This is a genomic window from Kordiimonas sp. UBA4487, assembly GCF_002389025.1.
Taxonomy (GTDB): domain Bacteria; phylum Pseudomonadota; class Alphaproteobacteria; order Sphingomonadales; family Kordiimonadaceae; genus Kordiimonas; species Kordiimonas lacus.
In genome coordinates, this window is the sequence record NZ_DGNR01000015.1 from 338,792 (window position 1) to 453,749 (window position 114,958).

General features: G+C 57.1%; 102 protein-coding genes (2 of these 102 cut by a window edge). 54 read left to right on the plus strand and 48 right to left on the minus strand.

Going from position 1 to position 114,958, the window contains the following annotated elements; genetic code table 11:
• On the plus strand, positions 1–42 hold the 3' portion of the coding sequence (locus B3Z17_RS18015) for a LysE family translocator (RefSeq protein ID WP_286831135.1). 594 nt of this gene lie to the left of the window's left edge; 42 of the gene's 636 nt are visible here — the last part of the coding sequence; its start codon lies off the left edge, out of view; it ends in the stop codon at positions 40–42.
• A 23-nt stretch (positions 43–65) separates the two neighbouring features.
• Here the strand turns inward: B3Z17_RS18015 and B3Z17_RS18020 are convergent, their stop codons facing one another.
• A complete protein-coding gene (locus B3Z17_RS18020; protein ID WP_286831137.1) occupies positions 66–869 on the minus strand; it encodes a substrate-binding periplasmic protein in 804 nt (267 codons plus the stop codon).
• A 151-nt stretch (positions 870–1,020) separates the two neighbouring features.
• Positions 1,021–3,882, minus strand: coding sequence for an excinuclease ABC subunit UvrA (gene uvrA / locus B3Z17_RS18025; protein WP_286831138.1), 2,862 nt, complete (start codon positions 3,880–3,882; stop codon positions 1,021–1,023).
• A gap of 266 nt (positions 3,883–4,148) precedes the next feature.
• Between uvrA and B3Z17_RS18030 the strand changes: the two genes are divergently transcribed.
• Positions 4,149–4,556 (plus strand): GFA family protein, encoded by a 408-nt coding sequence (locus tag B3Z17_RS18030; RefSeq protein ID WP_074519473.1) that lies wholly within the window; start codon positions 4,149–4,151, stop codon positions 4,554–4,556.
• Here B3Z17_RS18030 and B3Z17_RS18035 read toward each other — a convergent pair whose 3' ends face one another.
• The 3 genes from B3Z17_RS18035 to B3Z17_RS18045 form a co-directional block, all read right to left on the minus strand.
• Positions 4,557–5,615, minus strand: coding sequence for a hemolysin family protein (locus B3Z17_RS18035; protein ID WP_068306593.1), 1,059 nt, complete (start codon positions 5,613–5,615; stop codon positions 4,557–4,559).
• A gap of 71 nt (positions 5,616–5,686) precedes the next feature.
• Positions 5,687–6,886 (minus strand): DUF1624 domain-containing protein, encoded by a 1,200-nt coding sequence (locus B3Z17_RS18040; protein ID WP_286831140.1) that lies wholly within the window; start codon positions 6,884–6,886, stop codon positions 5,687–5,689.
• 42 nt (positions 6,887–6,928) lie between these two features.
• On the minus strand, positions 6,929–7,474 hold the full coding sequence (locus B3Z17_RS18045; RefSeq protein WP_286831141.1) for a hypothetical protein: 546 nt from the start codon (positions 7,472–7,474) through the stop codon (positions 6,929–6,931).
• A 300-nt stretch (positions 7,475–7,774) separates the two neighbouring features.
• On the opposite strand from B3Z17_RS18045, the gene ssb reads away from it, so the two are divergent.
• The gene (gene ssb / locus B3Z17_RS18050) at positions 7,775–8,314 is read left to right on the plus strand and encodes a single-stranded DNA-binding protein (RefSeq protein ID WP_068306589.1); all 540 of its coding nucleotides are present in this window, start codon (positions 7,775–7,777) and stop codon (positions 8,312–8,314) included.
• 76 nt (positions 8,315–8,390) lie between these two features.
• A complete protein-coding gene (locus B3Z17_RS18055) occupies positions 8,391–8,732 on the plus strand; it encodes a nuclear transport factor 2 family protein (protein ID WP_286831143.1) in 342 nt (113 codons plus the stop codon).
• Here the strand turns inward: B3Z17_RS18055 and B3Z17_RS18060 are convergent.
• Positions 8,729–10,858, minus strand: coding sequence for a hybrid sensor histidine kinase/response regulator (locus B3Z17_RS18060; protein ID WP_286831144.1), 2,130 nt, complete (start codon positions 10,856–10,858; stop codon positions 8,729–8,731). The two genes, B3Z17_RS18055 and B3Z17_RS18060, sit on opposite strands and share 4 nt — an antisense overlap.
• A 426-nt stretch (positions 10,859–11,284) precedes the next feature.
• Between B3Z17_RS18060 and B3Z17_RS18065 the strand changes: the two genes are divergently transcribed.
• Positions 11,285–11,938 (plus strand): TetR/AcrR family transcriptional regulator, encoded by a 654-nt coding sequence (locus B3Z17_RS18065; RefSeq protein ID WP_068306585.1) that lies wholly within the window; start codon positions 11,285–11,287, stop codon positions 11,936–11,938.
• Positions 11,939–11,966: 28 nt separating this feature from the next.
• Here B3Z17_RS18065 and B3Z17_RS18070 read toward each other — a convergent pair whose 3' ends face one another.
• The 4 genes from B3Z17_RS18070 to B3Z17_RS18085 form a co-directional block, all read right to left on the minus strand.
• On the minus strand, positions 11,967–13,247 hold the full coding sequence (locus B3Z17_RS18070) for an alanine racemase (RefSeq protein ID WP_286831145.1): 1,281 nt from the start codon (positions 13,245–13,247) through the stop codon (positions 11,967–11,969).
• Positions 13,240–14,673 carry a D-arabinono-1,4-lactone oxidase gene (locus B3Z17_RS18075; RefSeq protein WP_286831146.1) on the minus strand — a complete coding sequence of 478 codons (1,434 nt, stop codon included), beginning with the start codon at positions 14,671–14,673 and terminating at the stop codon, positions 13,240–13,242. Before B3Z17_RS18075 ends, B3Z17_RS18070 begins: the two co-directional genes overlap by 8 nt.
• A 212-nt stretch (positions 14,674–14,885) precedes the next feature.
• The gene (locus B3Z17_RS18080) at positions 14,886–15,302 is read right to left on the minus strand and encodes an MAPEG family protein (protein WP_286831147.1); all 417 of its coding nucleotides are present in this window, start codon (positions 15,300–15,302) and stop codon (positions 14,886–14,888) included.
• Between the two features lie 20 nt (positions 15,303–15,322).
• On the minus strand, positions 15,323–15,703 hold the full coding sequence (locus B3Z17_RS18085; protein ID WP_286831148.1) for a VOC family protein: 381 nt from the start codon (positions 15,701–15,703) through the stop codon (positions 15,323–15,325).
• A 154-nt stretch (positions 15,704–15,857) separates the two neighbouring features.
• Between B3Z17_RS18085 and B3Z17_RS18090 the strand changes: the two genes are divergently transcribed.
• Positions 15,858–16,799 carry an AraC family transcriptional regulator gene (locus B3Z17_RS18090; protein WP_286831149.1) on the plus strand — a complete coding sequence of 314 codons (942 nt, stop codon included), beginning with the start codon at positions 15,858–15,860 and terminating at the stop codon, positions 16,797–16,799.
• Here B3Z17_RS18090 and B3Z17_RS18095 read toward each other — a convergent pair.
• On the minus strand, positions 16,796–17,383 hold the full coding sequence (locus B3Z17_RS18095) for a uracil-DNA glycosylase family protein (protein ID WP_286831150.1): 588 nt from the start codon (positions 17,381–17,383) through the stop codon (positions 16,796–16,798). The genes B3Z17_RS18090 and B3Z17_RS18095 overlap by 4 nt on opposite strands.
• A 150-nt stretch (positions 17,384–17,533) precedes the next feature.
• Between B3Z17_RS18095 and B3Z17_RS18100 the strand changes: the two genes are divergently transcribed.
• Positions 17,534–18,052, plus strand: a complete 519-nt coding sequence (locus tag B3Z17_RS18100) for a YHS domain-containing (seleno)protein (RefSeq protein WP_068306571.1) — start codon at positions 17,534–17,536, stop codon at positions 18,050–18,052.
• A gap of 50 nt (positions 18,053–18,102) precedes the next feature.
• Here the strand turns inward: B3Z17_RS18100 and B3Z17_RS18105 are convergent, their stop codons facing one another.
• Complete coding sequence (locus B3Z17_RS18105) at positions 18,103–18,690, minus strand: DUF1579 family protein (protein ID WP_286831152.1); 588 nt, start codon at positions 18,688–18,690, stop codon at positions 18,103–18,105.
• Positions 18,691–18,829: 139 nt separating this feature from the next.
• Here B3Z17_RS18105 and B3Z17_RS18110 point away from each other — a divergent pair, with 139 nt between their 5' ends.
• Complete coding sequence (locus B3Z17_RS18110) at positions 18,830–19,660, plus strand: patatin-like phospholipase family protein (RefSeq protein WP_286831153.1); 831 nt, start codon at positions 18,830–18,832, stop codon at positions 19,658–19,660.
• Between the two features lie 232 nt (positions 19,661–19,892).
• Positions 19,893–20,810 carry a hypothetical protein gene (locus tag B3Z17_RS18115; RefSeq protein WP_286831154.1) on the plus strand — a complete coding sequence of 306 codons (918 nt, stop codon included), beginning with the start codon at positions 19,893–19,895 and terminating at the stop codon, positions 20,808–20,810.
• Between the two features lie 57 nt (positions 20,811–20,867).
• On the opposite strand, the gene B3Z17_RS18120 is transcribed toward B3Z17_RS18115, so the two are convergent.
• Positions 20,868–22,001, minus strand: a complete 1,134-nt coding sequence (locus B3Z17_RS18120) for an acyl-CoA dehydrogenase family protein (RefSeq protein WP_286831155.1) — start codon at positions 21,999–22,001, stop codon at positions 20,868–20,870.
• 40 nt (positions 22,002–22,041) lie between these two features.
• Entirely contained in the window at positions 22,042–23,223 is a 1,182-nt protein-coding gene (locus B3Z17_RS18125) for a thiolase family protein (protein WP_286831163.1), read from the minus strand.
• 201 nt (positions 23,224–23,424) lie between these two features.
• On the opposite strand from B3Z17_RS18125, the gene B3Z17_RS18130 reads away from it, so the two are divergent.
• Positions 23,425–23,592 (plus strand): hypothetical protein, encoded by a 168-nt coding sequence (locus B3Z17_RS18130; protein ID WP_286831165.1) that lies wholly within the window; start codon positions 23,425–23,427, stop codon positions 23,590–23,592.
• Between the two features lie 66 nt (positions 23,593–23,658).
• Here B3Z17_RS18130 and B3Z17_RS18135 read toward each other — a convergent pair whose 3' ends face one another.
• Together B3Z17_RS18135 and B3Z17_RS18140 are read right to left on the minus strand one after the other, a co-directional pair.
• Positions 23,659–24,609, minus strand: coding sequence for a sterol desaturase family protein (locus B3Z17_RS18135; protein ID WP_286831167.1), 951 nt, complete (start codon positions 24,607–24,609; stop codon positions 23,659–23,661).
• Positions 24,599–25,027 carry a hypothetical protein gene (locus tag B3Z17_RS18140; protein WP_286831169.1) on the minus strand — a complete coding sequence of 143 codons (429 nt, stop codon included), beginning with the start codon at positions 25,025–25,027 and terminating at the stop codon, positions 24,599–24,601. Before B3Z17_RS18140 ends, B3Z17_RS18135 begins: the two co-directional genes overlap by 11 nt.
• A 207-nt stretch (positions 25,028–25,234) precedes the next feature.
• Between B3Z17_RS18140 and B3Z17_RS18145 the strand changes: the two genes are divergently transcribed.
• On the plus strand, positions 25,235–25,405 hold the full coding sequence (locus B3Z17_RS18145; protein ID WP_286831170.1) for a glycerophosphodiester phosphodiesterase family protein: 171 nt from the start codon (positions 25,235–25,237) through the stop codon (positions 25,403–25,405).
• A 233-nt stretch (positions 25,406–25,638) separates the two neighbouring features.
• Here B3Z17_RS18145 and B3Z17_RS18150 read toward each other — a convergent pair whose 3' ends face one another.
• The 3 genes from B3Z17_RS18150 to B3Z17_RS18160 form a co-directional block, all read right to left on the minus strand.
• Positions 25,639–26,313: a DUF4389 domain-containing protein gene (locus tag B3Z17_RS18150; protein ID WP_286831172.1), complete on the minus strand. Its 675-nt coding sequence runs from the start codon at positions 26,311–26,313 to the stop codon at positions 25,639–25,641.
• A gap of 106 nt (positions 26,314–26,419) precedes the next feature.
• Positions 26,420–28,183: a putative bifunctional diguanylate cyclase/phosphodiesterase gene (locus B3Z17_RS18155; RefSeq protein ID WP_286831174.1), complete on the minus strand. Its 1,764-nt coding sequence runs from the start codon at positions 28,181–28,183 to the stop codon at positions 26,420–26,422.
• Positions 28,184–28,483: 300 nt separating this feature from the next.
• The gene (locus B3Z17_RS18160) at positions 28,484–32,149 is read right to left on the minus strand and encodes a vitamin B12-dependent ribonucleotide reductase (RefSeq protein ID WP_286831176.1); all 3,666 of its coding nucleotides are present in this window, start codon (positions 32,147–32,149) and stop codon (positions 28,484–28,486) included.
• A 488-nt stretch (positions 32,150–32,637) separates the two neighbouring features.
• Between B3Z17_RS18160 and B3Z17_RS18165 the strand changes: the two genes are divergently transcribed.
• The 3 genes from B3Z17_RS18165 to B3Z17_RS18175 are packed head-to-tail and all read left to right on the plus strand — an operon-like array spanning position 32,638 to position 33,998.
• Positions 32,638–33,033, plus strand: coding sequence for an NADH:ubiquinone oxidoreductase subunit NDUFA12 (locus B3Z17_RS18165; RefSeq protein WP_068306546.1), 396 nt, complete (start codon positions 32,638–32,640; stop codon positions 33,031–33,033).
• A 33-nt stretch (positions 33,034–33,066) separates the two neighbouring features.
• Positions 33,067–33,510 carry an outer membrane lipid asymmetry maintenance protein MlaD gene (gene mlaD, locus B3Z17_RS18170; protein WP_068306544.1) on the plus strand — a complete coding sequence of 148 codons (444 nt, stop codon included), beginning with the start codon at positions 33,067–33,069 and terminating at the stop codon, positions 33,508–33,510.
• Positions 33,510–33,998 (plus strand): DUF2155 domain-containing protein, encoded by a 489-nt coding sequence (locus B3Z17_RS18175; RefSeq protein ID WP_286831178.1) that lies wholly within the window; start codon positions 33,510–33,512, stop codon positions 33,996–33,998. Before mlaD ends, B3Z17_RS18175 begins: the two co-directional genes overlap by 1 nt.
• Here B3Z17_RS18175 and aat read toward each other — a convergent pair.
• Genes aat through aroQ form a run of 4 tightly spaced genes read right to left on the minus strand, consistent with a single transcriptional unit; the run spans position 33,935 to position 36,938 of the window.
• Positions 33,935–34,594 (minus strand): leucyl/phenylalanyl-tRNA--protein transferase, encoded by a 660-nt coding sequence (gene aat / locus B3Z17_RS18180; protein WP_286831180.1) that lies wholly within the window; start codon positions 34,592–34,594, stop codon positions 33,935–33,937. The genes B3Z17_RS18175 and aat overlap by 64 nt on opposite strands.
• A gap of 15 nt (positions 34,595–34,609) precedes the next feature.
• Positions 34,610–35,962 (minus strand): acetyl-CoA carboxylase biotin carboxylase subunit, encoded by a 1,353-nt coding sequence (gene accC / locus B3Z17_RS18185; RefSeq protein ID WP_068306540.1) that lies wholly within the window; start codon positions 35,960–35,962, stop codon positions 34,610–34,612.
• Between the two features lie 9 nt (positions 35,963–35,971).
• On the minus strand, positions 35,972–36,457 hold the full coding sequence (accB, locus tag B3Z17_RS18190; protein WP_068306538.1) for an acetyl-CoA carboxylase biotin carboxyl carrier protein: 486 nt from the start codon (positions 36,455–36,457) through the stop codon (positions 35,972–35,974).
• 25 nt (positions 36,458–36,482) lie between these two features.
• A complete protein-coding gene (gene aroQ / locus B3Z17_RS18195; RefSeq protein WP_286831182.1) occupies positions 36,483–36,938 on the minus strand; it encodes a type II 3-dehydroquinate dehydratase in 456 nt (151 codons plus the stop codon).
• 127 nt (positions 36,939–37,065) lie between these two features.
• Here aroQ and thiS point away from each other — a divergent pair, with 127 nt between their 5' ends.
• A complete protein-coding gene (thiS, locus tag B3Z17_RS18200; protein WP_286831183.1) occupies positions 37,066–38,055 on the plus strand; it encodes a sulfur carrier protein ThiS in 990 nt (329 codons plus the stop codon).
• Between the two features lie 75 nt (positions 38,056–38,130).
• On the opposite strand, the gene B3Z17_RS18205 is transcribed toward thiS, so the two are convergent.
• From B3Z17_RS18205 to B3Z17_RS18215, 3 genes are all read right to left on the minus strand, one after another.
• Positions 38,131–38,904 carry a DsbA family protein gene (locus B3Z17_RS18205; RefSeq protein ID WP_286831185.1) on the minus strand — a complete coding sequence of 258 codons (774 nt, stop codon included), beginning with the start codon at positions 38,902–38,904 and terminating at the stop codon, positions 38,131–38,133.
• Between the two features lie 10 nt (positions 38,905–38,914).
• Positions 38,915–40,306 carry a M48 family metalloprotease gene (locus tag B3Z17_RS18210; protein ID WP_068306532.1) on the minus strand — a complete coding sequence of 464 codons (1,392 nt, stop codon included), beginning with the start codon at positions 40,304–40,306 and terminating at the stop codon, positions 38,915–38,917.
• Between the two features lie 160 nt (positions 40,307–40,466).
• Complete coding sequence (locus tag B3Z17_RS18215) at positions 40,467–43,286, minus strand: Rne/Rng family ribonuclease (protein WP_286831187.1); 2,820 nt, start codon at positions 43,284–43,286, stop codon at positions 40,467–40,469.
• A gap of 500 nt (positions 43,287–43,786) precedes the next feature.
• Between B3Z17_RS18215 and B3Z17_RS18220 the strand changes: the two genes are divergently transcribed.
• The 3 genes from B3Z17_RS18220 (at position 43,787) to prfB (ending at position 48,784) form a co-directional block, all read left to right on the plus strand.
• A complete protein-coding gene (locus B3Z17_RS18220) occupies positions 43,787–44,986 on the plus strand; it encodes an N-acetylmuramoyl-L-alanine amidase (protein ID WP_286831190.1) in 1,200 nt (399 codons plus the stop codon).
• An 87-nt stretch (positions 44,987–45,073) separates the two neighbouring features.
• Positions 45,074–47,611, plus strand: a complete 2,538-nt coding sequence (locus tag B3Z17_RS18225; protein ID WP_286831192.1) for a penicillin-binding protein 1A — start codon at positions 45,074–45,076, stop codon at positions 47,609–47,611.
• Positions 47,612–47,655: 44 nt separating this feature from the next.
• A protein-coding gene (prfB, locus tag B3Z17_RS18230) for a peptide chain release factor 2 (protein ID WP_139167458.1) occupies positions 47,656–48,784 on the plus strand; the annotation gives its coding sequence in 2 pieces (ribosomal slippage) (positions 47,656–47,724 and positions 47,726–48,784; 1,128 coding nt in all).
• Between the two features lie 69 nt (positions 48,785–48,853).
• Here prfB and B3Z17_RS18235 read toward each other — a convergent pair.
• The 5 genes from B3Z17_RS18235 to B3Z17_RS18255 form a co-directional block, all read right to left on the minus strand.
• Positions 48,854–49,342 (minus strand): bactofilin family protein, encoded by a 489-nt coding sequence (locus tag B3Z17_RS18235; protein WP_074519325.1) that lies wholly within the window; start codon positions 49,340–49,342, stop codon positions 48,854–48,856.
• A complete protein-coding gene (locus B3Z17_RS18240) occupies positions 49,296–50,549 on the minus strand; it encodes a peptidoglycan DD-metalloendopeptidase family protein (RefSeq protein ID WP_286831195.1) in 1,254 nt (417 codons plus the stop codon). Before B3Z17_RS18240 ends, B3Z17_RS18235 begins: the two co-directional genes overlap by 47 nt.
• Positions 50,550–50,691: 142 nt before the next feature.
• Positions 50,692–51,513: a ferritin-like domain-containing protein gene (locus tag B3Z17_RS18245; protein ID WP_286831197.1), complete on the minus strand. Its 822-nt coding sequence runs from the start codon at positions 51,511–51,513 to the stop codon at positions 50,692–50,694.
• Positions 51,514–51,521: 8 nt separating this feature from the next.
• Positions 51,522–51,986, minus strand: a complete 465-nt coding sequence (gene bcp, locus B3Z17_RS18250; RefSeq protein ID WP_286831200.1) for a thioredoxin-dependent thiol peroxidase — start codon at positions 51,984–51,986, stop codon at positions 51,522–51,524.
• Between the two features lie 33 nt (positions 51,987–52,019).
• Positions 52,020–54,944, minus strand: coding sequence for a bifunctional [glutamine synthetase] adenylyltransferase/[glutamine synthetase]-adenylyl-L-tyrosine phosphorylase (locus B3Z17_RS18255; protein WP_286831203.1), 2,925 nt, complete (start codon positions 54,942–54,944; stop codon positions 52,020–52,022).
• 101 nt (positions 54,945–55,045) lie between these two features.
• Here B3Z17_RS18255 and B3Z17_RS18260 point away from each other — a divergent pair, with 101 nt between their 5' ends.
• Positions 55,046–58,387 (plus strand): AsmA-like C-terminal domain-containing protein, encoded by a 3,342-nt coding sequence (locus tag B3Z17_RS18260; RefSeq protein ID WP_286831205.1) that lies wholly within the window; start codon positions 55,046–55,048, stop codon positions 58,385–58,387.
• 78 nt (positions 58,388–58,465) lie between these two features.
• Here the strand turns inward: B3Z17_RS18260 and tyrS are convergent, their stop codons facing one another.
• A complete protein-coding gene (gene tyrS, locus B3Z17_RS18265; RefSeq protein WP_286831206.1) occupies positions 58,466–59,716 on the minus strand; it encodes a tyrosine--tRNA ligase in 1,251 nt (416 codons plus the stop codon).
• A 122-nt stretch (positions 59,717–59,838) separates the two neighbouring features.
• Between tyrS and B3Z17_RS18270 the strand changes: the two genes are divergently transcribed.
• Together B3Z17_RS18270 and B3Z17_RS18275 are read left to right on the plus strand one after the other, a co-directional pair.
• Complete coding sequence (locus B3Z17_RS18270; protein WP_286831208.1) at positions 59,839–60,999, plus strand: anhydro-N-acetylmuramic acid kinase; 1,161 nt, start codon at positions 59,839–59,841, stop codon at positions 60,997–60,999.
• Positions 61,000–61,067: 68 nt separating this feature from the next.
• Positions 61,068–61,640 (plus strand): PAS domain-containing protein, encoded by a 573-nt coding sequence (locus B3Z17_RS18275; RefSeq protein WP_286831210.1) that lies wholly within the window; start codon positions 61,068–61,070, stop codon positions 61,638–61,640.
• Positions 61,641–61,654: 14 nt separating this feature from the next.
• Here B3Z17_RS18275 and B3Z17_RS18280 read toward each other — a convergent pair whose 3' ends face one another.
• Positions 61,655–62,302: an alpha/beta hydrolase gene (locus tag B3Z17_RS18280; protein ID WP_068306503.1), complete on the minus strand. Its 648-nt coding sequence runs from the start codon at positions 62,300–62,302 to the stop codon at positions 61,655–61,657.
• 169 nt (positions 62,303–62,471) lie between these two features.
• On the opposite strand from B3Z17_RS18280, the gene B3Z17_RS18285 reads away from it, so the two are divergent.
• The 4 genes from B3Z17_RS18285 to B3Z17_RS18300 all read left to right on the plus strand — a co-directional run bounded on the left by B3Z17_RS18285 (position 62,472) and on the right by B3Z17_RS18300 (position 65,508).
• Positions 62,472–63,590, plus strand: a complete 1,119-nt coding sequence (locus B3Z17_RS18285; protein ID WP_286831211.1) for a cysteine desulfurase family protein — start codon at positions 62,472–62,474, stop codon at positions 63,588–63,590.
• Between the two features lie 19 nt (positions 63,591–63,609).
• The gene (locus B3Z17_RS18290) at positions 63,610–64,767 is read left to right on the plus strand and encodes a cysteine desulfurase family protein (RefSeq protein WP_286831213.1); all 1,158 of its coding nucleotides are present in this window, start codon (positions 63,610–63,612) and stop codon (positions 64,765–64,767) included.
• Entirely contained in the window at positions 64,764–65,102 is a 339-nt protein-coding gene (locus B3Z17_RS18295; protein WP_068306497.1) for a ferredoxin family 2Fe-2S iron-sulfur cluster binding protein, read from the plus strand. The genes B3Z17_RS18290 and B3Z17_RS18295 overlap by 4 nt, the downstream gene beginning before the upstream one ends.
• Before the next feature lie 127 nt (positions 65,103–65,229).
• Positions 65,230–65,508 (plus strand): hypothetical protein, encoded by a 279-nt coding sequence (locus B3Z17_RS18300; protein ID WP_068306495.1) that lies wholly within the window; start codon positions 65,230–65,232, stop codon positions 65,506–65,508.
• Between the two features lie 54 nt (positions 65,509–65,562).
• On the opposite strand, the gene B3Z17_RS18305 is transcribed toward B3Z17_RS18300, so the two are convergent.
• Positions 65,563–67,089 carry a replicative DNA helicase gene (locus B3Z17_RS18305; RefSeq protein WP_068306493.1) on the minus strand — a complete coding sequence of 509 codons (1,527 nt, stop codon included), beginning with the start codon at positions 67,087–67,089 and terminating at the stop codon, positions 65,563–65,565.
• A gap of 276 nt (positions 67,090–67,365) precedes the next feature.
• Between B3Z17_RS18305 and B3Z17_RS18310 the strand changes: the two genes are divergently transcribed.
• Positions 67,366–70,140, plus strand: a complete 2,775-nt coding sequence (locus tag B3Z17_RS18310) for a S8 family serine peptidase (protein WP_286831217.1) — start codon at positions 67,366–67,368, stop codon at positions 70,138–70,140.
• 60 nt (positions 70,141–70,200) lie between these two features.
• On the opposite strand, the gene rplI is transcribed toward B3Z17_RS18310, so the two are convergent.
• The 3 genes from rplI to rpsF are packed head-to-tail and all read right to left on the minus strand — an operon-like array spanning position 70,201 to position 71,489.
• Positions 70,201–70,815 (minus strand): 50S ribosomal protein L9, encoded by a 615-nt coding sequence (gene rplI / locus B3Z17_RS18315; RefSeq protein WP_286831220.1) that lies wholly within the window; start codon positions 70,813–70,815, stop codon positions 70,201–70,203.
• Positions 70,816–70,839: 24 nt separating this feature from the next.
• Positions 70,840–71,070 (minus strand): 30S ribosomal protein S18, encoded by a 231-nt coding sequence (gene rpsR / locus B3Z17_RS18320; protein ID WP_068306487.1) that lies wholly within the window; start codon positions 71,068–71,070, stop codon positions 70,840–70,842.
• Positions 71,070–71,489: a 30S ribosomal protein S6 gene (gene rpsF, locus B3Z17_RS18325; protein WP_068306484.1), complete on the minus strand. Its 420-nt coding sequence runs from the start codon at positions 71,487–71,489 to the stop codon at positions 71,070–71,072. Before rpsF ends, rpsR begins: the two co-directional genes overlap by 1 nt.
• 242 nt (positions 71,490–71,731) lie before the next feature.
• Between rpsF and fabD the strand changes: the two genes are divergently transcribed.
• The 7 genes from fabD (at position 71,732) to gmk (ending at position 77,947) form a co-directional block, all read left to right on the plus strand.
• Positions 71,732–72,670: an ACP S-malonyltransferase gene (gene fabD, locus B3Z17_RS18330; protein WP_068306480.1), complete on the plus strand. Its 939-nt coding sequence runs from the start codon at positions 71,732–71,734 to the stop codon at positions 72,668–72,670.
• A gap of 20 nt (positions 72,671–72,690) precedes the next feature.
• Positions 72,691–73,428, plus strand: a complete 738-nt coding sequence (fabG, locus tag B3Z17_RS18335) for a 3-oxoacyl-[acyl-carrier-protein] reductase (protein WP_068306476.1) — start codon at positions 72,691–72,693, stop codon at positions 73,426–73,428.
• 196 nt (positions 73,429–73,624) lie between these two features.
• On the plus strand, positions 73,625–73,858 hold the full coding sequence (locus B3Z17_RS18340) for an acyl carrier protein (RefSeq protein WP_068145829.1): 234 nt from the start codon (positions 73,625–73,627) through the stop codon (positions 73,856–73,858).
• A gap of 108 nt (positions 73,859–73,966) precedes the next feature.
• Entirely contained in the window at positions 73,967–75,238 is a 1,272-nt protein-coding gene (gene fabF, locus B3Z17_RS18345; protein WP_068306473.1) for a beta-ketoacyl-ACP synthase II, read from the plus strand.
• A 65-nt stretch (positions 75,239–75,303) separates the two neighbouring features.
• Positions 75,304–76,287: an endolytic transglycosylase MltG gene (gene mltG, locus B3Z17_RS18350; protein WP_286831232.1), complete on the plus strand. Its 984-nt coding sequence runs from the start codon at positions 75,304–75,306 to the stop codon at positions 76,285–76,287.
• An 87-nt stretch (positions 76,288–76,374) separates the two neighbouring features.
• Positions 76,375–77,262 (plus strand): YicC/YloC family endoribonuclease, encoded by an 888-nt coding sequence (locus B3Z17_RS18355; RefSeq protein WP_286831234.1) that lies wholly within the window; start codon positions 76,375–76,377, stop codon positions 77,260–77,262.
• A gap of 22 nt (positions 77,263–77,284) precedes the next feature.
• Positions 77,285–77,947 carry a guanylate kinase gene (gmk, locus tag B3Z17_RS18360; RefSeq protein WP_286831236.1) on the plus strand — a complete coding sequence of 221 codons (663 nt, stop codon included), beginning with the start codon at positions 77,285–77,287 and terminating at the stop codon, positions 77,945–77,947.
• Positions 77,948–77,956: 9 nt separating this feature from the next.
• On the opposite strand, the gene rsmA is transcribed toward gmk, so the two are convergent.
• The 4 genes from rsmA to B3Z17_RS18380 form a co-directional block, all read right to left on the minus strand.
• The gene (rsmA, locus tag B3Z17_RS18365; RefSeq protein ID WP_349680342.1) at positions 77,957–78,826 is read right to left on the minus strand and encodes a 16S rRNA (adenine(1518)-N(6)/adenine(1519)-N(6))-dimethyltransferase RsmA; all 870 of its coding nucleotides are present in this window, start codon (positions 78,824–78,826) and stop codon (positions 77,957–77,959) included.
• Complete coding sequence (gene pdxA, locus B3Z17_RS18370; protein ID WP_286831240.1) at positions 78,820–79,836, minus strand: 4-hydroxythreonine-4-phosphate dehydrogenase PdxA; 1,017 nt, start codon at positions 79,834–79,836, stop codon at positions 78,820–78,822. Before pdxA ends, rsmA begins: the two co-directional genes overlap by 7 nt.
• 13 nt (positions 79,837–79,849) lie before the next feature.
• Positions 79,850–81,136 carry a peptidylprolyl isomerase gene (locus tag B3Z17_RS18375; RefSeq protein ID WP_286831241.1) on the minus strand — a complete coding sequence of 429 codons (1,287 nt, stop codon included), beginning with the start codon at positions 81,134–81,136 and terminating at the stop codon, positions 79,850–79,852.
• 99 nt (positions 81,137–81,235) lie between these two features.
• A complete protein-coding gene (locus tag B3Z17_RS18380) occupies positions 81,236–83,437 on the minus strand; it encodes an LPS-assembly protein LptD (RefSeq protein WP_286831242.1) in 2,202 nt (733 codons plus the stop codon).
• A 257-nt stretch (positions 83,438–83,694) separates the two neighbouring features.
• On the opposite strand from B3Z17_RS18380, the gene B3Z17_RS18385 reads away from it, so the two are divergent.
• The 6 genes from B3Z17_RS18385 to B3Z17_RS18410 all read left to right on the plus strand — a co-directional run bounded on the left by B3Z17_RS18385 (position 83,695) and on the right by B3Z17_RS18410 (position 89,345).
• Positions 83,695–85,155 carry a leucyl aminopeptidase gene (locus tag B3Z17_RS18385; protein ID WP_286831243.1) on the plus strand — a complete coding sequence of 487 codons (1,461 nt, stop codon included), beginning with the start codon at positions 83,695–83,697 and terminating at the stop codon, positions 85,153–85,155.
• A gap of 5 nt (positions 85,156–85,160) precedes the next feature.
• The gene (locus tag B3Z17_RS18390) at positions 85,161–85,610 is read left to right on the plus strand and encodes a DNA polymerase III subunit chi (RefSeq protein ID WP_286831245.1); all 450 of its coding nucleotides are present in this window, start codon (positions 85,161–85,163) and stop codon (positions 85,608–85,610) included.
• Entirely contained in the window at positions 85,607–86,059 is a 453-nt protein-coding gene (locus tag B3Z17_RS18395) for a GNAT family N-acetyltransferase (RefSeq protein WP_286831248.1), read from the plus strand. Before B3Z17_RS18390 ends, B3Z17_RS18395 begins: the two co-directional genes overlap by 4 nt.
• Before the next feature lie 56 nt (positions 86,060–86,115).
• Positions 86,116–86,526: a hypothetical protein gene (locus B3Z17_RS18400; RefSeq protein ID WP_286831251.1), complete on the plus strand. Its 411-nt coding sequence runs from the start codon at positions 86,116–86,118 to the stop codon at positions 86,524–86,526.
• Between the two features lie 130 nt (positions 86,527–86,656).
• Positions 86,657–87,532, plus strand: coding sequence for an alpha/beta hydrolase (locus tag B3Z17_RS18405; protein WP_286831254.1), 876 nt, complete (start codon positions 86,657–86,659; stop codon positions 87,530–87,532).
• 217 nt (positions 87,533–87,749) lie between these two features.
• Positions 87,750–89,345 carry a calcium-binding protein gene (locus tag B3Z17_RS18410; protein WP_286831255.1) on the plus strand — a complete coding sequence of 532 codons (1,596 nt, stop codon included), beginning with the start codon at positions 87,750–87,752 and terminating at the stop codon, positions 89,343–89,345.
• A gap of 138 nt (positions 89,346–89,483) precedes the next feature.
• Here the strand turns inward: B3Z17_RS18410 and B3Z17_RS18415 are convergent, their stop codons facing one another.
• The 3 genes from B3Z17_RS18415 to B3Z17_RS18425 all read right to left on the minus strand — a co-directional run bounded on the left by B3Z17_RS18415 (position 89,484) and on the right by B3Z17_RS18425 (position 93,264).
• Positions 89,484–90,395 carry a hypothetical protein gene (locus B3Z17_RS18415; protein ID WP_286831258.1) on the minus strand — a complete coding sequence of 304 codons (912 nt, stop codon included), beginning with the start codon at positions 90,393–90,395 and terminating at the stop codon, positions 89,484–89,486.
• Positions 90,396–90,457: 62 nt separating this feature from the next.
• Positions 90,458–91,306, minus strand: coding sequence for a DUF417 family protein (locus B3Z17_RS18420; RefSeq protein ID WP_286831260.1), 849 nt, complete (start codon positions 91,304–91,306; stop codon positions 90,458–90,460).
• 53 nt (positions 91,307–91,359) lie between these two features.
• Positions 91,360–93,264, minus strand: coding sequence for an ABC-F family ATP-binding cassette domain-containing protein (locus B3Z17_RS18425; RefSeq protein ID WP_286831262.1), 1,905 nt, complete (start codon positions 93,262–93,264; stop codon positions 91,360–91,362).
• A 149-nt stretch (positions 93,265–93,413) separates the two neighbouring features.
• On the opposite strand from B3Z17_RS18425, the gene ndk reads away from it, so the two are divergent.
• From ndk to B3Z17_RS18440, 3 genes are all read left to right on the plus strand, one after another.
• Positions 93,414–93,836, plus strand: coding sequence for a nucleoside-diphosphate kinase (gene ndk, locus B3Z17_RS18430; RefSeq protein ID WP_286831265.1), 423 nt, complete (start codon positions 93,414–93,416; stop codon positions 93,834–93,836).
• A gap of 173 nt (positions 93,837–94,009) precedes the next feature.
• Complete coding sequence (locus B3Z17_RS18435; protein ID WP_217627990.1) at positions 94,010–94,408, plus strand: YbaN family protein; 399 nt, start codon at positions 94,010–94,012, stop codon at positions 94,406–94,408.
• Positions 94,395–94,898 carry a hypothetical protein gene (locus B3Z17_RS18440; protein WP_068306445.1) on the plus strand — a complete coding sequence of 168 codons (504 nt, stop codon included), beginning with the start codon at positions 94,395–94,397 and terminating at the stop codon, positions 94,896–94,898. The genes B3Z17_RS18435 and B3Z17_RS18440 overlap by 14 nt, the downstream gene beginning before the upstream one ends.
• 17 nt (positions 94,899–94,915) lie before the next feature.
• Here the strand turns inward: B3Z17_RS18440 and purN are convergent, their stop codons facing one another.
• Together purN and purM are read right to left on the minus strand one after the other, a co-directional pair.
• Positions 94,916–95,566 (minus strand): phosphoribosylglycinamide formyltransferase, encoded by a 651-nt coding sequence (purN, locus tag B3Z17_RS18445; protein ID WP_286831269.1) that lies wholly within the window; start codon positions 95,564–95,566, stop codon positions 94,916–94,918.
• 3 nt (positions 95,567–95,569) lie between these two features.
• Positions 95,570–96,691 (minus strand): phosphoribosylformylglycinamidine cyclo-ligase, encoded by a 1,122-nt coding sequence (purM, locus tag B3Z17_RS18450; protein ID WP_349680343.1) that lies wholly within the window; start codon positions 96,689–96,691, stop codon positions 95,570–95,572.
• Positions 96,692–96,825: 134 nt separating this feature from the next.
• Here purM and B3Z17_RS18455 point away from each other — a divergent pair, with 134 nt between their 5' ends.
• The 6 genes from B3Z17_RS18455 (at position 96,826) to B3Z17_RS18480 (ending at position 105,010) form a co-directional block, all read left to right on the plus strand.
• A complete protein-coding gene (locus tag B3Z17_RS18455; RefSeq protein ID WP_286831273.1) occupies positions 96,826–97,959 on the plus strand; it encodes a DUF2066 domain-containing protein in 1,134 nt (377 codons plus the stop codon).
• Between the two features lie 26 nt (positions 97,960–97,985).
• The gene (locus B3Z17_RS18460) at positions 97,986–99,056 is read left to right on the plus strand and encodes an AI-2E family transporter (protein ID WP_286831275.1); all 1,071 of its coding nucleotides are present in this window, start codon (positions 97,986–97,988) and stop codon (positions 99,054–99,056) included.
• 34 nt (positions 99,057–99,090) lie between these two features.
• On the plus strand, positions 99,091–99,759 hold the full coding sequence (locus B3Z17_RS18465) for an HdaA/DnaA family protein (RefSeq protein WP_286831278.1): 669 nt from the start codon (positions 99,091–99,093) through the stop codon (positions 99,757–99,759).
• A 58-nt stretch (positions 99,760–99,817) separates the two neighbouring features.
• Positions 99,818–102,040: an RNA degradosome polyphosphate kinase gene (locus B3Z17_RS18470; RefSeq protein ID WP_286831280.1), complete on the plus strand. Its 2,223-nt coding sequence runs from the start codon at positions 99,818–99,820 to the stop codon at positions 102,038–102,040.
• Between the two features lie 5 nt (positions 102,041–102,045).
• On the plus strand, positions 102,046–103,554 hold the full coding sequence (locus B3Z17_RS18475; RefSeq protein ID WP_286831282.1) for a Ppx/GppA family phosphatase: 1,509 nt from the start codon (positions 102,046–102,048) through the stop codon (positions 103,552–103,554).
• 97 nt (positions 103,555–103,651) lie between these two features.
• On the plus strand, positions 103,652–105,010 hold the full coding sequence (locus tag B3Z17_RS18480) for a glutamine synthetase family protein (protein ID WP_286831284.1): 1,359 nt from the start codon (positions 103,652–103,654) through the stop codon (positions 105,008–105,010).
• A 57-nt stretch (positions 105,011–105,067) separates the two neighbouring features.
• On the opposite strand, the gene rnd is transcribed toward B3Z17_RS18480, so the two are convergent.
• The gene (gene rnd / locus B3Z17_RS18485; protein WP_286831286.1) at positions 105,068–106,225 is read right to left on the minus strand and encodes a ribonuclease D; all 1,158 of its coding nucleotides are present in this window, start codon (positions 106,223–106,225) and stop codon (positions 105,068–105,070) included.
• Positions 106,226–106,397: 172 nt separating this feature from the next.
• Here rnd and aspS point away from each other — a divergent pair, with 172 nt between their 5' ends.
• Together aspS and guaA are read left to right on the plus strand one after the other, a co-directional pair.
• On the plus strand, positions 106,398–108,182 hold the full coding sequence (aspS, locus tag B3Z17_RS18490) for an aspartate--tRNA ligase (protein WP_286831288.1): 1,785 nt from the start codon (positions 106,398–106,400) through the stop codon (positions 108,180–108,182).
• Between the two features lie 94 nt (positions 108,183–108,276).
• A complete protein-coding gene (gene guaA, locus B3Z17_RS18495; RefSeq protein ID WP_068306426.1) occupies positions 108,277–109,824 on the plus strand; it encodes a glutamine-hydrolyzing GMP synthase in 1,548 nt (515 codons plus the stop codon).
• Positions 109,825–109,843: 19 nt separating this feature from the next.
• Here guaA and B3Z17_RS18500 read toward each other — a convergent pair whose 3' ends face one another.
• Positions 109,844–110,338: a hypothetical protein gene (locus B3Z17_RS18500; RefSeq protein ID WP_286831291.1), complete on the minus strand. Its 495-nt coding sequence runs from the start codon at positions 110,336–110,338 to the stop codon at positions 109,844–109,846.
• A gap of 191 nt (positions 110,339–110,529) precedes the next feature.
• On the opposite strand from B3Z17_RS18500, the gene panB reads away from it, so the two are divergent.
• The 4 genes from panB to der form a co-directional block, all read left to right on the plus strand.
• On the plus strand, positions 110,530–111,381 hold the full coding sequence (gene panB, locus B3Z17_RS18505) for a 3-methyl-2-oxobutanoate hydroxymethyltransferase (protein WP_068306422.1): 852 nt from the start codon (positions 110,530–110,532) through the stop codon (positions 111,379–111,381).
• A gap of 210 nt (positions 111,382–111,591) precedes the next feature.
• Positions 111,592–112,356: a tetratricopeptide repeat protein gene (locus B3Z17_RS18510; protein WP_286831295.1), complete on the plus strand. Its 765-nt coding sequence runs from the start codon at positions 111,592–111,594 to the stop codon at positions 112,354–112,356.
• Entirely contained in the window at positions 112,353–113,699 is a 1,347-nt protein-coding gene (locus tag B3Z17_RS18515; protein ID WP_286831297.1) for a PQQ-like beta-propeller repeat protein, read from the plus strand. Before B3Z17_RS18510 ends, B3Z17_RS18515 begins: the two co-directional genes overlap by 4 nt.
• Before the next feature lie 30 nt (positions 113,700–113,729).
• Positions 113,730–114,958, plus strand: partial view of a ribosome biogenesis GTPase Der gene (gene der / locus B3Z17_RS18520; RefSeq protein ID WP_068306416.1) — the 5' portion only. 223 nt of this gene lie beyond the right edge of the window; the window shows 1,229 of its 1,452 coding nt (coding positions 1–1,229); its start codon is at positions 113,730–113,732; its stop codon lies off the right edge, out of view.

Sequence of the window (114,958 nt, forward strand, 5' to 3'; positions counted from 1 at the left end):
TTCATCGGGTTCGGTACAAAACTGGCGCTATTGCGGCAGTAAGGTCGCAGCTCTGTCTTCCAACCTTACTGGGGTACTGGGGCCTTGCTGTCGGTCGTGACGGCCAGGCTTTTGCGGTAACCATTCCAGATTTCAGCGTAACTGCCATCCGCCCGAAGCCGGCGAAGGCCCAGGTTGAAAGCATCACAGACCTTCTGGTCATGGAAGCGGGCGACATAAAGCGATGGCTCCATGATCGGGTGGTGCTTGAGTTCCCGATACTCACCGGTCTTGGTGAAATGGCTTTTCTGTGCCAGGGCGAGGATCCAGCGGTCGCCGACGACGGCATCGAAGCGGCCACTGTATAACAGTTTGATGTGTTTGCTCTGGTCGCCTGATTCGGTATAGCGCTTGGTGTTGGCTACGGCTTGTTGAAATTCAGGGCCAAGGTAGCGTGTCGCACCGGAAAAGGACAGGATCGACAGGCCTTTGAGGTCATCCAGGCTGTCGATGGACAGGTTCTTGGATGCCATTGAAACAGCGATATTTTGATGGGCGATGTACCAGTCTGTTGCGCACCCAACTTCGGATGCCAGCACATTCTGGGTCAGGATACCGTTCATCTGGCCATTCTCAAACGCGGAGATCATCCGGACGCGCGGTTGCTGGACAAAGACAGGCTCATACCCGCTGCCCTTCAGGATGGCATGCACCAGATCGATTTCAATTCCATGCGCGGCACGGTCGACCACATAAGGCGGCAGGTTTTCGCGCGTGGCGATTTCAATCATTTCCGGGGGCGTGGCCGCCGTTTGCGCTGTCACCGGCGGTGACAGGCATATTACTGTGAACAGGACCCGAAGGGCATGATTGGTCAGGGAGGCACGCATCACAAAGCCTTTTAGCACATAATCAAGATCATTCGATTATCTAGTGCATTTGGCGTCAAAATACCACCTTTACGGCATTAAAATGGACGCAAAGCTGGGACGCATCCATTCTATTCATTAAGGCCTTGATTCAGCTGCGGTTCGTGCGCGTTTATTCAGCCGCCTGGCGCTTCAGCACAGGGGCCAGATACTGGCCGGTGTAGCTGCGGGCGACGGTTGCCACCTCTTCTGGTGTGCCGGTGGCGATAATCTCGCCGCCGCCGTCGCCGCCTTCAGGGCCCAGGTCAATGATCCAGTCGGCGGTTTTGATAACCTCAAGGTTATGTTCGATCACCACGACCGTATTGCCTTGGTCCACCAGCGCCTGCAGCACTTCCATCAGCTTCCTGACATCCTCGAAATGCAGGCCGGTTGTGGGCTCGTCGAGGATATAAAGCGTTTTGCCGGTCGAGCGTTTTGACAGTTCCTTGGCCAACTTCACGCGCTGGGCTTCGCCGCCTGAAAGGGTGGTGGCCTGCTGGCCCACCTTGATATAACCAAGACCGACCTTTTCGAGCATTTCAAGCTTGTTGCGGATCGCGGGAACCGCCTTGAAAAACTGCACGCCGTCTTCAACTGTCATATCAAGAACGTCTGATATCGACTTGTCTTTAAACTTGATTTCCAAAGTTTCACGGTTGTAGCGATGGCCTTTGCACTGGTCACACTGCACATACACGTCTGGCAGGAAATGCATCTCGATCTTGATCATGCCGTCGCCCTTGCACGCCTCGCAGCGACCACCCTTGACGTTGAAGCTGAAGCGGCCCGGCTTGTAGCCGCGCGCGCCCGCTTCCGGCAGGCCGGCGAACCAGTCACGGATCGGGCCGAAGGCGCCGGTGTAGGTGGCCGGGTTCGACCGCGGCGTGCGGCCGATGGGCGATTGGTCGATGTCAACGATCTTGTCCAGATGCTCCAGCCCCTCGATGGCACCGTGTGGGCCCGGGATGGTGCGGGAGCCATTCAGGTGCTTCGCCACCGCCTTATAGAGCGTCTCAATTGTGAAGGTGGACTTGCCGGACCCGGACACCCCCGTGATGCAGGTGAGCGTGCCTAAGGGGATTGAGCCTTCCACATCCTTGAGGTTGTTGGCTGTCGCGCCCTTGACGGTCAGGAACTTGCCTTTGTGGCCCGAGCGCCTGAGGGCAGGGATAGGCACCGCGCGCTTGCCGGTCAGATACTGGCCCGTGAGGCTCTTCGTGGACGCCATGACGTCATCAGGCGTGCCTTCAGCCACAATCGCGCCGCCGTGCTCGCCCGCGCCGGGGCCCATGTCGATGACATAGTCAGCCGTGCGGATGGCGTCTTCGTCATGCTCGACCACCAGGACGGTATTGCCGATGTCGCGCAGGTTCTTCAGGGTTTCCAATAGCCGGTCATTGTCGCGCTGGTGCAGGCCGATGGACGGCTCATCCAGCACGTACAGCACGCCCGTGAGGCCGGAGCCGATCTGGGACGCCAGGCGAATACGCTGGCTTTCGCCGCCGGAGAGCGTGCCCGACGCCCGGCTGAGCGTCAGATACTGCAGGCCCACGTTATTGAGGAAGCCAAGGCGTTCCTGGATTTCCTTCAAGACCTTTTCGGCGATGGCATTCTGTTTGTCGGTCAGCTTTTCGGGCAGGCCCATGAACCAGTCATGGGCGCCGCGCACGGAAAGTTCCGTCACGTCGCCAATTGTGCAGCTTGCGATCTTGACCGCCAGCGCCTCGGGCTTCAAACGCTTGCCCTCGCATGACGTACAAGTGGTGGAGGCCTGATATTTCGACAATTCCTCACGCATCCAGTTGCTGTCTGTCTCGCGCCAGCGGCGTTCGATATTGTTGATCACGCCTTCAAAGGGCTTGTTGACCTCAAACCGCCGCTTGCCGTCGGCATAGACAATGGTCACAGACTGTTTACCGGTGCCATAGAGGAAGGCCTGGCGGGCGTCCTCAGGCACCTTCTTCCAGGGCGTGTCGATAGAGATGCCAAAGTGGCGCGCCACCGCGTCCAGCGCCTGGAAATAGAAGGGCGAGGGGTTGTTGGCCTTGTTGGCCCACGGCGCCAAAGCCCCATCCTTGATGGTTTTGCTGTGGTCCGGCACCACCAGTTCAGGGTCGAAATAGAGCTTCTGCCCGAGGCCATCGCATGATGGGCAGGCGCCGAACGGGTTGTTGAAGGAAAACAGCCGAGGCTCAATCTCTTCGATGGTGAAGCCGCTTTCTGGGCAGGCAAACTTGGCTGACATCAGCTGGCGGCTGGCGTCTTCACCGTCGCGCGCAGCGATCTCCACAGCCAAGAGGCCGTCCGAGAGCTCAAGCGCGGTCTCGACACTGTCGGCAAGGCGCTGTTCGAGCCCGTCCTTCAGCACCAGGCGGTCCACCACCACGTCGATATCATGCTTGTATTTCTTGTCGAGCGTTGGCGCTTCCTCGATCAGGTAAAACTCGCCGTCCACCTTCACGCGCTGGAAGCCACGCTTCTGAAGCTCGCCGAACTCTTTCTTGTACTCACCCTTGCGGCCGCGCACGATGGGCGCCAGCAGGTAAAGCCGGGTGCCTTCGCCCATGGCCATGATGCGGTCGACCATCTGGGTGACTGTCTGGCTTTCGATCGGCAGGCCGGTGGCAGGGGAGTAGGGCACGCCCACACGCGCCCACAGAAGGCGCATATAGTCGTAAATCTCGGTCACGGTGCCGACAGTAGAGCGCGGGTTCTTGGATGTGGTCTTCTGCTCAATCGAGATCGCAGGCGACAGGCCCTCGATATGGTCCACGTCCGGCTTCTGCATCAGCTCCAGGAACTGGCGCGCGTAGGCGGAAAGGCTTTCCACATAGCGACGCTGGCCTTCAGCATAGATGGTATCGAACGCGAGCGACGATTTGCCCGAGCCCGACAGCCCGGTGATCACCACAAGCTTGTCGCGCGGGATGTCAACATCCACGGATTTCAGGTTATGTTCTCTGGCCCCGCGGACGGAAATCTCTGTGAGCATGCTGATCTCTTAAATCTGAACTAATGTTTCTGCGCTTCTTGTACGCCATCAATTGGCCTGTGGATGCCACGGTGTCAAGCCGCCTGACAATAATATGATGCCGTGAACAAAAAAAGAACATAATCCAACCTGCTGTCAGAAACTGTCAGGATATCGGTCCTGATCTGTGAACGTTTGGAAAAAACCAACAACAGCAGGAGATTATCTATCTTGACATCTTGCATGAAATGAGAACAAAAAAAGAACAAGCAAGCGAGGAGACACTCATGAGTCCAAAAACAGACCTGCGGACGGGCGGCTGCCTGTGTGGTGCCGTACGCTACGAAATCAACTTGGATGGTAGCGAGACCAACAATTGTCACTGCAGGGACTGCCAGAAGAACTCGGGTGGGGCATTCATGCCCTTCACCAGCGTTGATCGGGGCCAGTTCCGTTGGATCTCCGCGCCAACCGGCGAAGGTAAGGCCAGCGAGATTGCCGTGCGCCGCTTCTGTACCGGCTGCGGTACCCCCATGACTTGGGAAGGGCGGGATTTCCCAGACCGCATTTCCATCAGCACTGGTACGCTGGATGACACAAGCGGGATTGAGATCAGTGTCGAGATTTATACCCGCAGCCGTTGGGACAGCATTCCACCAGTGCCGGGCGCCCGGCAGTATGAAGCTGAGGACTGATCAGGACCAGTCCTTGGGGTCAATCCCGAGGGCGGTCATGCGTTGGTGCCACTTGCGGCGCGCGAAAGCCTGCATGTCTTCTACCGTATCCAGCTCATCCGTGATCTCGAGGCCCATCAGGGTCTCAATCACGTCTTCAAGCGTCACAAGGCCCTCTGTGGTTCCGTATTCGTCGACAATCAGCATGATATGGCCACGCTGGTGCATCAGCTGGTTGAAGGCGTGGGAGGCCTTCATGGTGTCCGGCATCATCGGCAGGTCGCGGCGGAAATCCTCAAGCGTCTTGTCGCTTTCGCCTTTTGCTGCCGCCATGAAGAGGTCCTGCTTCAGCACATAGCCACAGATGTCGTCTGTGTGGGCACCGTAAACCGGGATGCGGGAGAAGGGGTTTTCCGCGTGGGCTTCCAGGAACTGGGCAACGGTCCGGGCCATCGGCTGGCTGAACATCACCGCGCGCGGCGACATGATATCCTTCACCGACAGCTTATGCAGCCGCATCAGGTTGGCGACAATCTTCTGCTCTTTCTTGTCCAACAGGCCTTCCTCATGGCCGATCTGCGCCATGGCGGCGATCTCGTCCCGGCTGAAGGTGGTGGCCAGCTCGTCCTTACGGGCGATGGCGCGGGTCAGCTTCTGCGAAAGCCAGACAATCGGCAGCAACAGGCGGGTGAGCCACACAAGGCAGAAGGCGGTGGTGGGCGCCAGGCCTTGCCAATAAGTGGCGCCAAGGGTTTTGGGGATGATCTCTGACAGCACCAGGATCAGGAGTGTCAGCACGGCGCTTGTTGCAGCGACATAATTGTTGCCGAACACCACAGCAGCCTGCGCACCAACACCGGCCGCACCGACCGTGTGGGCGATGGTGTTGAGAATCAGGATGGCGGCCAATGGCCGGTCAAGGTTTGCCTGCAGGGCTGTCAGGTCGTCGGCACCCCGTTTGCCGCGTTTCCTCAGCGCCGCCACATAGGCTGGGCGCACAGACAGCAGCACAGCCTCCGCCACTGAACACAGGAAGGACACGCAGATTGCCAGCACCAGATAAAAAATAAGAAGCGTCATATCCGAACTCTATACGAGAATTCGCGTGCCTTGCCTAGAGATAGCAGCATGCCCAGTGACAGCTTTCCTGCCTAGAGGTAGCTGAGCCACCAGTCCTTCCGGCGCGCCTTGAGGTCCGCAAACCATTTGCAGGCTGGATAGAGCGCGACAACCACCCCGATCCAAACCAGCCACACCACCCAGATGGAAAAACCATAGCCCGCAGGCATGTTCCACATGGCGGTCGCCATGGTGCGCCACCCAAGGCCCTGCAGTTCTGCGGCTACCAGGGCCAGTGCATGCGCCAGATAGATGTGTGCGAGATAATAGAAGAAGGGCACACGGCCAAGGGTGACCATCCAGTCGATAAACCGCCCGCGCCAGCGTTCGGCGTAGGCCAGGACGATCAGGCCGGGCCCAACGGTCATCAAGAGGAATGCCAGAGACGGTGGATATTTCGCTGTATTGAGGAACGACCAGAAAGTGAACAGGCCGTTTTCCTGTTGGGACCAGGGGGCAGGGTTGCCGTAGCCGTTCACCAGTCGGATCAGGATAAAGCCGGCAATAAGCGCAAGACCCAGCCGGACCAGCAGGCGCTGGCGCGCTTGGGGCTCCAGCTTATAGGCTTTCGCCAGCACGTACCCCAGCGGCATCAGGCCGATCCAGGGCAGGAGCGGATACATGCGCCCGACCGGGAAGCCGAATGGCAGGCTGAAGCCTGGATTGTGCAGGATATGCCAGAAGGGTGTCGGCGCCGCCCAGTTCACCGGCGGGAAAAGGCCATAATCCAGCGCGTTATGGCCCAGCACAACAACAGCGCCAAAGCCCGCAATTGCCCAGAAGGGCAACCACACAAGCACGGCCATGATCAGCATGGAGGCGCCGATGACCCAGATAACCTGCAGGCCGATCGAGAAGGTCGCCAGATTGAACTGCCAGCCAAAACTGACCAGCGTGATTTCAATGGCGATCAGCCACAGGCCGCGGGTTGCCAGGAAACGACTGAGTTCTGCCGTGCTCTTGCGTTCATGCATCAAACCCGCGCTGATGCCGGATAACAGCACAAAGGTGGGGGCGCAGAAATGGGTGATCCAGCGCGTCAGGAACAAGGCGCTGTCGGTTTGCGTCAGATCAGCGGGGTCGAACCGGGCATCGGTGAAAAAGTCACGCACATGGTCAAGCGCCATGATTACCATCACCAGGCCCCGCAGGAAATCGATGGAAGTCAAACGGTAAGCCCGGTGGCTTTTGGTGTCGGTCGCGGTAAAATACTGGCTCGTGTCAGGTGACATTGCAAAACCCCCAAACTTTATTTGGGTTGTATTATTCCCTTTTTACTGGCGCGCGTAAAGCCCGTCGAACCATCCTTTCCACTTTTCTTCCGTTTCATCATACTGTTCAAAGAACTGGCGCACCGTGCCGTCTTCATTCGGGGTCCAGGTGCCACGGAAAGGGAAGCTGGTGCCGTTCGCATAGTAGGTAATGGTGCCTTCAAGCACCATGGAACCGTCGCGCAGCCCGCCTTCATAGTCAATCAGGTTGCCGCCCGCACCGGCGGAAACCCACACCTGCCGCCATTTTTTGCTGACCGGGTTATAATAGTTGATGCTCTGGCCCGTGCCGCCAGACACACTGGTCCATTCCTCGCGGATCAGGCAGTTTTTTTCCACCTTGGTCACCAGGTTGGTGCCGGCCTGCTGGCCGCCGTTGCGGGCGGTCACGTTCCAGTTGCCGACCCAGAAATCGAACTGATTGAAGCCAGGATCGGTTTCGCAGGTGTTCGGCGGCGGCGGTGTCTGTGTCTGTGTTTGGCTTTGTGCAGCAGCGCCCACGCTGGTTGTCAGGATTATTGCTGCTGCGGCTGTCAGGCGAACTGTCATGATATTTTCCCCACTGTTGGTTTTCCCCGACACTACCGTGCAGGCAAAAGCTGTGTCTTTGTAGTAGCTTGCGACAAAGCGAGCCCAAAAAGGGGCAGGGTGTGCCGAAGCGCGCTATGAGCCCGGGCTTGACCCGCAGCGCCCGCCTGACTACAATGAGAACAAAATAGGAACAAAAATGGCGCGGATATTTTTTGGATGTTCGGTCATGTTTCTCTTTGATGCGGTGGCTGGCATGTTCTATTGTCGCTGCCACACGGGCGCGGAAAGCGCCCACGAATGACGAATAAGGGGGCTCTGATGGCCGGTAGTGTAAATAAAGTAATTTTGGTTGGTAACCTTGGGCGCGACCCGGAAGTGCGCACGATGAATGACGGTTCACCTGTTGTGAATCTCTCCATCGCCACGTCCGAGACATGGCGCGACCGCAATTCGGGTGAGCGCAAGGAGCGCACCGAATGGCACCGGGTTGTCATCTTCAACGAAAACCTGGCCAAAGTGGCGCAGCAGTACCTCAAGAAAGGCTCGACCGTTTATATTGAAGGCCAGCTGCAGACCCGCAAATGGACCGACCAACAGGGCGTTGAGAAATATTCCACCGAAGTGGTGCTGCAGCGCTTCCGCGGTGAGCTGACCATGCTTGGCGGCCGTGGTGACAGCCAGGGTGGTGGCTTTGCCGACAATAACCAGTCCGGTTACGGCGGTGACTTTGCTGGCCCATCCGGTGGTGGTCAGGGCGGCAACCAAGGCGGCGGCTTCGGCGGCAGCAACCAGGGCGGTGGCCAGCAAGGTGGCGGCATGGGCGGCGGCGCCGACCTCGATGATGAGATCCCGTTCTGATTCGTGCTGAATTAGAAGTTTAAATAAGGCCCGTAACAAATTGTTGTTGCGGGCTTTTTTTGGAAGTTTTTTTGCGATGATGACGCCAGCTGAATTGGTTCAGGAACAATTGGAAGCCTATAACGCCCGGGACCTTACACGGTTCCTGGCGTGCTTCAGTGATGATGTCTGTGTCTATCGCCCACCGCTTGGTGAGCCGGTGATGGTGGGCAAGGCCGCGTTCGGTGACTTTTACGCTCGCGAACGCTTCGTGCATGAAGGGCTGCGCGCCGAACTCGTGAACCGTTTTGTCCTTGGGAGCAAAGTGTTCGACCACGAGTTGATCCACGGCATTGCCGATGAACCGATCAAGATGGCAGTCTGTTTTGTGGTCAAAGGCGGCTTGATCCGTCAGGTGATGGGCTTTTCGCCAGATTAAGCCGGGCGGGATGCGAACTTCCGGATGGCGCGCGCCAGTTTCTCTGGCGTGAAGGGTTTGGTCAGGACTGCGTTCATGCCGCTTGCGATGAATTTCCGGTGATGCTCCTCAAAGACATCGGCTGTCAGGCCAATGATGGGGACGTGTTTCCCGGTTTCCAGCAGGCGAATTTGTTTGGTTGCCTCGACGCCGTCCATATCAGGCATGTGCACGTCCATGAAGACCAGATCAGGGGTGGCTGTACGGAAAGCCGACACCGCGTCGATCCCATTTTCGGCATGGGTCACGGTGCAGCCAAGCTTTTCGAGCACTTTTCGCGCGATGGCTGCGTTAACGGGGTTATCTTCTGCCAGTAGAATATTATAATCCAGCCCAGTCATCGGCATATCGGGCGTTTCGCCCATGGCATCTCTTGGCGTGTCCCCCTTGGCGCCCCGGATCAAAGGCAAGGTTACAGTGAAGCAGCTGCCTTGCCCCGGTTTGCTTTGCACGGAAATCTCGCCGCCCATCAAGGTTACAAGTTCCTTTATGATCGATAAGCCTAATCCGGTGCCGCCAAATTTCCGGGTGATGGAGCTGTCTTCCTGTGAAAATGGCTTGAAAACCAGGTCAAGTCGGTCTGAGGCGATGCCGGGTCCTGTATCCGTCACCGTTAACTGCAAGGTAACCGGTTGTCCGGCGCCAATCTCCTCAGTCCTTCCCTCTTTCACACCGACCGAGACCGAGACGCGGCCCTCTTTGGTGAATTTGAGCGCGTTGCTGACCAAGTTCCACAAAATCTGCCGCATCCTCACCGGGTCCCCGATCAGCAGGTCGGTTTCGCTGGATGAGAGAGAGGTCCGCAATTGAATGTTTTTCTCCTCGGCCTGTGCTGCAAATGGCGTCATGGTTCCGGACACCAGATCCTTCAGGCTGAAGCAGGTTTCTTCGAGTTCGAGTGCACCGGCCTCAATTTTACCCATATCGAGCACATCATTGATGATGGCCAGCAAGGTATTGCCGGAGGTCTGAATAATCTTCAGCTGCTCGGATTGTTCTTCGTCAAGTTCGGCGCTGTCCATCAACTGCGCCATGCCAATGATGCCGTTCAGCGGCGTGCGAATTTCATGGCTCATGGTGGAAAGAAAACGCGATTTCGCCAGGTTGGCTTCTTCGGCTTGCAGCTTTGCCTCACGCAGGCGCTGGTGCTGGGCGGTGATCTTCCTGGCAATAGAAGACGACAGGATAATCGCGATAATGACAAACAGCGCCAAACAAATCAGCGTCACTGTCAGGCTGACCTTGTTGAGCTCGGTTGATGCAGCATCAACTTCAGCTTCCTGAATAAGGCCTATAAAACGCCAATCCAGCGTTGGCGACCGATAGACAGTAGCAATATACCGTGTTCCTCCCACGTTCATTGCGGTGCTGCCCTCATTCAGGGTTACGAGCGTTTTGTAGGCCCCGCCGTTTGCCTCAGTCAGTTTTTTGAACGTGTTTTCCGGCGTTGATCCATCGATCAGGATGTTGAGATTATCCTCAATAATCATCAGGTATCCGGTTTCCCCGTAACTGAACTTCTGCACCAGCGACATCAGATGTCCCAGGGATATATCCATTCCGATCACGCCGGTTGCTGTCCCCGTCATGTTGGATATTTTCTTCACGGTGGAAAAAGTCGTGGCGTCGTCCGCAGCCCAATAATAGGCATTGGTCAGGACAGGATTCCCGTTGGCTTCAATGGCCTGCCGATACCATGGTCGAACACGGGGATCATAGTTTTCAGTGATACCGGCGGCGGGCCACTGCAAATAGCCGCCCTGTGCATCGCCCATATAAATATACGCCAGGTCAGGGTGATCTGCGGCAAACCGCTCGAAAATATCGTATGCCTCAGCGGAGGGACCAGACAGACTGTTTGGCGCCAGCATCTGTCGAGACCGGGAATTCATGTAGCGCGGCGCCTCGCCAAGGGCCTGACGGATGCTTTCAAAATTGCTGAGGAAATTGAGGTTCTGCTCGACCTGTTCGAACAGCAAGGTAAAAGCGCGATCTATTTGCCGCACTTCGCCTTCAACCGAATTGATAAATGCCGTGCGTGATGCCGCTTTGATCTTGCCGGCGTTGATCCACTCAATGATGGTCACCGGCAATATCACAGATAAAATAAACGCAAGAACCAATGTCTTGTGCAATTTGGTCATATCGGCATCGACTTACTTGTCCGCCATGTAACCGCGAATTTCTATTTTAGCCATAGCTATGGAATAGGGTCGAAAGGTTAATTTAGGCCTACATTGATGCTAATTCATTGCAACAAGCTGTGCCAGCCTGGATTTCAGGAAGGGCAATGCTTCAGTTTCGAACCAGGGTTCCTCGTCAGTCAGATGTTGTTGAGGGGGCATCCGCAGGATAGCGCTCTTTGGTTAGCCAGGGCGTGCTTCGGTGACAATGCCTGTGTCTGTCGCCCACCCCTCCATAAACCGCGTGTTAAAGCGCGGGGAAAGCTTTGTGTTGGCGCGGCGTCTCGCCTATGATGGGCTGACCTTCAAGAATGGATAAACCGCAGGCCTATGAGCACCTTAAGTCTTGAGACGCTGGATTTTGTAATCAACGAGCCGCGGCAGGCGCGTGGCCGGCAGACCTATGACCGGCTGCTTATGGCTGCGCAGGAAATCCTGGTCGAAGGCGGCTATGATGCGCTCAATTCCAATGCCATTGTTGAACGGGCCGGGCTGACGCCGCCTGCCTTCTACCGGTATTTTCCCAACAAACTGTCGGTCCTGATGGTTCTGGCCATCCGGTTGATGGAGGCGCAGAACGATATTTTCGTCCAGCGGCAGGGCGTGCTGGTGGAAAACCGTGACCAGCTTGTGCAAAGCACGCTGGAGATTCTGACCCAGACAATTGATGTGACGCAGAATTTCCTGGCAGGCAGGGAGCTGTTGCTGCTGATGCGCGCGCTGCCGGAACTCCAGAAAATCAGGTGCCATTCGCGCGACGTAATGGCGGCTTTCCTGCAAGCCGAATTGTATCCGGTTGAAAATGAAGCCGACCGCCATCATGCACTGACCCGCGCGGCGCTGGCGATCGAACTTGGTTACGCGACCATGGAACTGTTGTTCGATACCGGTCTCAGGGACCGGGATGAGGTGCTGGCCCGCGCTGCCCACGCCATTGTCGCCATCTTTGACGATACGCTGCCTGAAGGCATGGCCGTCAGCTAGCGTCTGGGCGCCACCGTCTGGGCGCTGGTCAGGCAGATGCCGGGAAGACCGGCCAGAAATCGACAATTTCCCCACCGTCATAGACCGCGATATCGCCGAACTGCAGGAACACGGCTTCGCTTTGTTGCGGCCGGAAAAAGACAAATTCGTCGGGCTCAACATCAAGCGCTGGCCCGCCATTGAGCATTTCCTGGTTCGAAGACCGGCCAAAGGTGGCATTATAATCCAGGCCAGGTGGGTCAATGGGATCAGCCAGCCAGTGTCCACCATAGATGAAGACGGTTTTGCGGTAATTCGGGTCCCACATGCTTTTGATGCCGTCTGCGAATTCCAGTCCCGGCATACGGGTCTCGTCCACAGCCTTGATCACCGGTGTGGCGATGAAGCTGGCAGGTTGGTGCGGCTCAAGAAGCTCGCTATCGAAATGGCTGGGTTTGACAAGGCAGGAACCCGCCGACACTTCGTTGGCAATCTTTGTGTCACTGTAATAGCGGTAAGTGGGGCTGCCTGCGGCGTTGCGGGTCATGCCCTCAACCGCGCTGGCGCCAAACTGATCGCGCGCCTGCGTGAGCGCATCTGAGTAGATGCGCCAGGCCGCGTCCTTGACACTTTCGCGCCAGCCCAGGACCGACGGGATGGCCGGGATATGAGGCTCATAGCCCATGAAGCCGCCAAGGGCGAGATTTGGGCTGTCCTTGATGCTTTTGAGCATGGCGCCAAGCTCGGGGCCCGGTGTCTGGCCCCCACGGTGCAGGCCGACATCCAGTTCGATATTGATCCTGAGCGTTCGGCCCAGGCCTTGCGCGAGCGCGCGGTACTGTTCCAGCCGCTCGGGCGTGTCGATCAGCCATTCGATCCGGTCTGCGGCCGGCCCAGCGTCTGCGGGCAGGGTGTCGAAATAGTGCCGGGCGGCGGCCACCGGCAGCGGCTTGCCGATAAGCTGGCTTGCGTTAGGTTTCTGGATACTGAGCGTGGACAGCATGGGTAGGTTGAAGGTCATCAGCCGGTCGGTTCCGGCCCGCGTCATGATGTGCTCAAGCAGCTTCAGCGACGGCAGCGACTTGGCAACGATGCGGTATCCCATGCCGTCAGGCAGATGGCCGGTGAGCGTGTCAATATTGGCATTCAGGCGCTGACGGTCGATCACCAGCGTCGGCGTGGCGATTCCGGCCTTGATAAGCGCCGTCTGCAAGCTGAGGAAATAGGCCGCGCGTGGGCCGCTCCGGTCTTCTGGCCTGAGGGCGATCGCTGCAGCGCCTGCGACGGCGGCGCTGCCAACAAGGAAACGGCGGCGGGATAGTTTAGGCATCGAATGGCTCTCCGAATATCTTGGCCAGATGAGGATTGAGGAATTTGCCCGCAGGATCAAGGCTTCTGCGCAAGTCGCGGAAGGCCTCAAACTGTGGATAGAGCTGGCTAAGGTCTGCACGCCCAAGGGTGTGCAGCTTGCCCCAGTGTGGCCGCCCGCCATGGGCGCGGTAGATGGGCTCAACCAGCTTGAAGAAATGATCGTAAGGCTCGTCAGCCGACGCATGAACCGCGATGGACATGCGCTGCCCGCCCTCGAAGGGACTGAGCCAGGCATTATCGGGGGCGATGAAGCGTACTTCCATCGGGAAATAGCCGGCCTTCAAGTCGTCCAGTACCTTGATGACCTCACGGACAGCCTGAACGCCGTTCTCTCGCGGGATGTGATATTCGGTCTCGTTGAACTTGTGCGGCCTGGTGGTGGACAGAAGCTTTGGTGCCGCGTCGCTGATATCCTCCACCACGCCTTTGGGGAAGGAGGCTTGTGCCACCTGCTGCCTGAGCCACGGCCACCAGCCAAACTTGTCCCGAAGGGCTTTCAGGCTTTCAAGCAGGTCGTCGTCCTCTGCTGATGCCAGTCCGCCAGATACAGGCCCCTCGTGCAGGTCATGGGTGATGGTGGCAGCCATTCCGGTGCTTGGGAAATAATAGAATTCAAAATTGCGGTGTTTGTCTGCGAGCGCTTCGGCGTCACGGAGCACTTCTTCCACGGGCAGGGCGCGCACAATGCGGCGCAAATTGAAGGCGGGGACGGTCTTGAGCGTATATTCCGTGATCACGCCCAAGGCCCCAAGCGACACTTTCCCAGCCGCGAACAGGTCTGCATGACTTGCAGCTGTTACATCCAGTATATCGCCTGACGCTGTGATCAGGCGGAACCCGGCAATATAGTCATGCAGTGCCGTCAGCTGGGCCCCGGTGCCGTGAGTGGCGGTCGAGAAGCAACCGGCCAGCGTCTGGACATCGATATCCGGCATATTGGGCAGGGCCCGGCCGTGCGCTGCCAGGTCAGCCGCGACATCGAACAGGTGCGTGCCTGCGCCGAAGACCGCATAGCCGGTCTGGGCGTTGAATGCCCGCAGCCCCGACATGCTGCTGACATTCACCATCAGGCCTTCGCTGGGCGCGAGGCCGGTGAAGGAATGGCCGCTGCCGAAGGGTCTCACCCGGCCGGTTGCGGCCCTGATCTGGTCAGCAAGCATCGATTCCGTTTCCGGGTAGCTGATGCCTGTGGGGGTTGCCCGCTCGATACCCGACCAGTTTTCCCAACTTTCTTCGCCCGGAGGAGCGTCAGGGAAGTCGGGTGAATAGCCTGGCCGGACAAAATCTTTCGCCCCCCACATCAGATGTTGGCCCACTGGGACTGCGGCTGCGACACCGATGGCGGCAGCGCCGCCTTGCAAGAGTTTTCGCCGGGATATTGGCATGAGTGTCTCCAAACGATAGTTTTCACTATCATTATGGCGGCGCAGCATAATGTCAAGGCGGATTAAAGGGCCTCAACCCAACAGGGACTGGGCCCGGTCCATTATCGCAGGCAACGCCTCCGCATTGAACCAAGGTTTTACTGCTGGCGGACGGTGTTCCGGAATGACCTGTGTTTGGGCGCGAACCGCTGGAATTCGCGCCCTTCTTTTGATCAGGACAATACCCGAAAGCCAATCATCAATATTGCGGCCCAGGAGGCCAGGTAAACCGGCGTGCGCAGATATGGGATACCGAAGATATAGACGCCGGCGTGACCAAGGCGGGCGTAAAAGAACAGCTGTGTCCATTTTCCGACCGTTTCCGCGGCTGCCATGTCACCCTCTTTGAGAAAGGCTGCTGCCACCACCACGGCTATGAAGGCTGGCATGGTTTCCACCATATTGAGGTGCGCCCGTTGCGCCCGGGCGGCCCAGAGCGCCTGCGGCGGTTGGGATTGGGGGTATCCGTCCGGATAATTCTTTAAAAAGGTAACCAGGCCCCATTCAAAAGCCCGGGCGCCAATGTATGGCACCCAAAGCAGGACCGTGAGCAGGCCCGAGAGGGCCAGATAATGAAATGCAGTCGTCATGATTTATCCTTTCTGGTCTGTTAGCCTGCGAAACCGCCGGAAAGCGCTTCAAGCTTGTTGCCAAACGGGTCGCGCACATAAGCGGCATATACCTCTGCGTGCGGGTAGGCCCGTGGCCCAGGTGCGCCTTCACAGATGCCTCCAGTTGCCAGGGCAGCTTGGTGGAAGGCATCGACGGCTTCGGGGCTGGTGGCGCGGAATGCGATATGGGTGCCGTTGCCACCCGTTGGGGAGGCGCCGTCATAAGGCAGCATTGCGATGAATTCGATTGCGCCTGAACCATACGCTAGCAGTTGATCCGTCGCGGCAAGCAGGGTGATGCCCAGGCTCTTCAGCAGGGTGTCGTAGAATTTGCGGGCGAGATCAATGTCGCTTACGCCCACGCTAAGATGGTCAATCATTTTCGGCCTCTTCTTCGAGTTGTCAGGTAGCCGACGCTACGATTTTGACCGAGATTAACAATGCGCGGATGTCCGCCTTTTTTGTTCAATCGTCCAGAATTATTGCCGATGCCTGCTTTCTGCGCATAATGGCGGCATTGAAAAAGGAACCGCCATGGATGTTCTCAGCGACATACTCGATATCCTCAAGTTCAAGGGGAGCCTTTATTTCACCACGGACCTGACAGCCCCGTGGGGCATTGAAGTCCCCGACTATCAGAATGTCGCCCGGTTCCACATGGCCATAGGCGGCGATTGCTGGGTGCGGCTGGCCGGACAGGACAAGGCCATTCGCCTGACAGCAGGGGACATGATCCTGATACCCCACGGCAGTCGCCATTATCTGCTGGACAAGCCGGAGTCACCGGTCCTGACCCTGGACCACGTTTTGGCGGAGAGCGGCTATTCGGGTGACGGGTACCTTGTGTATGGCGGTAACGGCGACACATATTCAAAGCTTGTCTGCGGCCATTTCGAATATGATGAAAGCTTCAGTCATCCGCTGGTGCAGGAGTTGCCGGACCATATCCTGATAACAGGCCGACAGGCGATGGAGTTCAGCTGGTTCGACAGTGCCATGAAGTTCATGTCGTTTGAAAGCCAGACCAGCCATCTGGGCAATGACGCGATCGTCAAGCGGCTGGCCGAAATCCTGTTCATTCATTCAGTCAGGCTGTGGAACAGCACATCGGGCCGCGACAGCGGCTTTCTGGCAGCCATTGCAGACCGGCATCTGGGGCGCGGTATCGCAAAGTTTCATGAGCGGCCGGACGAACGCTGGACAATTGAACGACTTGCGGCCGAGGCGGGGCTCAGCCGATCTGTTTTTGCCAGCCAATTCCGGGACATGCTGGGGATGACGCCGATGGAATATGTTACCTTGTGGCGCATGCAGAAAGCCTGTCGGTATCTGCTGGAAAGTGACATGAGCACCGATGCGGTCGCGGAGCAGGTCGGCTACCAATCGCTCGCCGCTTTTTCCAAAGTGTTCAAGAAAGTCATTGGCGTTGGCCCAGGCAGCTACCGGCGGGAGCAGGGGCTGATGCAGGCTTCCTAGTGTGTCAGGGCCCTTACCCGGTGCCTGAGGACGGGCAGCAGCTCGACGTCAAACCAGGGGTTCTTCTTGAGCCAGATGTTATTCCGGGGGCTGGGGTGCGGCAGCGGCAGGATGCCATCTGGATAGGCCCGCCAGTTCCGGACTGTGTCTGTAAGGTTTTTTTTCCGGCGTGCTGGCAGGTGCCAGTCCATGGCGTATCCACCGATCACCAGGGTTAATTCTATATTGGGAAGCAGGTCCAGAAGCTGGCGACGCCACAAGGTTGCGCATTCAGGCCGGGGCGGTAGATCGCCGGACTTTCCGGTGCCCGGATAGCAGAATCCCATGGGCAGGATGGCAATGTAGCTGGGATCATAGAAGGTATCGCGCGTGATGCCCATCCAGTCGCGCAACCGGTCGCCGGATGCATCGTCAAAGGGAACACCGCTTTCATGCACTTTTCGTCCCGGCGCCTGGCCGGCGATCAATATTCTGGCATCCGCGGCAGCCTGCAATACCGGGCGCGGGCCTGCAGGCAGTGTCTGAGCGCAGGCGCTGCAGGCACGGACATCCGCGAGCAGGGTGCTGAGAGCCGTGTCAGTCAATGGTCAATCCTTTCGTTCTGTCTCCTTGATACGGCAATCGTCCGGGCAACGCCAAATCAAAAGACGATCGCGCAAAAGGAACGGACCTCCGCGCATGGATGCGGGTGACCGGGCGGATTATGTAGGGGCCATCACCTATACGAAAGGATCATGACAGTGCTTAATTCCATCTCTTCCACACTATTCAAATCTATTGCCACCATGGTGGCCGCGCTTATGCTGGCCTCCGCTTCATATGGGGGCGACACAATGGTACGCACCACCAATGTCAGCGACCATAAATTGGCGCTGAAAGGATATGACGCGGTTGCCTATTTCAATCAGGGAGCGCCGGTGGCCGGAAAAAGCCGCTTCAGGCATATCCACAAAGGCGTGGAGTACCGATTTTCGACGGCGGAAAACCGCGACCGTTTCGCGGCGAAGCCCGCAAAGTATGAGCCGCAGTATGGCGGATTTTGTGCTTTCGGTGCGTCTGTCGGCCTGAAGCTGGAAGTAGACCCAGAAGCGTTCGAGATCGTGGAAGGCAAACTATATCTGAATAATTCGCCCGAGGTACATGCCATGTGGCTGAAGGACCCAAGTGGTCGCATCAAGGCAGCGGACCGGAAATGGAAGAATATTCGCACCATGGCGGCGGCAAGCCTGAGCCCGACGCCCTATGATGAATAGCCTCCTGCGTTTGAAAGAGACAGGACCGGCCCTTGTGGCCGGTCTTTTTTTCAGGCTTCTTTCCGGTAGGTGATGCGGAATGCCTTTTGCCAACTGGCGCCGCCATCGTCAGATTTTTCAATATGCAGCATGCGCGTGGGAGACTTGAGTTCCAGCGTCAGGCGGAAGTTGCGCCAAATGCCGTCGCCCACCGGGAAGGTGGTGCCCGATTTGAGGTTGGTAAACACGATTGCGTCGCCTTCAAGCGTGCCTTCATACATATCCATGATGCCCCATACATCATCAATGGCGGCCTTGCGGTAGACATTCCGGTATTGGTCGAAGCTGATATAGGTTTCCATATGAAAGCCGGGACTTGCGGTATCTGCGGGGATTTCCGCCAAAATCATGCCCTTGTGGCGCAGATGCAGGTCCACCTCTGACGCGGGAAAGGCCTGCCAGCTTTCGCCGTTGTCTTCTGTCATTTCAGTGGTCATGGTCCAGCGGCCTTCAAGCGGCGCCAGCTTTTGCATCATGCCGTATGGTTTCTCAGAGACGGGCGGGCGCGCAGCATTGTCAGCCTGTACTGTCACAATGCCTGAAAACGCGAGAAAAGCGGTCAGGAGTGTGGCCAGAGGCCTAGTCAGCATTTTTCTCATGATATGATCCTCCCCTTATGCACAGCAGCATAGGGCGCACGGGCTTTGGCGCAATCGGGAAAATGGTTTAGGCCACCCTTGCAGAGGCCGCGCTTTTTTCCCATGTCAGGGTAGAGAAAGACAAAAAAAGGATAAACATGTGAGGATAGGATTGGCCCTTGGTGGCGGAGCTGGACTTGGCTGGGCCCATATCGGGGTTGTGCGCGCGCTGGCGTCCGAAGGTGTCAGTGCAGATATCGTGTCTGGTACCAGCATAGGATCAATCGTTGGGGCCTGTGTGGCCGCGGACATGCTGGATGAGCTGGAGCAGATCGCGCGCGAGATTACCCTCAGGGAAATGCTGGCACTTGGTGAGTTCGGTTTCAAAAGCGGCAGCCTGATTGGCGCGAGCAAGATTGAAAAGCGCCTGCGGGAGCATTTCGGGACGCTCACCATTGAAGGCATGCCCAAGCCTTTTGCGGCTGTGGCGGCGGACCTATACACGGGCGAACGTGTCGTATTCGATGAAGGTGATGTCGTGACTGCGCTTAGGGCTTCATCTGCCGTTCCGGGCGTCCTGCCGCCCATTGAAACGGCCCATATGCTGCTGGCGGATGGCGGCATGGTTGACCCGATCCCGGTTGCGGCAGCACGGGATTTAGGGGCCGATTTCATCATCGCGGTTGACTTGCAGAGTGACTATGAGGGGCGCGCGCGCCGCTACGGTGTTACGCCGGATGTCAGGAAAAACGGCCGGGCGCTGAAGACGGCGCGGGCAGGGTGGTCGATGGCATTGCAGGCGCTCAGCCGGGCCCGGCTCCAGATTGATCGCCCCAACGTCGTGATTGCGCCGAAGATTGGGCATATCGACATGGTGGATTTCACCCGGGCAAATGACCTGATTGACCTTGGAAAAAAGGCGGCGCTGGATGAATTGCCTTCCATCTGGGCCGCCATGGAGGCCATGTCCCGGACCGAGAACGTACGCTGAGTGCCAGTTGGATTGCTGGCTACTTCAATACTGTGACAACATCGCGTGTCTTTAAGCCAATTACTTGGGGTAAGCCTTAAGTAATTGGCAGGTTCGGGGTGACCGGTACAAATGATCCAATATTTGCGGCAGCCGTAAAAGCATTGGGGAGTAACTTCATCCCGGATTCTTGAAAATGTTACTAAAGATAGTACACTGATCTACTTATGGTGACATTTTAAGACAGCGAGGCATGTTCGTGTTGAGGGCTGTATTGGTATTGGCGGCGATTTTTATGGTGACCCGGCCGTCCGGTGCCGAACACTTCCGTTTAGCCATTGCGTCTGATGACGATCTGTACATCGGCGAAATCCTCAAATTCGCGCTGGAGAAACAAGGTGGCGGCCATACGATGGAGGTGGTCCGCATCGCCCCCATGGCGCAGGGTCGCGCACTCAGGATGCTGGAGGCCCGTGACGCGCGCTTTGACGTACTCTATAGCGGCTATACCGAAGCACGTGCGGGCCGGCTGGCGATAGTGGCGTTTCCACTGACACGCGGCATGCTGGGATACCGGTTGCTTGCCGTACGCGATGACCGTGTTGGCTTGCTCAAGCCCGACATCACCTTTCAACAATTGCAATCCAAGGTGTGCTTCGGTGCAGGAACCGACTGGCCCGACGCCCGTATCATGCGGGATGCCGGCCTGTGTGTCGTCACGGGTACGGATGAAAGCCTGTGGGCGATGCTGGTGCGCGGGCGTTATGATGCCTTTCCGCGCGGGCTGATTGAGGTAGTCAGCGAGATTGAAAGAGAAAGAAACCCGGTTAGAGGAGTCACCTTGACGCTCGACCCTTCCGTGATGCTGGCTTACAAGCAGGATTTGTTCTTCTATCTGCCAAAGCAGGCGGCGGAGCGGGCGGCTATCATCCAGGATGGCCTGGAAAAAGGCCATGCAGATGGCAGCTATGACCAGTTTTTCTACAGTATCCCGACAATCAAGGCTGCGCTGGCAGACATACAGGCCCACCAGCGAACCACCTTCCATCTGGGAGACTGTGCTGCATGCACGGGGTTGGCTGCCATTTCTGAAGACCACTGGCATTGCTTTGAAGATAAGTCAGCCTTCGCGTCCCATTTGACAGGCTCTGGCCCGCAGACCAACCAGTAAGTGGGCAATAAAAAAGCCGGCGCTGGAAGGGCCGGCTTTCTCTTGACTGGTTGTTTTCTAGCGGTTGATTTCCCGCGAGATCACGATGCGCTGGATATCTGATGTGCCCTCGTAAATCTGGGTCACCCGGACATCCCTGTAAATCTTCTCAACCGGATATTCGCTCAGGTAACCATAGCCCCCGAGCGTCTGGATCGCGTCGGAACAGATGGCTTCTGCCGCTTCGCTCGCGAACAGTTTGGCCATGCAGGCTTCCTTGAGGCACGGTTCGCCCGCGTCTTTCATGGCGGCGGCGTTGAGGACCATCAGTTCGGCGGCTTTCAGTTTGGTGGCCATGTCCGCGAGGCGGAATCCGACAGCCTGGTGTTCGATAATCGGCTTGCCGAAGCTCATGCGCTCCTTGGCATACTCAAGGGCATAGTCATACGCCGCGCGTGCCATGCCCACGCTTTGGGCGGCGATGCCGATGCGGCCGGTTTCCAAGTTCGATAGTGCGACCTTATAGCCCGCGCCTTCTTCACCCAGCAGGCAGTCGGTGCCGACTTCCATGTCATCGAAGGTGATGTAACAGGTGTCGGAGCATTTCTGGCCCATCTTGTGCTCAACGCTGGCGACCGTATAGCCTGGCGTGTCTGTGGGCACCAGGAAGGCGGAGATGCCACGCTTGCCCGCCGATGGGTCCGTCACCGCGAAGATGATGGCGGCGCCACCGATCTTGCCGGATGTGATGAACTGCTTGGAGCCATTCAGTTTCCAGCCTGAATTGGTGCGTTCAGCGCGTGTCTTGAGCATGGAGGCGTCAGAACCGGCCTGCGGTTCCGTCAGGCAGAAAGCGCCGATCATTTCACCGCGGGCGAGGGGCTTGAGGAATTTTTCCTTCTGCTCATCGGTACCATTTGCGAGCACGGCAGCACACACAGGCGCGTTATTGACGCTCATCAGCGTGGACAAGCCACCGTCGCCTGCAGCGATCTCAATCAGCGCGAGTGCGTAGGATACATAGTCCGTTTCTGCGCCGCCCCACTGTTCGGGCATGGTCATGCCCATGAGCCCGAGTTCGCCCATTTCCCGCAGGATATCAGCCGGGATTTCACCGGCTTTTTCCCACGCGGCTGCGTTCGGGGTGATGCGGTCGGCTGCGAAGGCGCGGGCCATATCCCGCACCATGCGTTGTTCTTCGGTCAAGATCATGGCCGTGTCCCTTTGGTTATCGTTTGGCCTAATCTAACTGTTATGCGAGCTCAATCGCAACGGCTGTCGCTTCACCGCCACCGATGCACAAGGATGCAACACCCTTCTTGAGGCCCCGTTTCTTGAGTGCGTTGATGAGCGTTACGCAAATCCGCGCGCCGGATGCGCCAATTGGGTGGCCAAGGGCACAGGCGCCGCCGTTCACATTGACTTTTTCAGGGTCGAGGCCCAGTTCCTGGATCGCCGCCATGGCGACAACGGCAAAAGCTTCGTTGACTTCGAACAGATCAACGTCAGCGACCGTCCAGCCAGCTTTATCGAGAACCTTTTCCATGGCTTTTACGGGCGCCGTGGTGAACCACTCTGGCGCCTGGCCGTGGTTGGCGTGCGCCACCAGCTTGGCCAGTGGCTTCAGGCCGCGTTTTTCGGCTTCACCGGCAGTCATCATCACAAGCGCCGCGGCACCGTCTGAGATAGAGCTGGCGTTAGCAGCCGTTACTGTGCCGTCTTTCTTGAAGGCAGGGCGCAGGCCCGGGATTTTGTCGAGACGGGCTTTTGGTGGTTGCTCGTCAGTTGCCACTTCCACGTCGCCGCGGCGGGACTTGACGGTTACCGGCACCACTTCACCATCGAAGCTGCCGTCCTCGATGGCGCGCTGGGCACGCTCCAGAGAGCGGATGGCGTAAGCGTCCTGCGCCTCGCGGGTGAATTGGTATTCTGCAGCACAGAGTTCTGCGAACACGCCCATGGGTTCGCCGGCATAGGCGTCCGTCAGGCCGTCAAGTGCCATATGGTCCAGCATCTGGGCGTTGCCGTATTTCACGCCGGTGCGGCCGGTTGGCAGAATGTGTGGTGCCAGGGACATGCTTTCCATGCCGCCCGCAACAACTACGCTGTTAGTACCAGCCTTAAGGCTGTCGTGCGCCTGCATCATGGCCTGCATGCCGGAGCCGCACATTTTGTTGATGGTAACAGCGCCTGTGACGTCCGGGATGCCGGCTTTGCGGCTTGCCTGGCGGGCAGGGGCCTGGCCCTGGCCGGCTGGCAGCACACAGCCCATGATCGTCTCATTGACCGCGTCACCTTCGATGCCAGCGCTTGCAAGCGCGCCCTGGATCGCAACAGCGCCAAGGTCTGAAGCGGGAACGGTAGACAGGTCACCCAGCAAACCACCCATTGGGGTGCGGGCCATACCAACGATTACAATTGCATCCTGAGACATGAGGGGCTCTCCTTCAATTTTCCGGGGCGCCTTCTAAACAGGGGCGCTCTCCCTAAATCTGATTGCCGACAATGTGCCAAAATTCCGGCTTTTCGCAAGTGCAAAATAAAATTCTTTTCGCACCTGCACAAAAAAGTGACATTTGACGGCACATGCACAGCCATATAAGAAGGCGTCAGCATATTTTGAAGGGACACTGACATGGCGACACGCGTTGGCTTTTTTCTATTTATCGGCTTTATCCTGGGCGCGGTTGTCGGGGCTTGGTTGCCGTATCCTGCCATTCTTGAAACAGTAGTCGGCGGCGCAGCCGGTGTTTTGCTCGCGGTATTGTTCGACTTTATTGGCAAGCGGAAGCGGCAAGGCTAGTCCGTCATTGGCGCTGCCTAATACCAGGTTTTGCATAGAGTGGCGGCGAACGCCTTGAACCATCGGCTATTCGGCGGCTTGGGGGGCGCCTTTTGGTGGGCTGTCGATTGAACCGCTGTTGGTTGAAGCCTGCCGTTCACGCCATTCAGCCTTGATCATATCGCTGGTCTTGCGGCTGCCGTCTGGTGTCCAGCCGGGCGGTGCGACGAGGAACATCAGCTTGGTCCTGAGCCCCTTGGCCTGCCACATGTCGGTGACAATACCCCACCATTCATGAAAAGCGACCCTGAGCGGGTTGAAGGTGCCCAGGTCGCGCACCAGGCCATAGCGGCACGGCTCGTCCCGGTCTTCCGGTACGAAGCTGCCGAACAGTTTGTCCCAGATGATAAAGACCCCGGCATAGTTGGCGTCCAGATACTTGGGGTTGTTGGCATGGTGCACCCGGTGGTGGCTGGGCGTGTTCATCACGGCTTCGAACCATCGGGGCATACGGTCGATGGCTTCGGTGTGGATCCAGAACTGATAGATCAGATTGAGGCCCGCGCAGAAGAAGACGATGCCGGGTTCGATACCCAGAATAAAGATGGGCCAGCGGAACAGGGCGCCCGGTGTCAGCTGGCTGGTCCAGGTCTGCCTGAGCGCGGTTGTCAGGTTATAATGCTGGCTCGAATGGTGGATCACATGGGCGGCCCACATCCAGCGGGACCGGTGCCCGAACCGGTGAATCCAATAATAGGCCAGATCGTCGAGCACAAAGGCCACTACAAACACCCACGCGGCGTGACCCCAGTGGAACAGGGCGAAATTCTCCCACACCCAATAGCTGACAAAGAAGGTAATGGACACGGTAATGGCACCGGAAACGGTGCTGCCAAGGCCCATGATCAGGGATGTGAAGGCGTCCTTGCCTTCAAATTTGGTGCGGCCTGTCTTCCAGCCATAGATCATTTCCACCAATACGAAAAAGACGAAGGCGGGCACCGCAAAATCGGTTGGACTTGGCAGGTCAAGCGGCATGGGTGGCCTCCTCACGGTTGGCGAAGCCATCAAGCAGCTTTGTTGCCTGGGCCAGCGTTGCTGCCGGCATGGTTAGCGTGATTTCGGGTTGGGTGAAATCGTTCAGCACAAGGGTGATGCGGGCATGGTCCTTATAGACCTTGCGGATGTCTGCTGACGTCAGCAGGCGGCACACAACCCTGTCCCCCAGCAGGCGCGCAAGGCCAAAACAGTCCGCAGGGGCATCAAGGGCGGCCAGCGCCACCTTGCCGGTCGCGTCAACCATGACATCAGCAACCTGGGCTTCGGGCGCGTAGCGCACAATGTTGCGCGCGACACGGTCAGCGTCCAGCCGCCCGGTGTTCGGGAACAGCTTTGCGGTCAGAAGCGCAAGAACAATGATGGCCACAAGCGAGCCCAGGGTCAGTCCCAAATCCATAATCGATCCTCCACCTTTAAAAGACCCTTGAATTATTGGACCGTCAAGTCTTGAATTTATCACGGGAAGCAGCATAGCGGCCAGTTTGTCACATTTTCCGGGCAGGGTGCTTTTCCTGTTTGCAAACTGCTTGAGGGGCGTATGGTTATGGATATGAGATTAAAGGCTTTTTTGGGATTGGCCCTGATATTGGTGGGAGGGACACCTGTGGTACAGGCAAATGACAGCGACCCTATTGTGATTGCTCACCGGGGGGCAAGCGGTTACCGCCCGGAACATACACTGATGGCCTACCGGATGGGAATCGAGATGGGTGCAGATTATGTTGAGCGCGATCCGGTACTGACCAGGGCCGGTAAGTTGATGGCCCGGCTGTGACTAAGCACAGCCCTTGCTGTCGTGCATTGCTTACGCTAGAATTGGGCTATGTTTGATTTGATCAAAGGCTTGGTTACCGCGATTATCGCCGCCGTTGTTATCCGGCTGGGTGCGGAGGTGCTGTTTGAAAAAGCAGGGCTGTTCATGTAGCCACATTATCAGCACCAGAGACCAAAACAAAAAGGCGCCGAGTGGCGCCTTTCTTCATTTCAGGCAATGTGCCAGTCAATGCGTTAGTCGTCGGACGGCATATCCTTGCCAAGCGGGAAGGGGCGTTCGTCCGTCTGGAAACTCAGGTAATCCATGACATCGCTGATATAGCGGCCCAGAATGGTCATGGCACTTTTGATCGTTTCATTGGGCCTGTCGTTCAAGACGGTCAGGACCAGTTGAATGACCGCGAGGACAATGAGTGCAATCAGGGAGAAATAGCCAAAAATGCTGAACAGCACCACGAACGCGAGGCGCGTGAGGTGCGTGGACCAATCCTTTTCCTTCATGGCTTGCTTGAACTGCTCCGCGTCAAAGCCGTTCCCGGAAGAGGATTCGGAAGAGTAATCGTCGTCACTGCCGCCTGCGCGGGCTGCACTTTCGGTGCTTTCCGGCTGATCAGCCGCTTCGAACGTCCGCTCCTGCTCATCTGCCACACTGGATACTTTGGGGTCGGGCTTCACTGCCTTCGCTGCAGCGCTTTTGCTTGCTGGCTTTTTGCTGGGCGCTTTCTTAGCCGTTGTCTTGGAGGCTGCTGCCTTCTTGACCGGCTTGCGGGTGGTTGTCGCTTTCTTTGCGGGCGCCTTTTTAGCCGTGCTGGCCTTGGCTGCCGGTTTCTTCGCAGCTGTTTTCTTTGCAGCAGTCTTCGGGGCCGCTTTCTTGGCTGGTTCCGTCGTGTTCGTGGTGTCCTCGCTCATATCATTCCCTGTCATTGGCCGCTATCACCGGCCCTATCTATAGACGGGGCCGTCTTTACACCATATGTGGGGCGGCTCGGGACGGCCTTCAAGGGGGCAGGCCAGGTCAAGCCCAAGGCAGCTTGCCGCGCACCATCTCTGTTGCTGAGGCGGTATTCACAGGCTTCGACCAGAAATACCCCTGTCCGAAGCTGAAATCCAAATTCCGCAGCATGTCGATATGCTCCAGATCCTCTAGCCCCTCCGCCACCACTTCGTGGCCCAGGTTTGTGGCCAACATGCCGATCATTTCCAGAATTTTGAAAGGCGCATTGTCCTTTTCAAGCTGGTTGATGAAGCTGCGGTCGATCTTGATGATATCTATGGGGAACTGGTGAAGATAGTTAAGCGAGCTGTAGCCAGTGCCGAAATCATCGAGGGCCACTTTGACACCTAGCTTACGGATTCGGGACAAAGTTTCGGAAATCCGGGTCGGGTTGGCCATAATGGCGCTTTCTGTCAGCTCGATGCGGATCAGATGGCCCGGGAGGTCATATTCCTTCAGCGCCTTTTCCACCATGCCGGCGATATCGTCGCGCGCGAACTGAACGCCTGAGACATTCACATTCACCGGGACTGTTTTCTCCGGCCCCATCTCATCGAGCCAGGATTTAACCGCGGCACAGGCCGAGTCAACCGCCCAGCGACCAAGATTGACAATCACACCGGTTTCTTCCGCCAGTGGGATAAACTCAATGGGAGACACCACGCCGCGATCCTTGTGGACCCAGCGGGTGAGGGCCTCAAAGCCGTGCAGTGTGTCTGTCTTCAGGTCAATGATGGGCTGATAGTTAAGCTCAAGCTCGCCGCGTTCGACAGCACGCCTGAGTTCGGTTTCCAGGTGGAACTGCGACCGGGCGCGTTGATGCGAATCGCTGCGATAAATCTCTGTCCGGGCTTTGCCGGCGGATTTCGCGCGGTGCATGGCGAAATCGGCATCGCGGATCAGGTCTTCCGGGTGGGTAGAGCTGGAAATCGTGGTTGCCACGCCCACAGACACACTGGTGAAAACTTCATTGCCATCCAGGTCATACGGAAGCGCCATGGCGTCATGAATACGGCGGGAGATCATCTCAACCTCTTCAATGTCGCTGAAGCGGGAGACGAGAATCGCAAATTCGTCGCCTGAGAGGCGCGCGAGCGTGTCTGAACTGCGGATGCAGCGGCGAAGTGTGGACGCCATGGAGATCAGGAAGCGGTCGCCTGATGAATGGCCGAAGCTTTCGTTGATCTGCTGGAACCGGTCGATATTGATGATCAGGACGGCGCAGCCGGTGGTCTGGCCGGACCGCTGGCACTCTGCCACGGCCTCTTCAAGTTTGTTGCGGAACAGCACCCGGTTGGGTTGGCCCGTGAGGGCATCGTGAAAGGCGTGGTGCAACAGGTTGCGTTCGGCAAGCTTCTCGGCCGTCTGGTCCTCAATGGTGCAGATCACTTGATAGACACGGCCTTCGTGATCCTCAAGCGGCAGCAGGTGGGACGACAGGAAGCGCTCCATCGCGCCGGCGCGGATGGACCATTCAAAGCTGGCGCTGCGGCCCGAGCGGTATACTTCCAGGATTTGGCCTGCGAGCACATGGTTGTCGCTGGCGCTCCAGACACTGTCGAGCGTGCAGGGCATCTGCGCGCCTTCTTTCAGGTCGAACACATCGCGGGCGAACCCATTGATAAACAAGGCTTCAATGACATTGCCGGTGGTTACACCACACACGAGAATGCCAACTGGCAGGCGTTCGGCAACGGCGCTCGTATTGACAATGCGAGTCGACTGGGAACCATCGCCAGATGAGTTGGCAATCGGAGAAACCTTGCTTCCTAGCGTGTCGGCCACCGTTAGCTCCACGATAAATAATACAACACAAGAAATGGCAGAGCCTCACCCCCGCGCACCCCGACACTTGAACACCCCGCCAGTAAAGATTTGGTAAAGGTTCAAGTGCTGTAGGCGATACTATAGGCGCGTGTCTGCGCCGTGGAAACAACAAGTTGAAAATTATAGGCAATTTCGTGAAAGCCGCCGGGGCAGGCGTCTGTTGGTTTGGTACAGGCAAAAAAATTGGGGAAGGCAGGACCTTCCCCGAGATATCCACCCACTGGGACGGGTTAGTGGGTGGGGTAATTCTTCAAATGCTTAGCTGCAGCCGCTTGTGCCGCCGCAAGTGTCGCACTTCAGGCACGTGCCGTTGCGAACGAGCGTAAAGTTGCCGCATTCGCCACAGGCATCGCCTTCATATCCCTTCATCCGGGCCGCAACCCGGGCATCAACGGTTGCTTCGGTGGCGCCATTCGCCATGGCCGACCCAACGGAGACCGCGGCAGTGCCGGTCGTGCCGGTGGCTACAGCAACAGTCTCTAACTCTTTGGTGTCCTTGGTATCTTTCGACTTCAGGACAACCAGGTTGCTGCCGCGAACATAGCCGGAGGACGCGAATTTCTGGACGCGCTCCAGGGCTTCGGTAACCTCTTCGTTCATGGCAGGCAGGCCGTCGCCGCTGTCGCCGCGCCCCGTTGTGTCGGGCGCGAGGTCGGCAGGCTGGACGTGTGCCAGATCATCCCGGCCAAGGTAGGAGATCGCCAGCTCGCGGAAGATATAATCCAGAAGCGAAGTTGCCATCTTGATCGTGTCGTTGCCTTCCACGCGGCCGAATGGCTCGAAGCGCGTGAAGGTGAAGGCGTCAACGAATTCCTCGAGCGGCACGCCATACTGGAGACCGATGGAGATGGCGATGGCGAAGTTGTTCATCAGGCTCCGGAACGCAGCGCCTTCCTTGTGCATGTCGATGAAGATCTCGCCTACGCTGCCGTCATCATATTCGCCGGTACGAAGATAGACTTTGTGCCCGCCAACGATGGCTTTCTGGGTGTAGCCCTTGCGGCGCTCCGGCAGACGCTTGCGCTTGGTTGCGGCTTCGCGTTCCACTTCAACGATGCGTTCAACGATCCGCTCAGTGATCACTTCGGCGCGCTCTGCCACATTCATTTCCTCGAGGTCTTCTTCAAGATCCTCTGGGTCCAGAAGGGCGGCATTCAGCGGCTGGCTGAGCTTGGAGCCGTCGCGGTACAGTGCGTTGGCCTTGAGCGCAAGCGACCAGCTGAGCTCATAAGCCGCCATACAGTCGTCAACGTCGGCCGAGTTCGGCATGTTGATGGTTTTACTGATAGCGCCTGAGATGAACGGCTGAGCCGCCGCCATCATGTGGATGTGGCTTTTCCAGGAAAGCGAACGCTTGCCGATCTTGCCGCATGGGTTGGCGCAATCGAACACATTATAGTGCACTTCCTTCAGGTGCGGCGCGCCTTCCAGCGTCATGGCGCCGCAGCAGAAGAGGTTGGCGGCTGAAATTTCTTCGCGGTCATAGCCGATGGCGGCCAGAAGGTCGAAATTATAGTCGTTCAGCTGCTCGTCGGTCAGGCCCAGCGTTTCCTTGCAGAAATCCGTGCCCAGCGTCCATTGGTTGAATACGAACTTGATGTCGAACGCGTTCTTCAGTTGGGCTTCGACCGCATCAATCTCACGCGTTGTGAAGCCACGCTCCTTCAGCGTTTCATGGTTCACACCAGGCGCGTCCTTCAGCGTGCTGTTCCCCACGGCATAGAGGATGATGTCGTTTATTTCTTCCCCGTCATAGCCAAGTACTTCAAGGGCTTGCGGCACGATGCGGTTAATGATCTTGAAGTAACCGCCACCCGCGAGCTTCTTGAACTTCACCAGCGCGAAGTCAGGTTCAATGCCCGTGGTGTCACAGTCCATCACCAGGCCAATGGTGCCGGTAGGTGCAATCACGGTTGCCTGTGCGTTCCGGAAACCGTGTTCTTCACCGATCTCCAGCGCGCGGTCCCAGGCTTCACCGGCAGCGACACCGATTGCTGGGTCAGTCAGGCTTTCGATATCCAGCGGCACAGGCTTGGTGTGCAGCTTCTCGTAGCCGTCATCCTGGCCGAATGCAGCACGCCGGTGGTTGCGGATGACCCGCAGCATGTGGTCGGCGTTTTTCTTGTAGCTTGGGAACGCGCCCAGCTCAGAAGCCATTTCCGCGGATGTCGCGTAAGACTCGCCGGTCATCAGGGCAGTGATGGCACCACAAAGCGCACGGCCTTCGTCACTATCGTAGGACATGCCGAGGCTCATCAGAAGGCCGCCGATGTTGGCAAAGCCAAGGCCCAGCGTACGGAACTCGTAGGAGAGCTTGGCGATTTCCTTCGATGGGAACTGCGCCATCAGGACGGAAATCTCAAGCACCATGGTCCACAAGCGGCACGCATGCTTGAAGTTCTCAACCTTGAAGCTGCCATCCTTGGCCCGGAATGTCATCAGGTTCAGCGACGCCAGGTTACAGGCCGTGTCATCGAGGAACATATATTCGGAGCATGGGTTCGACGCGCGGATGTCGCCGCTTGCCGGGCAGGTGTGCCAGTCATTGATTGTGGTGTGGAACTGGATGCCGGGGTCAGCGCACGCCCAGGCCGCGTGGCCCACGTCGCGCCACAGGTCCTTGGCGTTCAGCTTACGGGCAATGCTGCCGTCCGTGCGGCTCACCAAGTTCCATTCCGCGCCGTCGTTCACGGCTTTCATGAAATCGTCGGTGACACGGATGGAGTTGTTGGAGTTCTGGCCGGAAACGGTCAGATAGGCGTCCGAATCCCAGTCGGTATTGTAGGTTTTGAAGTCGATCGACGAGTAGCCTTGCTTGGCAAACTGGATCACGCGCTGCACATAGTTTTCAGGGATCATCACCTTACGGGCGGCGATGATTTCCTTCTTGAGAAGCTTGTTTTCCTTCGGCTCAAACGCCTTGTCACCCATGTCCGGCTTGGCGTCATGACACGCTTTCATGATGCGGTTCAGGTGAATTTCATTCAGCTTCGAACCTGAAACAAGCGCTGCAACCTTTTGTTCTTCAACAACTTTCCAGTTGATGAAGTCGTCAATGTCAGGGTGGTCGATGTCCACCACCACCATCTTGGCGGCGCGGCGGGTGGTGCCTCCTGACTTGATTGCCCCAGCGGCACGGTCGCCGATTTTGAGGAAGCTCATCAAGCCGGAGGACTTTCCGCCACCAGAGAGAGCTTCGCCCTCTCCACGAATATTCGAGAAGTTGGAGCCGGTGCCCGAGCCATATTTGAAGAGGCGGGCTTCGCGGGTCCAGAGATCCATGATACCGCCATCGTTCACCAGATCGTCAGATACGCCCTGGATGAAGCAGGCATGTGGCTGTGGATGCTCATAAGAACTTTTAGACTTCACAAGTTTACCGGTCTCGAAGTCTACATAGTGGTGGCCTTGTGCCGGACCGTCGATACCATACGCCCAATGGAGACCCGTGTTGAACCACTGCGGGCTGTTTGGTGCCGCCATCTGGTTCGACAGCATGAAGCGCATTTCGTCAAAGAAGGTTTTGGCGTCGGCTTCGCTATCGAAATAGCCGCCTTTCCAGCCCCAGTATGTCCAGGTACCGGCGAGACGGTCGAAAACCTGCTTGGCGCTGGCTTCACTGCCATAACGCTTGTCTTCTGGCATGCTTTCAAGCGCGTCCTTGTCGGCTTCCTTGCGCCACAGCCAGCTGGGCACACTTTCTTCTTCGACAGGTTTCAGGGCCTGGGGTACGCCCGCCTTGCGGAAATATTTCTGCGCGATGATGTCGGTCGCGACCTGACTCCAGTTTGTGGGTACTTCCACATTATCCATATGGAAAACGATCGAACCGTCCGGGTTCCTGATTTCACTGATTGCAGTACGCCACTCCTGTCCAGCATATGGACATGGCATATCTTTGGTAAAACGGCGTTCAATACGCATGCGGTTCCCCCGTTCGGTTATCGCTCATGTTTTACTGGAATCTCATTGCTCTAGCGCCTGCAAACCAGCCCCTGCCCAGGCGCGCGCCGTCCAGCCCCTAATTCTTACTCCACCACTATATCTAGTGGCTGCTCCCTTGAGTGGGCCCAATCCTATGTGTGAAACGGCGAGGGGGACAAGCCCTATTTTTCACTTTAAGTCGGTTGACATTGGCCCTTTCTGTGAAGGGTGGGAGACGACTCATTGTTGCACCATGAGTCTTTCCAAACATGGGTGTGTTTTTCGCTTCGTTAAATTTTTTTTCAACCGCCCTGTAACATTTCCTTCATGCTTCTCGTGGGAGGCTGTGATGGCCGAATCGGATGGCGCCGCGTGAACTGGACCCAGAAATGTCACAATTGCGAAATATGGGTGTTGTTGCGGCTTTTCCTTGGGGGCCAAACGTGCTAAACGGGCGCGAATGTTCCCGCAATTGATGGAAAAAAGTAATGACTGGTCTGATTTCTAAACTGTTTTCGTCACCAATCTTCACTTGGTGGAATTCCGCCACCTTCGGTACGCGTCTGTTCACCAGCCGCAAGGGGGTGAAAGTGGGCGAAGACAATCAGGGCAACGTTTACTATCAGGAAAAGAACGGCCATCGCCGCTGGGTTATCTACAAGAACGGCCCGGTTGAGGCGTCCCGTGTGCCAGCAGACTGGCATGGCTGGCTGCACTATACTGTTGATGAGCTGCCGTCCGAGCAGCCGATCCAGAGCAAGCCATGGGAAAAAGAACATCAGGAAAACATGACCGGTACAGCCGGCGCCTATGTGCCAGCTGGCGCCGTGAACGCGGCACAGCGCGCATCCACCACGGCAGACTATGAGGCCTGGCGCCCATAAGGGCAGGGCATCTCAAGCCAGCGAAAGAAATTTATGTCGAGCAATCTTGTTGAATCTCTCATCGGTGCGCTGGTTCTGCTGATCGCGGGCTGGTTCCTTATGTTTGCTTACGAGCGCACGGACGGTGCAATGTCTGGCGGCTATACGCTGGTGGCCAAGTTCGACCAGATTGACGGTATCGGCGTTGGGTCGGACGTCCGTCTGGCGGGTGTCAAGGTGGGTTCCGTGGTGTCCAATACGCTGGATAAAGAGACATTTCAGGCCGTGGTGCAGTTTTCTGTAGAGCGGGGCATTGAACTTCCGACAGACACGGCAGCAGCAGTGAGCCAGGAAGGCCTTTTGGGCGGTAAATACCTGCGGTTGCTACCGGGCGGTATGCTGGAAACGCTGGCTGACGGCGATGAGATTTCAGAAACCCAGGATGCGGTTGACCTGATCAGTCTGTTTGGCAAGTTCGCAACAGGCGACAGCAATTGATGAAAGCAGGGCTGCTGCATATCGCGCTGGCATCCCTGATTTGCCTGAGCGGCCAGACCGCAGCGGCCCAGGACACACTCCAAAACGCATCACAACCGACAGAGGCGGCGGCGCAAAAAACCGCCGGCCTTGAAGACGATGCCAAGCGTACAGAGAATGTCGCCCATAATGTTGTGGTGCTGCGCGCGCTTGATAAAATCACGGCCCGCATCACCGAAATTGAACTGCCGGTTGGTGACGAGGCGCGCTTTGGCACCCTGGCCCTGAAGGCTCTCTATTGCCGTACGAGGCCGCCAATCGAGCCGCCTGAGACATTTGCCTATCTGGAAATCGATGACCTCAAAAGAAATGAGGACCGCGAGCGTGTTTTCGAAGGCTGGATGGTGGCATCAAGCCCGGCGCTCAACCCGCTTGAGCATTCGGTTTATGATGTCTGGGTGATCAACTGCAAGACGGTCGAGCCGTCGGAGGATGCACCCAAGCCGTAGAAATTGGCCGAGTGGATCATCAGCGCGGCCTTGAGCATTGCCTGGTATTCCTCGCGCGGTAGCTCACACGCTCCGAACTGCTTCAGATGATCCGTTACGAACTGGGTATCCAGCAGGATAAATCGCCCGGCCTTCAACCGGGCCACCAGGTGCGCCAGCGCAACCTTGCTGGCGCCGGTTGCGGTATGGAACATGCTTTCGCCGAAGAAGGCACCGGCCAGCGACACACCATACAGCCCGCCGACCAGCTCCCCCTCAAGCCAACATTCTACTGAGTGGGCAAAGCCGCGCTCGTGAAGATCGGTATAGAGATGCTCGATCCGTTCGCTGATCCAGGTGGTGTTGCGGCCACGGGCAGGGCGCGCACAGGCCTGCACGACCTGTTGGAAGGCTTCGTCCACAGTTACCGTGAAACGGTCCTGGCGTACAACCTTGGCCAGCGATTTCGGTAAGTGGAACTTGTCCAAGGGAATGATACCGCGTTCATCCGGGTCAACCCAGAACAGCTCATCATCTTCCCGGCTGTCGGCCATGGGAAAGACGCCGGCGGCGTAGGCCTGCAGCAAAAGATTAGGGGTTATACTGTCGTGCGGCATAACCCCTAATATACTTTATTTTGCGTTGTGCTTTTCAAGGAATTTTTCCAGCCAGTGGATATCATAATCCCCTTTCTGGAATTCCGGGTCGTCCATCAGCGCCTGATGGAGCGGAATGGTCGTCGTTACGCCGTCGATGACATATTCCTCGAGCGACCGGCGAAGCCTGAGTAGGCAGCCTTCACGGGTGTAGCCGGACACAATCAGCTTGGCGACCATGCTGTCATAATAAGGCGGGATTTTATAGCCCGCGTAAACAGCGCTGTCGCAGCGCACGTTCAAGCCACCTGGTGGGTGATACTGTGTCACCACGCCCGGGCTTGGCATGAAGGTGAAGGGATGCTCGGCATTGATGCGGCATTCGATGGCATGGCCGAAGAACCGCACCATATCCTGCGTGTAAGAAAGCTTCTCGCCTGACGCCACGCGGATCTGCTCGCGCACGATGTCGATCCCGGTGATCATTTCGGTCACGGGGTGTTCCACCTGAACCCGGGTGTTCATTTCAATGAAATAGAACTCACCGTCTTCATAGAGGAACTCGATGGTGCCGGCACCGCAGTAACCGAACTCGGCCATCGCTTTGGCAACGATGCCGCCCATGCGCTCACGCGTTTCGCTGTCGATGACAGGCGAAGGCGCTTCTTCAAGCACCTTCTGGTGCCGGCGCTGCAGGCTGCAGTCGCGCTCGCCAAGGTGAATACAGTTGCCGAAGCTATCGCCGATCAACTGGAATTCAATGTGCCGTGGCTTCAAGAGGAACTTCTCGATATAGACCGCGTCATCGCCGAACGCCGCTTTGGCTTCGGTGCGGCAGGTCTTCAGCTTGGTCGACAGCTCATCAGCCGAACGCACAATCTGCATGCCGCGGCCACCACCTCCGGCAGAAGCCTTGATGATCACGGGATAGCCGATTTCTTCACATACCCGCTTGGCTTCAACATCGTCGGTGATGCCGCCTTCGGAGCCGGGAACAACCGGGATGCCCAGTTTCTTCACGGTTTCCTTGGCGGTGATCTTGTCACCCATCATACGGATGTGTTCTGCCGATGGGCCGATGAAGGCAATGCCGTGCTCGGCCACGATTTCGGAGAAATGCGCATTCTCTGAAAGGAAGCCATAGCCCGGGTGGATGCCGTCAGCGCCTGTGATCTCGGCGGCCGAAATGATCGCCGGGATGTTCAGGTAGCTGTCTGTGGATGAGGGCGGGCCGATACAAACGGATTCGTCCGCCAGCCGCACATGCATCGCGTCGGCGTCAGCTGTGGAGTGCACAGCCACCGTCTTGATGCCCATTTCGTGACAGGCACGGTGAATCCTGAGCGCAATCTCGCCCCGGTTTGCAATGAGGACTTTTTTAATCATCAAAAGGTGTCCCTACTCGATGATGCAAAGGGTTTCACCGAACTCAACCGGCTGGGAGTCGGCAACCAGAATTTCTTTCACAGTGCCGGATTTCGGCGCTTTGATCTGGTTCATCACCTTCATGGCTTCGATGATCAGGATGGTATCACCTTCCTTCACGGTAGAGCCAACCTGGATGAAGGGGTCTGCGCCTGGGCTTGGTGACGTATAGGCGGTACCAACCATTGGCGACGGTACGGCGCCCGGATGATCAGCCGGGTCAGCGGCAGCAGGTGCAGCGGGTGCGGGAGCAGCAGCAGGAGCCGGTGCGGCAGCAGGTGCCGCGGCTGGTGCCGGCGCAGCCATTTGAGGCGCAGCGTAATTGATGCTGGAAGGCACTTCGCGTGCAACGCGGATGCGCAGATTTTCTTCTTCCACTTCGATCTCAGACAGAGTGGATTTGTCTAGAAGCTCGGCGAGCTCGCGCACAAGCTCTTTATATTCTTTAATCTTTGACATGTAAGTAGCCTTTAACCCCTGGTCATTAATTGACGCGCAGCATACTCGCAAACGCGTCAATCGCAAGCACATATCCGGTCGCGCCAAAACCGCAAATCACCCCCGCAGCCTGATCGGATACGAATGAGTGGTGGCGGAATTCCTCCCGCGCGAAAACGTTGGATAAGTGCACTTCAATAACTGGTGTGTTGATAGCAGCAATTGCGTCTCGGATTGCGACCGACGTGTGGGTGTATGCCGCGGCGTTTAAAATAATGCCGTCGGCGCCATCACCGGCCTCCTGAATCCAGTCCACAAGCGTGCCTTCGTGATTGGTCTGCCGGAAATCCACATTCAGGTCGTGGCTCCGCGCATGTTCTTTGATCATCTTGCCGATCTCGGGCAGGGTCAGACTGCCATAGGTCTCGGGCTCTCGGCTTCCCAACAGATTAAGGTTGGGGCCATTGAGGACCATGATCGTTTTTTGTGGCGCTTCACTCATAATCGAATCCAAATGTTTCGACAGATCGCTTGATGCCCCCTGTATAATGCCATATGCATGGCATGCAAAGCCGCTTCGGTATTTTTTTGCGGAAATTCATTTTGCGCGTAAAGGTTTGGCAGTTCAGATGCAAATTACAGTGAATGGTGAAGTGAAAACGCTTGAAGGGAATGCAAGCCTTCATGCGTTTCTGGAAGGGCTGGGGCTGGACCCAACGAAGGTCGCTGTCGAGCGCAATCTGGCGATTGTGCCCAAGTCCACCTTTTCCGAGGTCATGCTGGAAGACGGCGACAAGCTTGAGATTGTACATTTTATCGGCGGAGGACTGGAAACAGTGACGCACCCAAACGAAGACACATGGACCCTGGCGGGCGAGCAGTACCGTTCGCGCCTGATCGTTGGCACTGGCAAATACAAGGATTTCGAAGAAACAGCCAAGGCGGTTGAAGCCTCCGGCGCCGAAATCGTCACCGTTGCCGTGCGCCGGGTGAATGTGTCAGACCCGAACCAGCCGATGCTGGTGGACTATCTGGACCCCAAGAAGATCACTTACCTTCCCAACACGGCAGGCTGCTTTGATGCCCAGTCTGCGCTGCGGACACTTCGGCTCGCGCGCGAAGCCGGCGGCTGGGACCTCGTGAAGCTTGAGGTGCTGGGCGACCAGAAAACGCTTTATCCGAACATGCAGGAGACTTTCATCGCGGCGGAAGAACTGATCCGCGAGGGCTTCAAGGTCATGGTTTACTGCTCTGATGACCCCATTGCGGCCAAAAAGCTTGAAGACATGGGCTGTGTGGCCATCATGCCGCTCGGCGCGCCAATCGGTTCGGGCCTCGGTATCCAAAACCCAGTGCAGATCCGCTTGATGATCGAGCAGGCCAATGTGCCCGTCCTGGTGGATGCGGGCGTTGGTACGGCCTCTGATGCGGCTGTCGCGATGGAGCTTGGCTGTGACGGCGTCTTGATGAACACAGCGATTGCGGAGGCCAAAGACCCGATCAAGATGGCGCGTGCCATGAAGCTGGCGGTTGAAAGCGGGCGGCTGGCCTATCAGGCGGGTCGGATGCCGAAGAAACGCTACGCCGATCCAAGTTCGCCGCTTTCCGGCCTGATCTAGCGCCAGCGAGGCACATGACAGTAAAAGAAAAGGCCGCAGTTAGCGGCCTTTTTTGTTGTCTTGATCAAACACGGGTTACTCCGCGCCGTTGTCTGCCATATTCTCGCGGGCACGGGAGACAGCCTCGGCCAACCGGTTGTAGCCTTCGGCGCCAACGATAATGTCGTCGGCAATGATATAGCCTGGCGTGCCGTCAAAACCGATGTCCTGGCCGATGGCCAGGCTGTTTTTCACGTTCTTTTCAACCAGCTTGTCCTGCATGTCAGCCTTCAGTTGGTCCACATTCAGCCCCACCGATGCCGCTAGGGTATAGATGCGGTCTTCGGCCAGTTGGACGCTGTCGCCCATCACGGCAAGGTGGAACTCTTCGAATTTGCCCTGTTTGTGGGCAGCGAGGGCGGCTTTGGCCGCCAGGAAGGAGACCGGCGCCTTACCAGGCTGGTCCAGGATCGGATACTGGCGCGGCACCAGACGGATATTGCCGTCGTCCTGTACCAGCTTCAAAACCGATGGGAAGTGCCGGCGGCAGTAGCCGCAGCGGTAATCGAAGAATTCAACGATGGTCACGTCGCCGTTCGGGTTGCCCAGCACCGGTGCGCCTTCCTCCCGTTCCAGAAAATCGCGATACAGATTGACCGCGGGCAGCATCTGGGAAACCAGTTGGCGGCGTTGCAGCTCGCGGATCGCTTTAACGACAATCTCCGGGTTTTCCATCAGATAGTCTTCAAGCACGCGTTCGATCTTGGCACGCTCGGCAGGGTCAATAGCGGTGTCCTGGGCCTGCGCGCCAAGCGTGCCAACAAGGGGCAGGGTCGCTGCCAGCGCAATCGCGGTAGGGGTAATCTTCACTGGGTTTGTCCTATTGGTCAAAGGCAACACGGCGTCTGCGCTGTTGTTGCTGTTGTTGTTTTCGGAATTTTTCTGCGGCTTCCTCTGAAACATACAGGATGTCCTGCGCGCGCAGCCACTCGGGCGTGCCGGTCTTGAAGCCTTCCATGGCCCGCTGGGCATGCATCACAGCCATCATTGGGTTGCCGCCTGAATAGAAACGTTCGGCTGTTGCCAGGCTGGCTTCCGCGTCGCGGCCCATCCAGCTGTAGGCTTTCGCCAGATTGAACCAGGCAAAGCTGTTGCCGCGGTCATCGCGGGTGGCAGCCTCCAGAATCGGGATGGCGCGGTCCATCAGGGCCTTGTCTTCCAGGGAAACCATGGCCTGGCCAAGGGCTGTCGCAATCAATGGCTCATGGGGGGCTAGGTCTACCGCTTTTTGGAAGATGGGCAGGCTGTCACGCACCCGACCGTTTTCAAACAGAATCTGGCCCATGATTTCATAGAAGAATGGGTTGTTGGGTTCCGCTTCCACCAGTGCCCGGGCTTCAGCAAGCGCCAGATCCCACTCAAGCGACTTGTGGTAGGCATAGACGCGGGCATAGCGCGCGGCGATGCTGGTGTCGCTGGTTGGATATTTTCTGAGTGTTTGGCGCGGCTGGTAAAGGTAGCCCAGCAGTTTGGCCTTCAAGCGCTGGAATTTTTCCTCAAGAACCGGGTCAGCCTTTGCCTGGAAATGCGGATTCTTCTCAACTGCTTCTTGCAGTTGAAGGATACGGGTGCGGTTGAGGGGGTGTGACCGAACATATGGGTCCTGGCGCACTTGGGCCAGGATTTCCTGATCGCGCAGCTTGTCGAAGAAGCGAATCATGCCGTCGCCGGAGATGCCGGCTTCCTCCAGGTAGCGCGCGCCCGCCAGATCTGCTTCGCTTTCCTGACCGCGGCTGTAGGCCAGGAACTGGCCCTGCGCCATGGATTGCCCGGCCATCATGATGCCCATGCCGGCGTCCGCGCCACCAGCCAGAATGGCAGCCGCCCCCAGCACCATCGACAGGATCGATGTAGTGCCCGCATTCGCGTAAGCCTCGCCGGTCCTGATCCGGTGGCCACAGGCAATGTGGCATGTCTCGTGTGCGATCACGCCCAGAAACTCCGTCACATCATCGGCCTCCAGAATCAGGCCGGAGTGGATGAAGATATTCTGTCCACCTGTGACAAAGGCGTTGATCGAATTTTCATGCAGCAAATACATATGGACCGAAGCGGGGGTCAATCCGGCGGCCCGGAAGATGGGGTCTGACGCTTCATGGAGGAAGGCCTCTGTTTCCGCGTCCCTCAGGATTGACTGCGCGCGGGCAGGCGACAGGGGGAAAGCCAGCAGAAAAACAGCAAGGGCGATAAAGAGTTTTGTGAAGCGTCGCAACAGTTGTCTCCAAGTTTCCGCCCACGCTATGGGGTGGCGGCTTAATCGTCAATGAACATCCACTGACAACGCCGTGAGATTACCGGCTATTCGCTTGGTGGTATAAACAACAAAGGCGGCGAAGCTGTGACCTCGCCGCCTTTGATTAAACTTTCAAGGCTTAGCCGAACGTACGTTGCCACCAACCTTTACGTTTCGGACCGCCGTCGTCCTCTGCAGGAACTGGGCTTGCTGCCTGGTCGTTACCGTCGGACGATACAGAGATTTTCTGTACAGGCTTGTCCTCAGGCTTTGGGGCAGGCTTGGCTTTCGCCGCAGGCTTCGCCTTTTCAGGTTTGGCGGGAGCATCTGCTTTGGCGTCAGCCTTGGTTTTTGCTTTTGGTTCAGCTTTTGCGTCTGCCTTCGGCGCAGCCTTGCGTGTGCGACGCTTCGGCTTTTCTTCCGCCTCTGGCGCAGCTTCTGCTACCGGCTTGGTGTCAGCATCGGCTGCAGGCGCATCAGCGTCTACTTTCTTGCGGGCGCGGGTGCGGCGCTTCGGCTTTTCCTCAGTCTCTGGCGCGGCTTCGGCCTCCGGCTTGGCATCCGCGGCAGGCGCATCAGCGTCTGCTTTCTTGCGGGCACGGGTGCGGCGCTTCGGCTTTTCCTCAGTCTCTGGCGCGGCTTCAGCTTCCGGCTTGGCATCCGCGGCAGGCGCATCAGCGTCAACCTTCTTGCGGGCGCGGGTGCGGCGCTTTGGCTTTTCTTCTGCCTCTGGCGCGGCTTCAGCGTCCGGCTTGGCGTCCGCATCGGCTGCAGGCGCATCAGCGTCTACTTTCTTGCGGGCACGGGTGCGGCGTTTCGGCTTCTCTTCCGTCTTGGCGTCGGCAGTTTCTGTCACGGCTTCGGCGGCAACTGGCTGCGCAGGTGCGTCACCTTCAGCAGCGACTGGGGCTTCATCACCCTCAGAGCCTGCTGGGCGGTCATCGCGACCCCGACGACGACGGCCACCACGGCTGCCACGGCGGCGGCGTGGTTTGCCATCGCGGTTATCGTCCTGTTGGTCGTCGTTTGAGTGCTCTGCGTCGGCCTGGTCGTCTTCGTCCTTGCCGTCACTATTTTGCGCCTGTGCGTCCATTTCCTGGCCGTCCTGGCCACGTTCACCCCGGCGGCGGCGACGGCGACGACGGCGCTTGCGGCGCGGCTTGTCATCGTCTGACTTCTCGTCGTCATGGTGGGTTGGGGCAGGGCGAGCTGCTTCCTGCTGAACTTCAGGCTCAGCAGCCAGAAGGCTCTCTGCGGTCACCGCAGCTTCCACTGGGGCGTCGGATTTGGCGCCTGGCGTGATGGCTTCGCGGGTGATTTCTGTTTCGGACGAGCCAAAGGATGGCGACGCCGTAACTTCAATGGTGAAGTTATAGCGGGATTCCAGTTCCGTCAGCATGCTGCGCTTCTTGTTCAGCAGGTAGATGGATACTTCCGGGCTTGCGGTTACGCGAACAAGCGAGCTGCGGCCACGGATGCCTTCTTCTTCAAGCTGGCGCAGAACCATGAGAGACGCCGATTCAACAGACCGCACAATGCCGGTACCGGAACAGTGCGGGCATGTTTCCATGCTGACTTCAAGGAGGTTCGGACGCAGGCGCTGACGCGACATTTCCATCAGGCCGAAGCTTGAGATACGGCCTACCTGGATGCGCGCGCGATCAGCCTTCAGAACGTCTTTCATGCGACGCTCGACAGCGCGGTTATTGTTACGCTCTTCCATATCGATGAAGTCGATCACAACAAGGCCGGCCATGTCGCGCAGGCGAAGCTGGCGGGCAACTTCTTCTGACGCTTCAAGGTTGGTCTTGAGGGCGGTTTCTTCGATATTATGCTCACGCGTTGACCGGCCGGAGTTGACGTCGATGGAAATCAACGCCTCTGTCGGGTTGATCACGATATAGCCGCCGGACTTCAGCTGCACCACTGGCTGGAACATGGCCTCGAGGTGGTTTTCCACCTGATAGCGGTGAAACAGCGGAATGTGGTCCTTATAGTGCTGAACCTTCTTGGCGTGGCTTGGCATCAGGAGCTTCATGAAGTCCTTGGCCGCGCGGTAGCCTTCTTCGCCTTCCACCAGAATCTCGTCCACCTCGCGGGTGTAGAGATCACGGATGGTACGTTTGATCAGGTTGCCTTCCTCATACACGAGGGTAGGGGCAACTGATTCGAGTGTCTTCTCGCGGATACCGTTCCACAGGCGCATCATATATTCATAGTCGCGCTTGATCTCGGTTTTGGTCCGCTTCATACCCGCTGTGCGGACGATCAGGCCCATTTCCTCAGGCACTTCCAGGTCCGAAATCATCTTTTTCAGACGCTTGCGGTCGGTGGCAGAGGAGATCTTGCGGCTGATGCCGCCAGAGTGGGTCGAATTCGGCATCAACACGCAGTAACGGCCAGCCAGCGACAGGTAGGTGGTCAGGGCTGCACCCTTGTTGCCACGCTCCTCTTTCACAACCTGAACGAGGAGCACCTGGCGGCGCTTGATCACTTCCTGAATGTTGTATTTGCGCTTGAGCGCTTTCAGGCCACGACGGCGCGCCGCGGCTTCTTCGATCTCAGCGTCTTTTTCCTCATCATCGCCATGCTGGATTTCGGTTTCGTCTTCGTTGGCGTCACCGTCTTTGCCAGACGCGTCAAGATCATCCGGGTCCCCATGTTCCGCAACAGCTTGCGTTTCTTCGGCCAGGATCTGCTCGCGGTCTTCGACCGGGATCTGATAATAGTCTGGGTGGATTTCACTGAAAGCCAGGAAGCCATGGCGGTTGCCGCCATATTCAACAAAAGCCGCCTGCAGGGAAGGCTCCACGCGGGTTACGCGTGCAAGATAGATATTCCCTTTAAGTTGACGTCTCGTTGCTGATTCGTAGTCAAATTCCTCTACGCGGCTACCTTTAATAACTGTAACGCGTGTCTCCTCTGGGTGACGCGCGTCGATAAGCATTCTTGTCGACATATAATTGTTCTCCGGACTGGCTGCCGCGCAGGCACGCCCTCTTTAAGAAGGGGGGCGCAGGCAGGGTCCAATGGGTATGATTTTACTTTAGGAGTGGAGTAGGCAGTCCCCGGACAGGTGTCGACCAAAGCAAAACGCCGCCGTTCACTCAATGGTGCACGACGTGAAATTTGTATTTTCGATGCGCAAAGCCGCTTGGCCATTGCCGGTTCATGTCCTTGTTTGGCCTTGGGTTCGATGGCGATCTCTATCAAGAGTGAGACCGCGAGAGCGTCCCTTCAAGGCCGCGACCTGCCGCAAACATACGGCCGATCGATAAACTCGCATGGGTAAAATAGTGAAAGCGGGCATGCTTTACAATCGAAATTGTTCCATCTCGGCAATAAAACTGTATAAGCAGAGAGTGAGCGTTGGGATTTGTTTCTCTTGAGCGATTAAGCCGTTATTCATACTATGGTGGGCATAGTCACTGTAATTTGAGCTGTTTTTCGGGGAAGAGTGTGGTTTTGCGTAGCCTACAGTTACTGTTTCTGAGCCTGGGCATCCTGCTTGGTGGAAGCGGTGCTCTCTTTGCAAAAGATATCGATATTTCAGGCATCCGTTTTGGTCAGAACGGCAATGTGACCCGTTTTGTGCTGGATGTGTCCGAAAAAGCGGAGCCCAGTATCTTCCTGCTGGCAGACCCCTACCGGGTGGTCATCGACCTGCCGGAAGCCGATTGGCGCGCGAGCGACAGTGTCAAGGCATCCGGGGCGGTTGATGGATTTCGTCACGGGCTGTTTTCCCCTGGCATCTACCGGATTGTCCTGGACCTCAAGGACCCTGCTGTAATCAAAAGCTCTTTCCATCTGCCGCCAAGGGGCGGATACGGCCACAGGCTGGTGCTTGATCTTGAAACAACATCGCGCGACCGGTTCCTGGTTGCCGTGAAAGACAGTAAAAAGGCGCGCCCGGTCATTGTGGCCAAAGCCACGCCCGAAGTGGTCAGCCCGCGCCGCAGTGTGACTGGTAAGCGGGTTATCGTGATTGATCCAGGCCATGGAGGGCCGGACCCAGGGAACCTTGGCGTTATTGGTGTGCATGAAAAGGTGATTGTGCTGGCGATTGCCCGCGCAGTGCGGGACGAACTTGTCAGCACCGGACGCTATGACGTGCGCATGACACGTGACCGTGACATTTTCTGGCCTGTGCGCGAACGCTTCCGGATTGCACGGCGCCACGGTGCGGACCTCTTTATCAGTATCCATGCGGATTCAATCAACCGCCCTGACGTGAAGGGCGGCAGTGTCTATAATCTTTCGGAAACCGCATCGGATAAGGAAGCGGCCCGCCTTGCGGCCCGCGAGAACAAATCCGACGTGATCGCCGGCGTGAACCTTGAACAGGCGGATGATGAAGTTTCGTCCATCCTGATTGACCTGGCGCAGCGCGAGACGATGAATTTCTCGGCGCAGTTTGCCGCCATTCTGGTGTCTGAACTGGAACGCGATGTGCCCATGCTGAGACGGGCACACCGCTTTGCCAACCTGGGCATGCTGAAGGCGCCTGACGTGCCGTCAGTGCTTCTGGAGGCCGGCTATCTGACAAACAAGCAGAACGCCCGTTTCCTGAACAGCCGGGATGGCCAACGCCGTATCGCCAAGGCCGTGCGCCGGGCGATTGACCGCTATTTCGAACAAATGGTAGCGCTGGGCCGCTAATTGCCTTAACTGCGACACATTCTGTTGCCATCTATGGCATGGGACAATTTATGCGTTTTGCCTGTGCTGACAGGCGTTTGAGATACAATGGCTGACACTGACACAAATCGAACGAACAAGGCGGACAAGGCCGAACAGAAGACGGCGCAGAAGGTCAAGAAACCGCTGTGGCGGCGCCTGCTGAAGTATGGCCTGATTTTGGGTGCCGTTGGGACCGTGTCTGTTGGTGTGCTGATTGTCTGGGCTATCATCTATTATGGCCGCGATTTGCCGGACTATCGCCAACTGGCGCAGTATGAGCCCGCCGTAGTTACCCGCGTTCATGCGGGCGACGGTAGCTTGCTGACCGAATATGCCCGCAAGCCGCGGGTGTTTGTGCCGATCAATGCCGTACCGGACCAGTTGATCCACGCCTTCCTGTCCGCAGAGGACAAGAACTTCTATGAGCATAACGGCCTTGATTACATGGGCATGGTGCGCGGCAATATCCGCAACGTGGCGAATGTTATCCAGGGGCGGCCGCTGCAGGGCGGTTCCACGATCACACAGCAGGTGGCACGTACCTTCCTGCTGACGCTTGATCAGAAGCTGGACCGCAAGATCAAGGAAATGATCCTGACGCTCAGGATCGAACGAGCCTTTTCAAAGGACCATATCCTCGAACTGTATCTGAACGAGATCAACTTCGGGAACAGGTCATATGGCGTTGCTGCTGCGGCACAGAATTATTTCAACAAGGCGCTGAACGAGCTCACAGTCGCCCAGATGGCCTATCTGGCGGCTTTGCCGAAAGCACCACACAACTACCATCCTATACGCCATAAAGAACGCGCTGTTGGCAGGCGGAACTGGGTATTGTCGCGGATGAACCTCTTGGGGTACATCACCGATGAAGAATATCAGGAGGCCCTCGGGGAAGACCTTGTGATGGCAACCGAGACCGATCAGGCCCGCTTTGAAGCCGCGCATTTTGAAGAAGAAGTACGCCGCCGGGTCGGGCGCATGTATGGCACCAAACAGCTTTATGAGGGCGGTCTGTCGGTCCGCACATCGCTGGAGCCGCGCCTGCAGGCAATTGCGGAACGCACACTGCGGGATGGTCTTGTGGCCTATGACCGCCGTCACGGCTGGCGCGGGCCAATCAGCAATATTGTCATCAGCAATGGCTGGGTCGACGCGCTCAAGGAAATCAACCGTCCGCTTGGGTATGCCGAATGGCAGCTGGCTGCGGTACAGGAAGTCCGCGCCGACGGCGCCGTGATTGGCCTCAAAGACGGCAGCTACGGCTTTATTCCGTTTGAGGAAATCAAATGGGCGCGCGCCTGGCGCGAAGGCGAAACCCTGGGGCCTAGCGTCAAGGACCCGGCACAGGTGCTGTCAGTCGGCAATGTAATCGCCGTGGAGAAAATCAAAGGCGACGCTGTGGCGCTCACCAGCTTCTTCCGCGAAGACGGCCAGCCGGTTGGCGATGTTGCGCCTTTTGCGCTCCGCCAGATACCGGCAATTGAAGGCGCACTGGTGGCCATGGACCCCCATACGGGCCGCGTACTCGCGATGGTGGGTGGCTTCGATTATGACGCCAGCCAATATAACCGCGCCGTGCAGGCCGAACGCCAGCCGGGCTCGGCCTTCAAGCCGTTTGTTTATGCTGCGGCCCTCGATAAAGGCTTCACGCCGGCCAGCCTTGTGCTCGATGCACCGTTCGTGATTGACCAGGGCGACGGGCAGGGCAAATGGAAACCGCGGAACAGTTCCAACAAGTTCTACGGCCCCAGCACTCTCCGGTTCGGCCTGGAAAGATCCAAGAACCTGATGACGATCCGACTGGCTCAACACCTTGGGATGCCAACGGTTCTCAAGTATGCGGACAAATTCGGTATCGGCGAAAATATGGAGCCGACGCTTGCATCATCACTTGGCGCATCCGAAGTGACGCTTCTGGAGCTGACGGGCGCTTACAGCATGCTGGTGAACGGCGGCAAGCAAATCAAACCGTCGCTGATTGACCGGATACAGGATCGTCGCGGCCGTACAATCTATAAGCATGATGAACGCCAGTGCGTGGAATGTACCATTCAGTGGGAGCGGACCACCAACGAACCGGAGATCCCGGATGACCGTGAGCAAATCCTTGATCCGTTGACCGCTTACCAGATGGTTTCAATGCTTGAGGGCGTTGTGCAGAACGGGACTGGGCGTAAGATTCGTGTGCTGGGTAAGCCGCTTGCCGGTAAAACAGGCACCACCAACGATGCCACAGACGCCTGGTTTGTCGGGTTTTCGGCTGACCTTGCCGTTGGCGTGTTCACCGGTTTTGACCGCCCACGGTCGCTTGGGCGCTTTGAAGAAGGCTCAAGCGTCGCTGTGCCCATATTCCGGGATTTCATGCGTGACGCGCTCAAGGGCGAACCAGGTGTGCCGTTCCGGATGCCGTCCGGTATCCGCCTTGTGCGGATCGACGCCAAAACCGGCCAGCCAGCTACGATGGGCGATGAGGATGTGATATTGGAGGCCTTCAAGCCAGGGACCGAACCCCGTGTCGGGCAATATGCAGTACTTGACGGCTCGCTTGAAAACGGTAAAACCAAAAGCACAATTCGCAAGGGCACCGGCGGTATCTATTGATCCCTGGTTCGCCCGGGATGACTTAAGTAACGAAGGAAGTGTTTATGCGCGCGGAAGCTCAGGCAACCGTCGACCAACTCCAGCAGTCAATGGCACTGCTGAGGAGGCATCTTTGACTGGGATCGGGCTTTACTCAGGCTGGAAGAGCTGAATGCATTAGCCGAAGACCCTGATCTTTGGAATGATCCCCAGAATGCACAGAAACTGATGCGCGAGCGTACCAAGCTCGATGACGCCATCAAGGCCGTGCAGGAAATCGAAACCGACCTTTCTGACACGCTGGAGATTCTTGAGCTCGCCGAAATGGAAGGCGATGCGGACATGGAATCGGAAGCGGAAGAGCAGATCAAGGGCCTGGCTGAAAAAGCCAAGGACGCTGAGCTGAAGGCGCTGTTGTCGGGCGAAGCGGACGGTAACGATACCTACGTTGAAATCCACTCAGGCGCTGGCGGTACGGAAAGCCAGGACTGGGCGTCCATGCTGCACCGCATGTATATGCGCTGGGCCGAGAAGCGCGGCTTCAAAGTGGAAACCGTCCAGTATATGCCGGGCGAAGAGGCGGGCATCAAATCCGCCACGCTGCAGATCAAGGGCGAGGACGCCTATGGCTGGCTGAAGACCGAATCCGGTGTCCATCGGCTGGTGCGGATTTCACCCTATGACAGCAACGCGCGCAGGCACACCAGCTTTGCGTCTGTCTGGGTTTATCCGGTGATCGACGACAGCATCGAGATCGATATCAACGAAGGCGACCTGAAGGTGGATACCTACCGGGCGTCGGGCGCGGGCGGCCAGCACGTGAACACGACCGATAGTGCGGTGCGGATTACCCACCAGCCGTCCGGCATCGTGGTACAGTGCCAGGCCGAACGGTCCCAGCACAAAAATCGTGCGGCGGCGATGAGCATGCTGAAGGCGCGGCTTTATGAGGCCGAGCTTCGGCGCCGGGAAGAAGAAGCCAATGCGGTCAATGCCACCAAGACCGAAATCGGTTGGGGCCACCAGATCCGTTCCTATGTGATGCAGCCGTATCAGATGGTGAAGGATTTGCGCACCGGCGAAGAATCCGGCCAGCCAGACAAGGTGCTGGACGGTGACCTTGACCGCTTCATGGCGGCGGCGCTTGCGGCGCGGGTACACGGCACAGACACCGAAGTCGCGGATATCGACTAAGGCTTTGCCACCTGAACATGAAAAAGGCGCCTCGAAGGGCGCCTTTTTTATTGCCTGATACCAGTGTGCTTATTCGGCAGCTGGTTTTGCCTTGACGAAGGATGGCGTTTCCGCCGTTTCATCCTTCTTTGGGGCTGCCGCAGAAGCCATCGGGGCTGCCTTCCCTTCGGTCGGGTTCGACGAATGCGCGAACCGGCCGGTCAGTTTGGCGCCGGCTTCAACAGACAGGCTTTCGTGAACCACATCGCCTTCAACAATAGCGCTCTTTTCAAGGCGTACCGAGCGGGCGCGAATTTCGCCTTTGACGGTACCGCGGACAGTCACATTATCGGCTGAGATGGTGCCTTTTACAGCGCCGCTCTCGCCCATGACAAGACCGCCACAGGACACGTCGCCCGTGATGCTGCCGTCAAGCTGCAGTTCGCCGTTTGTACGGACATTGCCTTCAATCTGAACGTCTGATGCGATGAGGGAAGGGGTGGTCGCTGCACCCGAGCGGGGCGCTGGCGTGTTATTGCTGACTGGTTTCTTCATTTCTTCCTTGGATTTCGAGAACATCGTTTGCTGCTTTCATAAAAGGCATTGGGTCGCGTACTTCTCCGTCGAACCAGACTTCATAGTGAACGTGCGTGTCAGTCGCCCGTCCTGTCTTGCCCATGTCTCCCACGCGTTGTCCCAATATTACCTCGTCTCCCTTTTTGACCCGAACCTGGCGCATGTGGCCATAGCGTGTCCTGAAGCCGTTGCCATGATCGATTTCGACCATATTCCCGTAAGGGCCATACCAGCCGGCATGGACAACTGTACCTGGGGCCGTAGCGTTGATAGCCGTTCCGGGCCATCCTGCCAGATCAAGGCCTGAATGCCTCGCCCAGGTTTTCTTCAGCGGGTCCTTGCGTCGACCGAACTTGCTGGAAAGATAATATTTATCCGCAGGTTCGCCGACAGGGACACTATTGAGTACCAATGTGACCATCTCAAGGCGTTGACGGGTGTTAATCAGGCGAAGGAAAGTGTCCTGATCATTTTCGTGGAAAACAGGCTGGAAGTCCTGTTCCGGAACAAAGGGGCCGCCCACGGCAGACGCCATGGCTTCGGCTTTTTCAAGAAGCTTGGTATTGTTAAGCTTTGTTGGCTCCAGAATACTGTCGATTCTGGCAATCTGGGCTTGGGCGTCATTCAGAAGCGCGTTGGCCAGTTGTTGCTGGCGCGCTTCCATCTGCTGGAGTCTGGAAAGCAGGTTCTTGCGCCGGTCGTTATTGGACAGGATCGCGGCCTGTGCCGTACCGGCACCAAGGATTTCCGCGAAGAAACCCGGTTTACTGTCGCTGTTGAAAGACGTCCGCTCTGGATTTTGTGCAGCGATCTCTTCTGCATCGTCCTGGGCCGGTGCTGCCGTACTCGCTTTTTCAACACCAACAACTTCTTCAAGAAACTGCTGACGTGTCTCAAGCTGTTCCGCTTTACGCTCCACTTCCATTTCAAGCGCCGAAAAGTCGTTGGACAGCGATTCATACTGCGCTGACATGGTCGTAATGGTGCGGTTCTTGGCTTCAAGCACCTGGTCACGGGTAAGATAGTGATAGGATGTCACGCTGCCCCAAATCAGGGCGCTTGAAAGGGCAGTTGCAGCCACCATTTGGGTGTAGCTGCCAATGGTAACAAAGCGAACGCGGCCTTCGCTGCGCAAAAACAGCTGGCGCTCCGGAAAATATCTTTGCCGGAAGATCTGGAATTTCTCTAATAAAGTCAGATCGTTACTCAACTACCATCCACGCAATGCGCGTCCTCACCCTGTTGGTCCCTGCTCGAAGTCATTCCTCTATATAGGCATGCATCAAGCTAATAAAGTTATAATTTATAGTAGTTTTTTGCCATTCCACCGAATTTCGGCCGAATGGTCAAGCCTATTGTCCGTCTGCAAGCAGCTCCGCAAGGGGCTCATAGAAGGAGCAGGGCAGGCCGGCACGGTTGCGGGCAGGCTTGTTGAAAGGCGGCTTGAGGGAGCCTTTGAAATATTCGCCCACCAGTTCCTGGAACCAGACCTTGTCGTCCAGCCCGCCTTGTTTGGCCAGATGCTTGAACCACCGGGTTCCGGCACTGACGTGGCCGATTTCTTCTTCATAGATGGTTTGCAGCACATCAGCGGACGTGACGTCTCCGGCTTTCTTGAACTGCTCGATCATCTTGGGCGTGACGTCCAGGCCGCGGGCCTCGAGCACCATGGGCACAATGGCCAGCCGGGCAGGCAGGCTGTCTTTGGTGTCCATCGCGGACTGCCAAAGACCGTCATGGGCAGGCAGATCGCCATAATAGCAGTCCAGTGCCTTCAGGCGCGCCTGCAAAAGGGAAAAATGACGGGCTTCGTCATCCCCAACCTGTACCCAGTCATCGGTGAAGCCTTTTGGCATCAGGTCGCCAAAGCGGGCGACCAGATCAAACGCCAGATCAATGGCATTCAGTTCGATGTGTGCGATGGCATGCAGAAGGGCGCGGCGGTTGCCCTCTGTGCCGCCTTTGCGACGCTTTGGCATATCCGCGGGCATCATCAGGACCGGCTTTTCTGGCCTTTCGGGGCGGAGCGGCGGCTGGACAGTGAAGTCAAGCTCCAGCGTGCCACCGCGCCATTTGGCAGCCGCCAGACGGGCCATTTCAGCTTTCTCGCGCGGGCGCCCGGTGTTGAGGACAGCCACGGCAGCTTCGCTGATATTTTTCCATTCTGCGGTCATGGATCAGACTATAGCCCTTTGACAGCGTCAAGGACCGCCTCGGCGTGCCCTTTGACCTTCACCTTGTGCCAGACCTCGCGTACGGTGCCTTCACCGTCAATCAGGAAGGTGGCGCGCTCAATGCCCATATATTCACGGCCATAGAGCTTCTTCTGCACCCAAACGCCGTAGTCTTCAATGGTTTTACCGTCTTCATCGGACAAGAGGCGTACTTTCAGTTCCTGCTTGGCGATGAAGTTATCGTGTCGCTTGACGCTGTCCTTGGACATGCCCAGCACAACGGCGCCAGCGGCCTCAAATTCACCGATCAGTGACGTGAAATCCTTGGCTTCGGTGGTGCAGCCAGGGGTACTGTCCTTGGGGTAGAAATACAGAACCACTTTTTTGCCCTTGAAGTCGCTGAGCGACAGCGTTTCGCCGCCATCGGCGGGCAGGGTAAAGGCAGGGGCTTTATCTCCAACGTCAATGCTCACGTCATGTCCTCCGGTTATCTCTTTTGCTGCAGATTATGCGTCTTCTGCAGTCGGTAAGGCATTCGCCGGTTCCTCTATCACAGTTTGGAACAAGCTGTATATGTCTGATTGTTTACGGACAAGGTCTGCCCGAAGATCGTTGAAAGTTGCCTTCCCCGTGGCCCGGCATAATGTGGACCGAAGCGCCTTTGGGATGGCGCTGTCGTAAGCCGGACTGCCGCCCAGGCAAAGGCGCAGCAAGCTTTGCACCTGTTGCATGTATTCGTGTCCTCCATGGAGGGTTGCGGCCTGTTCCTCGGTCAGGGCCCCGGCGGCAGCAAGCCGACTGATGCTTTCGTCCAGTTGTGGGTGGAAGATATCCTTTGCCCTGTTGCCTTCCCGAAGCATCAGATACTGGCAGATGAATTCCATATCCACGAGCCCGCCCCGCGCGTGCTTGATGGCCCACGGATTGTCGGTGCCGAACTGCGCGAACAGCTTGCCGCGCATGTCATGAACGGCCCGCAGCAGCGCGTCACCGTCCCGTGAGGCAGTCAGCACCGAAATGATGGTGCTGATGAGGGGCTCGCGAATGCTGTCCGGCGCCAGGATCACGCGCGCACGGGTCAGCGCCATATGTTCCCATGCCCATGCCGCTTCCGTATAATAGTCAGCAAAGGTCTTGAGCGTCACAACAAGCGGGCCCTGGCTGCCAGACGGCCTGAGGCGGGTATCGACCTCATAAAGCCGGCCTTCGGGCGTCAGTGCCGTGATGGCCGTGATGATATGTTGGCCAAGGCGGGAAAAATATTGGCTTGGCATCAAGGGCTTAGGCCCGTCCGACAGACTGTCCATATCCGGCACATGATAAAGGAAGACGATGTCCAGATCGGATGTGTGTGTCAGCTCGCCGCCGCCATATTTTCCCATGGCCACAATTGAAATACCGCCGCCTTCGAAGCGACCATGCTTTGTGGCGAACTCATCCTCGACGCGTTTTGTCAGGGCTTTCAAGGTTACATCAGCAAGCCGCGTGTGGGCTTCACCGCATTCTTCAACGCTGGCAAGCGATTCCAGCAACTGGACGCCAATGCGGAAGCGGTGTTCGGCCACAAACCGTCGGACGATATCCAGGATATCCTGATAGTCGCGGGCACTATCCAGCAGTTCTTCAAGCTTTTCCCTGAGGTCCTCTTCGCTTTCAAGCGGCGCATAGAAGCCAGGTTCTAATACTGCGTCCCAGAGGTCGGGTTTTTTCCCGAGTGTTTCAGCGAGAGCGGGCGCGAGCCCCATGACATGTGCCAGCAACTGGAACAGCGAAGGGTTGGACTGAAGAAGGGAGAAAAGTTGAACGCCGCCAGGCAGTTGCGATATGAACCTGTCAAATCGGGTGAGGGCGCTGCCAGCGTTTTCCGTGCCTGAAAAGGCTTCCAGAAGGCCAGGCAATATCTGTTCAAGCAAGCCTCTGGCGCGTTCCGTTCGAAGCGCCCTGTGACGCCCCCGGCGCCAGCCATCGATCACTGCGGCAGAATTGTCCGGGTCTTCAAAGCCGAGCTTCGCGAGCGTGGCCGGCAGGTCGCCTTCGGAATAGCCGTCATTTTTGGCTGTGTCGTCTTCGGGCAGCAAGTCTTCATAAATCTGGCTGATCGGCTTGGTGTGGCAGGTAACAGCTTCCTTGAAGCTGGCTTCATCCGCATACCCCATAAAGGATACCAGGCAAGCGAACCGGTCATCGTCGTCCGGGATATCGTGGGTTTGCTCGTCATTCATCATCTGAATGCGGTGCTCTAACGTGCGCAGGAAGCGGTAGCCCTTCGAAAGCGTCTTGTGGATCTTGCCGTCGATAATCTGGTCCATTGCCAGCATGTCAAGGGCGTCCAGCGTGCCCCTAAGCCTGAGCGCCGGGTGCCGGCCTGCATGTAGTAACTGGTTGATTTGCGTGAAGAATTCTATCTCCCGGATGCCGCCATAGCCCAGTTTGACATTGTATCCCTTGAAGGCGGTCTGGGTTTGGCCATAGTGACGGTTGATCTGGTTTTTGATGGCGGCAATATCATTGAGGGCCGCGAAATCCATATTCTTGCGCCAGATCCAGCGCGCCATGGTCTCAAGATAGGCTTTTCCGGCTGTCTGGTCGCCGGCCACCACGCGGGCCTTGATCATGGCAGACCGTTCCCAGTTCACGGCCATGGAATGATAATATGTTTCGGCGGCTTCAACGGCCAGGGCTACAGGGGTGGCGCCAGGGTCGGGCCTCAAGCGCAGGTCGGTGCGGAACACATAGCCGTGCATGGTCCGGGTTTCCATGATCTTCATCAGTTCCTGGGTCAGGCGGATGAAGCACTGCTTGACGGTTTTGGTCCCGGTGTAGCGCACACGGTCGGTGTCATAGAGGGCGATCAGGTCGATATCCGAGGAATAATTGAGCTCATAAGCCCCCAATTTGCCCATGCCGAGAATGAAATAGCCGCACGAGGCCGCAAGAGCCGGACTGACGGCTTCTTCCTCACCGTTCGGCCACGCCAGTTCGCCGGCTTTCATGCTGGCGTGCAACAGGTGCGCGAGCGCCAGCTCGAGCGCCGCATCAGCAAAACGGCTGAGGGCCGTCGTGACGTCCTCTAAGCTCCACCAGCCAGCAACGTCGGCGGCGGCAGTCAGGAATGCTGTGGCGCTTTTCTGTTCACGCAGGAAGGCCATCAGGTCCGGAGTCTTTTCACCATCAGGGCGGGGCGCAGTCAGGGACGCGAGGATGGCCTCAAAATGGGTGTCCGGATCGCCCTGCAGATATGCAGCGGCAAGCGCGGGCTGACGCCTGGCAATGCCCGCCAGAAAGTTACTGTGCCCGAAAAGCGCATCTGCCAGCGCCCGTGCAGATTCATTGCCCTTGAGGGCAGAATCACTTTCGGCTACAGCTGCCCAAATTTCGTCTGCTTTTTCCTTATGATAAGCTTTCGGTAGTGTATGTGTCGAATGTGACATACAGAAGGATCAACTTTCTGAGTTTTTATTTGCGGACAGACACGAGTGTTCATACCTTGCCTAGTCAAATCAAGGGCAATTAAGGCGATCGGACGTCATCTTTGAAAAAGTCTCTGGGCATTATGGTCAGAACGGGGGTGTGGGTTGCGACAGCAGCAGTGTTGCTGGCGTGCCTTTTGTTTGCGCGCCTGCTGTTTGCGCCGATTGATATGGGCTTTGCCCGAGACGAGATAATCGGCCAGGCGGAAGGGATCCTGCCAGGCTGGAAAATTGAATTCGATCAAACCGAAATTGGCTGGGATTGGCGCAGCGTCAGGCCCTGGATTTCCATCACCAACCTGCGCCTGACGGACCGGGCCGACCGCCTGACTGCCCGGGTGCCGCGCGCGCGTGTGGGTGTCGCCTTTTCCAGCATCCTCGGGGACATTGGCCTGTCATCCGTTGAGTTGGACGCACCAAATGTCCTGGTGACAGATTTGGCAGGCTTTTCGGATGCCACGGGCAGTAGCGGGTTTTCAGACCTGTTCGGCGACAGCGGCCTGCCAAAACCCGCCGTATTCCGGCCTGTGACAGAAGCTTTTAGCCGTTTCGCAAAACGCCTGACCAACCAGGCGCCCGACCTGGACAATATCCTGTTGACCAGTTCGGTGATTGAAATTGTGCGCGGGGACGAGTTCCAGAATGCCCGTTTTGCCGTGCCGCGGCTCGAGCTGAATGCCGACGGTGATTTGCTGTCCCTGGCCGCCCTTGCCGACGTTATGCTTGGGAACCGGCCTGTCCAGCTGCAGCTGCAGGGTGAAGCCGAGCCGGAAGTAGGTGAGCTTACAGTCTCCGTGGCGTTCAGCCAGATGAACCCAAGTGATTTGAGCTTCCAGGCCAATATGCCTGAGGTGGTTACTTACCTCGATTTCCCGGTAACTTTGGGGCTGGATTTTGAGTTGGCGTCAAACGTGGGCCTTCGGTCCGCGCGCTTCCATGTGGGCATTGATGAAGGCTTTGTCAGCCATCCGGTGCGTTTCCCCGAAGCCGCGCCTGTCACATTCGGGTCCATCGACGGCTACTATGTTGCGTCGGAAGACATGGTTGTGATTGAGGAGCTGGAAGTGCAAGCCGGCGCGCGGCTTGTTACGGGTAGCGGCGTCTTTCAGTGGTTTGAGGAACTGGATGAGCCCAGCGTGAAGCTGATGCTGCAGACAGATGCCGCAACCATTCCCGAAATTAAAAGCTATTGGCCAGTTGCCACCTATCCTGACGGTACGCCAAGGGGCGCGCGGGTCTGGGTGGATGAGAATATGATCCAGGGAACTGCTCGAAATGTCAGTTTCCATGTGGACTGGTCGCCGACCACCGGTGGTGCCTTCGCAAAAGGCAGCGCCATCCAACTGGATTTTGAATTCGACGGTATTGACACCAAGTACCTGCGTGAAATGCCCCCCATTGAAAATGCAATCGGTCATGGGCGACTGACGCGTGAAGAATTCGACATCGAGATAACAGCGGGCTCGGTCCTGGGCATGCCAATTGGCGGATCGACGGCCCATATGTATGACATTCACATGCCGGGGCAGGGCACGGGAGAGTTCAATGTCAAGCTGACGGGGCCTGTGCCAACCATCATGGACCTGATTGCTTATGATCCGCTGAATGTACCCCAGAAGATCGATTTCGACCCCACGCGGCTTGACGGTACGGCAAATGTTGATGTCGCGATCACTGTGCCTCTTATCAAGGGCGTGCCGAAGGAAGATGTCGATTACCGTGTGGAAGCGCAGCTGAGGGGCACATCCGTCACGGATCTCCTGGGCGGTGAAGGCCTGCGGGAGGGTTCGATGATCCTGCAACTGGACGGTGACCGGCTGTCGCTCGCCGGGGATGCCCGCTTGAACGGGGTACCAGTAAGCCTGTATTGGCGCGAGGATTTCGCAGCCGGTCGCGACAATCCTGAGGCAGAAACCACGGAAGTGGTATTGGTTGGCGAATTCGACGAGACGGATATCCAGGCTTTTGGCGTCGATATTTCTGACTTTCTCGAGGGCAAGGCCGTGGGTGAAGCCACCTTCATTGGCCGCAATTTCAAATTCAGTCGTGGCTATTTCACCGCCGATACGACCGACGCGGTTCTGAAGGCATCCCAGCTTGCCTGGCGCAAGCCGGTGTCCAGCCCTGCGATGGTAACGGGCACACTGGTGCTTCGGGACGAGGGGACCTCCCTGAGCCCGCTTGTCGTGCAGGGCGAAAACGTGGATCTGGTTGCCTCATTCGACTGGGGTAGCCGCGAAAGCGGACGGCTGGATGGTGATTTTACTATTCGCCAGATGGGTAATCATCAGTTGGCGGGCACTGTGGTGCAGCGCGCGGGGAAGCCGACCAAGGTGAACATTGTGGCCGCAACGTTCGATGCCGGTGTTTACCTGCGGGAACTGGATGATGCGCCTGCAACGCCAACGGCAGCAGCCAATGAGGCTGAGCAAAAAGGCGATGATGTCGACATCAAGCTTTTGGCTGACCGATTGTTGTTGCTGAATGGCGAGGCCCTGGAAAAGGCCTCCTTGGAGACCCGCTTCAAGGAAGGGGAGCCCAAAACACTGAGCTTCACCGGCTTTGTCCCCGGAACCGAGAAGCAGGTCGTCATGACAGTCGGCGAAACAGATGACCCGGCTGGGCAGGCCATTTCGCTTACCAGCCCGGATGCGGGCCATATCCTGCGGGGGCTAGGCCTGTTTGCACACCTGAGGGATGGCAGCCTGAATATGTCAGGCCTGACGTCAGGGTGGGGCGATCGGCTGCATATGGAAGGCGAGGCAAAAGTGCGCGACAGCCTGATGGTCTCGCAGGAGAACCTCGGCCCCGGGGTCAAAGAAGGCGTCGTGAGCGGCCTTAACGACTATCTATCGGATGGCCCGGTTTCGCTCGACAAGATTGACGTCCCTTTCGATTACACCAACAGCCTGCTTGACCTGTCTGGCCTGAAGGCCAATGGCCCGACGCTGGGCATGACCATGGAAGGGCAGATATCGGCCCGTGAAGACAAGATCAATGTAAACGGCGTCTTTGTACCGGCTTATGGCTTGAACTCTCTTCTGGGCAAGATCCCCATTTTGGGCGCGCTCCTGACCGGCGGCGAAGGCAAGGGCGTGTTTGGCGTATCCTACCGCGTGAAAGGCCAGCTGGAAAATCCTGAGTTCACCATCAATCCGGTCTCGGGCCTGGCACCTGGATTTCTGCGCCTGTTGTTTGAAGGCCGGAAAGGCAAGATTGCCGATGTGGAGCTGGAGCCGGGCCCTGAAACTACACCCGTTGATCCCGGTGATTCCGTTGGCCCTGACGGCACGGAACCGCAGCCTGGTGCCGATGGTGGCACTGCGCCAAAAGCCGAGCCGACACCAGAACCGGCGGAAGACCCCTCGGATGAGCCGAAAGACGAAGACAAGCCAGCCTCTTGAATGGTCTTGTTCTACGCCATGAAAAAGGCCCCTGTGCTTCCACAGAGGCCTTCATCGATCAGTTTGTAAAGACAGGCGTTACTCGGCCTTCACCAGCGCGTGACGCTTCTTGCCGGCCGAAAGCTTGATCTGACCGTCATTCAGGGCATCCGCCAAAACGACGAGGTCTTCGCTTTCGACCTTGGCGTCGTTCAGCTTGGCACCGCCCTGTTTGATCAGTCGGCGTACTTCGCTTTTGGAGGCACCGAGGCCCGCTTCGATAAACAGGTCAACCACATTGAAGCCGGCCTGCAGTGCTGCGGCGGGGATGCTTACAGTTGGCAGGTCAGCGCCTGCGCCTCCCTTGATGAAGGTTTCCCGTGCCGTTGCTTCCGCAGCCTTCGCGGCATCGGCGCCACGACAAAGCTTGGTCACTTCATTGGCCAGGATCACCTTGGCGTCGTTGATCTCTGAGCCGCCGAGCGCTTCCAGGCGACGAATCTCGTCCATCGGCACTTCGGTGAACAGGCGCAGGAACCGACCTACATCGGCGTCCTGCGTGTTGCGCCAGAATTGCCAGAAATCGTAAGCTGGCAGCTGTTCTTCATTGAGCCAGATGGCACCGGACGCGGTTTTGCCCATCTTCTTGCCGTCAGCCGTGGTGATCAGCGGTGTTGTCAGGCCGAACAGATGCTTGCCTGCCTTGCGGCGCGCCAGTTCCATGCCGTTGACGATATTGCCCCACTGGTCTGACCCGCCCATCTGCAGCACGCAGTTGTGGCGCCCGGCAAGCTCCATGAAGTCGTAGGCCTGCAGGATCATATAGTTGAACTCAAGAAACGTCAGCGGCTGTTCGCGCTCAAGCCTGAGTTTCACACTGTCAAACGTCATCATGCGGTTGATGGTGAAGTGCGGGCCGATTTCGCGCAGGAACGGGATGTAACGCAGGTCATCCAGCCATTCGCCGTTATTGACCATCACAGCGTCGCTGGCATCGTCGCCGAACGTCAGCAGCTGATCGAAGATAGTGCGAATGCCCGCCATATTGTCCTCGATGATCTCATCGGTCATCAGCTGACGGCTTTCGTCGCGGCCCGACGGGTCGCCGATTTTGGATGTGCCGCCGCCCATCAGGACAATCGGCTTGTGGCCGGTCTTCTGCAGCCAGCGCAGCATCATGATCTGGACAAGGCTGCCGACATGCAGGCTGCGGGCCGTGCAGTCGAAGCCGATATACGCTGAAATCGGGCCTTCAGACATTTTGGCGTCCAAAGCCTCCAGGTCAGTCGCCTGGTGGATAAAGTCCCGTTCGGTCAGGACTTGCAGAAATTCCGATTTCAAGTTGGTCATTGATCTGGTCCAAATAGATGATGTCGTGCGAATAAAATTATTTAAGAGCGGGCTGATGTAGCATACGGTGGCGGTAAGGCAAAGCCCCAAGCGGGTGCAAAAGCGTAGGAGACAGGTGTTTTATGTCAGTTTTGGGTGAAGCAGGCGATATCAAATGTGTCATCGGCCTGATGAGCGGCACTTCGATGGATGGTATCGACGCAGCCATGATCTATACGGATGGCGTTCGAATTGAACGCCTGGGCCCATCGCTGACACTGCCATATACCCCCGAGATGCGGGCGCAGGTGAAAGAATGTCTTTCCCTGGCAGCTGGGTGTGCAAGCCCGGAAAATCCACCTGAAGCTATCAAACAACTGGATGACGACCTCGCTGATTGGCACGCAGAAGCCGTGTTTGAGCTGTTGGCGGTTACCGGGCAAACGCCGGAAGAGATTGACCTGATAGGCTTTCACGGCCAGACGCTGACCCACCGGCCAGACCGCGGCTGGACCTGGCAGCTGGGGGACGGCGGCCGACTTGCCGGCCTGACGGGCATCAAGGTGGTCAATGATTTCCGCACGGCTGACGTGGCAGCGGGCGGTGAAGGCGCGCCACTCGTGCCGCTTTATCACGCGGCGCTTCTGGCCCGGGCACGGCGACACAATGTGGTGGCAATCTTGAATATCGGTGGTGTCGCGAATGTAACCTGGGTGAAATTTGGCACTGATGGGGAAGACCCGCAGATCATGGCGTTCGACACCGGACCGGGTAATGCCATGCTGGATGACTGGGCTGAAATCCATACCGGAAAGCCGGTTGATACCGACGGTAATCTGGCGGCACGGGGCTTGAGCCACGAAGAAGTTGTCATGGGGCTGATGGCTTCACCATATTTTGATGAAACGCCGCCCAAAACGCTGGACAGAGACGACTTCAACATCCAGACCGTGCGTGGCTTGTCAGCAGAAGACGGGGCCGCGACGCTCACCAACTTCGTGGTGGAATCGGTCATTTCAGCTCAAAGCCATTTCCCAAGCCCGCCAGAGGCCTGGTATGTCGCTGGTGGCGGCAGACATAACCCAACCCTGATGCGGCGTCTCAGACGGCGTATGCCGGTGCTGGTGGACCCTGTCGAGGTGCTGGGCTGGCGCGGTGACGCGCTGGAAGCCGAAGCCTTCGCTTTTTTGGCTGCTCGCACAGAACGGGGTCTGGCGCTTAGCTTGCCAAGCACGACAGGCTGTTCAGCACCAACTCCGGGCGGTGTGGTTCATCTGCCGCGGGGTCGGCGCTTGCGGCGCTAGTTAACGATTTTTTCGTTAGTCAGTTGTATCATTCTTTAAGGTTGTAGTGCAGGGGGCTGGAGCGTGGCTTGCTGACGAAAACAGACTTTCAGAATTTTATCGACTATTGGCAGCGCCATGCCAATGAAGCTGGCGGTATTCCCTACCGTTCGGCCTTCGTGCTGAGGGATATGCCAAGAGTTGCGCCCTATTTCTATCTGCTGGAGTGGCATGGGCCAACCACGGCGACCGTTCGGTTGCTGGGGACAGCTCTTGATGCTTTCATTCCAGACCTGCATGTGGGGGGCGATTTTCTGGGTGTTTACAAGGGTGAGCAAAAAGATTTCTATGCCAGGGCCATGGCGCCGGTTTGCGGCCATCCGTGCGGTGCAGACCTGTTGCGTCGCATCACACTGCAGAATGGGCGCTCTGTTGAGGTTCGTGGTGTGGGCTTCCCGGTTCGATCTGAGAGTGGCCCCGTGACATTTCAGCTGGGGCTGACTGAAACCCCTGACCCAGATACACCGCTGGGCTTCTCAGACGAGTTCAAAAGGGCGCGGTCCAGCATTCTGTCGCTGGACTATATCGATATCGGCTACGGCATACCCAAAGAAAAACCGGCATTCCCACCCGAAGGTGACTATGCCGGTTCCCCAAAATAGCTGTCTGAACGGGCTTAATCGCCGGCGGTAAGCCGCTTGTTCAGATAATTGTTCACTGATGTCATCAACTGGTTCAGTTCACTTTCAAAAAAGTGGTTGGCGCCCTTGATGTTGTCATGATGAATGGTGATGGACTTCTGTGCCTTCAGCTTTTCGACCAGTTTCTGGACCGAGATTGGCGTCACAAGGTCATCCTGGTCGGCCTGGATGATAAGGCCGGAGGACGGGCAGGGCGCCAGGAAGGAGAAATCATATAGGTTGGCCGGTGGGGCCACCGAGATGAAGCCCTTGATTTCCGGGCGGCGCATCAGAAGCTGCATGCCAATCCAGGCACCGAAGGAGAAGCCTGCGATCCAGGTGCCGGTCGAATTCTCGTTCATCGACTGCAGCCAATCAAGCGCTGATGCTGCATCAGAAAGCTCACCAGTTCCATTGTCGAATTCGCCCTGGCTGCGGCCAACCCCGCGGAAATTGAAGCGAAGGGTGGCAAAGCCACGGTGTGCAAAGGCGTGATACAGATAATAAGTAACCTTATTATCCATCGTACCGCCATACTGCGGATGCGGGTGTAGGATCAGCGCAACGGGCGCAGTATCGGTTTTACCAGGTTGATAACGGCCTTCGAGGCGACCAGCTGGTCCACTGAAAATGATTTCGGGCATTGACGATCTTTATAAATCTTATGGTTAATGATGGCTTGTTGGGCACGTGCACCCATCATGTATCCTGATCCCCGTATATAGAGTTTTGGTACCGATTCGCAAGCAATCTCATGCGTTTGGTGAAAAATAGAATTGATCAGGCCCTTGTTAGGGCCTATGTGATGGCCTTATGAAGCGCTTAGTTTACCTTGATTATAACGCCACGAGCCCGATCCGGAGCGCGGTGATAGACACCATGACAGCAGTAATGCAGTCGGTGGGTAACCCGTCGTCTGTCCATGCCGCGGGGCGCGGAGCCCGGGCGCGGGTCGAGGAAGCGCGGGCGCAGGTCGCAGCGCTTGTGAATGCCCGGCCACGGGATGTGGTTTTTACCTCGGGCGGTACAGAAGCATCCAACACGGTGATTCGGGGTGTCGGCGCAGCATCCATACTGGTTTCCGCGATCGAACATGATTGCGTTTTTGCAGCGGCAAAGGAAAGCGGTCTTCCGACATATGTGATTCCCACATCCGATCAGGGCGTCGTGGATATGGAAGCGTTGCGCGGCCTGCTTGAGAAGGCGGAAAAGCCGGCACTGGTGTCTGTGATGCTGGCAAACAATGAAATGGGCGCGATACAGGATGTGGCGGCAATCGTCGCACTGGCCAAAGAATTCGGCGCGCGGGTGTTTACAGACGCCGTGCAGGCTGCAGGTAAAATCCCGCTTGATTTCAAGGCACTGGGTGTTGATTACCTGAGCCTGTCTGCCCACAAGCTGGGCGGGCCGCAGGGCGTGGGCGCCATTGTGCTGGGGCCGACAGCGCCGCTGAAATCTCTGATCCCAGGGGGCGGTCAGGAACTGTCGCGCCGGTCAGGGACCGAAAATGTCGCTGGCATTGCCGGTTTTGGCACGGCGGCCATGGAAGCCATGGTGGGCCTTGGCGATATGGACCGCATTCGCGCGCTCAGGGACAAGCTTGAAAGTGAAGTTCGCGCCACAGCCAACGACGCTATTGTTGTGGGCAGCGGTGCAGACCGACTGGCCAACACCAGTTGCCTGATCATGCCGGGCGTGAAGGGCGAAACGCAGGTGATGCACTTTGACCTGAACGGCATTTGCGTCTCAAGCGGATCTGCCTGCTCAAGCGGCAAGGTGAAGGTTTCGCATGTGTTGACGGCCATGGGCTTTGCCCCAGAATTGGCAGAATGCTCGATCCGGGTCTCGTTGGGCTACCGTACCACCGAAGAGGATGTGGACGCCTTTGTCGCAGCCTGGAAATCCATTTATACTCGTACACGGGCAAGATAAACGCGGGAGACACCGCTTTATGGTGACGACACCCATCTATCTGGACTATCAGGCCACCACGCCAATGGATGAGCGGGTGCTTGACGCCATGATGCCTTATCTAACCAGCAAATTTGGCAACCCGCATTCCTCGACCCACCGATTTGGCTGGGAAGCTGAGGCTGCACTGGATATCGCGCGCGAACAGGTAGCCGAGGTGATCGGCGCTGATGCGGGCGAGATTTATTTCACCTCTGGGGCGACGGAAGCCAACAATCTGGCGCTCAACGGCATCATGGATGTCTGGGGCAGGAAAAAGCCCCATCTGGTGACCGTGGTAACCGAGCACAAATGCGTGCTGGAGGCCGCAAAGGCGGTTGAGCGGGCAGGGTACCGTGTCACCTACCTACCGGTGCGCCCCAACGGTCTGATAGACCTGGACCAATTGGCGGAAGCCGTGACGGACGAGACAGCGCTCGTATCGGTGATGGCGGTCAATAACGAGATTGGTGTGATCCAGCCTATGGCTGACATTGGTGCCATCTGCCGGGCGAAGGGCGCACTGTTCCATACGGACGCAGCACAGGGCTTTGGCAAGATTACGCTCGACGTGAACGCCATGAACATCGACCTGATGAGCATTTCCGGCCACAAGATTTACGGCCCGAAGGGCGTCGGCGCGCTTTACAAGCGGTCGGGTCGCCAGACTGCCCTGACACCCCAGATGTCCGGCGGCGGGCAGGAAGGCGGCATTCGTTCCGGAACCCAGGCGCCTGCGCTTGTCGCCGGGCTGGGTGCGGCCGCGTCCATATGCAAGGCTGAAATGGCGCAGGAAAAAGACCGGTTGGCGCATATCATGAACCGCTTTAAGTCTAAATTATTCAAAGAATTACCAAGTCTTCTTGTTAATGGAGATGAAGAAATGCGCTGGGCTGGCAACCTGAATCTCAGCTTCCCCGGTCTGGACGGCGATCTGCTGCTCGCGAATATCCGGTCGCTGGCGGTCTCATCGGGTGCTGCGTGCGCATCAGCGGTCAGCGGGCCTTCCTATGTGCTGCAGGCCATTGGTCGGACAGAAGCGCTGTCGAAATCGGCGCTCAGGATCGGGATCGGGCGGTTCACAGGCGATGACGAAATTGATTTCGCGGCAGAGACGCTGATCAGTGCGGTCAGGGAAATGGGGGGACTGAAGTCATGAGCAAGGTAACGGTGACATTCCTGCTGCCTGGAGGCGAAGAAAAGTCGGTTCAAACAGAGCCAGGTGTGACCGTGCTTCAACTCGCTCATGAACTGGGTATCGACATGGAAGGTGCCTGCGAAGGAAACATGGCCTGTTCAACCTGCCATGTGATTGTGGACGATGCCCACTTTGACCGGCTGCCTGAAGCCAGCGACGACGAAGAAGAAATGCTTGATCTCGCCTTGGGCCTCAGCGCCACATCGCGGCTTGGATGTCAGGTGGTAATCACGGCTGACCTCGACGGGCTCGTGCTTCGGGTGCCCAAAGAGCATCGCAACATGATGGGCTTTTAAGGGGCTGCTTCTGGCAGCCTCCGCCATTCTTCACAAGTCATCAGTTGAAATTCCAACCGCTTTTCGCCATATTTTCCTTAGTCGCTTAAATAAAATAGAATGGCGACCCAATAGCGAGGGAAAACTTATGACCAGAAACCAGCTTTTTATTGCGTTGGCCGGCGGTGCAGCCGTCCTGGCTTTTGTCAGTGCCAAACTGACATCCGGTGACAGCGACCGATACGATATTGTCGTGACGTCTGACGGTGACCGGGTCAGTGTTAGCGGTGACGAGATCGAGATTGAAGGCCGAGGCGGCGACGTTGTCGTTCACACCAAAGATGGTACCGTTAGCTGCAAGAAAAACGGTGGCACCATCGTGGTGGAACGCTCAGACGGCACCAGCACTGAGATTATCTGCGACTGATAACAAAAAAGGCGGACCATCGGGCCCGCCTTTTTCTTTGACATCTGTGTAAGGCTAGTCGAACCGTTCGGGAAGGTGATCTTCCTCGATAAGGTCGGTAAAGCGCGTGCAATCTTTCTCGAACGCCAGATGCACGGTGCCCACAGGGCCGTGACGCTGCTTGCCGATAATACATTCGGCCTTGCCGTACAGGTTTTCCATCTCGGCCTGCCACTGGACGTGCTTTTCCTGGTCGGATTGGGACGGCTCTTCCTTTTCCTTGTAGTATTCTTCCCGGAATACAAACATCACCATATCCGCGTCCTGCTCGATCGAGCCTGATTCCCGAAGGTCGGACAGCATCGGGCGCTTGTTTTCGCGCTGCTCCACACCCCGGCTGAGCTGCGACAGCGCCAGAACCGGCACATGCAGTTCCTTCGCCAGGCCCTTCAGGCCCCGGGTGATCTCGGAAATCTCCTGTACCCGGCTGTCGGCGGCCGTGCCTTTGCCCGATCCGCGCAGAAGCTGGAGGTAATCGACCACCACAAGCCCGAGGTTATGCTGGCGCTTCAGGCGCCGGGCCCGGTTCCGGAGGGCTGCGATGGTGAGGGCAGGGGTGTCATCGATGAACAGCGGCACGTCCTCAAGCTCAATGGCGGCTCGGGCGATGGCCTCGAACTGGCGCTGGTCCAGGCTACCCTGCCGCATTTTGTGCGACTGGATCGGCTCCGGCCCGTCATAAACCAGGTTGGCGCGGTCCGACAGGATACGCGCGGCCAGCTGGTCGGCTGACATCTCGAGGCTGAAGAAGCAAACAACGGCGCCCTTGGATTTCTCCGGTGGGATACCGGCAAGGCGGTCATCCGCATAGCGTTTGGCGGCGTTGAATGCGATATTGGTGGCGAGCGCGGTTTTCCCCATGGCCGGTCGCCCGGCAAGGATCATGAGGTCCGAGTTATGCAGCCCGCCAATCTTGTCATTCAGTGCAGCCAGGCCAGTGGTGACACCAGACAGGCTGTCAGGATCCTTGTAGGCATTCTCAATATTCTCAACGGCTGTACGCAGGGCTTTTGAGAATGCCTGCGCGCCCGTTTCCGCCTGGCCCATCTCGGCCAGATCGAACAGCTGCTTTTCGGCATCCGCGATCTGTTCCGTGGCTTCAACGTCAACGGGCGCGTCGTACGCGTCGTTCACCATCTGCTCCCCGATCTGTATGAGCGCGCGGCGCATGGCATGATCATAGATGGTACGACCGTAGTCTTCGGCATTGATGATGGTGGTGGCTGACGCCGCCAGGCGCACCAGATAGCGCGCCCCGCCCACATCCGCGAGCGCCTCATCATTCTCAAAATAGGGTTTGAGCTTGACCGGGTCCGCAATCTGGTTCTTGTCCATCAGCTTGAGGACACTTTCATAGATGCGGCCGTGCACGGGCTCGTAGAAATGTTCCGCGAGCAGGAAGCCCTGAACTTTCTGCGCAGCCTCGTTGTTCACGAGAACAGCCCCCAGAAGCGCCTGTTCGGCTTCCAGGTTATGAGGCGGCTGACGATAGTTCAGCTCACTGCCTTCATCGTTGGCAGCGTCCTTCTTGACAGCTTCCATAAAGTGCAACCCTCCGTGGTGCGTTTCCAAACCCTGAGCCCAGGCCTCCTCCCCAGGGGTCTTGCGCCCCTCGAGCCTGGTGAGGGCGACAATACAGATTTCAGCAGATGATCCAACCGCCAATTCGGGTTTTCCACCACAGAGTTTTCCACAGGGGTATAACTATGGGGATAAGTCGGGGCGCGCGTGAAATTTGAGTGGCATTTTAGCTTTAATGTGCCATTAACACTTTGGTGGAAGTGTGTATTTTCAGGCAAACGATTGGGGACCAGGTAGATGGGGGGCACCAGCACGGACATTGCGGCACCGGAGACCACCGATGGTGCGGACGATGGCTATACCATTCCGTTTGGGGATTTTGCTGGCACGTATGTGCCCTTCAATGACCCGTTGTTTCCCTTTCAGGCCAACCTGACGGGTTTCATGGTTGATGGGACAGGCGCCTATACCGAAAGCGCCCATATCAATATCATTCCTGTTTGGGATGAATATGATGGCAGCGGCGTGTTGATCGGATCGGCGGAACCGATTGATCCGAGTGCGCCAGATCTTATTCCGAATTTCTCACGGCTGAACAATTACACTCACGAAAACTTCCTGGGGTTTATTGCAAACTTAGGTGCGGCACACGGGACAAAGACGGCAGGTATTTTTGGTGCGGAAGCAAATAACGGTATTGGTGTTGTTGGGATTGCCTTTGGTGCAGAAATTGTTGGAGATGTTGCTTATACCATCGAAACAGGTGGCTATATCGTTGGTGATGATTTCATCGAACATATACCAGTCAACAGCGTTGATATAATTAATGTCTCTCTCACCTCCGGTGGAGCTTTGGGCGACTCCAATTTTAATCTGTATGATCAATATACGTCCGATTTAGTCACTGGTCGATCCGGCCTTGGTACCATCTGGATTACCAGCGCTGGCAACCAAGGACACAGAGATGGCTCACTCGACACCCCTGTTGGCCTGAACCATCTCGAAATTCTCCCCGTAAGCTGGATCAATGCCGACGGCTTCGTAAACTATGTAACAAGCTTCGGTGCCAGCATGCATATCGCCGCACCCTTATCCACACTCTATGGCAACGAAGCATCTCTCACAACTGACCGTCCTGGAAACTATGGCGATGTCTTGGAATATGGCGCCGAAATTCCGGCAGATGCAAACTATGGCCAAACGACGCCCCGAATTGCGGCGGAATATTTCAGCAATTTCCCTGTACGGGTCCTCGGCGGCACGGATTCCGATTTCAACAGCGGCAACTATGCGCTGATCAGCGGTACGTCTGGCGCAGCTCCCACCGTCACTGGCGTGACCGCACTGGTGCTGCAGGCGGGTACGAATAATATTTTTGGTGACACCGACCTGGGATGGCGCGACGTCCAGGAGATCCTGGCAATATCGAGCGCACATACAGGCAGCGCGCTGGGAACCGGCCGTGATGGCCTGCATGAGTATGAGCACAATCCCTGGATTATAAACGGTTCCGCTTCTATCAACGGTGGTGGCTTTCACTGGTCGTCCGACTATGGTTTTGGCATGGTGGATGCTCATGCCGCTGTGCGCCTGGCAGAAACCTGGACGATGACGCGCCACAGCGGAAACCTGATGGAGCAGAGCCATGCTTTTCAGACAAGTGATGAAACCATCACCTATGGCGCCGACCTGACCTTCAGTTTCAGGACGGGTGATACTGAAGGCCTTGATTTGGACGGGGTGACACTTTCCCTCGATATCACCCATGATGTGTGGGCGGAGCTTGAAATGGTGCTGGTTTCGCCGTCTGGTACCTCCATCATCGTTTATGATACACCCCGCCTCACAGCAGAAGATTATGATCGGTCCGAGCAGACCGGCAACCTTGTGTGGGACATCCTTGCCCGCGGTTTCTGGGGCGAGGAGAGTGCGGGCGAATGGACGCTGGTGATCCGCGATACGGTCGATAACGGCAACTCGGGCACCGTGAACAGCCTGTCGCTGACGTTCCTGGGCGACGCGGCCACTGACGACGACACCTATTATTTCACCGACGACTGGGCCCTGATGAATGCGGCCAACGGCGGGGTGCCTGTTCTTGACGATGCTTTGGGCCAGAACAGCGTCAATGCAGCTGCGCTGATGGACGCGGTGCTGCTGAAGCTGGCGCCGGGCTCCACGTCAAAGATCGGCGGCGAGACAGCGTTCAAAACCTCATCCGACGCCGTCTTCACCATGGGCATCGGCACAGACCAGGACGACACGCTTGTGGGCGCCGCGTTTGACGAGACGCTCTACGGCATGCAGGGCGATGACCGCATGTGGGCCGGCGCGGGGGATCTGGGCGCCGACAGCTATTATGGCGGGTCTGGCGACGACATCATCGGCGTGGGCGCAGGCAATGACCTGGCGGTCGGCGAAGGCGGCAATGACGCCATGTTTGGCGGCAGCGGCGATGACACGCTTGTGGGCGGCTTCTGGGAGGGCGGTACAGTCGACCCCACAGGGGGCGGCCACAATGAGCTGTGGGCAGGAAGCGGCGATGATGTCATCCACGGCGCCAACGGCAATGATGCGCTCGGCGGCGGCGCTGACAGCGACATCATCTACGGCTATGCAGGAAACGATGTGCTGTACGCAGGTGGCGGCGCGGTCGCTGATACGCTGGACGGCGGCGCAGGGCAGGACACGCTCTTTGGTGGCGGCGGGGATGATAATCTCGCGGGTGGGGGCGGTGATGACCTACTGTTCAACGGCGCGGGCAATGACACGGTCGCGGGCGACGACGGCGGTGACACCCTGTGGGGCGGCGGCGGTGATGACACTCTCACCGGCGGCACGGGCGCGGACACTTTCGCCTTCACAGCCACCAACGGCAGTGACACGGTGACGGACTTCGGCGCGGCCGAGGATATCCTGCTCCTGGACGGTTCAGGTTTTGCTGACTTGGCCGCCCTGAAGGCCGCGACCACGGAAGACAGCACCGGCGTTACCATCAGCTTTGGCGATACCGTGATCCTACTGTCTGGCATCAGTCTCGATGACCTGACCACTGATAACGTCATGCTATAAGCCAACAAAAAAGGCGGCCACTTGGGCCGCCTTCTTATACTTTGCGAGAGTTTGAAGCGATTAGGCTTCAACTTCCTCTTCAGCTTCTTCAGCTGCAGCTGCAACTTCTTCAACTGCTTCTTCTGGCGCTTCGTCTTCGAAGAGTTCTTCAACAACTTCTTCTTCAACAACGTCTTCAACGTCAGCGGCAGTAACAGCAGAACCGGTGTTGAACTGCGTCTCAGCTTCGTCAGCAGAGCGTGCGATGTTCACAACAACAGTTTCAGCGACTTCCGGGTGCAGACGAATAACAACGTCGTGCAGGCCAAGCGTTTTGATCGCGCGGTCCAGAACAACCTGGTTGCGGTTGACCGCAACACCAGCTTCAGTCACGGCGTCAGAGATGTCGCGGCTGGTTACGGAACCGTACAGCTGGCCGGATTCGCCAGCAGCGCGGATCATAATGACCTTCAGGCCTTCCATCTTGGCAGCAACAGCTTCAGCGTCTTTACGGCGCTCAAGGTTTTCTGCTTCAAGGCGGGCACGGTCAGCTTCAAAAGCTGCTTTGTTGCTTTCAGTTGCGCGCAGGGCTTTTTTCTGCGGCAGCAGGAAGTTACGGGCAAAACCGTCCTTAACGGTTACAACTTCGCCCATTTGACCGAGTCTTTCGACACGTTCCAGCAGGATGACTTCCATTTTATGTCTCCTTGGATTGAGCGATTATTGAACGATGAACGGCAGCAGGGCGATGTTACGGGCGCGCTTGATCGCTTTCGCCAGCTCACGCTGTTTCTTCGCAGAAACGGCAGTGATACGGGAAGGTACGATTTTACCACGCTCAGAAACATATTTCTGCAGCAGCTTTACGTCTTTATAGTCGATGGTTTGTGCGTTCTCACCGGAAAACGGGCATGTTTTACGACGGCGGAAAAATGGACGACGAGCAGCCATTAGCGAGACTCCCTTTTGTCACCGCGGCCTTCGCCACGATTGTCGCCGCGGCCTTCACCACGACCTTCACCACGTGGACCGCGGCGTTCTTTGTCAGCTTTCGAGCGAAGAACGATCGATTGACCTTCCTCAAGCTCGTCAACGCGGATGGTCATGAAACGCAGAACGTCGTCATGCAGGCGCGCCTGGCGCTCCATCTCAGCAACCGCAGCGTGAGGGGCGTCGATATTCATAAGAATATAGTGACCCTTGCGGTTTTTCTTGATTTTGTATGCGAGGTTTTTAAGGCCCCAGTATTCGGTCTTTGCGACCTTGCCTTCGTTCTCCTCAACGATTTTGGAGAAGTCGGCGGTAATGCCTTCAACTTGCGACGCAGTGATGTCCTGACGCGCAATGAAAACATGCTCGTAAAAAGCCATGTTTTGCTCCTTTAGTGCTGATTGTTCGCCAGTCGCAGTGACGGACGCCTCCAGCTTTCCTTAACAAAATCCCGCCGCCTCAGGCTTAAGCCCGAGACTCGAGACGCGCTTCTATACCGCCCGACTAGCCCAAAAGCAAGGGAAAGCGTGGGCTCGTGCAATTATTTGCCTTAAAGACTTGCCATTCCGCTACGGCCTATGCCATTCCCTCATCAGATTTGAGGCAAATCGGAGGTTCATGAATGACCCGCGCACTCGTATTCCCAGGCCAAGGCAGTCAATATGTCGGCATGGGGAAATCTTTGGCTGAAGCGTTTGAGCCAGCCCGTCTGGTCTTTGAGGAAGTGAACGACGCCCTTTCTCAAGATCTCTCCAAAATCATGTGGGAAGGCCCCGAGGACGATCTCCGTCTGACGGAAAACACCCAGCCCGCGCTGATGGCGCATTCCCTGGCTGTGATCCGCATTCTGGAAAATGGTGGCCTGAAGGTGGGCGAACTGGCAAGTCACGTTGCGGGCCATTCCCTTGGTGAATATTCGGCCCTGGCGTCAGCTGGCGCTTTTTCAGTTGCTGATGCAGCGCGTCTTCTTAAGTTGCGCGGCCAGGCCATGCAGCGTGCCGTCCCAGTGGGCGAGGGTGCCATGGCGGCGATCCTGGGCCTCAGCCTTGAGGACGTGAACGCGGTTGTTGAAGAAGCAGCCAAAGGCCAGGTGGTTGTGGCTGCGAATGATAACGCCGACGGTCAGGTTGTTGTATCCGGCGATAAGGCGGCTGTTGAGCGCGCGATTGAGATTGCCAAGGCAAAAGGCGCCAAGCGCGGCCTGTTGCTGCCGGTGTCCGCCCCCTTCCACTGCCCGCTGATGAAACCAGCGGCCCTTGAGATGAAAGACGCGCTTGCCGATGTGACCATCGAGCGCCCAGTGGTGCCGGTGATTGCCAACGTGCTGGCCGCACCCGTGAGCGAGCCAGAAGGCATTCGCAACCTGCTGGTGGAGCAGGTAACCGGTGCTGTGCGCTGGCGCGAAAGCGTGGCGTCCATGGGATCGCTGGGCATCACCGATATGGTTGAGGTTGGGGCAGGCAAAGTGCTTGCCGGCCTCGCGCGCCGTATTGACCGCGACCTCAATACAATGAATATTCAGGATCCGGCCGATATCGAAGCCTTCACGGCATCGCTTTAAGGCCAGTCAGGGGAATTACTATGTTTAATCTTGAAGGCAAAAAGGCGCTTGTAACAGGTGCCACGGGCGGCATTGGTGCGTCGATTGCGAAAACGCTGCATGCCGCTGGCGCTGAAGTGGCCATTTCCGGTACACGCGCAGAAAAACTCGAAGAACTGAAGGCGGAACTGGGTGACCGCGTGCATGTGATTGCCGCGAACCTTTCCGACCGCGCAAGCGTGGACCAGTTAGCCAAAGATGCGGCTGACGCCATGGGCGGGGTGGATATCCTGGTCAACAACGCCGGGATCACCAAAGACAATCTGGCCATGCGCATGAAGGAAGACGAGTGGGACAGCGTCATGCAGGTCAATCTCGAGTCTTCTTTCCGCCTCATTAAGGCCCTGATGCGGGGTATGATGAAATCCCGCTGGGGGCGCGTGGTGAATATCACCAGCGTGGTTGGCGTGACCGGTAACCCGGGGCAGGCCAACTATTGCGCGTCCAAGGCGGGCATGATCGGCATGTCCAAGGCGTTGGCGGCAGAGCTTGCAAGCCGCGGAATCACGGTGAATTGCGTGGCGCCGGGCTTTATTGGCACGCCGATGACCGACGTGCTGAGCGATGACCAGAAAGCCGCCATCACAAGCGGTATCCCATCTGGCGACCTGGGTGAACCGGAAGATATTGCATCTGCGGTCTTGTATTTAGCGAGCCCAGAGGCAAAATATGTCACTGGCCAAACGCTGCACGTCAACGGCGGCCTGGCAATGATTTAATTGGGATTTTCCCAAAACACGATTTTGTGGCTGCGGCCACAAAAGCATAACAGAGGCTTCTCAAAGGGAAGAAACTGTGTTACTAGCGCCCTCGATGCGGGCGATCTGGCTCAGATTGCTAGGATTTCCGCAACAAGGGGTTTTGATTAAGGGATAATCCCCTTTTTTTATCGGGTTAAAAACGAGGAAAAGAGCAATGAGCGAAATCGCCGACAAGGTGAAAAAGATCGTAGTCGAGCACCTGGGTGTTGACGAAGATAAAGTAACCGACACAGCCAGCTTCATCGACGACCTGGGCGCAGACAGCCTTGATACCGTTGAACTGGTGATGGCGTTTGAAGAAGAGTTCGGCATCGAGATTCCGGACGACGCGGCTGAAAAAATTCAGACTGTGAAAGACGCTATCGACTTTATTAGCGCGAATTCCTAAGCTGAATCTGCTATCAGAAAGGGCAACAGCCGCGCCGCTCGGTAGGCTGTTGCCCTTTTTCAATTTCTGTCAGACTTTGGGCTGAATGATAGAAATAAAGGATTACCGATGAGACGTGTCGTTGTTACTGGTTTGGGTATGGTGTCTCCGCTTTCCGATAGCGTAGACGGCACCTGGAAACGACTGATCGAAGGTCACTCTGGCGCTGGTCCGGTGACGCTTTTCGATACTGAAGGCTTTCCATGTAAAATTGGCTGTGAAGTGAAGCTGGGCGATGGCTCTGGCGACACTTTCAACGCCGACGAATGGATGCTGCCGAAAGAGCAGCGTCGCGTAGACAATTTCATTCTGTTTGGTGTGGCCGCGGCAATTCAGGCTGTCCGGGACTCGGGCTGGGAAGAGCCAGGCGAAGAAGAGTGCCTGCGGACCGGTGTGATGATTGGTGCGGGCATTGGTGGCCTGCGCTGGATTTCCGATACGTCGATCGTTCTGCATGAGCGCGGCGTGCGCAAGGTAAGCCCACACTTTATTGCGGGCTCCATCATCAACCTGGCCTCTGGCAACGTGTCCATCAAGTATGGCTTCAAAGGTCCGAATCATGCGGCAGTGACCGCTTGTTCGACTGGCGCGCATTCCATTGGCGATGCAGCCCGTATTATTGCTCTTGATGATGCGGATGTGATGGTTGCGGGCGGCGCCGAAGCGTCAATTTGTGGAATCGGTTATGCCGGCTTCTGTCAGGCGAAGGCTCTGTCCACACATTATAACGACGATCCAACCGCTGCGTCGCGCCCATGGGACAAAGGTCATGACGGCTTCGTGATGGGTGAAGGTGCAGGCGTTGTTGTGCTTGAAGAACTTGAGCATGCCAAGAAACGTGGTGCCAAAATCTATGCGGAAGTCGTTGGGTACGGCATGTCTGGTGACGGCTATCATGTGACGGCTCCTGCGCCAGACGGCAATGGCGGCTACCGCGCCATGGAAGCTGCGCTGAAACGCGCAGGTATGACAGCTGGCGATCTTGACTATATCAACGCGCATGGCACGTCGACCCCAGTAGGCGACCCGATTGAGTTCGGCGCTGTGAAACGCCTTCTTGGTGAACACGCGAGCAAAATTGCCATGTCGTCGACCAAGTCTTCCATTGGCCACCTTCTGGGGGCTGCCGGCGCGGTTGAAGCCATTTTCTGTATCAAATCCATCACCGATAACGTGGTGCCGCCAACCCTGAACCTGCATGAGCGGGCTGAGGGCTGCGACGGCATTGATCTGGTGGCGCTTGAAGCGCAGGAGCGCCAGGTGAAAGCCGCGCTGTCGAACAGCTTCGGCTTCGGCGGCACCAACGCGTCTCTGGTGATGCGCGAATACAACGGCGACTGATTAAGCGCCCTTGAGAATTAAAGACCGGCTTTTGAGATTGTCCCTGGCCTGATAGGCTGCCTGACATGATCAATAGCCGGTTTTTTCATACCTTCATCCTAGTGCTTGGCACGTTGGTGATTCTGGCTTCAGTTGGGGCCGGCATCACGCGCCACCTTGCCCGCACACCCGCGCTTGGGCCCGGGGCTCAGTATCTTTACATCGAGCCTGGTATGGGGGTGAAGCGCGTAGCCTGGCTGGCCTATGAGGGCGGTCTCGTCGCCGCACCGTGGCATTTCAGCCTTGTTGTCCGCCTGAGGGGCATGGAACGCGGCCTCCTTGCCGGGGAATATGAAATCCTGCCCGGGCAACCGCTTTCTGCGACATTGGACCAGATCAAAAAGCATGATGTCTATTTGCACAGACTGGCCATTCCTGAAGGTTTGTCTGTTTCTGAGGTCATGTTGCTGCTGAAGGGTGCGGACGGACTTGATCTTGAGGGAATGGTGGCACCGATGGAAGGCAGCTTGCTGCCAGACACCTACTTTTATGAACGTGGCGACAAGGCCACAGAACTCATTGCCCGCATGGCCCGCGCGATGAACGAGGTGCTCCTGAATGCATGGGAAACGCGCGCCGACAACCTGCCATTTTCCTCAGTCGAGGAAGCCTTGGTTTTGGCCTCCATCGTGGAAAAGGAAACCGCAGTCGCGAGTGAACGCCCGCTCGTGGCCGCCGTCTTTGTTAATCGGCTGAAGAAGAACATGCGGCTGCAGTCCGACTCCACGGTAATCTACGGCATCACGACCGGAATGCCGCTGGACCGCCCGATCAGCCGCGCGGACCTCAGGGAAGAAACGGCATACAACACATACCGGGTTGGTGGTTTGCCGCCGACGCCAATCGCCAACCCTGGCCGTGACGCAATCGCAGCTGTTATGAACCCGGCCGATGTGCCGTATCTCTATTTCGTGGCAGACGGCACGGGCGGCCACGCGTTTGCATCCACGCTTGAGGACCATAACCGCAATGTCGTGCGCTGGCGCAAGATCGAGCGCGAGTCCCGCTAGGAAATTCCAACAATCGGCAAATTAGGGCTGCCCATTGGCGTTCTGGGCATTATAGTGCACAGCTCGAGGAGCCATTAGGAGCAGTATATGCCGCTTAACAGCATGACAGGATTTGCCCGTGGGGCCGGCGCGGACGTTGGGTTTCGCTGGAACTGGGAAGTCAAAAGCGTCAACAACAAGGGCTTGGAGGTACGCGCCAAGCTGCCGTCGTTCCTTGACGGTTTTGATCTGGCCATCAAAAAGGCCGTCTCTGGCATGCTTGCCCGTGGCTCGGTCTATATCAGCCTGAATGTTGAGCGCGATGGCGACGACGCCAGCTTTGTGGTCAATGAAGACCGTCTCCAGGCCTTGATTGATGTGGCCGCCAGGTTCTCAGACGTCCCGGGTGTGGAAAAGGCCAGCATCGATGGGCTGCTGGCTATTAAAGGCGTGGTGGACCTGACCTCCCGCGATATGACAGATGACGAACGATCCGCCCTTGAAGCTGTACTCCTTAAAGACCTCAAAACCGTCGTGACAGACCTGAAGGCGGCGCGGGCAGACGAAGGTGCGCGGATGGGCACAATTCTGGAAACGCAGCTCGCCGATATCGCGCAGCTGGCAACAGACGCGCGGGCGGTGTCAGGCGACAGGCTTGAGGCCATGCATGCGCGATTCCGCCAGCAGCTGGCCAAGCTTGAGAATATCGATAAGCCGGTCGCTGAGGATCGGATTGCGCAGGAGCTGGCCACCATGGCGGTGAAAGCTGATATTCAGGAGGAACTGGACAGGCTGGACAGCCATGTGGTTGAGGCTAAGCTGCTTCTTGCCAGTGATCAGCCCGTCGGCAGGAAACTGGATTTCCTGTGCCAGGAATTTAACCGCGAAGCGAACACACTGTGCTCCAAATCAAGCGACACAGCGCTAACCAAGATCGGGTTGGAATTGAAAGCGCTTATTGATCAGTTCCGTGAACAGATCCAGAATATCGAATAATAACAAAACATTAGAGGGATGCATGCCACATAAGTCTGTTCATAGCCGCCGGGGCTTGATGCTTGTTATGTCGTCGCCGTCCGGCGCCGGAAAAACCACGCTGACGCGTCGGTTGCTGGAAGATGACAAGGATGTTGTGATGTCCGTTTCCGCAACCACACGCCCGCCACGCCCTGGTGAAGTGGATGGCAAGGACTATTATTTCGTCAGCCCTGAGCGGTTTAACGAGATGGTCGAAAACGACAGGCTACTGGAGTATGCCACCGTGTTTGGCAACAAATACGGGACGCCGCGCGAGCCGGTTGAACAGGCGTTGCTGTGGGGCAGGGATGTCATCTTCGATATTGACTGGCAAGGCACGCAGCAGCTGATGTCCAGCTCAAAGGCAATTGATCTGGTTCGTATTTTCATTCTGCCGCCTTCCATTGCATCGCTTGAAAGCCGCCTGAAGAAACGCGGTCAGGACAGCGAAGAGACGATCGCCGGGCGGATGGCCAAGGCGGAGAGCGAGATCAGTCACTGGGCTGAATATGATTATGTTCTGGTCAATGACGATCTTGAGGAAACCTATGCGGACCTCAAAGCCATCGTGCGCGCTGAGCGCTATCGCCGTGAACGCCGGCCAGGTATGTCGGAATTTGTGCGTGGCCTGATGGACGAACGCGCAAACCGCGACGCTGAGTGACGCTTTTTTCTAAGGCCGTGCATCGGCCTTCATGACGCCATAGCATTTTGCCAGCCGGACGAAATCTGCAACCGGCACATCTTCTGCGCGCTTGGTTTCCTCGATTTCGGCCATGGCCAGCAGCTTTTGTGGGTCAACGGGCAGGGCCTTCAGGCTGGCACGCAGCATCTTGCGGCGCTGGCCGAAGGCTTTCTCGACCACCAGCTCCAGGTCCTTGAGTTTCACGTCAGGGTCCAGCGGTTCTGTCGGTTCAAAATGGATCACTGCGCTGGCGACCTTCGGCGGCGGCGTGAAGGCCGCAGCGGGCACATTCAGTGCGATCCGTACCTTGCCGCGCCACTGCGCGAGCACAGACAGGCGCCCATAAGCCTTGGTGCGGGGCTCGGCCACAATGCGGTCTGCCACTTCGCGTTGGAACATCAGCGTCAGCGAGGCGAACCAAGGCTTCCAGTCATCCAGTGTCAGCCATTTGATCAGCAACATCGTGCCCACGTTATAGGGCAGGTTGGAGGCGATGCGCATCTTTTCGCCTTCTTTGGCTGCCAGCAGCTCTTGCTCATCCATCTTGAGGGCATCGCCCTGATGAACGGTCAGCCGGCCATCATAGGCCGCGGATATGTCCGCAAGCGCATCAAGACAGCGCGGGTCCATCTCAACAGCCACGACGCGTTTGGCGCCCTCAGCCAGCAAGCCGCGGGTCAGGCCGCCAGGGCCAGGGCCGACTTCATAGACCACACTGTCACTGATATCGCCCGGCACGCGGGCAATCTTGCGGGTCAGGTTCAGATCCAGCAGGAAGTTCTGGCCGAACGATTTTTTGGCGCGCAGGTCATATTCGCGGATCACGTCGCGCAGTGGCGGCAGGCTATCGGTCATGATGACGCCTTTCGGGCCATGTCTGTTGCGGTGCGGATCGCCGCCAGCATGCTTTCTGTCCGTGCCTCGCCTGTGCCAGCGAGTGGGAGCGCGGTGCCATGGTCGGGCGATGTGCGGATAATGGGAAGCCCCAGCGTGATGTTCACACCACTCCAGAAATCAAGCGTTTTGACAGGGATGAGCGCCTGATCATGATACATGCACAGCACCGCGTCATAGCGCGCACGGGCTTCTGCATGAAACAGGGTGTCGGCGGGCAGAGGGCCGGTAACATCTACCCCTTCATCCCTAAGGGCCCAGATGGCTGGCGTGATATGGGTGGCTTCTTCCATCCCCATCGCGCCGTCCTCGCCGGCATGCGGGTTAAGGCCCGCGACGGCGATACGCGGCTTTTCAATGCCAAAGCGCGCCTTCAGGTCATGGTGTGTCACCATACCTGCGTGAATGATGGCGTCAGCTGTCAGCTTCTTGGGTACATCCTTGAGAGCTATGTGGATGGTGACGGGCACAACGCGCAGGTCCTGAGCGGCCAGCATCATCACGGATGACGTATCGGGCATGTTGCAGCGCCGCGCCAGATATTCGGTGTGGCCGGGAGCGGCAAAACCGGCCTTGTATAAGGCAGCCTTGTGAATAGGGCCTGTCACAACGCCGCTGACCGCGCCTTTAAGGGCGAGATCGCAGGCGAGATCAATCGACCCGACAACCGCTGCGCCGTTTGCAGGATTGAGTTCGCCGAGGGTGACTGGCACCGCAAGGCTGACTTCCATGACCGGCAGGGCGTAAGGGAAGATTTCATAAGCTTCCCCAGGATCAGAGACGGATTGAAGAGGCAAGTCGGGGATGGCCGCCCGCAAGGCTTCTGCGGCGCCGACATAAAGAAATGGGGACAGCTCCAGCGCTTCCCTTTGCTGCCACAGGCGGGCGATCAGCTCAGGGCCGACGCCTGCAGGCTCTCCCATGGTGACGGCCAGCGGCCGCGTGTCCGATTGGGGAGCCTGATTGTCTGACATGGATTTTGTCCGATTAGCGGTAATCGATGATGGCGTCGCGGCGCAGGTCACGCAGGTAGCGGCGGCCCATCATGGAAAGGCGCTGTTGTTCGAGCTGGTTATAGACAGCATCAAATTCAGGCTCCTGCACCTGTGGTTCCTGCCGGTCACAGACAAACAGCACGCGCATGCCGTCTTCCATTTCCATGAGCTCGCTGGCTTGGCCAATATCGGCGCCTTCAACAGCACCGCGCAGCTGGCCTTGAAGGTCCCGAAGGCGCAGAACGCCAATTTCCACCGGGCCATCTGCACCGGCGTCGGTCGCGAATTGCTGGACCTGCCCGCAAGTGGTTTCACGCGTGTGCAGGCCTTCAACCACGCCTTTAAACTGGGCAACGGCTTCAGCGTCTTGTGCTTTTTCGGCGGTCAGATGAATCTGTCGCAGCGAAAACTGGGTATCCAGTGGATCGGCGGTCAGAATGCGGCGGCGATCACGGACCGCCAGGATCAGGTACCCGCCAGGCGTACGAATAGGTTCAGCCACATCACCGACGCTGACCTCGTCAACAGCCTTTCTGTAGGGGCCATCGAGGTCATCCGCGACGATCCAGCCGATATCACCGCCAACGGCTGCGCTGGATGATGCCGAAAGCTGCTGGGCAATCGCAGGGAAGGAGGCGCCGCCACGGATTCGGGAAACCAGTTCTTCAGCGTTTGCTTTTACTGCGGCCTCTTGCTCGGTTGAATCCACGAGGAGGACGATTTCAGCCAGGCGATACTCAAACTTGCCGCGGTTGTCATAGATGCGTTGAATGTAGGCCTCTACCTCCTCATCAGACACGCTGACGAAAGAGCCCAGGCGGCCCTGAACCAGTTGGGACCAGGCCAGTTCAGCTTCCATCTGATCCAGCATGGTCTGCTTGCTGGAGCCGATACCGGCAAGCGCCTGGGCAAACTGTTCCGGCGATTGGCCCAAGCCTTGCGCCCGGCGGCCAAAGAATTCTTCAAGTTGGGCGTCCGGGATTTCAAGCTCGACCGTCGCAGCTTCCTGGAGCTGCAGGCGCTCGTCCACCATCGACTGGACAACTTGCTCACGCACCTTCAGAAATTCTTGTTCAGATTGCACACCGCCGGAGACGGCGATTACGAGACGCAGACGCTGGTTGATATCATAGCTGGAAATTGGTTCGTCGTTGACGAGAACTTCAATGCTGTTGATGGCTTGCTGAGCATAGGCTGCAGTTGCGGCCATCAAAGCCACGCTTGCCCCCACGATCATACGCTGTACCCAAATTTTTGCTGTATTCAAAACTCTCGCCATGCCCAAACTTTGCTGTCTCTTAATAATTTAAAAAAGCTCGTTCCGCCCCTTGTGGGCTCCCCGACAAGCTAGCCTTTTAGACGGTTTTCCACCAATGCACTAGCCCAAATTCTTTAATTTAAGCCGGAACAAAATAGATGTTCCGGGCTCGACGTCGCGGTCACGCGTGAAGGTCTTGCGTACCCTGAGGCCCAGATCGATACATTCATTGGTGTAAGACACCCCAACATCATATTCAACCCCACCGGAATCCTCGGCGACGCCGTCGATGATCGCGCCGGTTAATCTGTGCGTGAAGCCGCCGCTCAGTCGCCAATTTTCCTTGATCTGGTAAAAGGCGCTGGCGCGGATTTCCTCACGGTCTTCACGGTTGATGAAACCGAGGTCCCGATCCAGCTTCAGGTAGCCGACGGTCAAACCACGCTTTTCATTGGCCATTGCGACATTGATTTCATTGCGGCGGACAGCAAAGGTTTGCTCATCCACCCGGTAGCGATGCTCAAAATCCAGCCAGCCTTTGTAGGTGATAAGCGTGCGGCCGACGAGGTCAGATACATCGCCTTCAAGACCTGCACCATCAGCAAACACCAAATCTGTTCCGCTCAAGCGCCAGCTTTGACCCAGCATGACATCAGTTGTCCAGTCAGCACCATCAAAACGCCAGCGAAGACCGTAGGTCAGGCGGCTGCCTTCTTCCCAGAGGTCATAGCCAGAGGCTCGCTCGGCCGAGAAAAGATTCAGATCGTTCAATTCAAAGGCGCGGCTGTCTTCATTGACAATATTATCGGGCGTGCCGCGGCGCGGTGACACGGTGATTTCCGCGATCGGCTCAATCGTGTGGGACCCGCCCTCGGTGAATTTCACCAACGGCCAGGTAACTGTGCCGGTAACCCGCGCGAGGTTGCGCCATTCGCTGCCCGACCTGCTGCCGAAAGTACCGGCAAAGGCGGCATCGTCCGGCTGGTCTGCGTCATCCAGATTATAGGCGTCGGTACGGAGCAGGGCGTCGGCATCAATGACAAAGCCGTTGGCGGTGATCCAGCGCCGCTGCCAGTTGGCAGATAGCGAGACACGCTGGGTATCCAGACCGTCGGTGCGGTGCAGAGCCAGCGCGTTGCCGCGCAATTTAACTGTGCCGCCAAAAGGCTGGAAACTTGGGATATATTCTGCGTCGATCAACGGCAGGGCAAAGGCTGTTTTCCCGGCAACATCCTCGATCCGCAGACCCTGGAAACCAATAGTGCGGGCGGACACATAGGACCGTCCGTAAAATCCCTCGAGAAGATATTCGCTAATCAGCGTATCGGCGTCCGAGATGTCATAACGGCGCAGAAAGGTGTCATCTGACGCCCAGTTCAGCCTGTAAGTAGACCGCCAGCGCTTCGAGTGATTGAATTCGCCCTCACTGCTGATATGCCCGCGAAATTCCTTTTCACCCGTTGGGTCGTTGGTAATCTCGTCGCGCTGGTCGGCATAGGTGATGCTACCGTCTACCTCAAACTGCCCAAAACCGAGGTGCTGGCGATATTCGCTTTCAAGAAGAAGACCTTCCTTAGAGGTGTAGGTTGGTGTGAATGTCGCGTCACTGCTTTCGTTGAAGACATGATAATAGGGGACGCCGATCACGAAACCGAGGTTCTTGGTGGTCTGGATATCCAGGGGCAACAGGCCGCTGGCCCGGTCAACCGTTGGGTCCGGATGCGAAAAATACGGCGTCCACATCACCGGAATGCCCAGAATCTCGAGGCTGGCGTCCTTATAGTAAAGCCGCCGTTTTTCCCGATCATGGGTCACCTTGACCGCCTTGATTTGCCACAGCGGCTGTTTGTCACTACCGTCCGCACACACTTTGCACGGGCTATAGACCGCTTTTTCCAGCGTGGTTTCATTGTCGTTCCGCACGCCGCTTGCGGCAGCCACCTGGGCGCCGTCCGACATGATAAGGCGGATATCCTCAACGAACGCGCGCTTGAGTGAGTCGCTCAGCTCAATGCGCGGAGCCATGATACGGTCGCCGTTGGGGGCGATCAGTTCCACAGCGCCGGAGGCTTGCGCTTCGCCAGTTTTTTCATTGTAGCGGACTTCACCAGCCCGAAGGGTATAGCCATCGCGCTTCAGCAGGACGCGGCCGAGGGCCAGGATTTCACCAGTGTCGGCGTCATAGCTGATCTGGTCGGCTTCGAAATCTACCGTTTCTCCGGGGTTTCCAGTTGCCTGAGCGTGCGCAGGCATGGTGAGGGCGGTTGATCCAAGAAGACAGGCCGCCGCGAAGCCATTGATGAAAGCCGACTGAATTGACACTGCTGGAGTTTCCCACCCTAAACTGTTTGAGCCTTGATAGCGGGTGTGGCCCATTATCGCAACGACCTTGCGGCTTTTCTCCACACACGCCATCAGAAAAGCAGGTCATGGGCAGTATCTTTCCTAAAAATGTGGCGATTTCGCGAGCGATGCTTGCAACTGAAACCAAGAAAAGGCATTAGGTTGGGGGAGGGCGCGGCCACCGGGTTCCTTTCTGTGTGGCCCGCATACAAACAAAACAAAAAGAGGATTTTCCCATGCAAATCGAGTTTTCTGCATTGGAACTGCCCGCGTCAGGCGCAGCAGTATTTCTGGTAGAGAAGGACAAAGACCTTTCCGGACTGGCGGCAGAGGCCGACAAGGCTTCGGGCGGCGCGCTGACGAAGGCGATGAAAACCTCCCGCTTCACAGGCGGTCAGGGTCAGAAGCTTCAATTGATCGCACCCGCAGGCCTCGACGCTGAGCGCGTATTGCTGCTGGGTGTTGGCGAGCTTGCGAAGATGTCAGCAACGGACGTTGTTGAAACCGGCGCAGCCGCTGTGGCTGGCCTCCTTGGCGCGGGCAGTGATACCGCGACAGTGGTTGCTGAAGGTGTTGACGCCGTGGCAATCGCCGAAGGCGCGCTTTTGCGGTCTTACCGGTTCGACAAATATCGCACCAAAGAACCAGAGGCCAAGAAGCCAACCCTGAAGAAGGTGATTGTGGCGTCAGCCGACGCTGAGGCTTCAGAAGCATTCGCCAGCCGCGAGGCTGTGGTTGAAGGCGTGTTCCTGACCCGCGATCTGGTCTCGGAGCCTGCAAACATCCTGTATCCGGAAAGCTTTGCTGACAGGATTCGGGAACTGTCCGCTGTCGGAGTTGACGTTGAAGTACTGGGAGAAGCTGAAATGGCCAAGCTTGGCATGGGCGCGCTTTTGGGTGTGGGCCAGGGGTCCGAGCGGGAATCGCAGCTTGCGATCATGCGTTGGAATGGCGCCGGCAAAGACGACCAGCCGATTGCCTTTGTTGGCAAGGGTGTAACCTTCGATACTGGCGGGATTTCCCTGAAGCCTGGCGAAGGCATGGAACAGATGAAATGGGACATGGGCGGCGCCGGTACGGTTGTCGGCCTGATGAAAGCGCTCGCAGGCCGCAAGGCGAAGGTCAATGTTGTCGCGATCGTCGGGCTGGTTGAGAACATGCCGTCCGGCAACGCGCAGCGCCCGGGCGACGTGGTAACCAGCATGTCCGGCCAGACCATTGAAATATTGAACACAGACGCCGAAGGCCGCCTGGTGCTGGCTGACGCCATTTGGTACTGCCAGGACCGCTTCAAGCCGAAGTTCATGGTGGACCTGGCGACGCTTACTGGTGCCATCATTATTTCACTCGGCAATGAACATGCGGGTATCTTTACCGATAGCGACGAACTGGCCAATGGCCTTTCCAAAGCCGCGACTGACACCGGTGACAAGGTTTGGCGCCTGCCGCTTCACAAGAACTATGACAAGCTGATCGACTGCCCGACGGCTGATATGAAGAATATCGGTGGGCGCGGTGCGGGCTCAATCACAGCGGCGCAGTTCCTGAAGCGCTTCACCAACGATGTGCCGTGGTGCCATATCGACATCGCCGGCACCGTCTGGTCAGACAAGGACCTGCCTCTGTCTGAAAAAGGCGGTACCGGTTACGGTGTGCGGCTGCTCGACAAGTTTGTTGCCGACAATTACGAAGGCTAAGTGCCATGGCGGAGATCCGTTTCTATCACCTGCAGCGCCAGACGCTGGAGCAAGCTTTGCCCCAGCTGATGGCAAAGGTATATGAAACGGGTCAGAACGCCGTGGTTAAGCTCCCGGGCAAGGGCCTGATGGAGACAGTAGACAAGGTCTTGTGGGATTTCGATCCCGCAAGCTTTATCCCCCACGACAAGGAAGGCTGCCAGGATCCGTCCGAGCAACCCATCTACCTGACAACAGGTGACGACAATCCGAACGGTGCCAAGATTTTGGTGCTGATCGACGCTGTCAAATGCCCGGATATGGGCGCCTATGATCGCTGTCTTTATATGTTTGATGGTCGGGATGAGGGTATCGTCGCCGAAGCCCGGGCTGACTGGAAGGCCTTCAAGGAAATGGGCGTTGAGATGTCTTATTGGCAGCAGCGAGAGCAGGGTGGTTGGGAGCAAAAAGCGTGAGTGATTTCTGCGTGAAGCATGACAGCCTGCCGTATCATATTTGCACGAACATCATCGATTTCGACTTCTCCAAGGTGCACAACTGGCTTTCAAACGCCTATTGGTCAGAGGGCATTCCGATGGCGACGGTGGTCAAGGGCTTTACCAACTCACTGGCCTTTGGCCTGTTCCACACGGATAAAGGCCAGGTTGGCTGTGCCCGCATGATCACCGATAAGGCTACATTCGCCTATCTGGCTGACGTTTATGTGGACGCCGATGAGCGCGGCAATGGCCTTGGCTATTGGATGATGGAAGTCATCATGGCGCATCCGGAACTCCAAGGCCTCAGGCGAATGATGCTGGCAACGGCAGACATGCATCCGCTGTACAGGAAGTTCGGATTTGAACAGCCCGCCAAGCCAGACCGATTGATGGAAAAGGTCGTGGCTAATATTTATCTACGTTGAACCAGTGGCCAGCCTAACTATATATAAAAAATAGTTATTTTTTGTGAGGGCTCAGGATGGGTTATGACAAGGGAACGTTGATATCTCCTGATCGTCAGCTCTTGATCTGTATGCTTGATGTCCTGCTTTGGTATGTTTTGTTTGTGGTCATGAAATGGATCGGAATGACTGCTCCCTTAGAAACGCCATTTCATGACTTGATTAAGTTGGTCTTTTCATTGGCGGGACATTTCGGGTACTGGCTTTTGCCAATATTCTGGGGCCAACGAAGGACACCGATGATGATCGCTTTTGGTATAAGGCAGGCGAACAAAACGGGAGCAGCTGGTGGTGTAACGATTCATATATTGCGTGCGCTCATCTATCCGTTGATCTTAATGATCGCAGTTCCAACTCTATTCATTAGGCGATCGAATAGGTATGATCCGGTTTTTGGGTACACTATGATCCAGGAAACCACCGGCTAACGGCCGCATTTTCGGCAAAATTCATTCCTAACTTGTAATCATCAGGTTACGCTTTCTTTACAGATTCAGCCTAACCTGAAGGTGAAGGGGAGGACACCAGCGAACCCTTGTGTAGAGAGCAGTGTGTCCCATGATGAAAGCAGTTGTCAGAGTAACATCCGTCGCAATCTTCCTGTATGTCGGGATGGCTGCTGCCATCTATCTCAATCAAGAAAAACTGATGTTTCACTTCGCGCCCGTCCCTGACGGGCACATTTATGCTTTCGACACGCCTTATGATGAAGTCCTGATCTCAGGCGAAGACAGTGCCAAGCTGCATGGCGTGCTGTTCAAGACCGATCGCCCATCCCGTGGGGTGCTGATCTACTACAAGGGAAACATGGGCAACGTGAGCTGGTCGGAGCAGATAGCAGAACCCTTCCTCGACATGGGGTTTGATGTGCTATCGATGGACTATCGTGGCTTTGGGAAAAGCCGGGGCGAACTTTCTGAAGCGGCGCTGCTGTCTGATGCCGAAGCCTGGTACGACTGGGCCACTGACGCCTATAAAGGCAGGGATGTCCGGGTGTTTGGCTATTCCATGGGCACCACATTCGCGAGCCACGTATCTGCCGTGCGGGACGTCAAGAACACGATCCTGTTTGCCCCCATGAAATCAATCATTGATGTGGCCGAACGACGCTATCCTTTCCTGCCGATCGCGCTGTTGGCGGAATATCCACTCAGGAATGATCAGAAGCTGGCCAGGGCCAAGGGCCATATCGTGATTTACCACGGCACCAATGACAGGATTATCGACTATGCTTCCGGCAAAGCGCTGGCCGCAGTGCTGGGCCCAGACGACAGTTTCATCACTGTGCCTGGCGGTACGCATTATGACCTGCCATGGCGCGAAGATGTACGCACCGATATCCGCGCCCGCTGGGGGCTCAGCTTTGCAGGCCTACCCGACAGCCGTTCACAGAAAAATGCAGAAAACAGCATTTTTTCAAATACCGCCCGCTGACAAAAGAGGCCTTGAAAACAAGGGCCTGAAAATCGCCTTTATGCTCCCTTTATAAAAACATGGCAGCCCTGCCATGTTGTCGTCTCAGTGTCCCCTAAATCCCGCTTTATCTTCCTGAGTATCGGATTTCAGGAATGGTCGGGGCCCGATACAACAACAAGCGGATCCTCCGCATTCCCCGAGTTAGCGAACCTCATCCGACAAAGGGAGAACGGATATGTTTGATAAAATAAAAGGGACTCAAGGCGATGACAGCCTTATGGGCACAGACGGTGACGATAAGATCATTGGCCTGTCCGGCAACGACTTGATGGTGGGGGGCGACGGTGATGACCGTCTGATCGGTAACAATGGAAATGACACGCTTAGCGGCGGCAACGGCGACGATGACCTGAAAGGCAACGGCGGCGACGATGTCATGCATGGCGAAGCCGGGAATGACCGCATGAAAGGCGGCGGCGGTGACGACCTGATGACCGGCGGTGATGGTGATGACGAGCTTAAAGGCGGATCAGGCCACGATACACTGATGGGCGGCAACGGCGATGATGATTTTTACGGCGGCAGCGGCGATGATGTCATGTCCGGCGGCGGCGGTGCAGACACCTTCCATGTTAGCGATGATGACGATGATGATGACGATCATGAAGAGCATGACTTGGAAGATCACGACGACGACGATGAAGGCTCGAATGACGTCATTCTGGATTTCAATGGTGACGAAGGCGACGTGATCGACCTGGGCGATGCCGCCCCGGAAACCTTCGACGCGCTGCTTGAAGCCTCTGCTGACGGTGAAGGCGGTGTTGTGATCAGCCTTGAAGACGGCGGATCGTTGACCCTTTATGGCGTCAGCAAGGCCGACCTGGAAGCCAGTTACTTTGGGATGGAAGCTTCCGATGGTAACAGTGACGGCAATGAAGACGATTCCGTCACGGGTACTGAAGGTGACGACTTCATGACCGGCGGCGAAGGGGATGACACGCTCGATGGCGGCGACGGCAACGACCTGATCTTCGCAGGGCCGGGCGATACCGGCGATGACACCTTCTATGGCGGCTCCGGCAACGATATCATTGGCGGCGGTGCTGGTAACGACATCCTTGTCGGCGATGCCGGTGGCGATATCGTCTTTGGCGGTGTTGGTGATGACATTCTGATCGGTGGTTCCTGGACCGCTGACGCCAACAATGACGGTTTCAACGACGATGATGTTGATACGTCTGACACCGCAGGTGATTCTATGTGGGCCGGTGACGGTGCCGACAGCATGTTTGGTGCTGATGGCGACGACCTGCTGGGCGGCGGCGACGGCGATGACCGCATCGATGCCGCAGGCGGTGACGACATCGTCTTTGGTGGTCGCGATGGCGGCAACGACGACATCAGTGGCGGTGACGGCAATGACTTGATCTTTGCAGCAGACGGCAGCGACATTGTTGATGGCGGTGCAGGTGATGACCAGGTCTTTGGCGGTGACGGCAACGACACCATTGATGGCGGTGAAGGCAGCGACCAGCTGTTTGGCGGTACAGGCGACGATGTGCTCTCTGGCGGTAACGGAGATGACTTCTTCTTCTTTGGTGCAGGCCACGGTGTGGATACCGTCACGGACTTTGATGTCACCAGCGATACGCTTGTGATTAGCAATGTCGCAGCTGACTTTGCCGATTTTGATGCTTTGCTTGCAGCAAGCTCAGAAACGGAAATTGATGGTCAGGCCGGTGTCCTGATCGACACAGGGGATGGGTCTAGCATCTTTATGGTTGGCCTGGACCTCACGACATTCGCAACAGCGGATATCGCACTCTAATCCGAAAAAAAGCCTTTTGCTTTAGCCTTGGGGAGCTTCGGCTCCCCATTTTCTTGGCTATCGACCTTTTGCAGCCAATACGCAGCAGCCCGCCAACAGCAGCAGGTCCTTCAGGAGAAACTGCCGGCTAGAGGTGAGCTAGGTGTTGTTCTTTTGGTCACAATAAGTTGCAGCAAACCTCGAGATAATTTCGCGAGAATAGCGGCGATAGAACTTGCAATAGGCCATTCCTAAAATCCAAGAAATCAACACGACTGCTGAAAGTAGAGGCAAGGTGCCCTGAAATTTGCCAGTAAGCGTCGTCAAGCCAACGTCAACGAAGCATTGGATGGCTACAAACCACGTGAATAGCGTTGCAAGGAAAAACAATGAACGAAGCAGTCCGTACAGGACCACATAATTGTATGCCTTGGGGGCGACCTCAGGATATTGGTTGATTGTGTAATGCTCTACAAGATGAAACCATTCTTCGGAGGATGGATCGTATGACTTCTTGAGATGCGGCCAATTAGCTTTGAACCGCCTTTCACATTGAGTGACAATCCCCTTTGCCAAAGGTTCCGTATAAAACCCAAATCCAAGAAGGAACTTACTGGCAACAATTGCCGGTGAAAGGAATACATGAAAAAGGAAAATAAGGTGAGTGAACCAGTTCCCATATCTAAATGAAATATTTTTCGGGAATAGATTTTTTGCCGATGTTTTCTTTATCTGCTGCCAGCATTCACGTTTATCTTCAATAACGTTCTTATGTCTTTGGCGCAGCATGAATCTGATGGGGTAACCCATTGTTCTGACTATGAACTTCTCTGAAATTTCAGACGACAAATACGATACTAAATGACCAGCCACGTAGGCAGCAACAAAGACAGAGAAGAAGCCTATTATCTGAATCAGTATCGAGCCGTTGCTAATGAATGGAGCTAGCAGCTGTTGGCCTGGAACCCAAGGATGCCAGAAAATTCCTAAGACGACCAAGCTACCTGGGGTTAAATACCCAACCAAGTCATACGTGGTAAATGGCAAGTTTTCGATGCGATCCTTCGACATAGCCCCCTCCATGAGGTTTGATAGGGCTACTTTACCTTAAATTCTCAGTTTCGTCTTAAAGTTTAGTTCCTGCAAGCCAGCACGCAGCAGCCAGCCAGCAGCAGCAGGTCTTTCAGGAGAAACTGCCCGCTAGAGGTGAGGTAGGGGAAACCGCCCAGGCTGCTGTTCCATGTGGGGGCGAAGGTAACCATGAAGCTGAGCGTGACGATGAAGGTTCCCGCCGCCAGCGCAAGGCCCAGCATATAGGCGCGCTGGTTCCACCAGTAGCCGGTCAGCAGGGCCACAGTTGCCAGCTCAATCACACCAATCACATAGGAAGCCTGCATGGTGCCCAAGTACACCGGCAGCCACCAGTTGAATACCGGGCTGGTTTTGAGCAGCGGCGCGATACCGTCTGCCTCCACCTGAGTGAATTTCATGCCGCCGATCCAGCCGAGGACCACGATAATCCCGATCAGCATCACAAGTTTGCCGTGGCGATGCCCGAGGCACCAAAGTGCCAGTCCCCCAATTGTGATATATTTCAGAAGGCCTTGGCCAGCTCCGATCGCCGGAAAACCACCGAGTGAGTTGATCCACACCGGGTTGGTGAGGAGGAGGCTGAGGCTGGCGGCACTCCACAGCACGACAAAGCCGTAGGCATAACGCTTGATCCGTTCTGGCACCGAATGCAGCACGATCAACAGGCCCGACAGCGCCTGCACGCCGCCCAGTACCCACATGATCCACTGTTTGTTTTCCTGAAGGCCGGAGAGGAACATATGGCCCTTGAGCCAACGGTCGACCGTATCGGCGCTGGCGCCAGAGATATTCATCAACCCGAACCAGATAAGCACGCCCGCAAGCGACAGGGTCACGAACAGGTCGGTGAATTGTGCACCCGGGCGCAGGCGTTGGATGATGGTATTCATGATTTCAGGCTCCCCTCACATTGCCTGCAGTAAGCAGAAGATGAGGAAGGGCGTCAAGCCGCGCTTTCGCCCATGACGGCTTCTTGCGCCTCCGTGAAGGCTTCCTCGGCCAGTACCCAGGCTTCTTCGGCCTCTTCAATCTGGCTTGCGAGGTCGGCGGCCATGATCGACAGCTTCGCCACCTTTTCTTCCTGACCGGGCTCATAAAGGCGTGGGTCGGCGAGGCGGGTATCAACCTTTTCCTTTTCGGCCAGAAGTTTTTCAAGTGCCTCCTCGGCCTTCTCAACCTTGCGGCGGTAGGGTGCGAGCTGGCGGCGAATCTCTGCGGCATTCTGCCGGGCGGCCTTTTTCTGGTTATCCGCTTTTGGTCCACGTTTCTCTGACCGCTCGCCGGAGCGTTCCTTGAGGAGATGCTGCTTATAATCTTCAAGATCGCCGTCAAAACGCTTCACATCGCCTTTTTCAACAATCCACAGCCGGTCAACGCAGGCTTCCACCAGGTGTCTGTCGTGGCTGATCAGAAGCACCGCGCCGTCATAATCATTCACCGCATGGATCAGCGCTTCGCGGCTGTCCACATCCAGGTGGTTGGTGGGTTCATCGAGAATCAGAAGCTGCGGCGCATGGAAGGTGGCCAGGGCGAACATCAGGCGTGCTTTTTCACCACCCGAGAGTGATTCCACCGGCCTGTCGGCTTTCTCCACGCCAAAACCGAACGAACCCAGCCTCGCGCGAACCTTGGCTTCAATAGCGTCCGGCATCAGCTTCGCCAGATGGTCATAGGGGCTGGCCTTGGGCATCAGCTCATCCAGTTGGTGCTGGGCAAAGTATCCGACTGTCAGCTTGCGCGGGCGGCGCATGCTGCCTTCCATCGGCTGCAGCTTCTCGGCCAACAGCTTGGCGAAGGTGGATTTACCGTTTCCGTTCGCACCCAGAAGCGCAATGCGGTCATCCATATCGATCCGGAGATCGAGCTTTTTCAGGATCGGCTTGTCGGCTTCATAGCCCACACTGGCGCCCTCAAGTGCGATCAGCGGTGAGGACAGAGGGTCCGGTTTCGGGAACTGGAAGGGCACCGTATGTTCTTCGACCATCGTGGCGATGGGTTTCATGCGCTCCAGCGCCTTGACCCTGCTTTGCGCCTGCTTGGCCTTCGACGCCTTGGCCTTGAAGCGGTCAACGAAGCTCTGGATGTGGCGGCGCTCGGCTTCCTGCTTGGATTTGAGCGCCATCTGGCGTTCCATCTGCTCGCGCCTCAACTCCTCGAACCGGTCATAGCCGCCCGTATAAAGGTTCAGCTTCTGGTTCTCCAAATGCACGATGTGGGTGACGGCCTTGTTCAGAAGGTCCCGGTCGTGGCTGACAATCACGACTGTATAGGGGTAGTTCTTGAGGAAATTCTCAAGCCACATGACGCCTTCAAGATCCAGATAGTTGGTTGGCTCATCGAGAAGCAGCAGATCCGGCTCGTTAAACAGCACGCACGCCAGTGCCACCCGCATCCGCCAGCCGCCTGAATAGCTCTGGCACGGCCGCGCCTGGGCCTCATCGTCGAAACCAAGGCCCGAGAGGATCGTGGCCGCGCGGGCTTCCGCTGTGTGCGCGCCAATGTCGGCGAGCCTTGTGTGGATTTCTGCAATACGGTGCGGGTCTGTCGCTGTCTCAGATTCAGCCTGCAAGGCCGTGAGTTCCTTGTTGGAGATCAGCACGGTCTCCAAGAGGCTCTCTGGCCCGTCGGGCGCTTCCTGGCCCACGTGGCCCACACGCGCCGTGGGGCGGATCTTGATCTCTCCGGCTTCAGGCGAGAGTTCTCCAAGGATCATCTTCAGCAGCGTCGATTTGCCGACGCCGTTGCGGCCAACAAAACCAACCTTGTGCCCAGCGGGCACGCCAACGGTCGCTTCCTCAAAGAGGACGCGGTTGCCGATGCGGTAGGTTATGCCGTTGATGTGTAACATGGCAGGCGAAGTATCACAGGGCAGGGGCCTTGGCAACGCCATACAGCGCCCACAGGGAGCTCAGGCGCAGACAAAGCTTGGCTTTACACGCGTTTGTGCTATAAGGCGCGCGAATCAAGTTTAACCCCACCTATTAAAGGGATAGTCACATGGCTGTGCAACGTACTTTTTCCATCATTAAACCAGACGCCACCAACCGTAACCTGACCGGTGCGATCAACGCTATTTTCGAGAAAAATGGCCTGCGCATCGTTGCTCAGAAGCGCATCGAGATGACGAAGAAACAAGCAGAGACTTTCTATGCTGTTCACTCTGAGCGTCCTTTCTTTGGTGAGCTGGTTGAGTTCATGACGTCCGCTCCTGTTGTTGTTCAGGTTCTGGAAGGCGAGAACGCCGTTCTGAAACACCGTGAAGTGATGGGCGCCACCAACCCGGCTGAAGCTGCGGAAGGCACCGTTCGTAAAGAGTTCGCGCTCTCCATCGGTGAAAACTCCGTTCACGGTTCCGACAGTGAAGAAAACGCAGCGATCGAAATCGCGCAGTTCTTCTCTGGCAACGAGATCGTAGGCTAATCAGCCGACAAATATTCTGCCTGGGAGCTAACTAGGCACGCGGGTTCGCTCGCGAGAGGGAAGGGTCAGCCGTTGGTTGGCCCTTTTTTCATGGCCGGACTAGTTGTTTGCCAAATGCGGCCCGACAATATTACTGTCACAGGAAGAATTGACCGGAGCAGGGTGCAGAGACCGTGAGGAAAGCAACAATACGACTGGCGTGGTTCACACTTGGTGTGGTTTCGCTGCTGCTTGGACTGGTTGGCGCTGTGCTGCCGCTATTGCCCACAACGCCCTTTCTGTTGCTGGCCGCCTTCGGGTTTGCCCGGTCATCGCCGCGCCTTCACGGTTGGCTTATGGCGCACCGCCAGTTCGGGCCGATGATCAGAAATTGGGAACAGTATGGCGCGATTGACCGGCGGTCGAAACGTGTGGCGGTAATCGTGATTGCGCTCACGCCCGTCATCACGTGGCTTGCGGGTGCACCCTACTGGGCACTCGCAACCCAGATAGCGGTTCTGGCTGTGGTTGCAGCCTTTATCCTCACGCGACCAGTTCCAGAGGTAGCAAAGCAGCAAGATGTACGAACATGAATGGCATTGGAAGCGTGCGCTGGTTGCGGTTTTGGTAGGGCCGTTGGGGGCGTCTGCCGTGACCGGCATACTCTATTGGTCAATCAGCAACCTGATCGTGCTTCTGCTTGGCGAAGGCCTGGTTTTTGCAGAGGTCAGTTTTGCCGCCGGTTTCTTCATTGAAGGCGAAACAGTGGTTTATATGTCTCTTGGAGCCGGCATCACCGGCATGGCTCTGATGCTTATTCCTGGGTTTCCGCTCAGCTATGGCCTTTCCAGGCTTTCGCGCCACTCAAAGCCCGCCTATATCGCCGCCAGCTTCATGGCTTTCCCAGCAATGGTGGGCTTGATCATGTTTCAGAGCCGGTCGTCCGGCTTGGTAACGCCACGCGATATCTATTTCCTGAGCTATTTTGCGCTGATCACGCTGCTGAACGGCTGGATCGCGCATTGGGTCATACACGGCAAAAGAAAAAGACCGCCTGAAAGGGTTGAGGCGGTCTTCGAATGATCTGGTTTTTGAGGGGCTTATGGTAGCGGGCTGATGATGCCCAACTCGCCCACATCTACATCTTTGAAAGCCACCTTGTTGCCCGCCACGCGGACCTTACCTTCGGCAATCATCCTGACCGCGGCCGGGTACATCTTGTGCTCATAGCTCAGGGTTTTGGCGATCAGGCTTTCTTCTGTTTCGTCTACTGCAACCGGGATAGCGGCTTGCATGATGATCGGGCCGTTGTCCATCTCGGGCCGCACATAGTGGATGGTGCAGCCCGCGAAGCGGACACCATCTTCGATGGCGCGCGCATGCGTATGCAGGCCTTTGTATGACGGCAGCAGCGACGGGTGGATGTTGATCATGCGGTCGCGCCAGCGGTTGACGAATGTGGAGGTCAGAAGCCGCATAAAGCCCGCGAGGCACACAAGGTCAATCTTATGGTCCGCGAGGCATTCATGCAGCGCGTCCTCGAACGTCTCCTTGTCCTCAAATTCCTTGTGATCAATGGTCACAGCCTTGATGCCGGCCTGTTCGGCACGCTCAAGCCCGCGCACGTCGGGGCGGTTGGAAATGACAACCTCAATGGTGGCTGGGTAATCAGCGGCCGAGCAGGCGTCGATCAGGGCCTGCAGGTTGGTACCGCTGCCGGAAATCATGACGCCGAGACGAAGTTTCCGCATGGCTTATCCTTCACCCGTGATGGCGGACCAGTCAGCGTCTGCGCCCCAGGTGCCAGCTTTGCCGGTCACTCGGCATTTCGGCTTGCCGGCGCCCTTGGTGATGTGACCGATGGTGTAAACCGTCTCGCCGTGCTCTTTGAGAAGCGCCGTGGCGGCTTCTGCATGTTCAGGTGCCACAACAACAACCATGCCGATGCCGCAGTTGAAGGTGCGGGACATTTCAGACGCCTGGATGTTGCCCTGGTCGCGCAGCCAGTTGAACACGCCGGGAAGCTCCCACGTGCCGGTGTCCACTTCTGCGAGCGTGTCCTTTGGCATCACGCGGGGAATATTCTCAAGGAAGCCGCCGCCGGTGATGTGGGAAAAGGCTTTGGCATAGCCAGCCTTCGTGGCAGCGAGGCAGCTTTTAACGTAAATCTTGGTCGGGGCCAGCAGCTCTTCGCCCAGCGTGCCCGCGCCAAAGCCGGAGGCGTCTGAATATTTGTGGCCTTTATCTTCTACGATGCGGCGAATGAGCGAATAGCCGTTCGAATGCGTACCGTTTGACGCCAGCCCCAGAAGCACGTCGCCCTCAGTAACGGTAGAGCCGTCAAGCAGCGTACCGCGCTCTGCGGCGCCCACGCTGAAGCCAGCCAGGTCATAATCACCGCCCTGGTACATGCCGGGCATTTCTGCCGTTTCGCCACCAATCAGCGCGCAACCGGCCTGGCGGCAGCCTTCGGCAATACCGGCGACCACGTCGGTCATCTGCGCCACGTCCAGGTGGCCTGTCGCCATATAATCAAGGAACAAAAGCGGCTCTGCGCCCTGAACCACAAGGTCATTCACGCACATGGCCACAAGATCGATGCCCACGGTGTCATGAATGCCCGCGTCGATGGCGACCTTCAGCTTGGTGCCGACGCCATCGTTGGCAGCCACAAGGATCGGATCATTAAAGCCTGCAGCCTTTAGGTCAAACAGGCCGCCAAAGCCGCCAAGGCTTGCGTCCGCGCCGGAGCGGCGTGTTGAAGCCGCCAGTGGCTTGATATTCTCAACAAGGGCTTCACCGGCGTCGATATCCACGCCTGCCTGCTTATAGGTGTATGAATCGTTTTGGGCGCTCACGTTTCTTCTTCCAAGCATTTCTGACGCCTGTTGCGGGGGCGCCATTCTGTGTTTCCGTCCAGCGGGTGGCCACAAATTGGGCTAATTTAATTGCAAGCCTAAGACCCTATGGCATTTGATTTCAAGCGCGTTATAGTGGCGCCGGATCAGTTATGAAAGTATTTATGCGCAAGCTTCTGGGAAATAATCATCTTTTCTGTATCTTCGCGGCGTTCCTGAGCGTATTTGCCGCAGATATTGCCGCGTGGGCGCAAGCCAAGGAAGACCCACTCGACCGATTGTTCACCATTCAGGCCATCAAGGTCGATGAAACCGCGAGCCGGGCCAGCGAGGCGCGCCGCGTGGCTCTCGCCAAAGCCGAACTGATGGCCTACGAGAAGCTGCTGGTGAAGCTGACGCAGCCTGAGGGCAGGGCAAAGCTACCCACCATGAGCGCCCGTGAAGTTCAGGCCATGATCAGCGGTATCGAGGTGGTTGAGGAACAGTCTTCCTCCCGCAGATACCTTGCAACACTTGATGTACGGTTCGAGCCCGGCGTTGTCAGCCAGTTCCTGGCACAATATAACGTGCCGCACGTGTTGGGTACCGGGCGTGGTATTCTTGTGGTGCACGGTCATAGCCGCGGCTTGCAGGATATCCTGTGGGAAGCAGACGCGACGCTTGAAGCTGCCCGCGAGCAAGTCGACTGGCTGAACCGCATTCGGCAATATGTCTTTCCGCGCGGCGAAATGGCAGAGCGCGCCATGCTGACGTATGAGGAAGTGGCTCATCTCGAGGCCCGCGATGTGCTGACGCTGGCGCGGCGCTATGATGTCCGTTCGGCGCTGATTATAGCGTCACGGTGGCATACCGCCGGGCCCGATGGCGCAGTGCTTGACTATAGGTTCCTCAATACCGATGGCGATATTACAGGCGAAGGCCGTATCCGCAATGCCGCAAGCGAGGAAGCGGCGATTGCCGCCATGTATGCAGAAGCCCTGGAGCAGATCGATAGCGCGTGGCGTGCCCAGTTGCTGGTGGATACAGGGCAGGGCGGCGTTCTGGACGTGATGGTTTCATCGACCGAGCTTGCAACCTATAATCAAGTTTTATCGAGACTGGACGACGTTAGCCTGGTTAGTGACGTGGAGCAGCTTCAGATTGGGCTGCCCTTCAGCCAGTTGCGCTTTCGGTACACAGGGCGCGAGGATCAGCTTGTGCTGGCGCTCAGGTATGCGGGCCTTGTTTTGTCGCCGTATGGCGAAAGCCAGCTGTTGGCGCTGCGTGGGGACGATGTAGACGACTAACGCTCAATGAATGTGGGGGAGACATCATGAATAAATGGTTCTGGATCGGCACAACAGCCGTCGTCATGCTGTTTGTATATTTGACGAAAGGCGTCATGCTGCCCTTTCTGGCGGGGCTTGCTGTTGCCTATTTCCTTGACCCGATTGCCGACAGGCTTGAGGCGCTAAAGGTTCCCCGCGGAGCTGCCGCAGCCATGGTGATCACGGTGTTTTTCCTGGTGATTGTTGGGGTTGTCCTTGCTTTCTGGCCCATCCTGCAATCCCAGATCGCGGCCATCTCCCAAAGCCTACCTCAAACGCTTGCGGGCCTGAGGCCCTGGTTGAACGACACGCTACAAACGCTTTCGGACCGTTTCGGGCAGGACGTTGCGGGCGATGTAGACAGCATGCTGGCCTCCTTCAGCGATGAACTGCTGGCGCGGGTTAAGCATGGTGCCGGCACGGTGCTAAAAAGCGGGCTTGCGGTGTTCAACATCCTGTCGCTGATGCTGATTTCGCCAGTTGTGGCCTTTTATCTGCTGCGGGATTGGGACCTTCTGGTTGCCAAGGTGGACAGCTGGTTGCCGCCCTCGGGTAGCGAGGTCGTCCGGGGCCTTGCGCGCAATGTCGACACGGTTCTGGCCGGTTTCGTGCGCGGGCAGTTGATTGTCAGCACCATCATGGGCATTCTTTATGCCATCGGCTGGTCAGCCGTGGGCCTTGATTTCGCTATTCTGCTGGGCGTGCTGGCTGGTGTAATGTCCATCGTGCCTTTCGTTGGCGCCTTGTTTGCCGCCGCCGTTGCCGTGGCCATGGGCATTGGCCAATGGGGCATGGACCCAGTCCAACTGGGGCTTGTTGCCAGCGTGTTCCTGGTGGTGCAAGTGATCGAGGGCTCGTTCCTGACACCGAAACTGATTGGCGACCGCGTCGGTCTGCACCCTGTGTGGGTATTGTTTGCGGTGTTTGCCGGTGGTGAGGTGATGGGCTTTGTGGGCGTCCTGATTGCGGTGCCAGCAGCCGCAGCCATCGCCGTCTTGGTGCGCTACTGGATCGATGTCTATCTGGAGCATCACGGCATCCCGGACGCTGCGCAGCCCGCAGCTTCGAAAGAATAAGTCTAAACTGAGTGATGAGTATTGAGGACCAGCAATGGTAAAACAGGCAAAACAGATACCGCTTGAGCTACCGCACAAGCCCAGTTTCGAAATGGCGGATTTTATCGTTTCCGCCTCGAACGAGGCAGCGTTTTCCGTTGTGGACGGTTGGCCGGACTGGCCACACCATGCCGTCGCCCTCGTGGGGCCGGCTGCCAGCGGCAAAACCCATCTGGCAAAGGCCTGGGCGAAACGAGCGGATGCGATTGAGGTCAACGCGTATGACGAAATTGACGGCATCGCCCCCGGCAGCAACGTGCTGGTTGACGGTGCAGACGCGGCGACACGTCGGGACGAAACACTGTTCCACCTGTTTAACTGGACCAAGGAGACCGGTGGCCACCTGTTGTTGACCAGCCGCACCGCGCCTAACTTGTGGAATGTAGCATTACCGGACCTCAAGTCACGGCTGGCGACCATTCCGGTCGCGGAAATCAGTGAGCCCGATGACCATTTGTTAATGGTTCTGCTGGTAAAACTGTTTTCTGACAGACAGTTACAAGTTGATCTTGCTGTAGTGGATTATATTATAAAACGCATTGAGCGGTCCTTCACTGCCGCAAAAGAGCTGGTTGATGCCATCGACCGGCATGCTTTGGCCGACAAACGCAAAATAACCAAGGCGTTGGCTAAAACTTGCTTAGAGGCGCCAACAGACAGATAATTGTAACATTCATGGGCTACGGGACCCTTTACAACCCCCGACAGGAGCAGACGACAGCATGGCTGACGGAGACCAAAAGGCAGCATCACAACCCACCGAGGCCAAGGACGAAGGCTTGCCATCCCGTGAGGAGATTGTCAGTCACATCAAAGGCCTGCCCGGCGGTGAGAAGTATCTGAACCGGGAGCTGAGCTGGCTTCAGTTCAACATGCGCGTTTTGGAAGAAGCGGAAAACATGCGCCACCCGCTCTTGGAGCGCCTACGCTTCCTGTCGATTTCAGGCAATAACCTCGACGAATTCTATATGGTGCGCGTTGCAGGCCTTAGGGGCCAGTGCGACATGAAGCTTGAGGTCGTGTCTGATGACCAGAAATCGCCGATGCAGCAGCTGCAGCAACTGAATGATCTGGCAGAAACCCTGATGGCCAAGCAGCAGGACGTTTGGGCGGGGCTCAACAAGGAACTGCGCGAGAACAAGATCATCGTGCTGGAGAAAGCCGAGATCTCCCAGGAAGAGCGCGATTGGATCGAAGGATATTTCCTGGATAATGTGATGCCGGTCCTGACGCCGATTGCGGTTGATCCGGCTCATCCATTTCCCTTCATCCAGAACCTTGGGTTCACCATGGCGCTGTCGCTGGTGCGTAAGCGCGACAATAAGGAAATGGTGGCACTGCTGCCGGTACCGCATCATGTTGACCGCTTTGTGCGCCTGCCGAATGATACCAGCGGCGAAGTGCGGTTCATTGCGCTGGAGCGCATGCTGGAACTGTTCCTGGACCAACTGTTTCCGGGATACCGCGTTGATGGCTGTGGTGTGTTCCGCATTATCCGCGATAGCGATATAGAGATTGAAGAGGAAGCGGAAGATCTGGTGCGCGTGTTTGAAAGCGCGCTCAAGCGCCGCCGCCGGGGCAGGGTAATCCGCCTGAAGGTTGATGCGGCCATGCCTGAGCCGCTCAGGAACCTTGTGATCAACCGGCTGGACGCGGACGAAGAAACTGTTGTTGTTGTCGACGGCATACTCGGCATCGATGAAACAGGCGAGCTGATTGTCGACGATTTCCCTGATCTTAAATATGTGCCCTATAACCCGCGCTACCCTGAGCGCGTAAGGGATTTCGGTGGGGATATCTTCAAGACCATCGCCTCGAAGGACTTTGTGGTTCACCACCCTTACGAATCCTTCGAAGTTGTGCACCATTTCTTGCTTCAGGCAGCGCGTGACCCGGATGTTGTGGCGATCAAGCAGACGCTCTATCGCGCAGGCTCCCAGTCCCAGATCATCAAGGCGCTGATCGAGGCGGCAGAAGCGGGCAAATCCGTCACAGCCGTGGTGGAGTTGAAAGCGCGGTTTGATGAGGAACAAAACATCAAGTGGGCGCGCGACCTTGAGCGCGCGGGCGTGCATGTGGTGTTCGGCTTTATCGACCTGAAGACCCACGCGAAGGTATCGATGGCTGTCAGGCGCGAAAACGGCAAGCTCCGGAGCTATATGCACTTCGGGACCGGCAACTATCACCCGGTTACGGCCCGGTTCTATACGGACCTGTCGTTCTTTACCGCCGATCCCGCGCTGGCGCGTGACACCAACAAGATGTTCAATTATCTGACCGGCTATGTTGAGCCCGACGGCATGGAAAAGCTGGTGATGTCACCCTTCATGCTAAGGGATCATCTGATCCGGTTGATCGACAAGGAAATCGAGATCGCGCGGTCAGGTGGCCCAGGTGCCGTTTGGGCGAAACTGAATTCGCTTCTCGACCCCAAGACCATCGACAAGCTCTATGAAGCCTCCATGAACGGGGTTCAGGTGGACCTTGTGGTTCGGGGTATCTGTACGCTGCGCCCAGGCATTCCGGGTCTCAGCGAAAACATTCGCGTGCGGTCTATTGTTGGCCGTTTTCTTGAGCATGCCCGCATCTGTTGCTTCGGCAACGGGCACGGTCTGCCGTCGCGCCAAGCGAAGGTCTATATCTCGAGCGCAGACTGGATGCCGCGGAACTTTGACCGCCGCGTCGAAAGCCTTGTACCGATCGAGAACCCGACTGTGCATGATCAGATCATGGGGCAGGTGATGGCCGCGAACTTCAAGGACAACACACAGTCCTGGAGTATGGCGCCGGACGGCAGTTTCAGCCGGAACCAGCCGAAGGAAGGTGAAAAAGAGTTCATCGCCCACCATTATTTCATGACCAACTCGTCCCTTTCTGGTAGGGGCAAGGCCTTGGGCGGCGACAAGAAAATCACGCCCCTGATTGATTATAGTATCGAGGACTGATCAGTATGTTTGAAGCGGCGGCCCGGGCCGATGATTATATCGCGGTAATCGACATCGGCTCCAACTCCGTGCGGCTTGTTGTATTCTCCGGCCTCCGGCGTGTGCCAGACATTATCTTCAACGAAAAGGTCATGTGTGGTTTGGGCGCCGAAATAGGTGTCTCTGGCAAAATGGGCAAGAAAGCCATGGACAGCGCGGTGTCCACGCTAAAGCGATTCCGGGCCTTGTGTGAGCAGATGCAGGTAGAACGGATCGAGGTCCTGGCGACTGCGGCGGTCCGCGACGCCAAAAACCGCAAAGCGTTCATCAATCGCGTTCGCAAGGAATGCGGTATCGAGATTGAGACCATCGATGGTATGGAAGAAGCCCGGCTTGCGGCCCACGGGGTGATTTCAGCTGAACCCCACGCTACCGGCATCATGGGAGACCTGGGCGGGGGGTCACTTGAGCTTGCCCGCATTGAAGATGGCGAAGTCCATGAGACGATCAGCTTGCCCATCGGTCCACTCAGGTTGCAGAGCATGTTCGGTGACGACCGGCGTAAAATCCGCAAGCATCTGAAAGGCTTGTTTGAGGAAATTCCATGGCTTTCCGAACGGCAAGGCCAAAACCTGTATATGGTTGGTGGCGCCTGGCGGAATATTGCCAAGCTTATGATGAGGGAAAAGTCCAATCCGCTGCCCATCCTGCAGGGCTACCGAAACAGTCGGTCTGAATACACCAATTACTGCAAACGCATCAGCCGCCTGTTGCCTGATGATATTCCCTTTGCAGGCCTACTCACTGGTCGTCGTCGGGCGGTAATGCCAACCGCCGCCATAATCTTGATGGAGGTGATGGCAGCGATGAAAGCGAAGCTGGCCGTGGTTTCCACATATGGCATCCGCGAGGGCCTGATCTATGACCTGACGCGCGAAGACGAACGCGGCATGGACCCGTTTCTGTTTACCTGCCACGTGCTGGCAGCGGAGCGATCCAGGTTCGCAGAGCATAGTAACCTGCTGTTCGAATGGACGCGCCCCTTGTTCTGGCACAAGGTGCCGGACCCCGAGCTTCGTGAGAAGCTGCATCGGGCGATTTGCTTGCTGAGCGATATTGCTTGGCGTGGTCATCCCGATTTCCGGGCTGAGAAGGCCGTGGAATCGGTGCTGCACGGCCATTTCATTGGTGTTTCGCACCGGGACAGGGCCTATCTGGCAGTTGCCATGAATCAGGCGTATGGGGCATCGGTGGACTTGGGCCATGTTGCGCATATCCTGCCGCTGCTCAAGATCAATGAAATTCTGGAGGCCCGCATGATGGGGGCTGCGCTTCGGCTGGCCCAGCGCTTGTCTGGAGGCACTGCCGATCCATTGCTGCACAGCCGCCTGCGGGTGAGTAAATCGAAGGTCTATCTGGGCGTACCGAAGGCCTACAAGGATATCGCCAACGAGGTGGTTCAGAAGCGATTGACTCAACTTGGTCAGCTTATGGGCCGCCGGGCGGTAATCGAGTTCCCGAATGATATTAGCTGAGGACGAGCCCGCGCATCTGATTTCTGTTGCGCTTGATCCTGAAATGTGATCACTTTTTTGGACCTTAAATTTCGCCTTAAATCTCGAGTATCCAAAAATGGAAAATTTGCCTGAAGACGTGTTGGCCTGCCTGTCCGCTCACCCGGACATTGAAGTAATCGACTGCATGATGCCCGATATGGTGGGCATGATGCGCGGCAAACAGTTGCCGATCGATGGCTTGAAGAAGCTTTACACCACAGGCATTCCGTTGCCGACATCGTCGGCGCTGATGGACAGCAAGGGGCAATTGGTGGACACGGTAGTGGAAGGCCCCCAGGACGGCGACCCTGACCGCATCTGCAAGCCGGTTCCGGGCACATTTTCCTATGTGCCGTGGGTCAAGCGCCCAACCGCACAGGTTTTGATGAGCCAGCACGAAAAGGACGGCAGCCTGTTTGCGGCTGACCCGCGCGCTGCGCTCCTGAACGCGCTTCAGCCCCTCTCAGACATGGGGCTGACGCCTGTGGTCGCACTTGAGCTTGAGTTCTATATGACAGAACCCACCTTGCCGCTCAGGCCCGCGAAAACGCCAAATGGCTGGACGCCGCTGACAGGTGCGCAGGCGACGGGGTTTGAGGACCTGTATGATTTCGATGATGTGCTGCGAGAGCTGTACGCCGTCTGTGCGGAGCAGAATATCCCGGCTGAGGGCGTTTTGTCGGAATACGGCCCTGGGCAATTTGAAGTGAACCTGACCCATGTGCCCGATATCGTAACCGCCTGTGATCACGCCATGCTTCTGAAGCGAGCAATCAAGGGGGTAGCGCGCAAGCACGGCATGGTGGCCACTTTCATGGCGAAGCCATACGCAGATTGCGCCGGCTCGGGACTGCACGCCCATATCAGCCTCTTGGACCGGGACGGCAACAATGTGTTTGGCTGCGAGGGCGGCAACAATTGGTCGGAAACATTCGAACACGCTGTGGGCGGGCTTCAAGCCACTATGGCAGAAAGCATGGCCATTTTCGCGCCCAACGCCAACAGCTACCGGCGGTTCCAGCGCGGCAGTTATGTGCCGCTGACACCCACATGGGGGCCGAACCACCGGGGTGTTTCTCTGCGTATTCCGCTCGCGGACGCGGCGAACATGCGGGTGGAGCATCGTGTATCCGGGGCGGACGCTAACCCGTATCTGGTCGCGGCAGCTATTGTGGCGGGCATCCACCACGGTATCGACGCCAAGGTAAAGCCTGGGCCGATGGTCGTGGAAGAAACGGTGCTAGAGGAAGAAAAAGCCACACTGCCGTCCCGTTGGCCACATGCGCTGGACCAATTTGAAGCGGGTGCGATTCTGCCGCGCTACCTGGGGGCTCGCTACCATGATTATTTCCTCAAATGCAGGCGCTTTGAGGAGGAAAGCTTCCACGCCGAAGTTAGCGAACGGGACCTTGACTGGTACTGGCGCGCGACATAGGCGCACAAAAAAGGGAGGGCGCTGGCCCTCCCAATCTCAAATCATTCTGTTGTCAGACTATTCGGATTCGAGCTCAACAACCTCGATATCACCTTTGTGGGCCGTGAGCGCCAGATCACCACGCATCAGCTTCTCGGCGTCCTTGCCGAAAATCTCATAGCGCCAGCCATGCATGGCCTTGATGTCGGTGGTCGGCACTGCCGCCCAATTCTCAATGTCCGCGCTGTTCGCAACCATGCGCGACGCAACCTTGGCTTCCTGACACTTGATTTTCAAGAGCACTTTCAGAAGGTCGGCCATCGGCGGCGTTGCCGGACGGGGTTTCGCCCGTTCAATCTGCGGCAGCTCGCTTTCAGGCATGTTGAGGCCTTTTTCCAAAGCTTCCATCAGCGATTTGCCGGCGCGGGACCGGCTGAATCCTTTTGGAATACTGCGAATGCGATCAAGCCCGGCGACATCCTTTGGCGGGTGGGCCGCGATCTCGAACAGGGTTTCGTCCTTGGCGACGCGGTTGCGCGGCAGGTCGCGTTCCTGTGCCTGCAGCTCACGCCACTCCGCCAGGGCCTTCAGGATGCCGAGGAACCGCGGTTTGTTGGTACGCACCTTCAGGCGCTTCCAGGCATCTTCTGGCTTGACGAAATAGAGCTCAGGATCACGCAGCATAGCCGTTTCTTCATCGACCCAGCCAACGCGATTCTCGCGCTCAAGCTCGGCCTTCAGTGTGCGGTAGATGTCTCTGAGGTAGGTTACATCGCCGATGGCGTAATTGAGCTGGGTGTCAGACAGCGGCCGCTTGGACCAGTCTGTGTAGCGGGCTGATTTATCCAGCTGCGCCTTGGTGATTTTGGTCACCAATGTCTCATAGCCAACCGAATCGCCGAAGCCGCAAACCATCGCAGCGACCTGTGTATCGAAGATCGGGGCAGGGAGTGCACCGTCCATCATCTGGTGGAATATCTCCATGTCCTGGCGGCAGGCGTGCATGACCTTCAGGACACTCTCATCCGCCAGCAGATCCATCAGGGGGCTGAGGTCAATGCCTTCAGCCAGAGGGTCAATGGCAAAGGCGCCGTCATCATCGGCGACCTGGACAAGACAAAGCTTGGGATAATAAGTATTATCGCGAAGGAACTCGGTATCGACGGTGACAAACTCTGCGGCTGCGAGGCGTTCGCAAAGACTGGCAAGTTCGTCCGTACTGGTAATTGGTTGCATGTAAATTTCCGTTTCTGTTTGGCGCATCTAATACACAACCAGAGGCCAATCGTCACCCTTTCTCTGCAATCCTTCTAACACGGTCTTGACATTCGCTGTCATTCATGCGCTTTTCCGGGCCAAATTTGTACGTAAAATTCGTACCCAGAGACTAAAAAGAACGTAGGAAACCATGCACGATTATCGCTCTCACACTTGTAACGAGCTTCGCCACGCCAACGTCGGCGAAACCGTCCGCCTGTCTGGCTGGGTTCACCGTAAACGGGACCACGGCGGCCTGCTGTTTATCGACCTGCGCGATAACTATGGCCTGACCCAATGTGTGTTCGACGTGGACAGCAAATGCTTCGCGGAAGCGGAGGCTGTACGTGCTGAAAGCGTGATCCGCATTGATGGCCGCGTGAAGGCCCGCACGGAAGACACGGTCAACAAGGACCTGCCGACTGGCGACGTTGAGATTTATGTAGACGAGCTTGAAGTTCTGTCTGCCGCTGGTGACCTGCCGCTGCCGGTATTCGGTGACACTGAATATCCTGAGGATATTCGCCTGAAGTACCGCTTCCTGGACCTGCGCCGCGAACGCATCCACAATAACATCATTCTGCGCTCTGATGTGATCTCTGAGCTCCGCAACCAGATGACTGGCCAGGGTTTCAAAGAATTCCAGACGCCGATTCTGACGGCTTCAAGCCCAGAAGGCGCGCGTGACTTCCTGGTGCCGGCTCGCCAGCACCCAGGCAAATTCTATGCGCTGCCACAGGCACCACAGCAGTTCAAACAGCTGATCATGGTGTCGGGCTTCGACCGCTACTTCCAGATTGCGCCTTGCTTCCGTGATGAAGATGCCCGCGCAGACCGTAGCCCGGGTGAGTTCTACCAGCTCGATATTGAGATGAGCTTCGTGACCCAGGACGATGTGTTCGGTGCAATCGAGCCCGTACTGGTGAATGTGTTCAAGAAATTCTCCAAGAAGAAGATCACAGAAGCACCGTTCCCGCGCATTCCGTTTGCGGAATCAATGCTGAAGTACGGCAACGACAAGCCTGACCTTCGGAACCCGATCGAAATTCAGGATGTGACCGAGATCTTCCGTGACAGCGGCTTCGGCATTTTTGCCAAAATGGTTGATGGCGGCGCTGTTGTGCGCGCTATCCCGGCGCCGGAAGCAGGCCTGAAATCCCGCAAGTTCTTTGACAGCACCAACGACTGGTCGAAGCGCGAAGGCTTCGCAGGCCTTGGTTACATCAACATCAAGGAAGGCGTGCCTGGCGGTCCAATTGCCAAGAACCTCGGCGAAGAGCGGACGCAAGCCCTGATCGACCAGTTGGGCCTTGGCCCGAATGACGGTGTCTTCTTTGCCTGTGACAAGGAAGCGGGCGCTGCGAAGCTTGCTGGCCTTGCGCGCACCAAGGTAGGTGAAGACCTTGAACTGATCCCGGATGACGAGTTCAAATTCTGCTGGATCGTCGACTATCCGATGTTCGAATATGACGAAGAAAACAAGAAGATTGACTTCTCACACAACCCATTCTCCATGCCGCAAGGCGGGATGGAAGCGCTTGAGACCAAAGATCCGCTTGAGATCCTCGCGTACCAATATGACATCGTCTGTAACGGCATCGAGCTTTCGTCTGGTGCGATCCGGAACCACCGTCCTGACATCATGATCAAGGCGTTTGGTATCGCGGGCTATGATGAAGCAACCGTGGAAGAAGAGTTCGGCGGCATGCTGAATGCGTTCAAATACGGCGCGCCGCCACACGGTGGTCTGGCGCCAGGCGTTGACCGGATGGTGATGCTGCTGGCAGACGAGCCGAACATTCGCGAAGTGATCCTGTTCCCGATGAACCAGAAAGCCGAAGACCTGATGATGGGCGCACCAAGCACGGTTCACCCGAAGCAGCTTCGAGAGCTGCACATTCGGTGCGTAGAGCCGCCTAAGAAAGACGGCGAATAAGATTGATAAGATGGGGCCCTTGCGGCCCCATTTTGACTTGAGGGTGGTGACCAGATCACCGCTAGGACATGACCGTTAAAAGCGAGACCGGTTGATGAATGAAAACATTCTGATCATTGATTTCGGTTCACAGGTCACCCAGCTGATTGCACGGCGTGTGCGTGAAGCCGGTGTTTACTGTGAAATCGTTCCCTTCAACAAAGCTGACGAAGTGCTGGACACATTCGGCGCGGCTGGCGTCATCCTGTCGGGTGGCCCGGCAAGCGTGACCCACGCCGATACCCCGCGCGCGCCAGAACGTGTATTCACCATGGGTATCCCGGTTCTGGGCATCTGCTATGGCCAACAAACCATGGTTTCCCAGATGGGCGGCAATGTGACCACCTCAGACCACCAGGAGTTCGGCCGGGCGTTCGTAGACGTCAAGGAAAGCTGCGCGCTGTTCGACGGCGTCTGGAACGTGGGCGACCGCGAACAGGTTTGGATGAGCCACGGCGACCATGTGGACCGGCTGCCTGAAGGCTACAAGGTTGTCGCTACATCTGACGGTGCGCCATATGCCGCCATCGCAAATGAAGAGAAGCGCTTCTATGCGGTACAGTTCCACCCTGAGGTGGTGCACACGCCCCACGGCGCCCAGCTTCTTGGCAACTTTGTTACCAAGATCTGTGGCTGCAAGGGCGACTGGACCATGGCCAGCTTCCGCGACACCAAGATCAAGGAAATCCGGGAGCAGGTTGGCGACAAACGCGTGATTTGTGGCCTGTCTGGCGGTGTGGACAGCTCGGTTGTTGCTGTGTTGATCCATGAGGCCATCGGTGACCAGCTGACGTGTGTGTATGTTGACCACGGCCTGATGCGCCAAGGTGAGAGCGAGCAGGTGGTGAGCCTGTTCCGGGAGCATTATAACATCAATCTGGTACACCGCGACGCGTCGGATCTGTTCCTGGGTGCGCTTGCGGGCGTGACCGACCCTGAAGTGAAACGCAAGACCATCGGCAAGCTTTTTATCGACGTGTTCGAAGAGGAAGCCAAGGCCGTGGGCGGTGCAGATTTCCTGGCGCAGGGCACACTGTATCCTGACGTAATCGAAAGCGTTTCCTTCATCGGTGGCCCGTCTGTGACCATCAAGTCGCACCACAATGTGGGCGGCCTGCCTGAGCGCATGAACATGGGCCTTGTGGAGCCGCTTCGTGAGCTGTTCAAGGATGAGGTTCGCGCCCTTGGCCGCGAGCTTGGCCTGCATGAAGATTTCGTGGGCCGCCATCCATTCCCAGGGCCTGGCCTTGCGATCCGTATTCCAGGCGAGATCACGCGTGAGAAGGCAGATATCCTGCGGAAGGCTGACGCCATCTATCTTGAGGAAATCCGCAACGCCGGCCTTTATGACAGCATCTGGCAGGCTTTTGCCGTGTTGCTGCCGGTCAAGACTGTTGGTGTGATGGGCGACGCCCGTACCTACGACCATGTGTGTGCCATCCGCGCGGTGAACTCCACCGACGGTATGACCGCAGACTATTATCCGTTCCCGCATGAGTTTCTTGGCCGTGTGGCCACGCGGATCATCAACGAAGTGCGCGGCATCAACCGCGTGGTCTATGATGTGACGTCGAAGCCCCCAGGAACCATCGAGTGGGAATAACCTGTTCGGGAAGGCGGCTTTATGCCGCCTTTTCTTTTTTCCGCAGCCACATGAGCTGAAGCGTAAGCACCACAAGATAGCTGATCAGGAACGCCAGGTAGAATTGCTTCAAAAGCGGGTCTTCGACATCCTTGACGATTGGATCACTGACCGGCAGCCGCATCAGGCCATCGGTAATGGCCGGAATCATGTGAAACAGGAAGGTCGCCGTGTAGCTGATGGCCTGGACATAGCCGGAGAACTGCCGAAACAGGTGTGTTGTCTCCGCAAGTCGTCCCACGCCCAGGGCGCCGAGCGTCAGGATGGCGAGGATGTGGGCCTTGTTGAATTCGCCGGTGGCATTATAGAGCCCAAGGGCCGATGCCGCCGCCAGAAGGGTACAGATCAGGTAGACTTTGCCAGTCGTGTCGGTAAACCGGATTACCCTGTAGTTGATCAGCGAATATACGCCGGACAACAGCGCAACAATACCAATGATGGTGTGGAACCAGCCGAACATGGTGATTTCGGGCATGTTATCTCTCCTTCAGGGCCAACCGTCTTTGCGGTATCCCAAAGCTAGGGCGTTGCGGGCGTTGGTCAATGTTTCATGTGCTGGCAGGCCATATCTGAATAGACCCCATCCTGGAATGTGTGTGGGGCTTTTCCTTTCCATGCTGTAAAATCCGACTATATTAGCCGCAAACACGGTTGAGGAGAGTATCTATGTCCACCACCAGCAAAGATGTTACTGTTGATGCGCGCCCCAAGCGCCAGCAAACAGCCAAGAATATCGCTGCCCGCAAGGGTGACACGCCGATCGTCTGCCTGACGGCCTATATCACCCCGATGGCTGCTCGGCTTGACCAGCACTGCGACCTGCTGCTGGTGGGTGACAGTGTGGGCATGGTGCTTTATGGCCTCGATAGCACGCTGGGCGTGGACCTTGAGATGATGATCCGGCATGGCCGGGCCGTATGCCGCGGCGCCAAACAGGCGCTTGTCGTCATCGACATGCCTTTCGGGTCTTATGAGGAATCGAAGGAACAGGCGTTCAGGAATGCGGCGCGTGTGCTTTCAGAAACCGGAGCAGGGGCAGTCAAGCTTGAGGGCGGTGTCGAGATGGCAGAAACCGTTCGTTTCCTGTCTCGCCGCGGTATTCCGGTACTCGGCCACGTTGGCCTGATGCCGCAGTCAGTCCATGCGCACGGTGGCTACGGCGCCAGAGGCAGGACTGTCGATGAATGGCAGCCCATCATCGATGACGCGATTGCTATCGCGGAGGCTGGGGCTTTTGCTGTGGTTCTTGAAGGCGTTGCAGAACCGCTGGCCCGCAAGGTTACAGAGGTTCTGTCTGTTCCGGTTATTGGTATTGGCGCATCAAATGCCTGTGATGGTCAGATACTGGTAACCGAAGACATGCTTGGCCTGTTCGCGATCAATCCGAAGTTCGTGAAGCGATTCGCGGAAATCGGCCGCGACATTGAAGGGGCCATTGCGGAATATGCCGACGAGGTCCGGTCACGGTCATTCCCGGCAGAAGAGCACACCTATAAAATGCGCGGGGCAAACAGTTAAACCCCCAAAGCCGCGCCTGGGCGCCGAAAAATAACCACATTCAGCTGTTCACTAGCAAAGAAGCGCCTTTCAATGGTCTGAGAGGCGTTTCTTGGTTTGCGTCCCGGTGGCGCTTTGGCTATGGTAGCGCCCAATTATCGGGCCTTGCCCAAAAATGGATTAAACCGAGCCGTCCGCGTATGTGGGATGGCCTTGTCTGGGGAGTTTGGTGTGTCGGACATTAATTCCGATCTGGTCGCGCAGGAAGTTGACGATGAAGTCCGCCGCGAGCGGATGAATCTTCTTTGGAAGCGTTACGGTAAATATGTGATCGGTGGTGCGGTTGGCGTCGTCCTCGTGGTCGCCGGGCGCGAAATCTACAATTGGCGGGTTTCAAGCATTGAAAGCCAGCATTCCGAAGCTTTCCAGGCTGCGATTGAACAGGCGAATGTAGAGGGCGCTGATGCTGTCGCTATCTGGCGTGAAGCCGCGCCAAAACTCGGTGGCGGGTATGTCGCACTTGCTCAGCTTCGTGAGGCTGCCGCCCTGGCTGATGGCGGTGACATCGCCGGAGCAATTGCAACCTATGACGGGCTGGCGGCTGATGACACCGCCCCAACATCGCTCAGGGAACTGGGGACGCTGAAAGCCTCCATGCTGATGATTGGCCAAGGCGACCTGGATTCCGCCCGCGGCAAACTCTCGACGATCGCGGTCAAAGGCAAGGCCTGGTATTTCTCAGCTCAGGAACAGCTGGCCTTGATAGACCTTCAGCAAGGCGACCTGGACGGCGCACTGGAAAAATTTCGGCTCCTGGCTGAAGACGCAGAAACGCCTGCAAGCATCCAGGGCCGTGCCAGCCAGTTCCGCACGTTCATCGAGGCCCAGCAATTCGCGACTGATGTTTTCAGCGGCGGCGCCGATAGTGCGCCAGCGACAGACGAAGTGCCGGCAGAAACACAAAACAATGCAGCCAGTGAGGGAGATAGCCAGTGAACGCACCGGCTCGTGTAATTATCAGGTCAGGCCTTATCCTGACAACCGCCCTGGCTTTGTCAGCCTGTAGCTGGTTCAAGAGCGACAAGCCCAAACAGAAGTATGACGACGAGGGCAGGGAGCGCATTTCGATTCTGACCTCCACCCAGACTCTGGACGCCGATTCAGCGATCAGTGGCCTGCCTGTGGTATTGCCTCGCCCCTATGTTAATCGCAACTGGGCCGTTGAAGGTGGCAATCCAAGCCATACGCCACAGCATGTGGCCCTGGGCGAACAGCTGTCCCTGGCCTGGCGCCGTAACATCGGCCCCGGCAACGAAAAATACCGCCGTATGGTTACAGGCCCTGTAGCCGCAGACGGAAAGGTATTCGCAGTTGATGTGAAAGGCGACGTAACAGCCGTTTCGCTGTCTGATGGCCGCACGCTCTGGAGCACGGAAATTGATACACCTGACGAACGCAGCAAGGTTGGCTTCGGTGGCGGCGCTGCCTATGCCGACGGTAATCTGTATGTAACGTCCGGGCGCGGCCTTGTGGTGGCACTGGATGCCTCAAACGGACGCGAGCTATGGCGCTATAGCGGCCTCGTGCCGTTCCGGGGTGCGCCAACAGTAGGCGGTGGCCGGGTTTATGCCGTGACCCATGATAACCAGATGCTTGCCCTTGATGCTGATGACGGCAGCCTCGTTTGGGACCAGGTTGGTATTGCAGAAAGTGCCGGCATGCTTGGTGCCGCGTCACCTGCATTCGATGGTGCTACAGTTATCATGGCTCTGTCATCGGGCGAACTGATCGCCCTGCGTGGCGGCAATGGTCGCGTGTTGTGGCAGGATGCGCTTTCGTCCTCCCGCCGGTTGACGCCGCTTGCGACGCTGGCTGACATTGATGGCGCCCCGGTGATCGACCGCGGTAAAGTCTATGCCTTGAGCCATGCTGGCAGCATGGTTGCCATTGACATGCGCACGGGCGAACGCTCGTGGGAAGCAGATGTGGCAGGGGTGAACATGCCTGTGATTGCCGGTAGCTTCGGGTTCCTGACCACAATTGATGGCCAGATTATCTGTGTGGCGCTGGGCGACGGTCGTATTCGCTGGGTAACCCAGTTGCAGCGCTTCCAGGACCAGGAAAAGCGCCGTGACCTGATCAAATGGAACGGTCCTGTGCTTGCCGGAGACCGTTTGTTGGTGACAAGTTCGCACGGCTATGCCATGAGCGTGTCGCCATATACCGGTGAAGTGCTGAGCGGCATCAAATTGCCAGCCGGTGCATCAACACCGCCAATCGTTGTGGACGGCACATTCATTGTGCTGACAGACGCTGGCGAACTGGTGGCCTATCGCTGATAGGCCACTTCTAACAGAAGTTAAAAGATCATGACCTTCACAATTGCCGTTGTTGGGCGCCCCAACGTGGGCAAGTCGACGCTGTTCAACCGTTTGGTTGGAAAGAAGATTGCCATTGTTGACGATACGCCGGGCGTAACACGCGACCGCCGCGAAGCGCAGGGATCCATTGCGGACCTTGAGTTTAGGGTGTTTGACACGGCAGGGCTTGAAGAAGGCGAGCCGGGTTCTTTGTCTGACCGCATGCGTCGCCAGACACAGCAGGCACTCAACGAAGCCGACATCGCGCTGATGCTCTATGATGCCCGCGCAGGGGTAACGCCGATGGATGAGCATTTCGCCCAGTGGCTCCGCCGCGGTGACAAGCCCGTTATCCTGGTTGCCAACAAGTGTGAAGGTAATGCCATCGTCGACGGCATCTATGAAGCCTACACGTTGGGCCTTGGTGAACCGATCGGCTTGTCTGCAGAGCACGGCGAGGGCCTGGCGGAACTGTATCGTGCGATCGTCGAAAGCCTCAAGGAAGTGGGCATTGACCCATACCCGAACGAGGACGACGCAGACCTGGCCCAGGAACTTCACGATGTGGACACTGGGCCAACTGAGGGCGACCTCGAGTATGAGTTCGTTGACCGTGAAGCCGAAACCGAAGAAGCCCGTCCGCTCAGGCTCGCCATTGTTGGCCGCCCGAACGCTGGTAAATCCACGCTGATCAATGAAATGGTTGGCGAAGACCGCCTGATCACAGGCCCTGAAGCTGGCTTGACACGCGATTCCATCGCGGTTGACTGGGAATGGGACGGACTGCCGGTGAAGCTGTTTGATACAGCCGGCCTCCGCCGCCGTGCCCGCGTTACCGAGAAGCTTGAGAAGCTCTCTGTCGGCGATACCCTGCGGGCTGTCCAGTTCGCTGAAGTAGTCGTGCTGCTTTTGGATGCCGAGATGGGCATTGAGAAGCAAGACCTCAAGATTGCTGAGCGTGTCGTCAATGAAGGCCGTGGCCTTGTTATCGCGCTCAACAAGTGGGACGCAGTTACCGACCGGCTCGAATGTCAACGTCAGCTGACGGATGCGCTGACCCGCAGCCTGCCGCAGCTTAAAGGCGTTAAGGTTGTCAAATTCTCTGCGCTTACCGGTAAGGGCATCCAGCATCTGATGCCAGCAGTTGCCGAGGCGTACGAGGTCTGGAACGCGCGCGTGCCAACAAGCGCCTTCAACCAGTGGCTTGCCGATACGCTTGAGAAGCACCCGGCGCCATC

Bases quoted from the DNA above. Each gene is read 5' to 3' on its own strand.
- B3Z17_RS18410 (WP_286831255.1), top strand. From the start codon at position 87,750: ATGTTTGATAAAATAAAAGGGACTCAAGGCGATGACAGCCTTATGGGC.
- tyrS (WP_286831206.1), bottom strand. From the start codon at position 59,716: ATGACCAACTTGAAATCGGAATTTCTGCAAGTCCTGACCGAACGGGAC.
- B3Z17_RS18125 (WP_286831163.1), bottom strand. From the start codon at position 23,223: ATGTCTCAGGATGCAATTGTAATCGTTGGTATGGCCCGCACCCCAATG.
- B3Z17_RS18420 (WP_286831260.1), bottom strand. From the start codon at position 91,306: ATGAATACCATCATCCAACGCCTGCGCCCGGGTGCACAATTCACCGAC.
- B3Z17_RS18475 (WP_286831282.1), top strand. From the start codon at position 102,046: ATGTTTGAAGCGGCGGCCCGGGCCGATGATTATATCGCGGTAATCGAC.
- B3Z17_RS18340 (WP_068145829.1), top strand. From the start codon at position 73,625: ATGAGCGAAATCGCCGACAAGGTGAAAAAGATCGTAGTCGAGCACCTG.
- B3Z17_RS18415 (WP_286831258.1), bottom strand. From the start codon at position 90,395: ATGTCGAAGGATCGCATCGAAAACTTGCCATTTACCACGTATGACTTG.
- B3Z17_RS18305 (WP_068306493.1), bottom strand. From the start codon at position 67,089: ATGGAAGCTGTCAAGAAGGACGCTGCCAACGATGAAGGCAGTGAGCTG.
- B3Z17_RS18090 (WP_286831149.1), top strand. From the start codon at position 15,858: ATGGATGTTCTCAGCGACATACTCGATATCCTCAAGTTCAAGGGGAGC.
- B3Z17_RS18425 (WP_286831262.1), bottom strand. From the start codon at position 93,264: ATGTTACACATCAACGGCATAACCTACCGCATCGGCAACCGCGTCCTC.
- gmk (WP_286831236.1), top strand. From the start codon at position 77,285: ATGCCACATAAGTCTGTTCATAGCCGCCGGGGCTTGATGCTTGTTATG.
- uvrA (WP_286831138.1), bottom strand. From the start codon at position 3,882: ATGCTCACAGAGATTTCCGTCCGCGGGGCCAGAGAACATAACCTGAAA.
- B3Z17_RS18440 (WP_068306445.1), top strand. From the start codon at position 94,395: ATGTACGAACATGAATGGCATTGGAAGCGTGCGCTGGTTGCGGTTTTG.
- B3Z17_RS18455 (WP_286831273.1), top strand. From the start codon at position 96,826: ATGAAAGTATTTATGCGCAAGCTTCTGGGAAATAATCATCTTTTCTGT.
- purN (WP_286831269.1), bottom strand. From the start codon at position 95,566: ATGCGGAAACTTCGTCTCGGCGTCATGATTTCCGGCAGCGGTACCAAC.
- B3Z17_RS18280 (WP_068306503.1), bottom strand. From the start codon at position 62,302: ATGCCCGAAATCATTTTCAGTGGACCAGCTGGTCGCCTCGAAGGCCGT.
- mltG (WP_286831232.1), top strand. From the start codon at position 75,304: ATGATCAATAGCCGGTTTTTTCATACCTTCATCCTAGTGCTTGGCACG.
- B3Z17_RS18245 (WP_286831197.1), bottom strand. From the start codon at position 51,513: ATGACCGCAGAATGGAAAAATATCAGCGAAGCTGCCGTGGCTGTCCTC.
- rpsR (WP_068306487.1), bottom strand. From the start codon at position 71,070: ATGGCTGCTCGTCGTCCATTTTTCCGCCGTCGTAAAACATGCCCGTTT.
- B3Z17_RS18255 (WP_286831203.1), bottom strand. From the start codon at position 54,944: ATGTCACATTCGACACATACACTACCGAAAGCTTATCATAAGGAAAAA.
- B3Z17_RS18070 (WP_286831145.1), bottom strand. From the start codon at position 13,247: ATGCCTAAACTATCCCGCCGCCGTTTCCTTGTTGGCAGCGCCGCCGTC.
- B3Z17_RS18400 (WP_286831251.1), top strand. From the start codon at position 86,116: ATGGGTTATGACAAGGGAACGTTGATATCTCCTGATCGTCAGCTCTTG.
- B3Z17_RS18030 (WP_074519473.1), top strand. From the start codon at position 4,149: ATGAGTCCAAAAACAGACCTGCGGACGGGCGGCTGCCTGTGTGGTGCC.
- B3Z17_RS18295 (WP_068306497.1), top strand. From the start codon at position 64,764: ATGAGCAAGGTAACGGTGACATTCCTGCTGCCTGGAGGCGAAGAAAAG.
- B3Z17_RS18300 (WP_068306495.1), top strand. From the start codon at position 65,230: ATGACCAGAAACCAGCTTTTTATTGCGTTGGCCGGCGGTGCAGCCGTC.
- B3Z17_RS18175 (WP_286831178.1), top strand. From the start codon at position 33,510: ATGAAAGCAGGGCTGCTGCATATCGCGCTGGCATCCCTGATTTGCCTG.
- B3Z17_RS18270 (WP_286831208.1), top strand. From the start codon at position 59,839: ATGTCAGTTTTGGGTGAAGCAGGCGATATCAAATGTGTCATCGGCCTG.
- B3Z17_RS18115 (WP_286831154.1), top strand. From the start codon at position 19,893: ATGTTCGTGTTGAGGGCTGTATTGGTATTGGCGGCGATTTTTATGGTG.
- B3Z17_RS18140 (WP_286831169.1), bottom strand. From the start codon at position 25,027: ATGGATTTGGGACTGACCCTGGGCTCGCTTGTGGCCATCATTGTTCTT.
- B3Z17_RS18135 (WP_286831167.1), bottom strand. From the start codon at position 24,609: ATGCCGCTTGACCTGCCAAGTCCAACCGATTTTGCGGTGCCCGCCTTC.
- B3Z17_RS18390 (WP_286831245.1), top strand. From the start codon at position 85,161: ATGGCGGAGATCCGTTTCTATCACCTGCAGCGCCAGACGCTGGAGCAA.
- ssb (WP_068306589.1), top strand. From the start codon at position 7,775: ATGGCCGGTAGTGTAAATAAAGTAATTTTGGTTGGTAACCTTGGGCGC.
- B3Z17_RS18235 (WP_074519325.1), bottom strand. From the start codon at position 49,342: ATGTTCTCGAAATCCAAGGAAGAAATGAAGAAACCAGTCAGCAATAAC.
- B3Z17_RS18215 (WP_286831187.1), bottom strand. From the start codon at position 43,286: ATGTCGACAAGAATGCTTATCGACGCGCGTCACCCAGAGGAGACACGC.
- thiS (WP_286831183.1), top strand. From the start codon at position 37,066: ATGCAAATTACAGTGAATGGTGAAGTGAAAACGCTTGAAGGGAATGCA.
- B3Z17_RS18310 (WP_286831217.1), top strand. From the start codon at position 67,366: ATGGGGGGCACCAGCACGGACATTGCGGCACCGGAGACCACCGATGGT.
- B3Z17_RS18375 (WP_286831241.1), bottom strand. From the start codon at position 81,136: ATGGCGAGAGTTTTGAATACAGCAAAAATTTGGGTACAGCGTATGATC.
- B3Z17_RS18105 (WP_286831152.1), bottom strand. From the start codon at position 18,690: ATGAGAAAAATGCTGACTAGGCCTCTGGCCACACTCCTGACCGCTTTT.
- rplI (WP_286831220.1), bottom strand. From the start codon at position 70,815: ATGGAAGTCATCCTGCTGGAACGTGTCGAAAGACTCGGTCAAATGGGC.
- B3Z17_RS18470 (WP_286831280.1), top strand. From the start codon at position 99,818: ATGGCTGACGGAGACCAAAAGGCAGCATCACAACCCACCGAGGCCAAG.
- B3Z17_RS18045 (WP_286831141.1), bottom strand. From the start codon at position 7,474: ATGACAGTTCGCCTGACAGCCGCAGCAGCAATAATCCTGACAACCAGC.
- B3Z17_RS18290 (WP_286831213.1), top strand. From the start codon at position 63,610: ATGGTGACGACACCCATCTATCTGGACTATCAGGCCACCACGCCAATG.
- B3Z17_RS18040 (WP_286831140.1), bottom strand. From the start codon at position 6,886: ATGTCACCTGACACGAGCCAGTATTTTACCGCGACCGACACCAAAAGC.
- rpsF (WP_068306484.1), bottom strand. From the start codon at position 71,489: ATGGCTTTTTACGAGCATGTTTTCATTGCGCGTCAGGACATCACTGCG.
- B3Z17_RS18460 (WP_286831275.1), top strand. From the start codon at position 97,986: ATGAATAAATGGTTCTGGATCGGCACAACAGCCGTCGTCATGCTGTTT.
- B3Z17_RS18150 (WP_286831172.1), bottom strand. From the start codon at position 26,313: ATGAGCGAGGACACCACGAACACGACGGAACCAGCCAAGAAAGCGGCC.
- aat (WP_286831180.1), bottom strand. From the start codon at position 34,594: ATGCCGCACGACAGTATAACCCCTAATCTTTTGCTGCAGGCCTACGCC.
- B3Z17_RS18225 (WP_286831192.1), top strand. From the start codon at position 45,074: ATGGCTGACACTGACACAAATCGAACGAACAAGGCGGACAAGGCCGAA.
- B3Z17_RS18085 (WP_286831148.1), bottom strand. From the start codon at position 15,703: ATGATTGACCATCTTAGCGTGGGCGTAAGCGACATTGATCTCGCCCGC.
- fabG (WP_068306476.1), top strand. From the start codon at position 72,691: ATGTTTAATCTTGAAGGCAAAAAGGCGCTTGTAACAGGTGCCACGGGC.
- B3Z17_RS18035 (WP_068306593.1), bottom strand. From the start codon at position 5,615: ATGACGCTTCTTATTTTTTATCTGGTGCTGGCAATCTGCGTGTCCTTC.
- aroQ (WP_286831182.1), bottom strand. From the start codon at position 36,938: ATGAGTGAAGCGCCACAAAAAACGATCATGGTCCTCAATGGCCCCAAC.
- B3Z17_RS18075 (WP_286831146.1), bottom strand. From the start codon at position 14,673: ATGCCAATATCCCGGCGAAAACTCTTGCAAGGCGGCGCTGCCGCCATC.
- B3Z17_RS18165 (WP_068306546.1), top strand. From the start codon at position 32,638: ATGACTGGTCTGATTTCTAAACTGTTTTCGTCACCAATCTTCACTTGG.
- panB (WP_068306422.1), top strand. From the start codon at position 110,530: ATGTCCACCACCAGCAAAGATGTTACTGTTGATGCGCGCCCCAAGCGC.
- B3Z17_RS18500 (WP_286831291.1), bottom strand. From the start codon at position 110,338: ATGCCCGAAATCACCATGTTCGGCTGGTTCCACACCATCATTGGTATT.
- B3Z17_RS18055 (WP_286831143.1), top strand. From the start codon at position 8,391: ATGATGACGCCAGCTGAATTGGTTCAGGAACAATTGGAAGCCTATAAC.
- B3Z17_RS18065 (WP_068306585.1), top strand. From the start codon at position 11,285: ATGAGCACCTTAAGTCTTGAGACGCTGGATTTTGTAATCAACGAGCCG.
- B3Z17_RS18160 (WP_286831176.1), bottom strand. From the start codon at position 32,149: ATGCGTATTGAACGCCGTTTTACCAAAGATATGCCATGTCCATATGCT.
- B3Z17_RS18355 (WP_286831234.1), top strand. From the start codon at position 76,375: ATGCCGCTTAACAGCATGACAGGATTTGCCCGTGGGGCCGGCGCGGAC.
- B3Z17_RS18020 (WP_286831137.1), bottom strand. From the start codon at position 869: ATGCGTGCCTCCCTGACCAATCATGCCCTTCGGGTCCTGTTCACAGTA.
- B3Z17_RS18385 (WP_286831243.1), top strand. From the start codon at position 83,695: ATGCAAATCGAGTTTTCTGCATTGGAACTGCCCGCGTCAGGCGCAGCA.
- fabD (WP_068306480.1), top strand. From the start codon at position 71,732: ATGACCCGCGCACTCGTATTCCCAGGCCAAGGCAGTCAATATGTCGGC.
- purM (WP_349680343.1), bottom strand. From the start codon at position 96,691: ATGCTTGGAAGAAGAAACGTGAGCGCCCAAAACGATTCATACACCTAT.
- B3Z17_RS18130 (WP_286831165.1), top strand. From the start codon at position 23,425: ATGGCGACACGCGTTGGCTTTTTTCTATTTATCGGCTTTATCCTGGGC.
- accB (WP_068306538.1), bottom strand. From the start codon at position 36,457: ATGTCAAAGATTAAAGAATATAAAGAGCTTGTGCGCGAGCTCGCCGAG.
- ndk (WP_286831265.1), top strand. From the start codon at position 93,414: ATGGCTGTGCAACGTACTTTTTCCATCATTAAACCAGACGCCACCAAC.
- B3Z17_RS18285 (WP_286831211.1), top strand. From the start codon at position 62,472: ATGAAGCGCTTAGTTTACCTTGATTATAACGCCACGAGCCCGATCCGG.
- rnd (WP_286831286.1), bottom strand. From the start codon at position 106,225: ATGCAACCAATTACCAGTACGGACGAACTTGCCAGTCTTTGCGAACGC.
- fabF (WP_068306473.1), top strand. From the start codon at position 73,967: ATGAGACGTGTCGTTGTTACTGGTTTGGGTATGGTGTCTCCGCTTTCC.
- B3Z17_RS18480 (WP_286831284.1), top strand. From the start codon at position 103,652: ATGGAAAATTTGCCTGAAGACGTGTTGGCCTGCCTGTCCGCTCACCCG.
- guaA (WP_068306426.1), top strand. From the start codon at position 108,277: ATGAATGAAAACATTCTGATCATTGATTTCGGTTCACAGGTCACCCAG.
- B3Z17_RS18405 (WP_286831254.1), top strand. From the start codon at position 86,657: ATGATGAAAGCAGTTGTCAGAGTAACATCCGTCGCAATCTTCCTGTAT.
- pdxA (WP_286831240.1), bottom strand. From the start codon at position 79,836: ATGTCAGACAATCAGGCTCCCCAATCGGACACGCGGCCGCTGGCCGTC.
- B3Z17_RS18465 (WP_286831278.1), top strand. From the start codon at position 99,091: ATGGTAAAACAGGCAAAACAGATACCGCTTGAGCTACCGCACAAGCCC.
- mlaD (WP_068306544.1), top strand. From the start codon at position 33,067: ATGTCGAGCAATCTTGTTGAATCTCTCATCGGTGCGCTGGTTCTGCTG.
- aspS (WP_286831288.1), top strand. From the start codon at position 106,398: ATGCACGATTATCGCTCTCACACTTGTAACGAGCTTCGCCACGCCAAC.
- B3Z17_RS18080 (WP_286831147.1), bottom strand. From the start codon at position 15,302: ATGACGACTGCATTTCATTATCTGGCCCTCTCGGGCCTGCTCACGGTC.
- B3Z17_RS18120 (WP_286831155.1), bottom strand. From the start codon at position 22,001: ATGATCTTGACCGAAGAACAACGCATGGTGCGGGATATGGCCCGCGCC.
- B3Z17_RS18100 (WP_068306571.1), top strand. From the start codon at position 17,534: ATGACAGTGCTTAATTCCATCTCTTCCACACTATTCAAATCTATTGCC.